This is a genomic window from Streptomyces sp. NPDC055962 (genome assembly GCF_042270185.1).
GTDB lineage: Bacteria > Actinomycetota > Actinomycetes > Streptomycetales > Streptomycetaceae > Streptomyces.
Genome location: NZ_JBHJYN010000007.1, coordinates 279,890 through 369,797, shown reverse-complemented (window position 1 = coordinate 369,797; position 89,908 = coordinate 279,890). Strand labels below are relative to the sequence as shown.

Genomic DNA, 89,908 nt, shown 5'->3' with positions numbered 1-89,908 from the left:
CGAGGCCCATGCCGAGAACGTGGTCGAGGGCACAGTCGAGGGCACGGCGCCTTCGGCCGGGGAGCACGAGGAGTAGAGCGTGAGTGGAGCCACGGACTCCCAAGGGGGCACTGTGACGGACACTCGGGGACCTCAGCCGCAGTACGAGGGGTACGCGACCGGGCCGTTGCCCGGCGAGCGGGAGCCCGCACCGGGCCAGGCGGGGCCCTATCACCCGCCCCAGGCGTACCAGTCGCCTGCGGGCGGTACGCAGGGCGGAGGAACACAGGGCGGCATGCAGGGCGTCGGGGGCGCGCAGGCGACCCGGCTGCCCCGCACGGGGGCGCGGACCACTCCGCGTACCAGGAAGGCGCGTCTGCGGGTGGCGAAGGCCGATCCGTGGTCGGTGATGAAGGTCAGCTTCCTGCTCTCCATCGCGCTCGGCATCTGCACGGTGGTCGCGGCAGCCGTCCTGTGGATGGTGATGGACGCCATGGGCGTCTTCTCCACCGTGGGCGGCACGATCAGCGAGGCCACCGGCTCCAACGAGAGCAACGGCTTCGATCTGCAGTCGTTCCTGTCGCTGCCGCGCGTGCTCATCTTCACCTCGGTCATCGCGGTGATCGACGTGGTGCTGGCCACTGCGCTGGCGACGCTGGGCGCGTTCATCTACAACCTGTCGGCCGGCTTCGTGGGTGGCGTGGAGCTCACTCTCGCCGAGGACGAGTAGGGCGCCGGGTATCGATTTTGGGACTGGCCCCGACGTGCGCTAATCTTCAGAAGTCAGCGCAACAGCGCGGCGGGGCTATAGCTCAGTTGGTTAGAGCGCATCCCTGATAAGGATGAGGCCACAGGTTCAAATCCTGTTAGCCCCACCAGCACGAAGGCCCCCCACCGGGAACGGTGGGGGGCCTTCGTCATCTCCTCGCTGACATCAGCCGGTCGTTTCCTCTTCCGCCGGTGCGGGCGTGCCCGCGCTCCTGTCGGTGCGGGGCGCATTCCGGTCTCCGTGTGCCTCTGGCTCGCCGGAGCGAGCCCGTCGCCGCCAGGTACGTACGGACACCGGCGTTCTGCACCGGCCGGTTATCCAGGTGCCGAGTACCGGGTGCTGAGTGCCGTCATGGCGTGGGCCGGGAAGCCGGGGTGGCGTTCGCTGTCTCGCTCGCCGGCATGCCGCCCGGGGCATGAAGAAGGCCCCCGCCGGTGTGGACCGGACCAGGGGCCTGGGGAGCGTGTGCGGCGCGCTCAGGGCGGCAGCGGGGAGGAGTCCCCGGCAGGTGTGGCGCCGTGGGCGGAGCGGGAGCCGTTCGCCGTGCGGGCGGCTTCGGTGTTCTCCGTGGACAGGTGGCGGGTGGCCGGGGAGGAGCCGTGCGCCTCGGCGCGGATGCGCTGCTTCATCGTGGGTGGCAGCGACCTGTCACGCGGAAGGGTCCATCGCACCGAGGGGGTCGTCGCGGTTGCCGGTGTCACGCCCGTGTGTTCGTGGCTCGTGACCGTCGGCTCCGCGGCCGTGGCCTGGGCTGTGGCGAGGCCCAGCGACGCGAGAAGCGCGAAGAAGGCGGTGACGAAGGCGGTCCAGATGCTCTTGACCCTGAAGGTGCTCATGGCCCCTCGCTTTCAGGTGGTCCGGTTTGCTTACCTTTCCGATGATGTGGATCCGGCGCCCTGAATCCGGGACCGACGCCCCCGGTGCGCCGATCTTCCGATGAACACCACTCTTATGGTTCAACCGGCTCGGAAAAGCTGCTCCGGGGGGTGGAGAGGGGCTCCGGAAGGGGGCCGGAACGGCCGGCCGCCCGGTTCCGGGGAGGTCACCGATCGGTATCGGCCGGTGTGTATAGTCGGGCGGCAGAAGTCCCTTACGTCAAGGAAAGACGAGGTCGCGCGGTGAAGAAGCTTCTCCTGGTCGCACTGGCCGCCATCGGCGGGCTCCTCGTGTACCGCCAGATCCAGGCGGATCGCGCCGAGCAGGATCTGTGGACGGAGGCGACCGACTCCGTGCCCGCAGGTTCAGGTGTGTGAGACGGAACAGTCTGCTACAAGCCCCGGCCGCCGAGCGGCCGGGGCTTCGTGCTGTCCGGAGGCTGCTGTTGCGTGACTGTGACGGCCGAACCCTTGAGTTCACCCAAGCAAATCATTAGATTGCTCAAGCAAAGCAATCGTGGGGTACGGGCGGCCGAGGGGGGATTCGGTGGGTGCACGGGCGAAGGCGGGGGCACATCCGCGGAGGGCCGGTGCGCAGTCGTTCCGGCGTACGGCGAGAGCGGCGATCCTGGCGGGTGGGGCACTGTTCGCACTGGTGGCGGGGGCCCTGCCCGCAGAGGCCAGGGGGCAGGCCGCTCCGGTCGGCGCTCCGCAGAACGGCCCCGTGGGCGGCAGTCTCGTCATGGTGCTCGACTCCTCGGGCTCCATGGGGGACGACGACGGCACCGGCCGGACCCGGATGGAGAGCGCCCGTACGGCCGTGGGGGCCGTGGTCGACGCGCTCCCCGACGGGCATCCGACCGGCCTGCGGGTGTACGGAGCCGACCGGACCGCGGGCTGCACGGACACCCGGCTCGTCCGACCGGTGAGCGCGCTCGACAGGGCGGCCCTGAAGGGCGCCGTCGCGGGTGTACGGCCCCGGGGTGACACCCCGATCGGGCTCTCCCTGCGGAAGGCCGCAGAGGACCTTCCGGCGCCTTCCGACCGGTCCGCCGGGACGCGGACGATCCTCCTGATCTCCGACGGGGAGGACAACTGCGGTACGCCGAGCCCTTGTGAGGTCGCCGGACAGCTCGGCAGGGACGGCGTCGGGCTCCGGATCGACACCGTGGGCTTCCAGGTCCGGGGGGCGGCACGGGAGCAGCTGGAGTGCATCGCAGAGGCGGGCAACGGGCGTTACTACGACGCCCCTGACGCGGACGCGCTTGCCCGGCAGCTGCAACGGTCCGCACAACTCTCGTCACGCGGCTACCGGTTGAGGGGAGACAGCATCGAGGGAGGGGACACTGCGGCCGAGGCTCCCCCGATGTCTCCCGGTCAGTACCTGGACAGCATCGGTCCCGGGGAGAAGCGGTACTACGCCGTCAGCCTCGATGCCGTCTCCACGGCGGACTTCGCGGCAACGGCCGTCCCGCAGCCCGGTGCGGCCGTCGACGGCCTCGACGCCCTGAGCACCGGTCTCGTCCGGGGCGCCGGGGGCACCACCTGTGTGTCGGACACCGCGCGCTTCCTCCAGCAGGAGGGCGCGACCCCGCTGACCTCGGCCGTGTCCAGGATCCGCTCGGAGGACGGCCGGCGTGTCTGTGACGAGGCGGGCCGCTACGTCATGGTCGTCGAGCGCCGGAGCACGAAGGGACCCGACAGGTCGCGGTGGCCTGTCGAGCTCGTGTACGGCGTGGAGAAGCCGCTGGCCGCTGGAGTCACTCCGGCACAGTCGCAGCCGGAGTACGGGAAGGGTGGTGAGCAGGCCGCGCTGCCGACGGGGGATCCGCATGACGTGCGAGGCGGCACCGGGTTCAACGACGCCGCGGAACTCGGCCGGGGCGTGTGGCGGGACCGGATCCTCCCGTCGCAGACCCTCTGGTACAAGGTGCCGGCCGGATGGGGCCAACAGGTGCGCTACGACGTGGAGTTCGCCAACGAGCCCACGGTGGACGGCGCAGCAGCCACCTACTCGTACGGCGCGACGCAGCTGTTCACGCCGGCGCGCCTCCCGGTCGGCAGCGGAGGCGAGTTCCGCTCGACGGCGTTGTATGCGGGGAGGCCGGCGGTGCTGCGGATGGGGTCGGTCCCGGTCGCGTGGACCAACCGCTACGAGTCCGCCGCCGCGGTACGGCCGGTGCATGCCGGGGGCGATTTCTACCTCGCGGTGACACTCGGGGCGAAGGCGGCCGAGATCGCCGAGAACCCGCGGATCGGAGTGGTGCTGCGGGTCGCGGTCCTCGGCGACGAGCTGGCCGGCCCGCAGCACGGGGCGCCGCCACGGGCCGGGTCGGGCGATCACGGCAATACGGCGGGGGCCGCAGACAGCGGTGGCGGGGGCGGGGCAGGATGGACCGGCATCGCGACGGCTGCCGGAGCGGGTGCCGTGGTCGTGTCGATCGCCGGGCTCCTGCTGCTCCGCAGGCGGCGCAGGCCAGGCAGGCGGACGACGAGGGGAAGCGCGTGAACAGGCAGCGCAACAGAGGCCGGGTGACGCTGGCGACGGTCGCAGCGGTGTGCGCGGTGGCGGCACTGCCGGGGCAGGCTCACGCGGCCGACGAGCCCCCGGCGTACACCTTCGACCCCGGGGCGACGTCGGTCCAGGGCGCGGAGACGAATGCCGACGCGGCGGAGCTGAAGCCGGGTGCGGTCTACAGGAGTTCCATCAAGAACGGGCAGAAGCTCTACTACCGCCTGGAGCTCGACGATTCGACCGACGCGTACGTCTCCGCCGTGGCCGTGCCGAAGGCCGGCGGGAAGGTCGCCTACGGTGACGGCTTCACGATCAGCATGAGGGACCTCGACGACAACCGGTGCAGCTCCGAGGACGCCGCCTTCGAGTCGGCGGAGTTCCCCCGCCCGATCGCCGCGTACGCTCACCGGACCGTGGAGAAGGACAGCACCACCTGTGCGGCGCGCGGGACGTACAACGTCCTGATCGAGCGGGAGAGCAAGGCGACCTCGTCCCCCGAGGCCTGGGACCTGGAGCTGCGCTACGAGGCCGAACCGGCGCCGAAGGACGACGGGTCGCTGCCGACCGAAGCTCCGGAGGACTGGTCGTCCGCGTCACCGGTGCCGCCCACCGGCAGGCAGGAGCGGACCGGCGGCAGCGGCTTCTACGATGCCACCGGTCTGGATTCCGGCGAGTGGGTGGACAAGATCGCACCGGGGCAGACCCGCTTCTACCGGGTGCCGGTGGACTGGGGCCAGCAGATCTTCGCCACGGCCGCGCTGAGCAACAGCAACAAGTCCACCGAGTACCTCGGAAACGCCTTGGCGCTCGCGCTGGACAACCCGGCGCATGGTCATGTGGACGACGCGACCCTCTCGTACTCGGGGGCGTCCAATTCGGTGGCCCTGGATCCACTGCCGCCGGTGGCGTACGAGAACCGCCACGACCCGGCGACGGACGTCAACGCGATGCGCTTCGCGGGCTGGTACTACCTGTCGGTGACGCTGTCGCCCAAGGTCGCCGAGCACTACGGGACCGATCCACTCGCCCTGACGCTCAGAGTGAAAGTCGTCAACGACAGCAAGCCGTCGCCCTATCAGGGGGACGCCGGGATCTTCGGGGTCACCGATGACGACAGGGATATGGCCGAGAAGGGGCAGAGCGCACCCGAGGCCGGTGAGAGCGCCACGATGAAGACGGTGGCCGCGGCCGGGATCGGCACGGGCTCCGTGCTGGTGCTCGGGCTCGGTGTCTGGACCCTGCTGGCCCGGCGCCGGGCCGTTCCCGCCGCTGCGCCGCCGGGTGCGGCGGGCGGGCAGCAGCCGTTCGGCGGTCCACCGCAGGCCTGGTAGGGGCGCTCAGGCCTGGGTGAGGGCCCAGATGCCCACAGCGAAGCAGATCAATGCCACCAACAGCACCGGGACCGCCACCTTCGGGGGCGGTCCCGGGCGCTTCGACGTCGACTGCTGCGGCGCGTCGTCCGGGGATGCCTGGAGGTGCTGGGCGGTGTAGGCGCGAGTCTGCGCAGCCCCGTACGGTACGGCGGCCGTGGCGGCCTGGGCTGCACCGGAGGCGTAGGGGTTCGCTGCGTGAGGATGTGCTGCCTGGGGAGTCGGCGCGTGGGCGTTCGGCGCGTGAGGGTTTGACGCGTGAGGGTTCGCCGTGTGAGCGGGGAGCTGAGGCGAAGGCGTCTGTGGCTGGTCCGGGGGCGTCGTGCGCTGCGGCGGTGGTGCGAGATGGAAGCTGCCCGTCTCCGACATGGACGGGGACGGTGCGTAGGGCTGCTGCCCCGTGTTCTGAGGAGAGGCAGCAGTACGGGACGCGGACGGCTGCTGGGACGGCTGAGTCGGCGGAGGGGTGCCTCCGGCGGCCTGTGCGGGGGCCCGTGGGCCTGGATCAGGCGCAGCGGGGCTCTCAGGGCCTTCGGGACCGAAGCCGGCGGGCAGGGGTCCGATCTGGTCGAACACCTCGACCGGGTCCTCGTCCGGGCCGGGGTCCGGGAGCATCTCGACGGCGGCCGTCAGCGCCTTGCGCGCGCCTGTGGCCGTACGGAAGCGGGCGTGCGGATCCGGTTGCAGGAGCCCGGCCAGGACCTGCCACAACGGTTCCGGCACCCCCTGGGGGGCACCCGGGGTGCCGTGCTGGGCGAAGTACTCGATCAACGCCTTGGCGTCCGGCTTGCGGCCCTGGAGCAGATAGAGCGCGACGAGGCCGACGGCGAACAGGTCCGCCGGGAAGTCGGGTTCCGCTCCCATCATCTGTTCGGGCGCGAAGTAACCGGGCGTCCCCACCACGTAGTTGGTCTCGGTCAGGCGCGGCTCGCCCTTGCGCATCGAGATGCCGAAGTCGGAGAGCCGCAGGTGCGGCCGGCCGGTGCCGGTGGCCTCCATCAGGATGTTGGCCGGTTTGATGTCACGGTGCACGACCCCCTCGGCGTGCACCGTGGAGAGCCCGGACAGCAGTTGGTCGAGCAGGAGACAGACGAATCGCGGGGGCAGCGGGCCGTAGTCACCGATGACGTGGGCGAGCGAACCACCGCTGACCAGGTCCATCGTGAACAGGACCTTGTCGTCGTCGGCGGCCCAGCTGGCCGGGGCGAGGACATGCGGATGCTCGATCCGCAGCGCCTGTTCGCGGACGAAGCGCAGCAGCGTGTGCGCGTCGCTCTGCTGAAGGACCTTGGCAGCGACGTACCGGCGGCGCCGGTGGTCCCACGCGCGCCAGACCGCCCCGACCCCACCACGTCCGATCGGATCGATCAGCTCGTACCGACCAGCGAAGACCTCACCCATTGCGCTGCGCCCGCTCCCGTTCCCGTTTCGGTTCGTGCCCCGGCTGTCGGGATACTGCCATGGCCCGGGGCCCCGGCCCCGCCCCCCGGGCCCCGGGTGTCCGTCCTAGCTCTGGTGGCCCTCGTAGTGCGCGACCGCGTCAGCGGTGCGTCCCGCTCCGTACACCCTGAGGAACTCTGCCAGCTCGGGGTGGGCCGGGGCGAGGGCGTCCGCCGCATCGATGATGTCGCCGGCCGCGGCGACCGAACGCAGCAGCGACTGGATCTCGCGGACCACGCGCCGCACGGTGGGAGCACCACCGGTGGTGGAGGTCTGGCCGGTGTTGGTCAGGACCGAGCCGCCCTGCGACTTCTTGATCTCTTCCATCCGGTCGGTGGCCTCTCCCGCGCTGACGCTGCCGTCCGCCACTTGGCTGGCCAGCTCCTGGAGTGCCTGGACCCGCTGGACGACCGCAGGGTTGCCGATCTTGGCGCGCTGTCCGCTCATGAGCTGCGAGAGCATGGGTGCGGACAGCCCGAGCACTGCCGCGAGGCGTGCCTGGTTGAGACCGAGATCATCGATCAGCCTGCGGAAGAGCGCCCCCAGCGGTTCTCCGTACCAGCTGCGCTGGAGCTCCCGGGCTCTAGCCGTCGCCTCTTGCTGCGCTGCGTCCATTGCGTCTCCCCTTCGCTGCGGCTTCGCTGCTGCGAACCTTGCCGTGCATCTTACGGAGAGCGGTTGCCAGCCGGGAGTCCCAATCCTTTTGCAGGATTCGGGGGGTCACCCGGTACTCTGTTCTGCGACGGACATCGCACCATGGATGTGGTCCACGGTGTCCGCTTTTCGGGGCCTTAGCTCAGTTGGTAGAGCGCTGCCTTTGCAAGGCAGATGTCAGGAGTTCGAATCTCCTAGGCTCCACAGCAGAACGCCCCTGACCTGTTGTTTCACCAGGTCAGGGGCGTTCTTGTGTCGGAGGGGCGGACCAGGGCCGGAAGACGTACCGGCTCCGTCCGTGACCGCGCTCAGGGGCGTAGCCCGATCACGGTGATCTACGGGTCGGCTCGCACCCGGAACGGCGGGCCGAAAGGGTCCGGCACCGCTTGCGACGTGCAGCTGGTTGTCGTCGACCTTCTTGAGGCGCGTGGCCGTGGGTGTGTCCGGAGAGGCCGAGCGCGGCGCCCTGGTGACAGATCTCCGTGCGTTCGGTGAGAAGCGGTGATCTCCCCAGGCCGGGACACCATTCCGGATGGGGGGCCCGGAGCCTCGCGCCGTGCCCGTGGCGACGCCCGATTCCCGGGGCTGGGGTCGCCGAGTGACGACGCGGCACCCGAAGGGGTCCTCTCTGTTTCACGTGAAACAGGGGGACGCTCTGTTTCACGTGAAACGGTCATTGCTGGGATCTTCGTGTGTTCGCCGCACTCTCGCGTCCTGAGTGATTCGGGCCGTCCTGCGGACGCCGCCGCCGAGACTCCGGCTCGGGCGGCCGCCCGAGCCCTGGGTCCGGTCACCGAGGAAATCGGAAGCCGTGGCATCGAACTGCAGGACGATCGTCTTTAAGGAGCGCCGGCTCTGCCCAGGGAAGCTGTACGCGTTGAGGGTCGAGCTCGGACAGGGGAAGCCCACCTGCCCGAGCTCGTGCGCGTCAACGCCGTGCACCCGCTCCGTGAGCGCCGCACGCCCCTCCTTCGAACGCTCGCCGACAGTGGCCGAGAAGTGGAAGCGCTCGACGCCTACACGCGGATCCACGAGAGTGGCTGGTCCAGGAGTGCAGTGTGGATCCGGGTGCAGAGCTCAGGGATGCGCACCCGTTCGTCCTGAGTGGGGTGCGTACGGATGGGGCGGACTCGGGATGTTCCTGTAACGCCTCATCAGCTACGCGCCACCCTGAGGGACTTCATGGGAGGGGCGGACGGGATCGCGCAGATCACGGACCGTCCGCGTTCCGGGAAGATGCCGGTCGTCCGTGTGAGGGGCACCGCAGAGCCGGCAAGAAGACGCCGGCCGCGCACTGCGCTCACAAGGTGGCCGAGGGCTTCCCCGATGGTCAGCTCTTCGTCGGTCTACCGGCCCTTGACCGCCTCGGCGTATCGGATCCGTGCGAGGTCCTCGGGTCGTTGCTGCACGCGACTGAGGCAGGACGTCCCGACCGACTGCCTCGGTCTGATCGCCACCACCCGACGCTCGCTGATCGTCCTGGACAACCGCTGCCGACGCCGACCACGCGCGGTACCCGCCCCCCATCCCGTCCGGCTGATCGCCCTGTGGAGGGTGGAGCCCTGCCTGGTCCGCGAGGCGCCGCGCCACGCCGGGCCACCCGCACGCCGCCGCGCTCCTCGGCGCCGGTCTTGCCCTCAGTCGGGGGCACCGTGGACTCCGACTACCTGAAGCCTGGCCCAGGCTCTTCTCGGTGCTCTGAAGGAGGTCGCCCGTTTCCCCCTGTCCGGCAGGAATCGGGGTGACAGAGGGGCTGGGAGGTCGAGCCGCTTCGAGACTCTGCGCCTCGCATGCGGTCCCCACTTCCACCGGACCGAGCAGCATGCTCAGGCGGGCCTGTGCAGCACGGTCCTCGAACCGTTCCCCGGGTCGGCTGAAGGGTCCTCACACGCAGCATGGAAAGAGGGGCGCCGGACGACCTCAAGGTCGTCCGGCGCCCCTCGCAGGCGTCGTTCCCGGCGCTCCGGGTCAGCGCTTGTCGTCGCGGTCGGTGCCGTCCACGGGGTCCGATCCGGCTTCCGCCTCGTCCTGCTTGGCGCGCACCTCCGGGTCGAGCACCGTCCGGCCGCTGCCGTCGACCGAGGTCAGCGGGGCGCGGTCATCGGCGACATCCGTAGGGGCGGGCGGCTCGACCAGCCAGTCGGGGTTGGCCTGCTTGTCCCACCACTTCCAGGCGGCGAAGGCCCCGCCGGCCAGGACGCCGAGCACGAGGAAGCCCTTGGCAGCCCGGCCTGCCTTGGCCCGGCGCTCATGCTTCCTGACGAGCTTCTGGATCTCCTTGGCCGTCACCTGCCCGCGCAGGGCGGCCAGCGCCGCCGTGCTGCGGGCCGTGGCCTCCTCGGCCAGGGGCCGGCTCGCGGCCACCGCGTACTCGACGCGCGGCACGGTGTAGTCGGCCGCAGTGCGGGCAGCGCTGCGCGTCCGGACGGCTGCCTTGTGCGCTGCCTCGTCGACCTTGGGAGGCACGTGGGTCAGCGCCTGTTCGATGCGTGGTGCGAGATGGGCGCCGTACTGGACGCGGGCTTGCGCGGCTGCCTTCGACACCTTCGGCGCGAGCCGGGCGCGAGCCTCCTGCGCGTAGTGCGCGGCCTGTTCCTTGGCCGTGTCGGCGTAAGGCGCCACCACTTCCGCGGCGTGCTGCGCGCTGTCCTTCGCCGAGTAGGTTGCGGCGCGCACGCTGTCGATGCGGGTCACGGGATCCTCCTCCTTGGTGGCGGGTAGGTACTCCGCCTATCCACCCAATTCGAAATCATGCCCGCTGGGGCCTAGTGCGCCATGCGGGACGGGCATCCGGGTCATGAGCGTCATTCTCTGGCAATACGGTGCAAAGGCAGCGTGTCGCCGACGATGCCACGGTTCGTGTCGGCGTGCTCCGTGGTGTCGGGCAGTTGGCCGCACCTGTCGCGCGGTACGTGTGGAAAAGGTGCGGGAAAGCGGGCAACAAGGTGAGCGGCGTCCCTCCCCGGGCCGTGGTCACGCTGGAGAGGAGTCCCCCCGTGCGAGGATCGGAGGTCATCAGCGAAGACTTACGGAAGGCAGATCGTGGCCGAGGAGCTTTACGCCACTTTGAAGACAAGCCAGGGCGACATCGTGGTCCGGCTCCTGCCGAACCACGCGCCCAGGACGGTCAAGAACTTCGTCGAGCTCGCCACGGGCGAGCGTGAGTGGACCGACCCGGCGACCGGCAGGAAGTCCACGGACAAGCTGTACGACGGCACTGTCTTCCACCGCGTCATCAGCGGCTTCATGATCCAGGGCGGCGATCCGCTGGGCAACGGTACGGGGGGCCCCGGGTACGAGTTCGGCGACGAGTTCCACCCCGACCTCGCCTTCACCAAGCCGTACCTGCTGGCGATGGCCAACGCCGGCCCGGGAACCAACGGTTCGCAGTTCTTCGTGACGGTCTCGCCCACCGCGTGGCTGACCGGCAAGCACACGATCTTCGGAGAAGTCGCCGACGAGGCGGGCAGGAAGGTCGTGGATGCCATCGCCGCTGCCCCGACCAACCCCCGGACCGACCGTCCGCTGCAGGACGTGGTGATCGAGTCGGTCGTCATCGAGACCCGCTGATCCGGAGCCCACTGACCCGGAGCCCGCTGACCTTCCGGCCCGCCGGGCGTAGGGGACTCTGGTCCGTCGGCCACCCCCGTCGGGAACCAACCGCCCTGCTCGTCCGTACTGCTACATAACGGGCGAGCGGGGCGGCCGCGTGTGTGCCGCCTCCACGGACGAGGACCGAAGGGGCCGTGACCGATGGACCAGCAGCCGCCGGAAGACCAGGACAGGTCCGCGGCCGCAGGCGGTCCGCCCACGTGCTACCGGCATCCCGGCAGGGAGACGGGGATCCGCTGTACGCGGTGCGAGCGGCCCATCTGTACGGACTGCATGATCGAGGCATCGGTCGGGTTCCACTGCCCGGAGTGCGTCCGAGAAGGGGCGGGTACGGGACGCCGTCCCGCGGCGCGGCAGCCGCGGACCCTGGCGGGCGGACGTGTCGCCGCCGACCCGAGGCTGATCACCAAGATCTTGATCGGCATCAATCTCGCCGTCTTCGTCGCGGTTCTGGTCGGAGGCCGCCCCCTGCTCGAGGACTTGCTGCTGTTCGGCCGCGTCGGCGGTGAGGGAGTCGCCGAGGGGCAGTGGTACCGGCTGGTGACGTCGATGTTCCTGCACCAGGAGGTTCTGCACATCGCGTTCAACATGTTGGGGCTCTGGTGGCTCGGCGGGCCGCTGGAGGCCGCGCTCGGCAGGGCCCGCTATCTGGCGCTCTACATGCTCTCGGGGCTTGCGGGCAGCGCGCTGACCTTCTGGATCACCGACCCCGCGCAGGGGACGCTCGGCGCGTCGGGCGCCGTATTCGGTCTCCTGGGAGCCACGGCTGTGCTGATGCGCCGGATGAACTACGACATGCGCCCGGTGATCGCCCTGCTCGTGGTGAACCTGGTCTTCACCTTCACCTGGGGCGGGATCGCCTGGCAGGCTCACGTCGGCGGGCTCGTCGCCGGAGCCGTGATCGCGATCGCCATGGTCCACACCCCCCGGGAGCGCCGGAACCTGGTGCAGTACGGCGCCTGCGGGCTGGTTCTCGCGGTGGTCGTGCTGGCCGTCCTTGTCAGGACGGCAGCGCTCACCTGAGCGGAATCCATTGCTCATGTGGTGCGGTTGTCCACAGAGGGTGCCGGATCTTGTGCACGACGTGGGGAACAGGTGTGCCCCTTGTCGCTGAACCGGGTTTTCCCAGTCAGGACAAGGGGCGTACCGTCTCGAGGCGCGTAAGTGTGTAGTCACACCGGCGTCAACTTCGAGGGAAGTTATCCACAGATCGTCTGACCTTTTCCCCCGCCTGTGGATAACTCTGTGGGTAACTTCAGGGCAGAGCTACTTCCACTGCGTGGAAACGCCGAACCCGCCGGCGATGAACCCGAAGCCCACGACGATGTTCCAGTTGCCGAGGGCGTCGATCGGCAGGTCGCCCTCGGTGACGTAGAAGACCACGATCCAGGCCAGGCCGATCAGGAAGAGCGCCAGCATGACCGGCGCCACCCAACTGCGGTTGGTCAGCTTTATGCTCGTCGACTGCTTGGCCGGCGGAGGCGTGAAGTCTGCCTTCTTGCGGATACGTGACTTCGGCACGAGGGACTCTCCTGTCGATGCGCTGCGTGACCGCGCAGGGATCTGTGGCTGGCGCCGGGGCGCGAGGGGGAATGCTGCCTCCCCGGGGCGTCCGTTAGCGTAGTGCTTCCGTGGCGCCTAAGGAGATAAGGGTACGTTGAGCAATTCTGCCGACTCTCCTCGAGGCCCGGCCCGGCGCATGTCCCGATGGCCGGTCCAGGGGCTGACCGCTGCCGTTTTCGCCCTGGCGGGACTGATTTTCGTCACCAGTGCGAACACGGCCAAAGGGACCGATATCCGGACCGACTCCTCCCTGTTGAAGCTCTCCGATCTCATTCAGCAGCGCAGCGAGAAGAATGCCGAACTGGACGAGTCGACCGCCTCCGTGCGGGCCGACATCGACGCCCTCGCCCGCCGCGACGACGGGAGCACTCGCGCCGAGGACGCCAAACTCGACGCCTTGGAGAAGGCCGCGGGCACCTCTCCGGTCACCGGCGCGGCCCTGTCCGTCACGTTGAACGACGCCCCGCCGAACGCGACCGCCAACCCTGGATACCCCGAACCCCAGCCCAACGATCTGGTCATCCACCAGCAGGACCTGCAGGCCGTGGTCAACGCCCTCTGGGAGGGCGGGGCCCGTGGGATCCGGGTGATGGACCAGCGGCTGATCTCCACCAGCGCGGTGCGCTGCGTCGGCAACACCCTGATCCTGCAGGGCCGGGTCTACTCGCCTCCGTACAAGGTCACCGCGGTCGGTGACCGGGGGAAGCTCCGGCAGGCGCTCGACGACTCCACGGCGATCCAGAACTACCAGCTCTATGTAAAGGCGTACGGGCTGGGATGGAAGGTCGAAGAGGATGACAAGCTGACGCTTCCCGGCTATTCGGGCACCGTCGATCTCCATTACGCACAGCCTGTGAAGTAGCCCCGGAGACCGGGCCCGGCGGGAGGTCGGCGTCCGTGACAGGCGGTGGACCGGCGGCTTTCCACAGCTGACCCACGCCTGTGCCCCGGCCGTTTAGTCTGGTGCCGTACCGAATGGAGGCAACAGCATGTACGGCTGGATCTGGCGGCACCTGCCGGGCAACGCATGGGTGCGGGGCTTCATCTCGCTCGTGCTGGCCCTGGCCGTTGTCTACGCGCTCTTCCAGTACGTCTTCCCCTGGGCGGAGCCACTGCTCCCGTTCGGTGACGTGACGGTGGACGGCGAAGGCACCAGCGGAGCGGGGGCCGGTCAGTGAGCGCACGCATTCTCGTCGTCGACAACTACGACAGCTTCGTCTTCAACATCGTCCAGTACCTCTATCAGCTCGGTGCCGAGTGCGAGGTGGTGCGCAACGACGAGGTGACCACGGCGCACGCGGACGACGGCTTCGACGGGGTCCTGCTGTCGCCCGGCCCGGGTGCACCGGAGCAGGCCGGCGTCTGCATCGAGATGGTGCACCACTGCGCGCGGAGCGGCATCCCCGTCTTCGGGGTGTGTCTGGGCATGCAGTCGATGGCCGTCGCGTACGGCGGCGTGGTGGACCGGGCGCCGGAGCTGCTGCACGGCAAGACCTCCCCCGTACTGCACGAGGGCAAGGGCGTGTTCGCCGGCCTGCCGTCCCCGTTCACCGCGACGCGCTACCACTCGCTGGCCGCCGAACCCACGACGGTCCCGCCCGAGCTGGACGTCACCGCACGCACCGCCGACGGCATCATCATGGGGCTGCGCCACCGTGAACACGCCGTGGAGGGCGTGCAGTTCCACCCCGAGTCGGTGCTCACGGAGCACGGCCACCTGATGCTCGCCAACTGGCTCGAGCAGTGCGGTGACGTCGGCGCCGTCGGGAGATCGGCGGGGCTCGCCCCGGTGGTGGGCAAGGCCGCCGCGTGACCTCACACCGCCCCGGCGCCGGGCAGGAAGGCCCGTACACGCAGGGAGCGTACGAGCCCGACGGCTCGTTCGCGGAGGCGGTGGAGCAGCTCGCGGACCCGCTGAACGATCCCCTGCCGGGGCAGCACACCTCACCCTGGTTGCGGACGGACACCACACCGTCCGACGACGGTTCGCCACAGGCGCCACAGGCGCCTCAGGCGGCGGCTCAGGCGCCTGCGGAGACCCCGGGTGAGTGGTACGACCCGGAGGGGTACCGGAGGGACTGGTACGGGCAGCAGGGGCCCGAGGTGGCTCCCGCGGCGGGGACCGTCCGGGGCACCGCGGTCATACCCGATCCCATGGCGGGGGTTCCAGGCCCCCGAGCGGAGGGATCCGTGCCTCGGGCTGCGGCGCCCGCTCCGGATCCGGGGCAGTCCGTCGCCGACGCGCGGGACACCGCGCTGCGGCCCCGAGCCGACGTCCCTCCGGTCCTGAACGACGAGACCGTGGCCCTGCGGACGGCCGATACGCGGAGGGCGGCCCGGCTGGAAGGCCCCGAAGCCGCGGAGGCCGGTCCCGAACCACTCCCGGCGGGTGGCAGGGCCGAGCGCCGACGGGCGGCCAAGGGCCGCGGGAGACGGCGGGGCGAAGCCCGTCCGGTGGCGGAGCCCGGGGCCGGGAAGCCCGCGGTTCCGATGACACGGCTGGAAGCCCGGCGCGCGGCCCGCGCTGCCAAGGACAGCCCGGCCGTCGTGGCCAGCCGGGTCGTCGGCGAGGTGTTCATCACCCTCGGTGTGCTGATGCTCCTGTTCGTCACCTACCAGCTCTGGTGGACCAACGTCCGCGCCGACCAGATCGCAGGCCGCGAGACGCACAAGATCCAGGACGACTGGGCGAGCGGCGAGCGGAGCCCCGGTGCCTTCGAGCCCGGCCAGGGCTTCGCGATCATGCACATCCCCAAGCTGGACGTGGTCGCGCCGATCGCCGAGGGCATCAGCAAGGAGAAGGTCCTCGACCGCGGCATGGTCGGCCACTACGGCGAAGGCAAGCTGAAGACCGCGATGCCCTCCGCGGAGCAGGGGAACTTCGCGGTGGCGGGCCACCGCAACACCCATGGTGAGCCCTTCCGTTACATCAACAAGCTGAAGCCCGGCGACCCCATCGTGGTCGAGACGCAGGACGCCTACTACACGTACGAGATGACCAGCATCCTTCCGCAGACGTCTCCGTCGAACGTCGCCGTGATCGACGAAGTGCCCCCGGGCTCCGGGTTCACCGGTCCGGGCAGGTACATCACGCTGACGACCTGCACGCCGGAATTCACGAGTACGTACCGAATGATCGTGTGGGGCAAAATGGTCGACGAACGGCCGCGCAGCAAGGGGAAGCCCGACGCGCTCGTCGGCTGACGCGGGCTGGACGACATCACGACAGGGACGGGTGCGGTGGCAGCGAGGACCGAGCAGGAAGAGCGCACCGACGAGCCGTCGGCCCCGGTGCGCCGCTGGAGCCGGCACCCGGTCGCGACGGCGGTGAGTTTCTTCGGCGAACTGCTGATCACGGCAGGGCTGGTCCTGGGCCTGTTCGTCGTCTACTCGCTGTGGTGGACCAACGTGCTCGCCGACCGCGAGGCCGACAAGCAGGGCAACACCGTCCGCGACCGGTGGGCCGGTGGGCCGGGGGCGCTGGACACCAGGGACGGCATCGGCTTCCTCCACGTCCCCGCCATGAAGAACGGCGAGGTGCTGGTCAAGAAGGGCACCGACACCGCGACCCTCAACAACGGCATCGCCGGCTACTACACGGACCCGGTGAAGTCGGCCCTTCCGTCTGCGGAGCAGGGCAACTTCGCGCTGGCCGCGCACCGGGACGGGCACGGCGCCAAGTTCCACAACATCGACAAGGTGAAGAAGGGCGACGCGGTCGTCTTCGAGACCAAGGACACCTGGTACGTCTACAAGGTCTTCGCGGAGCTTCCGGAGACGTCGAAGTTCGACGTCGACGCGATCGCCCCGGTGCCCAAGGGCGCGGGTGTGAAGAAGGCCGGCCGGTACATCACGCTGACCACGTGCACGCCGGTCTACACGTCGAAGTACCGCTACATCGTGTGGGGCGAGCTGGTGCGGACCGAGAAGGTGGACAGGGACCGCACGAAGCCGGCGGAGCTGCGGTAGCCGCCGAGGTCGACGGACAGGGCCCCGGTCACCGAGAGGTGGCCGGGGCCCTGTCCGTCGTCGCGGGGAAGCGGGTCAGTCTCCGCCTGTGCCGGAGGGACCGCCGAAGATGTTGCCGTCCCCTTCGCCACCGAGGGTGGTGAGGGTGACCGTGGAGCCCTTGGCGACCTGCGAGTTGGCCCCCGGATCGGCCCGCATCACCAGGGCGTTGGGCTTGTCGGGCGAGTTGGGGGCCAGTGCCACCACCAGACCCATGCCTTCGAGCACACCCTTGGCCTCCTGGTACCGCTTCCCGACGATGTCACCCGGGATGGTGACCTGCTCGGGCTGGGCCGGTCCCTTGGAGACCTTCAGGACGATCTGGGCGTCCTTGGCCTGCTTGCTCGGGCCTTCCGGCGTCTGGCCGACGACCATGTCCTTCGGCTGCTCCGAGTCGACGTCCTGCCGCGAGATGTTGGTGAATCCGATGGCCCGCAGCTGGGCCTCCGCCTCGGCGTAGGTCCGGGTGAGCGCCGGCAGGTCGAGGAGCTTCTCCTTGGCCACGGTGATCGTGATCTCGGACTCCTTCTCCACCTCGGAACCGCCCTTGGGGTCCTGCGAGATGACCGTGTCCGGGGTCTTGTCCGACTCCGCCGTCTCCACGTTCACCGTGAAGCCCTTGTCCTCCAGCGCCTTGCGGGCGTTGTCCTCGGACTTCTCCAGGACATCCGGTACCTCGACCTTGGGAGCACCGGTGGAGACGACGACCGTGACGGTCTCGCCCGATGCCATCCGGCCGTCGGCAGACGGGGTCTGGCTGCAGATCTTGCCCTTCTCCTGGTCCTCGCAAGGCTCCCTGGAGCCGATCTTCAGCTCGACCTCTGCGTTGGCCGCGAGAGTCTGGGCGTCCTTGACCGTGGAGCCGACCATGTTCGGCACATCGAACTTGCCGCCGTCCCCGCCGTTGTCGCTGAAGACCACGCGACCGATGAGGATGGCGCCGATGAGGACGAGCACGCCCGCGACGACCAGGAGGATCGTCGAGGTGTTGCTCTTCTTCTGGCGTCGCCGGTCCGGACGGTCGTCGTAGCCGTAGCCGCCGTCGTCCGGATTGACCGGGGGCAGCATCGACGTCTGGCCGCCCGGGTCGGCCGCACGGAGGGCGGTCGTGGGCTGGTCGTTGTTGTAGCTGTCGTACCCGCCGTAGCCCGCCGCGCCCATGGCCGCCGTGGCCGCGACCGGCTGGCCGTCGAGGCAGGCCTCGATGTCGGCCCGCATCTCGTCGGCCGACTGGTAGCGGTAGTCGGGGTCCTTGGTCAGCGCCTTGAGGACGATGGCGTCCATCTCGGGCGTGATCTCGGGGTCGAAGTTGCTCGGAGGCTGCGGCTCCTCACGCACGTGCTGGTACGCGACCGCGACGGGTGAGTCCCCGACGAAGGGGGGCCGGACCGCGAGCAGCTCGTAGAGCAGGCAGCCCGTGGAGTACAGGTCGGAGCGTGCGTCGACCTGCTCGCCCTTCGCCTGCTCCGGCGAGAGGTACTGGGCCGTTCCGATGACCGCCGCGGTCTGGGTCATCGTCATGCCGGAGTCACCCATGGCGCGGGCGATACCGAAGTCCATGACCTTGACCTGGCCGGTGCGCGTCAGCATGACGTTCGCCGGCTTGATGTCGCGGTGGACGATCTGGGCGCGGTGGGAGTACTCCAGCGCCTGGAGGATCCCGACCGTCATTTCGAGGGTCCGCTCCGGCAGCAGCTTGCGGCCGGAGTGCAGAAGCTCCCTGAGCGTCGACCCGTCGACGTACTCCATCACGATGTACGGGATGGAGACCCCGTCGACGTAGTCCTCGCCGGTGTCGTAGACGGCGACGATCGCGGGGTGGTTGAGCGATGCGGCGGACTGGGCCTCACGGCGGAACCGTGCCTGGAAGGACGGGTCGCGGGCGAGATCGGCCCGCAGCGTCTTCACAGCGACGGTGCGGCCGAGCCGGGTGTCGTGGGCGAGGTAGACCTCGGCCATGCCACCACGGCCGAGCACCGAGCCCAGCTCGTACCGGCCGCCGAGGCGACGCGGCTCTTCCATAACTGATCCAGCCCTCTCCGTCAGTCCCGACCGCACCCGTGTGTGGTCCGGCGGTGCGCTGCTCGCGCATACGCTACCGGGCACCCCCGGCGTGATCGGCCCGCACCCGTCAGCTGATATCCGACCGGTATCCCAATGTGCTGGTGTGGACAGAAGTTGTGACGGGTGTCACTACTTTCCGTCGAGTACCGCCTTCATCACGTTCTTGGCGATCGGTGCTGCAAGACCGCCACCGGAGATGTCGTCCCGGTTGGCGTTGCCGTCCTCGACGACCACGGCGACGGCGACCGGGGAACCGCTGTCGGTCTTGGCGTACGAGATGAACCAGGCGTACGGCTTCTCGCTGTTGTTGAGGCCGTGCTGCGCGGTGCCGGTCTTGCCACCGACGGTGACGCCCGGGATCTGCGCGTTGGTTCCCGTGCCCTCCGTGACCACGGTCTCCATCATCTGCTGCACCTTCTGGGCGTTCTCCGCCGAGAGCGGCTCGCTGAGCTGCTCCTTCTCGTGCGTGTAGATGACGTCCAGGTTCGGGGCCTGGCGCTGGGCGACCATGTACGGCTGCATGAGCTTGCCGTCGTTGGCGATCGCGGACGCCACCATGGCCATCTGGAGCGGAGTGGCGCGGTTGGAGGCCTGGCCGATGCCCGCCATGGCGTTCTGCGGCTTGTTGTCCTCGGGGTAGACGCTGGCGTCGGCGCGGACGGGGGTGAAGACTTCCTCGTTGAAGCCGAACTTGTCGGCCTGCTCGATCATCTTCTTGTTGCCGAGGTCGTCGCTCATCTTGCCGAAGACGGTGTTGCAGGAGTAGCGGAGGGCCACTCGCAGCGAGGCGTCCTTGCAGGGGATGTTGCCCTCGTTCTGCAGCAGGTTGGTCGACTGCGGGAGCCGCCAGGGCAGCGGCGAGTCGGTCTTGGCGTCGATGTCGGTGTAGAGGCCGTTCTCCAGCGCCGCGGAGGCGGTGACGACCTTGTACGTCGAGCCGGGCGGGTAGGTCTCCCGCAGGGCCCGGTTCAGCATCGGCTTGTCCTTGTCCTCAAGGAGCTTCTGCCGGGCGTCGGAGTCCTTCATGGAGTTGCCCGCGAAGACCGAGGGGTCGTACGAGGGGGTGCTGGCCAGCGCCAGGATGGCGCCGGTCTGCGGATCGAGCGCGGCGACGGCGCCCTTCTTGTTGCCGAGGCCCTCGAAGGCGGCCTTCTGGGCTGCCCCGTTGAGCGTGGTGACGATGTTGCCGCCGGTCTTCTTCTCACCGGTGAACATCGACAGGGTGCGGTCGAAGAACAGCTGGTCGCTGTTGCCGGTCAGGATGCCGTCCTCGAGGCTCTCCAGCTGCGAGGAGTCGAACGCCTGCGAGGAGTAGCCGGTGACGGGGGCCCACATGGGGCCGTTCTTCCAGACGCGCTTGTACCGGAAGTCGCTGTCCGTGGTCTCGACGGAGCCCGTGACGGGTTCGCCGTCGACGATGATGTTGCCTCGCTCGTGGGCGTAGCGCTCGATCTGGACGCGGCGGTTGTGCTCGTTCGCGTTGAGCTCGTCGGCACGGACGTACTGGATGTAGTTGGTGCGGATCAACAGGGCCAGCACGAGGACGCCGCAGAAGATCGCGATCCTGCGAAGTGGCTTGTTCACGGTCGGACCACCTGGGTCATTTCGGCGTCCGGGGACGGTGCGGGAGCAGGGGCTGGACGCCGGGCCGTGTCGCTGATTCTGATCAGGATTCCGATGAGGGCCCAGTTGGCGATGACGGACGAACCGCCGGCCGCGAGGAACGGCATGGTCATACCGGTCAGCGGGATGAGCCCCATGACACCGCCGGCGACGACGAAGACCTGGATGGCGAAGGAGCCGGACAGCCCGATGGCCAGGAGCTTGCCGAAGGGATCGCGAGCGGCGAGCGCCGTACGGACGCCGCGCTCCACCACCAGGCCGTAGACGAGCAGAACGGCCATCATTCCGGCCAGACCGAGTTCCTCACCGACGGTGGCGAGGATGAAGTCGGAGTTGGCCGCGAAGCCGATCAGGTCGGAGTTGCCCTGACCGAGTCCCGTACCGAGGGTGCCGCCGGAGCCGAAGGCCATCAGGGACTTCGCCATCTGTTCGCTGGCCGCTTCCTTGCCCCAGCCCGCGAACGGGTCGAGCCAGGCGGTGACGCGGTCCTGGACGTGCGGCTCGAAGGTGGCGACACCGACGGCGCCGGCGCCGGACATCAGCAGACCGAAGACGATCCAGCTGGTGCGCTCGGTGGCGACGTACAGCATGACGACGAACATGCCGAAGAACAGGAGCGAGGAACCGAGGTCGGTTTCGAAGACCAGGATCAGGATCGAGAAGGCCCACACCATGAGGATCGGCCCGAGGTCACGGCCGCGGGGAAGATAGAGCCCCATGAAGCGACGGCTGGCCAGAGCCAGGGCGTCGCGCTTGACCATGAGGTATCCGGCGAAGAACACCGCGATGATGATCTTGGCGAACTCGCCGGGCTGGATCGTGCCGACGCCAGGGATCTTGATCCAGATCTTGGCGCCGTTCACCGCCGGGAAGAACATCGGAAGGATCAGCAGGAACAGCGCGACCAGCATGGAGATGTAGGTGTATCGCTGCAGGATGCGGTGGTCCTTGAGCACCAGCAGGACGCCGACCATCAGCGCCACACCGACCGCCGAGAAGATCAGTTGCTTGGAGGCGGCCGGGGCGAACGTGTCGAGTGCCTGGAACCGCTCCGACTGGTCCAGGCGCCAGATGATGGCGAGCCCCAGCCCGTTCAGCAGCGTCGCCAGGGGCAGCAGCAGCGGGTCCGCGTACGGGGCGAATCTCCGTACGGCGAGATGTGCCACACCGCCCAGGAGCGCGAGCCCCAGTCCGTAGCCGAGCATGCCGGCGGGCAGTTCGCCGTTGAGGGCGAGGCCCACGTTGGCGTACGCGAACACCGAGATGAGAACGGCGAAGACGACGAGGACCAGCTCGGTGTTGCGGCGGCTCGGCGCGTCGATCGCGCCGATGGTGGTGGTGTTGGTGACAACGCTCATGTGCTGAAGGCCCCCTACGGCTTACTGCTTACCGCACTGCAGGGCCAGCTTCTTCTCTTCCTCCGAGAGGCTGGGGCCGGGAGTGGGAGTCGCGGTCTTGGTCCCCTTGGCGGGAGACGTGGCGGAAGTGCTGTCGGAGGCGGTGCCGGTCTCGCCCTTGTCCTTGGCGGCATTGGTGTCGGCCTCGGCGGCGCGGCGCTGCGCGTCCTTCTGACAGGCGGAGGCCTGTGCTTCGAGCTCGCCGAGCTTCTTGTGGGCGTCGGCGAGGCTGCCCTGGGAGATCGTCGCCTCGACCTTCTTGCGCCAGTACGGCGGAAGGTACTTGAGTTCGATCTTGGTGTCCTCCTCGACCTTCGAGAGGGACACCCAGCCGAGGTCCTGGCTGATTCCGCGGTACAGCGCGACGTTGTCGTCCTTCGCGCCCACGTAGAACTGGGTCTGGGTCCAGCGGTAGCCGCCGTAGACGCCGCCGCCGATCACGGCCAGGGCGAGCACGATGTAGAACGAACGCTTCAGCCACCTGCGGCGGGGGCGGGGCTTGACGAAGTCCTCGTCGGAGTACGCGTCGAAGGCTCCGTCCGGACCGGAGCCGTAGCCCATGTCGTCACCGCTGCCGGGAGGGCCGAAGCCTCCGCTCTGCGGCGGCACGGGACGGCCGAGACCGGCCGCACGGCCCGCCGGTGTCTCCATGGCCCGGCCGTCGTTCGCCTGGGCCGCCTGGTTCTCGGCGACCGCGCCGACGACGACCGGGGTGTCGTTGAGCTGCCCGGCCAGGGTGTCGTTGCTGTCGACGTCCAGGACGTCGGCGACGATGCAGGTGATGTTGTCGGGGCCTCCGCCGCGCAGGGCGAGCTGGATGAGGTCCTGGATGGTCTCCTGCGGGCCCTGGTAGCTGGCCAGGGTCTCTTCCATCGTCTGGTGGGAGACGACGCCGGAGAGTCCGTCCGAGCAGATCAGATAGCGGTCGCCGGCGCGGACCTCCCGGATGGAGAGGTCGGGCTCCACGTGGTCGCCGCTGCCCAGGGCCCGCATCAGCAGGGAGCGCTGCGGGTGGGTGGTGGCCTCCTCCTCGGTGATCCTGCCCTCGTCGACGAGACGCTGCACCCAGGTGTGGTCCTGGGTGATCTGCGTCAGCACGCCGTCGCGCAGGAGGTACGCACGGGAGTCGCCGACATGGACGAGGCCCAGGCGCTGACCGGTCCAGAGCAGGGCGGTGAGCGTGGTGCCCATGCCCTCCAGCTGGGGGTCCTCCTCGACCATGACGCGCAGCTGGTCGTTGGCCCGCTGGACCGCCGTACCGAGCGAGGTGAGGATGTCGGAGCCCGGCACGTCGTCGTCGAGCTGGACGAGTGTGGAGATCACCTCGGAGCTGGCGACCTCTCCGGCCGCCTGGCCACCCATGCCGTCGGCGATGGCGAGAAGGCGGGGACCGGCGTAACCGGAGTCCTCGTTGCCTTCCCGGATCATGCCCTTGTGCGATCCGGCGGCGAAGCGCAGGGACAAGCTCATGCGCACCTCGCCCGTCGGCTCGGGGTACAGCCGGTCTCGAGCCACACTGCCCACCCTCCGGTCGGGAGCCGGGCAGGGTCCGTGGTCAGGACCGCCGCGGCTCGCTCGCTCCGCTCGCTCATTGTCGTACTACTTCCGCAGCTCGATGACGGTCTTGCCGATGCGGATCGGCGCGCCCAGCGGAACAGGTGTCGGGGTGGTGAGCCGGGTCCGGTCGAGATAGGTGCCGTTGGTGGACCCGAGATCCTCGACGATCCACTGGCCGTCACGGTCCGGGTAGATCCTGGCATGCCTGCTGGAGGCGTAGTCGTCGTCCAGCACGATCGTTGAATCGTGGGCCCGGCCCAGGGTGATGGTCTGGCCCTGGAGCGCGACCGTGGTGCCGGTGAGAGTGCCTTCGGAGACGACCAGCTTGGTGGGTGCCCCGCGGCGCTGGCGCCCGGACTGCTGGCGCTGCTGAGGCGGTGCTGCTTGTTGTTGGCGTCCCTGCTGCGGGCGGGTGTCACCGGCAGTGCGGCGTGAGCCGCGCTGTGTGACACGCGTGCCGAACAGGTCGCTGCGAATGACCTGCACGGCCACGATTACGAATAGCCACAGAACAGCCAGGAAACCTAGCCGCATGACCGTCAGGGTCAGCTCTGACATTGCCCCCGCTTCACCCTTCGGCTTGCCGGTAAACGATGGTGGTGCTGCCCACGACGATCCGCGAGCCGTCGCGGAGCGTAGCGCGGGTGGTGTGCTGCCCGTCTACCACGATGCCGTTGGTAGACCCGAGATCCTGGATCGTCGAGGGCGTTCCGGTCCGGATCTCACAGTGCCGGCGGGATACGCCGGGGTCGTCGATCCGCACGTCGGCGTCGGTGCTTCGTCCCATCACCAACGTCGGGCGGGAGATCTGATGGCGGGTGCCGTTGATCTCGATCCAGCGCCGTACCTGCGCGTCCGGCGAGGAGCCGGACGCGGCCGGCTGGCGCCAGTCGCTGGAAGGGCCTCCGGAGCGCCCGGCACCCGGCGGGGCCGGTGGCATGGGCGGGGCGGAAGCCGGCGGGTAGCCGTACCCGCCCTGCCCCTGAGGGCCGGAGGGGCGGTTCGGCTGCGAGTGGGGGGCGGGGCCGCTCTGCGAGCCCTGCTGTGACGAACTCGACGCCAAGGTCCGGCTGCGTACACGGTAGAGACCCGTGTCCAGGTCGTCCGCCTTCTCCAGGTGGACCTTGATCGGTCCCATGAAGGTGTACCGCTGCTGCTTGGCGTAGTCGCGTACGAGGCCGGCCAGCTCGTCGCCGAGCTGTCCGGAGTACGGGCTGAGCCGCTCGTAGTCCGGGGTGCTGAGCTCGACGATGAAGTCGTTGGGCACGACGGTTCGCTCGCGGTTCCAGATCGTCGCGTTGTTGTCGCACTCGCGCTGGAGGGCTCCCGCGATCTCGACCGGCTGCACCTCGGACTTGAAGACCTTGGCGAAGGTGCCATTGACCAGACCTTCGAGACGCTGCTCGAAACGCTTCATGACTCCCATGGGGCACCTCCTCCGGTGTCGTCGTCCCTGTACTGCTTACTGATCGTATCCACGCGTGGGGAAATCGGCTGGTTCCCCTTGTCTGCACAGTGGATGAGTGTCACCTCTCACACGGATCGTAGAGGTGGCCTCCTGACAGTGTCCCGCACTCCGGGTGCACTCAGGAGGAGTGGGGCCGGGCTTCCCGCGTTCCCGGTTCCCCTCGTGGGTCCTGCGAAACAACGGATGTGAATCCACCCTGTCCAGCGTGCTAATCTTCCGTTGTCGCAAGGCGCTCGCACCACACGGTGGGAGAGCCCGAAAACACCACTCATGCGCGAGTGGCGGAACGGCAGACGCGCTGGCTTCAGGTGCCAGTGTCCTTAGGGACGTGGGGGTTCAAATCCCCCCTCGCGCACAACAGGGCAGTCGATTGAGACTGCCGGGTTGGTTCGATAGAACCCCCGCACCGGAGAGATTCGGTGCGGGGGTTCTTCGTTGTGCGGATCCGTCTCGCGGATCTTTCCCGACGGCACGTGCGGGCTGTTCTGTCGGGCGTACTCAGCCACTCGCTGTCGGCCTCGGGGGAGTCCTCCTGGTGCGCGGCGGCTGATCGCCACGGGCGTGGCGTGCTCTGTGACGAAGCACGCACCCTCGGGTGGAGCCGCCCCCGAGGAGTGGCTGTTTCACGTGAAACGTCGGATCCGTGGCGAAGGATCCGGTTCGCGCGACCCTCCGTAACGGGTGGTCAGGCTGCGAGGCGTGCCGCGAGTGCCTTTGCCTTCTCCGTGGCTTCGGCGAAGGCCTGGGTGCGGGATGCGTCGGCGAGGGGGATGAGTTCGGCCATTTCGGGCTTCGAGTGGGCCAGCGTCAGCTCCGGGACGATGAAATCGACTTCGGCGCCGAGCATGCCGGTCAGGACCTTCTCCAGGTAGTTCTGGACGAACTCGAAGTCCTCGCGCGGGGTGCCGGGGGCGTAGGAGCCACCGCGACTGGCCACGACCGTGACAGGGGTGCCGGCCACAGGTCCGTCCGGCCCCGCGTTGTGACCGACGATGATCACCTGGTCCAGCCACGCCTTCAGCGTGGACGGGATGGAGAAGTTGTACATGGGTGCGCCGATGACGACGGCGTCCGCACCGGCCAGTTCTGCAGCCAACTCGCCGCGCAGCGTGTCATCGGCGCCAGCGACTATCGCCGAGGCGTCCAGGTGAGGCAAGGGGGCCGCGGCGAGGTCGCGGTGGACGACCTTCCCGTCGGGGTGCTGCTCACGCCAGCTGGCGACAAAGGCCGCGGTGACCTCGCGAGACGTGGAGCCCTCGGGAAAGGCGGCAGAGTCGATGTGGAGGAGCGTAGCCATGGGGATCTCCGTGGGAGTCGAGTGGTCCGGCGCTGCGCGTGCTCGCGGAGACGGCCGAGCGGCAGGGAGCGAGACGCGGTTGTTGGTGTGCTTTTTCATACGTACCTATTGATAACACAGTCACTTACTTTTTGTAAGCCGCGAACGTCGACGCAGTACTCTGAGGGCATGGCGGAACACAGCGAGCAGACCTGCCGACGGGTGGACGTGGGCATCACTCGCGTCTTCGAGCTGTTCGGGAAGCGCTGGACGGGGCCGATCGTCTCCGTGCTGATGCGGCAGCCGGTGCACTTCGCGGATCTGCGCCGGGCCATTCCGGGCATCAGTGAGCGCATGTTGTCGGACCGGCTGTCCGAGCTGGGTGCGGCAGGGCTTGTGGTGCGCGAGGTCGACGAGGGGCCCCCGCTGCGCGTCGCCTACCGGCTGACGGAGGCCGGTGCCGCCATGGGGCCCGCGCTCGAAGAACTCGGGAAGTGGGCGAACACCTACCTGGCGGACTCGGGGGGCTGCTGACCTCCTGCCGGTTGCGCCGAGGGTGCGCGCGCACTCAGTGGGCCGCCAGGGGTGGGTGCGGGGTGCTTGCCTATCGGGGCGGGGTGCCGTCGCCTGTCGCGTTGTAGCGGAGCAGGTACTCCGCGAACTGCTCGAGATCGTCCGACGACCAGGTGCCGAGGCGTTCGCGGTAGGCGGCGCGGCGACTGGCCTGCGTCGATGCGAGGGCCTCGACGCCGGCAGTCGTGGGGTGCAGTACCTGGATGCGCTGGTCGTCCGGGTCCGGGTGTCGTTCGACCAGGCCCAGCTTCTCCAGTGCCGCGACCTGGCGGCTGACCGTGGACTTGTCCAGCATGTAGTGCGCGGCGAGATCGGTCGCGCGGCAGCCGTGCCGGTGGTCGATGTGGGCGAGCAGTGTGTACGAGACCAGCGGCAGGTCCGGATGGAGCCGTGCTGCGGCCGACCGTGCGCGGCGCGCGAAAGCGGTCAGCTCGCGCTGGATGACATCCAGCGACTCCTCGCGGCCTCGGGGGGTGTCCGTCACATGCATCACCTTCTCGAGATCTTAGTTGTATGCTACAACGAATATGGAGTTGTAAAAGCCAACTATGAGAGGAACGGCCCGATGTCCGCAGGTCCGAGCTCAGGCTCCGGTGCAACCGCCGGGGCGCTGCGCCATGTGCTCAGTCATCTCGTCACGCCGCTGCTGATGTGTATCGGCATGGGGCTTGCCTATCTGGGGGCCTTTCACGCCCCGGAGCCGCACGACCTGCGGGTGGACGTCGTCGGCTCGGGGGTCAGCGCGCAGGTGCTCGCGCAGACCCTGCAGGACAAGGGCGACGGCGCGTTGAGCGTGCGAACCGTGACCGACCGCGACATCGCGGCCGACCATCTGAGGACGCAGCAGAGTTACGGCGCCTACGTCCCGGGCGCCCACCCCGAACTGATGGTGGCCACCGCGTCGTCGGACACCAGCGCGACGGTGGTGCAGAAGGTCTTCACCGACGTCGCCGCCGGACAGGGCTCGCCGCTCCAGGTGACGGACGTGGCACCCACGGCGGGTGGGGATCCGACCGGACAGGGGATCTTCTTCCTGCTGGTGGCGGTCAGTATCGGGTCGTACGCGTCGGTCGCGGTGATCGGCGGTGCCGGTGCGGTGCTCGCCCTGCGGATCAGGGCTCTGCTGGCCATCGGTACCTCCCTGCTGGTCAGCCTGATCGGCGCGGCGTTCGCTGGGCCGGTGTTCGGTCTGGTGGACCACGGCCTCGGCGGGCTCTGGGCGATGGCATGGCTCTATTCGGCGGGGATCCTGCTGATCGGGGTCGGGCTGCACACGTTTCTCAAGCGGTGGACCACGCTCGGCGTGATGCTGCTCTTCGTCATGCTCAACTTCACGAGTTCCGGTGGCATCTTCCGGCCCGAGCTCCAGCCGGGCTTCTTCGGATCCCTGCACTCCTTCTGGAACGGGGCCGGTTTCGTCGAGGGAGTCCGCAGCCACGTGTACTTCGGTGGGCATGCGCTGGGCGGTCACCTGCTGGTGCTGGCGCTGTGGTTCGCGGCCGGCGTGGTCGTCATGGGGGTGGCGGGGACGGCCGAGGCGAAGCGGCGTCGCGTGGTCGAGGAGCGGGCGCGCGAGGCCGCGGCCGCTGCGCGGACGGCCGCCGGCGTCGAAGAGGAGATGGAGGAGGCCGTCGGGGTATGAGGCGGCGGGGTGCCCGGGCTCGTGAGGTGGTCGGCGGCATGCCCGGGACCGCGATGGTGGTCGGGTGTGTGGCCGGGACCGCGATGGTGGCTGAGGACCGTGGCTGCGGTGCCTTGGCTCGCACGGTGGTCGTCGGCGCTGCTGTTGCTCCTGGGCCCTCGGACGCGGAGTCGGGGTGCCGGGACGATCCCACAGGGATGACAGGTGCGGGGTCCGGACATCGACGAGGTTGTCCACAGGGTCGCTCCCAAGTTGTCCACAGGGGAGGACGGTTGTCGCGCACCGGTTGTACCGTCGTCCGCAGTTGATGTTGACCGAGTGGGTCGGCTGGACGAAGGCGGGGGAGGCGGCGCTCCATGGGCGAAGTCGAGGCGATGGTGCCGGCGCAGCGGGCTGAGGAGGACGGGCGCATTCCCGTCGTTCCCGGGTTCGCGCGGCGCGTGGCCGGAGGGGTGCGACCTACGGGAGCCGGGGCGGTGTCCCCGAAGTCGGCCGGCAAGGCGCTGAGGCTCAAGGTGCCCCGGGCCGCCCACAGTTCCCTGGCCCTGCCCGCAGGGAGGCCGGACGCGCTGCAAGCGGTCGAGGAATCGAATCGGGGCCGGGTGCCGGGCCTGACGCCCATACGGGTGGGGCGGATGGCGGCAACGCCCTTCGCGTTCCTGCGCGGTTCGGCCGGCCTGATGGCCCACGACCTGATGGGCACGCCCGTGACGGGGGTGGGCGCCCAGCTCTGCGGCGACGCGCACGCAGCCAACTTCGGTCTGTACGGCGATGCGCGGGGCAATCTGGTCATCGATCTCAACGACTTCGACGAGACAGTCTTCGGACCGTGGGAGTGGGACCTCAAGCGGCTCGCCACGTCGCTGGTGCTCGCGGGCCGGGAGGCAGGGGCGGACGAGGACACCTGTCGCCGGGGCGCGTACGACACGGTGGGCGCCTACCGGCGCACGATGCGGCTGCTCGCCGGGCTGCCGGCACTCGACGCGTGGAACGCCATTGCGGACGAGGAGCTCGTCTCCCACACGGACGCACGGGACCTGCTGGGGACCCTGGAGCGGGTCTCGGCCAAGGCGCGGAACAACACGAGTGCCCGCTTCGCCTCCCGCTCCACGGAGGAGTGCGAGGACGGGGGCCGTCGCTTCGTCGATGCGTCGCCGGTGCTGCGCCGGGTGCCGGATGCGGAGGCCGCGGCCGTCGCGGCGAGTCTTGAGGGCTACCTCGGGACACTCTCGGAGGACAGGGTTCCGCTGCTGGCCCGCTACGCGATCCACGATGTGGCGTTCCGGGTGGTCGGCACGGGAAGTGTGGGGACGCGGTCCTATGTGGTGCTGCTGCTCGATCACCGTGGCGAGCCGCTGGTCCTCCAGGTGAAGGAGGCCCGTCCGTCGGCGCTCACGCCCTATCTCCCGCGGGCCGGCTTCGAGGTGCCCGCCGTGGCGCACGAGGGGCGCCGGGTGGTGCTCGGCCAGAAGCGGATGCAGGTGGTCAGCGACATACTCCTCGGCTGGGCCGAGGTGGACGGCAGGCCGTACCAGGTGCGCCAGTTCAGGAACCGCAAGGGCAGTGTGGACCCCGCCGCCCTGGCCGCGGACCTGGTGGACGACTACGGGCGGATGACGGGGGCGCTGCTGGCCCGAGCCCACGCACACAGTGCTGATCCTCGTCTGCTGGCGGGCTACTGCGGGAAGAGTGCAGAGCTGGACGCGGCGATGGCCGACTTCGCCGTGACGTACGCGGACCGCACCGAGGCGGACCACGCGGAGCTCGTCAAGGGTGTCCGATCCGGGCGAATAGCCGCAGAGCTCGGCGTCTGAGCGGGCCACGCGGTCACCGGGTGTCTTCACGGCCCGGGCGGTGGCCATACGCTGGACGGGTGACCCACGAAGCCGCCGGGGTGCCGACCACCCGGAACGACGAAGACCGCCAGGACCAGGAGCGGCAGGACGAGCCGCAGAGCGCCCAGCACGAGCCGCGGAGTGACGTCCGGGCGGATCCGGGCGATGCGCCGCAGGCGGGCTCCGCAGGCGAAGCGGAGCGTGACCCGGCCGCGCCCACGGGCAGTGAGGTGGGCGACGACGCGGGTGACGCCGGCGCTCCTCGGCCCGAGGAGCGGCTCGCCAAGGCCGTGAGGGTGGCCGAGCAGGCGCTGATCGAGTTCGAGATCGCTGTGGAGACCTTCCGGGTCGAGGTGGAGAACTTCTCCAGGCTGCACCACCAGAAGCTGGGCCCGATGTACGCCCGCCTGGACGAGCTCGATGCGCAGATCGCGGAGGCTCGGGCCGCTAGGAGCGGCGATCCGGAGGATCTGCGCAAGGCCCAGGAGGCACGGGCGATCGTCATGCCGATGCCTGGGGTCGACGAGCTCTTCCACGACTGGATGGACTCGGACGGTCTCTCGCCCGAGGCGTCGGCCATGCTCACCGAGCAGCCCGTCAGGCCCCCCAAGCGGGTCAGGCCCGGTGAGGAGGCGCGCAAGCTCTACCGCGAGCTGGCCCGTCAGGCCCACCCTGATCTGGCACCCGACGAGACGGAGCGGACGCGGCGGGACGAGTTCATCGCCCGGGTCAACGCGGCATACGGGCGCGGCGACGTGGCGTTGCTCAAGGAGCTGGCCGCCGAGTGGGCAGCGGGACCCGTGACGCCGGAGCTGCGTCTGAGTGAGAGCGAGGAGCTCTACGCGCGGCTGGAATGGCTCAGCCGCCGCAAGGAGCTGTTGACGGTCCTGGCCCAGGAGCTGGAGGAGAGCGCGATCGGCTCGATGCTGCGGATGGCTCCGGACGACCCCGACCGGTTGCTGGACGACATCGGCGAGAAGCTTCTGGCCGATGTGGCTCAGCGTGAGGCCGAGCTGGCAGGGCTGGTGCAGTAGCGTTCCGGATGACTCTGGCGCGTACGTACGAGAGAAGGCATACCCATGAATTTCGCTCCGCTGCCCTCGGTGGACGTCGCGGCGGTTCCGTCGGACGGCTTCGTGCTGGACGTCCGGGAGGACGACGAGTGGGCGGCCGGGCATGTCGAGGGCGCGCTGCACATCCCCATGAGCGACTTCGTGGGTCGCTTCGGTGAGCTGACCGAGGCGGCCGACGACGGCCGGCGCGTGCATGTGATGTGCCGGGTCGGGGGGCGTTCCGCCCAGGTCACCCAGTATCTCGTGCAGCAGGGGATCGACGCGGTGAACATCGACGGCGGCATGCTCGCCTGGGACGGCGCCGGGCGCCCGATGGTCACGGACAACGGAAGCTCGGCCTTCGTGCTCTGACGGCCGCCTCGGGCCTGCCCTTCCTTGGGTTCCCGGCGTTGTCTCGGCGCGACCCCCGTCGCTCCCGGCGTTGTCCCAGCTCTGTGCTGCGAGCGGGGTCGCCCCCTGCTGCGGGCGGTCCCGGTGTCCTCGCTACGGGCAGGGTCGCCTTGGCCGCCAGGGGCATCACAGAGGGCTCCTCGGGTGGGGACCTGAGCGGACTGCCGACGGGGTCCCTCAGCAGTCCGCCGGCGGTCCGTCGGCGGTCCTCGGTGGTCCGTCAGCGGTCGAAGTCGACTTCTACCTCCGGGGTGACGGGGTGCGACTGGCAGGCAAGTACGTAGCCGGCTTCGGTCTCCTCCGGTTCCAGCGCGTAGTTGCGGTCCATCCGCACTTCGCCCGAGACCAGGAAGGCACGGCAGGTCCCGCACACTCCCCCCTTGCAGGCATACGGAGCGTCCGAGCGGCTCCGCAGCACCGTGTCCAGCAGGGATTCGCCGCTCTGGACCGGCCAGCTGCCCGACCGTCCGTCGAGGGTCGCCGTGAGTGTGCTCTCCGACGGAGCGGTCACCCGGGCGGCCGTGGTCAGGGCAGTCGTCCCCTCGTCGGCGACGTGGAAAATCTCCTGGTGGATGCGTGACCGGTCGGCGCCGAGTGAGCGCAGAGCGCTTTCCGCTCCTCGGACGAGGCCGAGCGGCCCGCACAGGAACCAGCCGTCCACCTCGGGCACCCGCAGCAGGGCAGGGAGCAGAGTGGTGAGCCGCTCGCGATCCAGCCGGCCCGTGGGAAGCCCGGCGGCCTGCTCTTCGCGGGACAGCGCGGTCACCAGCTGGAAGCGGTCCGGATAGCGGTCCTTGAGGTCCGCCACCTCGTCGAGGAACATCGTCGAGGCGGCCGTGCGGTCGCTGCGGATCAGGCAGAAGTGCGCCGACTTCTCCCGCTCCAGCAACGTCGCCGCCATCGACAGCACCGGTGTGATGCCGCTGCCGCCGACGATCGCGGCGAAGTGGCCGGGACGCGGATCGAGGAGGAAACGGCCCATCGGAGCCATCGCCTCCACCTGGTCCCCCACCGCCATCTCCTTGAGGGCGTACGTCGAGAACGCGCCGCCGTCGACCATGCGGATACCGACGCGAAGCTCGGGCTCGCCCGGTTGCTCCGTGGCGGGCGCGCAGATCGAGTACGACCGCCGAATCTCCTCGCCGTCGACCCGGTAGCGCACATTCAGGTGCTGACCGGGAGTGTGACGGAAGGTCTCGCGCAGTTCCGGCGGCACGGCGAAGGTGACGGCCACCGCATCGTCCGTGATGCGTTCGATCGCGCTGACCCGGAGCGGATGGAACATCTACAACTCCTTGAAATGATCGAACGGTTCGCGGCACGCCACGCAACGGCGCAGCGCCTTGCACGCCGTGGAGGAGAAGCGGCTCAGCAGCTCCGTGTCCGTGGAGCCGCAGTGCGGACAGCGCACGGACAGCGTGAGGGGCACCGGGCCGCCCGGCCCGCTCCCGGGCCGCGGCGGCGCTATGCCGAACTCCGCCAGCTTGCGACGGCCTTCGTCGCTGATGTCGTCCGTAGACCAGGCCGGTGCGAGGACCGTGACCACACAGACCTCGGCCACTCCGTGGTCGTGCAGCACTCGCTCGATGTCGTGGGACATGGCCTCGACGGCGGGGCATCCGGTGTACGTCGGGGTGAGACGCACGGTGACCTTGTCCGGCCCGTCCACGCGCACGCCGCGAAGGACGCCGAGCTCGTCCAGGGTCAGAACCGGGAGCTCCGGATCGGGCACGGAGCCCGCAAGCCGGTGGAGCTCCGCCTCCAGGAGGGTCTCGGTGGTCACCATGACGCCCCCGGGTGGCTGCGGTGCAGGTGCTGCATCTCGGCGAGCATCCGCCCGAACGGCTCCGTGTGCAGGCCCTGCCTGCCCGCGCCGGCCGCCCAGGCACCGGACTGCGGGCCCGACGGGAGAGCCAGGGTGGCACGCTCCACCACCGAGGCGACGGCGGCGAGCCAGGCGTCGCGCAGGCCGTGGAAGTCGGCATCGACTCCCTCGACGGGCTCGAACAGCTCGCCGGTGAAACGCCACAGCGCGTCCAGGGCGCGCTGCATGCGCTCATGGCTCTCGGCGGTGCCGTCGCCGAGTCGCAGGACCCACTGTTCGGCGTGGTCGCGGTGGTAGGCCACCTCCTTGACGGCCTTGGCGGCGAGATCCGTGAACTCACCTTCTCCAGCGGCCAGTTCCTCGTACAACATGTGCTGGTAGACGGAGAAGTAGAGCTGCCGGGCAATGGTGTGGGCGAAGTCGCCGTTCGGCTGTTCCACGAGTTGGACGTTGCGGAAGGCCCGCTCCTCTCGGAGGTAGGCCAGCTGGTCCTCGTCGCCCGCGAAGGAGAGGAGCATCCTGGCCTGCCCCAGCAGATCCAGCGCGATGTTGGCCAGCGCGACCTCCTCCTCCAGGACCGGGGCGTGGCCCGCCCACTCCCCCAGACGGTGCGAGAGCACCAGTGCGTCGTCGCCGAGGGCGAGAGCGGCCGTCACAGGTGCTTCACCCCTTCCGGGATCTCGTAGAACGTGGGGTGGCGGTAGGGCTTGTCGCCGGCCGGTTCGAAGAAGGAGTCCTTCTCGTCCGGCGACGACGCGGTGATCGCCGTCGAGGGAACCACCCAGAGGGACACGCCTTCCGAGCGACGCGTGTACAGGTCGCGGGCGTTGCGCAGGGCCATCTCGGCGTCCGGCGCGTGCAGGCTGCCCGCGTGGGTGTGGGACAGGCCGCGCCGGGAGCGCACGAACACCTCCCACAGAGGCCAGTCGGTCGAGCTGCTCATGCGGTCGCCTCCACGGGCTGGGCGGCCGCTCCGGTCGTGCCGGGACGTGCCGCGTGCTTGTCTGCGTAGGCCGCTGCCGCGTCACGGACCCAGGCACCCTCTTCGTGTGCCGTGCGCCGCTGGCTGAGCCGTTGTTCGTTGCAGGGGCCATTGCCCTTGAGGACCTCCTGGAACTCCGTCCAGTCGATCTCCCCGTAGTCGTGCTGGCCGAGTTCCTCGTTCCACCGGATGTCGGGGTCGGGGAGGGTGAGGCCCAGCGCCTGCGCCTGGGGGACGCAGATGTCGACGAACCTGCGGCGCAACTCGTCGTTGGAGTGCCGCTTGATCTTCCAGGCCATCGACTGCTCCGAGTGCGCCGAGGAGTCGTCGGGCGGACCGAACATCATCAGGGAGGGCCACCACCAGCGGTTCACCGCGTCCTGCGCCATGTCGTGCTGGGCGGGCGTGCCCCGGCTGAGGGCCAGCAGCAACTCGTACCCCTGGCGCTGGTGGAAGGACTCCTCCTTGCAGATCCGGACCATCGCCCGGGCGTACGGGCCGTAGGAGCAGCGGCAGAGCGGCACCTGGTTGGTGATCGCGGCGCCGTCCACAAGCCAGCCGATCGCGCCGACGTCGGCCCAGGTCAGCGTGGGGTAGTTGAAGATCGAGGAGTAGCGCTGCCGGCCGGCGTGCAGCTTGTCGAGCAGTTCCTCGCGGCTGGTCCCCAGCGTCTCCGCCGCGCTGTACAGGTAGAGGCCGTGACCGGCCTCGTCCTGCACCTTTGCCATCAGGATCGCCTTGCGCCGCAGCGAGGGGGCGCGCGAGATCCAGTTGGCCTCGGGCTGCATGCCGATGATTTCCGAGTGGGCGTGCTGGGCCATCTGGCGGACGAGCGAGGCCCGGTACGCCTCGGGCATCCAGTCACGCGGCTCGATCCGGTCGTCGGCCGCCACCGCGGCGTCGAACGCCGCCAGACGTGCCGCGTCCACCGCGCCCGCCGTGCTTGCCGTCCCCTGCGTCGTCTGGTCCGCAGTCACTGCCGCCATCCCGGGCTCCCTACCGACCGATCGTTCGGTTCATTGACTTCAATGGTGGGTCGGAGGCCCGTAGGGTGTCAACCCTGTGGATAACTGAGTGGTGATCGACGGTGATCGGGGCGGGATGGACGCGGACCACGGTGGGGGATCGGGAAACGAGAAGAAGATTCCCTGGCCCGGCGTGGCGAGCCGCCCGCCGACCGACCGGAACGCGGCGGCCGCCCCCGACCGGATGCCGGAGGCCGGGGTGGACGACCTCCGGGGGCCGGTCGCCACGGCACGTCCCTCGGGCACCGTCTGCACGCCGGTGCTTCCGCCCGTTCCCGGGGGCGACGGACGCCGTCCTGGCGCCGGGATGGCCGCGCTGTCGCTTCCGTACCAGGTGGTCGCCGCGCTGGCGCTGTCCATCGTGGGAGTGGTGGCCTGCACCCATGTCGCCATGGTCTTTCTGCACGTCGCGCCGTCCAACACGCTAACGAAGCAGCACGGTGAGGTGGTCGACCGCTGGGTCTACCCGGAGTTCGAACAGAACTGGAAGCTGTTCGCCCCCAATCCGCTGCAACAGAACATCTCCGTGCACGTCCGGGCGGACGTGGCTGACAACGGTGCCGACGGCAGCAGGATCACCCCCTGGATGAACCTCTCGCGTGACGACGGGGAGGCGATACGGGGCAACCTTCTCCCCAGCCACGTCGACCAGAACGAACTGCGTCGTGCCTGGGACTTCTACACCGGGTCCCACGACAGCGAGAACCGCCCCAACGGTCTGCGCGGAGAGCTGTCCGAGCGCTACATCCGCCGCATCGTCATGCTGCGCCTCGAGGAGCACGGCTACGGCGGCACGGTCGAGCGCATCCAGGTGCGGTCCATGGTTCGCTCCGTCGGGGTCCCGCCGTGGAGCGAGGAGAAGGTCAGCACCCGGCCGGAGTACCGGGAGCTCCCGTGGTGGACCGTCACCCCGTCCGATCTCCGCACGGCGGACGGTCCAGCGGTGCAGTCCGGGGAGGCGGAGAAGTGAGCGCCTCCAACCCGGTCCGTGAGGGCGCCGCGTCCGTCGGCCCCTCCCTCGCCCGTGCCGTCCAGCGCGTCACGGCCTCCCCCCTGGGTGCCCACCAGAGTGCAGTCGTCCGGATCGGTGTCTCCGCCACCTGCCTGCTGTTCCTGCTGCGCGAACTGCCCCATCGCCACGAGCTGTACGGTCCCGACGGTCCGTGGGGCTGGGACATGGCGCACCGGCTCATCAGCAGCAACGGTTCCTTCACCGTCCTGATGTGGTCGGACGGCAGGATCTGGTTCGAGACCGTCTACCTGCTCACGCTGGTGTCGGCCGCGCTGATGATGGTCGGCTGGCGTACCCGGTTCTCGTCCGTGCTGTTCATGGCCGGGGTGCTCTCCCTGCAGAACCGCAGCATTTTCATGGGGGACGGCGGCGACAACGTCATCCACCTGATGGCGATCTACCTGGTGCTGACGCGCTGCGCGCGGGTCTGGTCCCTGGACGCACGCCGTGCGGCCAGGAACGCCGCCCGCCTTGCGGAGGGAGGCAGACCCGCCCGTGACATCGCGGGACCGGTCCTGTGGGGGATGCTCGGCTGCGTCCTGCTGCCCGCCACCGTCCTGGCCGGATTCGGCGGCACCCGGTGGCTGCCGGCCCTCCTGTGGCTGCTGTGGCTGGGCAACGGTGCCTGGTGGGCCCTGAACCGTTATGCGCCGGGTCATGAGTTGCGGGCGCTGTTCGACGTCCTGGCCAACCTCGTCCACAATGCCGCGCTCGCCGTGATCATGGCCGAGGTCTGCCTGATCTACGCGACGGCGGGCTGGTACAAGATCCAGGGCTCCCGGTGGCAGGACGGCACCGCGATCTACTACCCGCTCAAGCTGGACTACTTCGCTCCATGGCCCGAGCTCTCCGGACTCGTCGCGTCCAGCGCCTTGGCCGTGATGGTGTTCACGTACGTCACGGTCATCGCGCAGGTCGCCTTCCCCTTCACGTTGTTCAACCGGCGCGTCAAGAACGTCCTGCTCGTCCTCATGATCGGTGAGCACGCCGGGATCGCCGTGCTGCTGGGGCTCCCCTTCTTCTCCATGGCGATGATCTCCGCGGACGCCGTCTTCCTGCCGACGGTCTTCCTCGTGTGGCTGGGGAACCGAGTGACACACGGGAGCCGGAGGCTGCTCGCCCGCACGGCGGGCAGCCTCCGACTGCCCGGGCAGCGCCGGGCGGAGCCGGAGGACGAGGAGGCCGCGCGCGGCAGCGACGGACGTGGCCATACGCTCGTCGGGTGACCAGCGAGACCGGCAGTACCGAAGAGCCCCGGGCGGCAGCGGCGCCCGATCCGTCCGCGGAACCGATCCAGTACGACGACGGATTCGGCGCCGTGATCGGCGTCGGGCCGCACCCGCTGCCGTGGCCCGAGGGGGAGCGCTACGATCCCGAGCTGCTCGCCGAGGGGGACCGGCGCAATGTGGCCGACGCCTACCGCTACTGGACGAGGGAGGCGATCGTCGCCGATCTCGATCTGCGGCGGCACGACTTCCATGTGGCGGTGGAGAACTGGGGCCATGACTTCAACATCGGCTCGGTGGTACGCACCGCCAACGCCTTCCTCGCGAAGGAGATCCACATCGTGGGGCGACGGCGCTGGAACAGACGGGGCGCGATGGTCACCGACCGCTACCAGCATGTGCGGCACCACCCTGACACCGCGGACCTGACCGCATGGGCGGCGGCCGAAGGGCTGCCGATCATCGGGATCGACAATCTGCCCGGAGCCGTGCCGCTGGAGCGGACGGTCCTGCCGCGCCGGTGCGTCCTGCTGTTCGGGCAGGAGGGCCCGGGGCTGACGGAGGAGGCACGTGAGCACGCCTCCATGGTGTGCTCGATCGCGCAGTTCGGCTCGACGCGGTCGATCAACGCCGGTGCGGCCGCTGCCATCGCCATGCACGCCTGGGTGCAGCGGTACGCGGACGTCCCGGATCCGCACGACGTGTGACCGTGAAGGAATGTGTCCGGTGGGCCGGATGCGCCCGGTGGAGCGGATGCCCGCTCCACCGGTCACGCTCCGGAAGTCCGCCGGCCGCGTGTTCACTCAGGCCTGGCGGCGGACCTCCACCACCCGGAAGCGGTTCGACACGAAGGCTCCGTCGCAGAGCGCCGCGTTGGCCGCCGGGTTGCCACCCGAGCCGTGGAAGTCCGAGAAGGCCGCAGTCTGGTTGACGTACACGCCGCCGGTGAGATTCAGCGAGAGCTGGGCGGATTCGTCGAGACAGACGTCCTCCACGGCCCGCTCCACCTCGGGCGACGTGGTGTACGCGCCGACGGTCATCGCCCCCTTCTCGCGGATCGTGCGGCGCAGCAGCTCCAGGGCGTCATCGGTGGAGTCGACGGCGACCGCGAACGAGACGGGGCCGAAGCACTCCGACAGGTAGGGCGCATCCTCGTCCGCCTTGGTGCCGTCGAGTTTCACGAGCGCCGGAGTGCGGACCACGGCGTCGGGGAAGTCGGGGTTGACGACTGCACGTGAGGCGAGCGCGACGTCCCCCAGGGAGGCCGCCCCTTCCAGCCGGTCCCTCACGTCACTGTTCACCAGGGCGCCGAGCAGTCCGTTGGCCCGGGCGTCGTCACCGAGGAGTCCGGTCACCGCCCCCGCGATGTCCGCCACCACGTCCTCGTAGGACTTGGCGCCCGCGTCGGTCCGGATGCCGTCCCGCGGAATGAGCAGGTTCTGCGGGGTGGTGCACATCTGGCCGCTGTAGAGGGAGAGCGAGAAGGCCAGGTTGGAGAGCATGCCCCGGTAGTCGTCGGTGGAGTCGAGGACGATCGTGTTGACGCCGGCCTTCTCCGTGTAGACCTGTGCCTGCCGGGCGTTGGTCTCCAGCCAGTCGCCGAAGGCGGTGGACCCCGTGTAATCGATGATCTTGATTTCGGGCCGCACCGCCAGAGTCTTGGCGATGCCCTCGCCCGGCCGCTCGGCCGCCAGCGCGACGAGATTCGGGTCGAAGCCCGCCTCGGTCAGCGCTTCGCGCGCCAGCTGGACGGTGAGCGCCAGCGGCAGGACCGCTCGCGGGTGCGGCTTGACCAGGACGGGATTTCCGGTGGCCAGGGAGGCGAAGAGGCCCGGGTAGCCGTTCCACGTGGGGAAGGTGTTGCAGCCGATCAGCAGGGAGATGCCGCGCCCTGCCGCGGTGTACGACTTGTGGAGCCGCAGCGGGTCGCGCTTGCCCTGCGGCTTCGCCCAGTCTGCGCTGCGCGGCGTACGCGTCTGCTCCTCGTAGGCGTACGCCACGGCCTCCAGGCCGCGGTCCTGTGCGTGCGGGCCGCCGGCCTGGAAGGCCATGACGAAGGCCTGTCCGCTGGTGTGCATCACGGCGTGGGCCAGCTCGTGGGTGCGCGCGCTGATGCGGGCGAGGATCTCCAGACAGACCAGGGCCCTCGTCTCGGGGCCCGCAGCACGCCAGGAGCCCATGGCGGCACGCATCGCGGGGAGCAGGACGTCCGGGTCGGCATGGGGGTACTCGACGCCGAGCTCCGGCCCGTACGGCGACACCTCCCCGCCGGTCCAGCCGTCGGTGCCGGGCTGGCCCAGATCCAGCCGGGTGTCGAGCACGGCGTCGAACGCGGCCTTGCCCTCGGCCGCGCCGAGGCTGCCGGGGAGACCTTCGGCGCCGTAGGCCTTCGGGTGCTCGGGGTGCGGGGACCAGTAGGCGCGCGTGCGGATCGCGTCGAGGGCCTTGTCGAGGGTCGGGCGGTGGATCTCGGACAGCTTCTCGGGGGAAAGCTCGGCGGCCATGACGGACCAACTCCTCGTCGAGCCGGGCAGGGATGTGCGGACGGAGTTAGAGTAACCGAACGATCGGTCGGGACAAGGGGGTCCGGGAGACCTGTGGACAACTCATGGGGGAGGATCGCGTTCATGACCACGGCCAAGCGGGACACGTACACCCCGGAGACGCTCCTGAGCGTTGCCGTCCGCGTCTTCAACGAGCGCGGCTACGACGGCACGTCCATGGAGCACCTCTCCAAGGCGGCGGGCATCTCCAAGTCGTCCATCTACCACCACGTGACGGGCAAGGAAGAGCTCCTGCGGCGCGCGGTGAGTCGGGCGCTCGACGGGCTCTTCGGCATCCTCGACGAGCCGGGCGCGATACAGGGGCGGGCGATCGCCCGGGTCGAGTACGTCACGCGCCGCACGGTCGAGGTGCTCCTGGCGGAGCTGCCCTACGTCACGCTGCTGCTCCGTGTACGCGGCAACACGACGGCGGAGCGCTGGGCCCTGGAGCGGCGACGCGAGTTCGACCAGCGGGTCTCCGAGCTGCTCAAGGCCGCGGTGGCGGAGGGCGACCTGCGCGCCGACGTGGACATACGCCTGGCCACGCGGCTCCTCTTCGGCATGGTGAACTCGCTGGTCGAGTGGTACCGGCCGCAGTCGGGAGGCTCCGCCGAGGCGGAGCAGCTCGCCGACACGGTCGTCCAGCTCGCCTTCGAGGGGATGCGGGCCGGCTGACCCCGGACGGGAGGCCTCCCCAGGCTCACGCCGGACGGAAAACCTGGGCGGACGCGGACGGACCCACCCCCGGCTGACGCCGACGGCCTCAGGGCTGACGCCGGACGTCAATCCCAGGCTGACGCCGACGGCCCTCCGGCCTACCCCGGACTGAAAGCCCCCCGGCTGCCCCTCGGGCCCGTAGCCCTAGGCCAGCTCGGCCGGACGGTCCGGGCGCGGGCCAAGGTCGGTCTCCTCGAACACCAGCAGGGTGCGGGTCGACAGCACCTCCGGTATGGCTTGGATCCTGGTCAGGACCAGCTCGCGCAGTGCCTGGTTGTCCGGTGTGTGCACCAGCAGCAGGACGTCGAAGTCGCCGCTGACGAGCGCGATGTGGGTGGCGCCGGGAAGCGCCTGGAGCTGTTCCCGCACGGTGCGCCAGGAGTTCTGGACGATCTTGAGCGTGATGTAGGCGGATGCGCCTTCCCCGGCGCGCTCGTGGTTCACACGCGCGCTGAAGCCCCGGATCACGCCGTCCTCGACGAGCCTGTTGATGCGGGCGTACGCGTTGGCCCGCGAGACGTGGACGCGTTCGGCTACGGCCCGTATCGAGGCGCGGCCGTCCGTCTGGAGGATGCGCAGGATGGCCCGGTCCGTGGAGTCCAGAGGGCGTGCGGGCGGCGTACGGACCGGGTCCCCGGCTCCGTCGGCCATTTGTTCAGCTGCCATCTGCCCGCGCCTCCCTGTTGTGGACGACCTGCCCCTATCCCAGGCTGTGGAGAACCGTTTGTCCACAGGCTGGAGGTGCCTGTAGCCAAATTGCCTCCGCGACCGAACAATCGGTAGGTGAGGCAGCCCACATCCGGGATCTGCTCACGCCCCGACATTCCTGCAGATACCCCGATGCCAGGAGGTGCTTGTCATGACGGTCCAGGAGCTGCCCGGCGCAGCCGCCTACCGGCCCACGCCGCCCCCGGCCTGGAAGCCGCTCACCGACCCCGCGCCGCTGCTCCCGGACCCCGAGCCGTTCCGCGTGCTCGGTACGGACGCCGCGGCCGGTGCCGATCCAGAGCTGCTGCTGAGGCTCTACGCCGAGCTGGTGCGTGGTCGCCGGTACAACGCCCAGGCCACCGCGCTGACCAAGCAGGGCAGGCTCGCGGTGTACCCGTCGAGCACCGGCCAGGAGGCCTGCGAGATCGCGGCGGCGCTGGTGCTGGAGGACCGTGACTGGCTCTTTCCCAGCTATCGCGACACCCTTGCCGCGGTCGCGCGCGGCCTGGACCCGGTCGAGGCCCTGACGCTGCTGCGAGGGGACCGGCACACCGGCTACGACCCGCGTGAGCACCGGATCGCCCCGCTGTGCACCCCGCTGGCGACCCAGCTGCCCCACGCGGTGGGTCTGGCGCACGCGGCGCGCCTCAAGGGCGACGACGTGGTGGCGCTCGCGATGGTCGGTGACGGAGGGACGAGCGAGGGGGATTTCCACGAGGCGCTGAACTTCGCGGCTGTCTGGCGGGCCCCGGTCGTCTTCCTCGTGCAGAACAACGGCTTCGCGATCTCCGTGCCGCTGGCCAAGCAGACCGCGGCGCCGTCCCTCGCCCACAAGGCCGTGGGCTACGGGATGCCCGGGCGGCTGGTCGACGGCAACGACGCGGCTGCGGTGCACCAGGTGCTGAGCGAGGCGGTGGCACGGGCCAGGCGTGGCGAGGGGCCGACGCTGGTGGAGGCGGTCACGTACCGCATGGAAGCCCATACGAACGCAGACGACGCCACCCGTTACCGCGGCGACGGCGAGGTGGAGGCATGGCGTGCGCACGATCCGATCCGGCTGCTCGAACGGGAGCTGACCGGGCGCGGTCTGCTGGACGACGACGGCATCGGGGCGGTGCGTGAGGCGGCGGAGCGGATGGCTGAGGGGCTGCGGGAGCAGATGAACGCGGATCCGGTGCTCGACCCGATGGATCTGTTCGCCCACGTCTACGAGGAGCAGACCGGCCAGCTGCGGGAGCAGGCGGCACGGCTGCGCGGCGAGCTGGAGGCCGAGCACGAGAGCGGCGCGGAGGAGGGGCGATGAGCACCGCTGCCGCGACGGCCGGGGTACGGACCGGCAGTGCCAGGCCGGCCACCATGGCGCAGGCTCTCGGCCGAGCTCTGCGCGACTCGATGGCCGCCGATCCGACGGTGCACGTCCTCGGGGAGGACGTGGGTACGCTCGGTGGCGTCTTCCGTGTCACCGACGGCTTGGCGAAGGAGTTCGGCGACGAGCGTTGCACGGACACCCCGCTGGCCGAGGCGGGAATCCTCGGCGCGGCCGTGGGGATGGCGATGTACGGGTTGCGGCCCGTGGTGGAGATGCAGTTCGACGCCTTCGCGTATCCGGCGTTCGAGCAGTTGATCAGCCATGTCGCCAAGATGCGGAACCGTACGGCGGGAGCCATGCCGCTGCCGATCACGGTGCGGGTGCCGTACGGGGGAGGGATCGGGGGTGTCGAGCACCACAGCGATTCGTCCGAGGCGTACTACATGGCCACGCCAGGCCTGCACGTCGTCATGCCGGCCACGGTCGAGGACGCGTACGGGCTGCTGAGGGAGTCGATCGCCTCCGACGATCCGGTGGTCTTCCTGGAACCGAAGCGGCTCTACTGGTCCAAGGCCGACTGGTCGCCGGACGCGCCTGCACCGGTGGAGCCGATCGGGCGGGCGGTCGTCCGGCGCCCCGGGCGCAGCGCGACGCTGATCACGTACGGACCGTCCCTCCCGGTGTGTCTGGAGGCCGCCGAGGCTGCCACCGCCGAGGGATGGGACCTCGAGGTGGTCGATCTGAGGTCTCTGGTCCCCTTCGACGACGAGACCGTCGCCGCGTCGGTCCGGCGCACGGGACGTGCGGTCGTCGTCCATGAGTCGTCCGGGTTCGGCGGCCCCGGCGGGGAGATCGCGGCGCGGGTCACCGAGCGGTGCTTCCACCACTTGGAGGCGCCGGTCCTGCGCGTCGCCGGGTTCGACATCCCCTATCCGCCGCCGATGCAGGAGCGGCACCATCTGCCGGGCGTGGACCGGGTGCTCGACGCGGTCGCCCGTCTTCAGTGGGAGGCCGAGAGCTGATGGCGCAGGTGCTCGAATTCAAGCTGCCCGACCTGGGCGAAGGGCTGACCGAGGCCGAGATCGTGCGCTGGCTGGTGGAGGTCGGTGACGTCGTCGCCATCGATCAGCCGGTTGTCGAGGTCGAGACGGCCAAGGCCATGGTGGAGGTTCCCTGCCCGTACGGGGGTGTGGTCACGGCGCGATTCGGCGAGGAGGGGGCGGAGCTGCCGGTCGGCGCACCGTTGCTGACGGTGGCGGTCGGATCGGTGGAAGCGGCGACCGGACCCCAGCCTTCCGACGGACCCCACCCCTCCGACGGATCCCACCCTTCCGACGGGTCCGGCGCCGCCGGTGCCGATAGCGGGGCGTCGGGCAATGTGCTGGTCGGTTACGGGACGGCGGCCCCGGCCGCGCGGAGGCGCAGGGTCAGGCCCGCTCCGGCCCCGGCCGCCCTCACACCGACGGCCGCGGGCCCGGCCCCCGCGGCGACGGCCGCTGCGGCAGCTACCGACCCGGCGGATCCGCGCGGTCCGATCGCCGTCATCTCCCCCTTGGTCCGCAAGCTGGCCCGGCAGCACGGTCTCGATCTCCGGCAGATCGTCGGCACGGGCCGCGACGGGCTGATCCTGCGTACGGACGTGGAGTCCGCGATCAGGACGGTGGACGAGGACCGCACCGCAGATGCGGCTCAGGTCGCCCACCCGGGGTCGAAGGCACCGGACGAGCGCGTCGCGCTGCGTGGGGTCCGGGGCGCGGTCGCCGAGAAGCTCTCGCGGAGCCGACGGGAGATTCCCGACGCCACATGCTGGGTCGACGCCGATGCCACGGCGCTGATGGCGGCGCGGGCCGCCATGAACAGCGCCGGTGGCTCCGCCGCCGGACCCAAGGTGTCGGTGCTCGCTCTGCTGGCCCGCATCTGTGTCGCGGCGCTGGCACGGTTCCCCGAGCTCAACTCGACGGTGGACACGGACGCCAGAGAGATCGTGCGGCTGTCCGGGGTCCATCTGGGCTTCGCCGCCCAGACGGAGCGCGGTCTGGTCGTCCCGGTGGTGAGGGACGCGCACACACGGAACGCCGAGTCGATCGGTGCCGAGATCGGCAGACTGACCGAGGCGGCACGGGAAGGGAAGCTGACTCCGGCGCAGCTCACCGGAGGGACATTCACCCTGAACAACTACGGGGTGTTCGGCGTCGACGGTTCGACGCCCATCATCAACCACCCCGAAGCCGCCATGCTCGGTGTCGGCCGCATCATGGCCAAGCCATGGGTCCATGAGGGCGAGCTGGCGGTCCGCCAGGTCGTTCAGCTCTCCCTCACCTTCGATCACCGCGTCTGCGACGGGGGCACCGCGGGCGGTTTCCTGCGCTATGTCGCGGACTGCGTGGAACAGCCGGCGGTGCTGTTGCGCACGCTGTAACGGCGCCGTTCGTGGGCGGTCCCTCTGCCCGGGCCTCTTGTGAGTTCGGTCCCTGGAGGGACCGTCAGGGGCGGGGGGCCCGCATACTCGGGTGCATGACCGCGTATGACGCCATCGTTCTCGCCGGCGGCGCTGCGAAACGCCTCGGGGGAGCCGACAAGCCAGGGCTCCGCGTGGGGGGCCGTGCGCTGCTCGACCGTGTACTGGCCGTGTGCGCCGACGCGGGATCCACCGTGGTGGTGGGCGGGCGCAGGCCGACCGAGAGGCCGGTCACCTGGACCCGTGAAGTGCCTGAGGGCGGCGGGCCGTTGGCCGCACTCGGTGCGGGCGTACGGCATACGGACGCCGAGAGCGTCCTGGTGCTCTCCGCGGATCTTCCGTTCCTGGGGGCGGAGACCGTGCGCTCCCTGCTGGCCGCAGCGCGGGCGGGAGCGCACGAAGGGGCCCTGTGCACCGATGGGGACGGCCGGGACCAGCCGCTGGTGGCGGTGTACCAGGGCGAACCGCTCCGTCGTGAGCTCGCGCTTCTGGCAACCGAGCACGGCAGCCTCGCCGGTCTTCCGTTGCGGCTGCTGACGGCGGAGCTGGATCTGGCCAGGGTCCAGGCCGGACCGCTCGCTTCGTTCGACTGCGACACCTGGGAGGACATTGCTGCCGCCAGGGCGCGGATCAGGGAGCATGGGACCGTGCTGGACGAATGGATCACCGCAGTCAAGAACGAACTGGGCATCGAACTCGACGTCGACACCGACGTCCTGCTCGATCTGGCCCGTGATGCCGCCCACGGCGTCGCCCGGCCCGCCGCTCCGCTGACCACCTTCCTCGTGGGGTACGCGGCGGCGATGGCAAGCAGCGGCAGTGGCCCGGAGGCAGCGGCCGAAGCGGTCGCGGAAGCATCTCGCAAGGCCACCGCGCTCGCGCTGCGGTGGGAGGAGGAAGCGGGCAGCGGGCCCGGAACGCCATGACCGCGCACGGAGGCGAGGCGCGGACGCCCGACCAGGCACGGGCGACCGACCAGAGGCGGGCGTCCGACCAGAGGTGGTCGGCCGAGGAGGAGCGCGCGGCCGAGGAGGAGCGGGCCGTCCAGCAGGCACTGGCGATCGTCGGCCATCAGCCGCAGGCCGTCCACTCCCCGGCGGAGCGGTTTGGTGAGACAGCGCCGGCGGAGCGGTCCGGAGGGACAGCGCCGGCGGAGCGGTCCGGAGGCACAGCGCCGCCGGAGCAGTCCGCAGCGAGGCCGCAGGACCATCGAGCCGGAGGGACGGACGACCTGGCCGTCCCGTCGATGTCGGCGAGGACCGGTACGCCTACGGGTGGTCCGGCCCGGGCCCCGCACATCGCTTCCGACGCCCCTGGCCCTCCGCAGGCCCACCGGACCAGGGCCGCGGCCTGGACGGGGGCGCGCGCCCTGGCCGAGCGTCTCGGCCGGGCGGCTCCACCGGCCGCCCACCGTCTTCCTCTCGACCGCGCTCTCGGGCATGTCCTGGCCGAGTCCGTGCGCGCGCTCACCGACCTCCCGTCGTTCGACACTTCGGCCATGGACGGCTGGGTGGTCGCGGGGCCGGGACCCTGGACCGTACGGGAGGGCGAAGGGCTGCTCGCCGGACGTGGATCCATCGAGCCCTTGCCGGACGGGCACGCCGTGCGGATCGCGACCGGTGCACGGCTGCCTGCCGATGCCACCGCGGTGATCCGTAGCGAACATGCCCACTGCGATGAGGCCAAGGGGTTGCTGCACCCCTCACGCGAAGTCGTCCCGGGCCAGGACATCCGGCCCCGGGGCCAGGAGTGCCGGTCCGGCGACGAGCTCCTCCCCGTCGGCACCGTGGTGACCCCGCCCGTACTCGGTCTGGCCGCTGCCGCCGGGTACGACGCCCTCGTGGCCGTGCCCCGGCCTCGTGTCGAGGTCTTCGTCCTCGGCGATGAACTGCTCTCGGCCGGGCTGCCGCGTGAAGGTCTGATCCGGGACGCACTCGGGCCGATGATGGCCCCCTGGCTCCGTGCCCTGGGCGCGGAGGTCGCGGAACCCCGACGCCTCGGCGACGACCCCGAAGCGCTCCGCAGGGCTCTCGTCTCCTCGGACGCCGATCTGATCCTCACCACCGGAGGGACGGCGGCGGGGCCGGTGGACCATGTCCATCCCGTCCTGGCCGCGATCGGGGCGGAGATGCTGGTCGACGGGGTCGCCGTACGTCCTGGCCATCCCATGCTGCTGGCACGGCTTCCCGAGGGCGGCCCCTGCCTGGTGGGCCTGCCCGGCAACCCGCTCGCCGCGGTGTCCGGGCTGCTGACACTGGCTGAGCCCCTCATCCAGGGGCTGGCCGGCAGGCACGCTCCGGAGCGCTACCGTGCACCCGTCCACGAAGAGGTGCAGGGGCATCCGCATGACACCAGGCTGATCCCCGTGGTCCACCGCGACGACAGCGTCGTGCCCCTCCACTTCAACGGACCGGCCATGCTCCGGGGCATCGCCGCCGCGGACGGACTGGCCGTGGTGCCGCCCGGCGGGGTACGGTCCGGCACCGAGGTGGAGATCCTCGATCTACCGTGGGCCTCGGCGTCGCCGTGGACGGAAGGGTGTTTCACGTGAAACTTCCCGGCCACGACGCGATGGCCAGGCGCGCGGACGAAAACGTCGTCCCGACCCGGGTGCTGCTGCCCCGGCGCGTGGTCGACCGCCCGTTGCGCCAGGTGGCCAAGCGGCTGGCGATGGCGCTCACGGTGCTGGCCACCACGGTCTTCATCGTCTGGGCCGACCGAGGCGGCTACCACGACAACGCCGACGACAAGGTCGACTTCCTCGATGCCGTCTACTACGCGACGGTGACGCTCTCGACCACCGGATACGGCGACATCGTGCCGTACAGCGACCCGGCGCGGCTCGTCAACGTGGTGCTGGTGACGCCGCTGCGCGTGCTCTTCCTGATCATCCTGGTCGGCACCACCCTCGAGGTCCTGACGGAACGGACCCGGGAGGACTTCCGGCTGAACCGTTGGAGAACCAACTTGCGTGAACACACCGTCGTCGTCGGCTTCGGCACGAAGGGCCGCTCGGCGATCCAGACGCTCTGCGCCACCGGTCTGAAGAAGGACCAGATCGTCATCGTCGACCCGGCCGGCAAGGTGATCGAGGCAGCCAACGCCGAGGGATTCGTGGGCGTACTGGGTGACGCGACGCGCAGCGACGTGCTGTTGCGGGCCGAGGTGCAGAAAGCCCGTCAGATCATCATCGCCACGCAGCGGGACGACACCGCCGTCCTGGTCGCCCTGACCGCACGCCAGCTCAACCGTGGTGCCAAGATCGTGGCCGCCGTGCGCGAGGAGGAGAACGCGCCGTTGCTGCGGCAGTCCGGAGCCGACGCCGTGATCACCAGCGCGAGCGCTGCGGGCCGTCTTCTGGGCCTCTCCGTCCTCAGCCCCAGCGCGGGCACGGTGATGGAAGACCTCATCCAGCAGGGCAGCGGCCTCGATCTGGTCGAACGACCGGTGATAAAGGCAGAGGTGGGCAAGAACGTCCGGGAGACCGAGGACCTGGTGGTCAGCGTTCTGCGTGGCCATCGTCTGATCGGCTACGACGATCCGGCGGCCAGCCCCCTGCAGCTGACGGACCGGGTGATCACGATCGTGCGGGCCTCACCGCTCCATACGTCGCCCATGCACCAGCAGCAGCCCAACCAGCGGCCCTAGGAACCGGACGGGGCGCGGCCCAGGAAGGTGTCCGCCCCCGTTCGGGACTCCGCACGGAGTAGCCTCGCGGCCATGTATGCGATCACGATCCCCGAACCCGGCGGCCCCGAAGCGCTCGTATGGGCCGAGGTGCCCGATCCCGTACCAGGCGAGGGCGAAGTCCTCGTCGAGGTCGTGTCCAGTGCGGTCAACCGGGCCGATGTCCTGCAGCGGCAGGGCTTCTACAACCCTCCGCCCGGCGCCTCCCCCTACCCCGGCCTGGAGTGCTCGGGCCGCATTGCCGCGCTCGGCCCCGGGGTGACCGGATGGTCTGTCGGCGACGAGGTGTGCGGGCTCCTCGCCGGTGGCGGTTACGCGGAGAAGGTCGCCGTCCCGATCGGCCAACTTCTGCCCGCTCCCGACGGCGTGGACCTCGCGCAGGCCGCCGCGCTGCCCGAGGTGGCGGCGACGGTCTGGTCGAACGTCTTCATGGTGGCCCACCTGCGCCCGGCCGAGACTCTCCTGGTCCACGGCGGTTCCAGCGGCATCGGCACCATGGCGATCCAGCTCGCCAAGGCCGTCGGTGCGCGTGTCGCGGTGACGGCCGGGGGACCCGAGAAGCTGGCGCGCTGTCAGGAGCTCGGCGCGGACATCCTCATCGACTACCGCGAGCAGGACTTCGTCGATGAACTGCGCAAGGCGACGGACGGTGCCGGAGCGGACGTGATCCTCGACATCGTCGGGGCGAAGTACCTGGACCGGAACGTGCGCGCGCTGGCGGTGAACGGCCGCCTCGCCATCATCGGCCTCCAAGGCGGCGCGAAGGGCGAGTTGAACCTGGGTGCCCTGCTGAGCAAGCGGGCTGCAGTCACGGCGACATCGCTCCGGGCCCGGCCGCTCGCGGAGAAGGCCGCGATCATCGCGGCGGTACGTGAGCACGTCTGGCCGCTGCTCGCCGACGGTGTGGTCCGGCCCGTCGTGGACCGCACGGTGCCGATGGCGGAAGCAGCGGAGGCCCACCGGCTCATGGAGTCCAGCAGCCACATCGGCAAGATCCTCCTCGCCTCCCCGAAGGCCTGACGCAGGCGGACCACAGGTCGCAGGCGAGCCGAGGACGCGGGCGAGCCCAGGACGCAGGCGGACCAGAGACGCAAGCGGAAGCGAACAGGCCCAGCAGACCACCGGGCCCGGCAGCACCGGGGACCGAGACAACCGGGCCCAGCAGACCACAGGGCCCGAAAGAACCGAACCCGACAGAACCGAACCCGACAGCACCGGGCACGACAGCACCAGGCCCGACAACACCGGGACCGAGACCACCTGGACCCGGCACACGTACTGTGTGCCGGGCCCCGGTGCGTACCGCGTTCGATGAACTCCGGCTTCTACAAGTACGGGCCGGAGCGCGCCGGTCCGTGCGGATCGGCTCCGCCTTCCTCGTCCTCGTGGCCCACGCCCGGCGGAAGGGCGCGGCGCATGGACTCCAGCTGTGCACGGGCCGCCATCTGCTGGGCGAACAGCGCCGTCTGAATGCCGTGGAAGAGGCCTTCGAGCCACCCGACCAGCTGGGCCTGCGCGATGCGCAACTCGGCTTCGGAGGGGACGGACTCCTCGGTGAACGGCAGCGAGAGCCGTTCCAGCTCCTCCACGAGCTCCGGTGCCAGACCGTCCTCGAGCTCCTTCACCGAGCTCGCGTGGATCTCCTTCAGCCTGACTCGGCTCGCCTCGTCGAGAGGAGCCGCCCTGACCTCCTCCAGAAGCTGCTTGATCATGCTGCCGATGCGCATGACCTTCGCCGGCTGCTCGACCATCTCCGTCACCGGGATCTCGCGCGACTCGTCGTCACCGCCACCGCCGCCGATAGCCATTCCGTCCTGCCCCACAACGAGGACTTGGGGGTGCTCCTGCGACCGTTCATTCCTCGGCATCTCCATGGAGCCATTGTCTCGCACACGGGCATCGTCACATGGTGGTGCCCCCGGAAAGGGATGATCACTCCCTCCCGGGGGCACCACGGGCCCCGGGAACCGGTCGGAGTCAGCTCAGCCGGGTCATCCCGCGCGTAGTGCCAGGGACAGCCGTGACCCGGCGAACGCGGCGACCAGCAGCCTGGCCAGCACGGGGACGACCAGGGCCAGCAGCCCGATGATCTCCCACGGCAGCACGAGGGGCGTGCACGAGGAGTCCATGGGCTGCTCAGGCATGGCGGCTGTCGCCACCCGTAGGCCGACCAGCCGCAGTGCCACCGCCGGTACGACGCCCGCCGCCGTGCCGAGCAGGACTCCGGTGAGCGGGACTACCAGGCACTGGAACCCGGCGAGCGAGCGCCGTACACCGGACGGGGCCCCCACCGCGCTGAGCGTGGTGAGATCGGCCTCCGCGTCCGCCTCGGCGAGACCAGTGGTGATGGCGGCGGCGCCCAGGGTGACGACGCCCGCGAACAGGGCGAGGAAGAGCAGGACCACGTCCTCGTCACTCCTCTGCATCGGGTTCTCGGTCTGCAGGTAGATCCCGTTGCCGGCCCGGGTGAACGCGGCTGACACCGCCTGTGACGCGGCGTCCGTCGGTGTGTGCGCGCCGGGGTGGACGGTGCCGTAGCCCTCCGTGTGCAGACCGAGCCGGTCCGCTGTCCGCTGCGGCAGGATCATGCGGATGCCCGGGGTGGCGGCGTACTGCGCGGGTGCGACGTACACCTTCAGCCGCTCGGTGGTGGCCTCGGCCTTGCCCGGGTGGAGCCTGCGGTTCTCCTTGTCGCGCTCGTTGTACGTGTGGACGGCCTTGAGCGTGACCCTCCCGTCCTGCGCGTACGTCGGGTTGAGCAGCACGGGAGTCCCGGCAGCCAGGGCGTCGGCCGCCGCCAGGTCACCGAGTTTCGGGAGGCCTCAGCCGGTGCGACGCATGCGGAACGCCAGGAACGCCAGCCCCAGTCCCACCAGGGCGATCCCGGTGCCGAGCGAGACGTCCCGCACCTGGCGCAGCGCGGGCTCGTCCAGCGCCTGTCGCTGTCGCTGCCGCTCGGTCTCCCCCGGCTCCGGGAACGCCCCCGGCGGCGGTGTGAACGCCGGCACCCCGACGGGGTCGGGATCCGGTGGTATGGCGTCCGCCGCGGCCTCGGACTCCGCGGCCTCCGAGGGGGAGAGCGCCCGCCCCGGCCGTGCCCTGCCCTCCGCCGCCTGCCGCCCGGCCAGAGGCGGCTCCTCGGGGGAGCCGGCGTCCGCCGAGGGGGAAGCGGGGTCCGGCACGGAGGGCGATGCCGGGGGCCTCGCGGGAGCCAGGTGCCCCGGAGGGGCCGACACGGCCTCGTCGGCCCGTGCGTCATGCGCCCAGGCGGGGGATCCGAGTGCCAGGGCGGCCGCCGTCACCAGACAGGCGACGCACCGTGACGACCGTGAAGCCGGGAGTCCTGGAGGCATGGGATCAGCGTCACATGCGCCGAAATGTCCGGCATCCGGAACGGCCTCGACTGCCGCCCGCCCTGCGGCCCCGACCGCCCACCCGCAGCCGCACCGGCTTTCGCACCCCGAACGTCACCGGCGGGGAGCCCGGACGGCCGCGAGGGTCAGGCGGGGTCGCCGGTCGCGATCCGCAGCTCGAAGTGGGCGCCCCGCTCGGCCACGGCCGTGCCCGCGGTCGGGAACTGGTCGATGACCTGGTCCTCGGCGTAGGTGTTGCCCTCCACCTCGATGACCTTGACCGTCCAGCCCGCCGCGGCGGCACAGGACTTCGCCGAGATGATGTCCTTGTAGACGAAGTTGGGCGCCTGGACCTTCGCCGGGTCGTTCGAGTCCTCCATGGCGTCCGTGCACTTCTCCGTCTCCATCGTCCGGTTCCGCTCCGGGGGCTTGTGCTCCCCGGCCGCGGTGGACTCGCTGGAGCTGGGATCGCCGCCCTTGCCGGACTCGTCGTCCTGCATGCTCAGGAAGGTGACCAGGCCGCCGATCGCGACCAAGGCGACCACGATCGCTCCGACGACGACGGGCATGTTCCGCCTGGAGCCGCCACCCGCGCCTCCCGCCGTCGTCTGCGGGGACATCGTGTACGGCGGCGGGGTCTGGTGCCCCAGGGGCCCCGGCGTGCCGTACGGCTGGGCGGCCTGCGGGTACCCGTAGCCGGGCGTGGGGGCCGGGGTCGGGGCGCCGTAGGGGCCGGGCTGGTGCTGCTGGTGGGGGTGCGGCTGGTACGGCGTCTGCACGCTCTGCGGTGCCGGAACCGCCTGGTCGACGGGCGGGAACACCGCCGACCCGACGCCCGAGCCGCTGTTCGCCGGGGAGCTGCCGCTGACGATCACCGGGGCCGAGGCGGTGCTCGCGCCGAGCACGCGCGCGATCTCGTCCTGCATCGCAGCGGCGCTCGGGAAGCGCTCGTTCGGGTTCTTTTTCAGCGCACGGGCGACGAGGGCGTCCATCGCGGGGGTGATCGACCGGTTGATGCTCGACGGGGCGACCGGCTCCTCCTGCACATGCGCGTACGCGATGGCGAGGGGCGAGTCCGCGTCGAACGGGATGCGACCCGTGAGTAGCTGGAAGAGCATGATGCCGACCGAGTACAGGTCGGACCGCGCGTCGACACCGCGCCCGAGCGCCTGCTCGGGCGAGAGGTACTGCGGCGTGCCGACGACCATGCCGGTCTGGGTCATCGAGGTGACACCGGACTGCATGGCCCGGGCGATGCCGAAGTCCATGACCTTGACGACGCCGCGCCTGGTCATCATCACGTTGCCGGGCTTGATGTCGCGGTGCACCAGGCCCATCTCGTGGCTGGTCTCCAGGGCAGCGAGCACGTCGGCGGTGACCTTCAGCGCCTTCTCGGCCGGCATCGCGCCGTACTGCTGGATGTCCGACTGGAGCACGGAGCCGAGCGGCTGCCCCTCGACGTACTCCATGACGATGTACGGCATCAGTGCGCCGCCGAGCTCGTCCTCGCCCGTGTCGAACACCGAGACGATGTTGGTGTGCTGGAGCTTGGCGACGGCCTGCGCCTCGCGCCGGAAGCGCTCGCGGAAGGACTGCTCGCGCCCCAGCTCCGTGTGCAGCGTCTTGATGGCGACCTGGCGGTCGAGGGCGGAGTCGTACGCGAGGTAGACGGATGCCATGCCGCCCTCGCCGAGCAGGTCGCGCAGCTGGTAGCGGCCGCCGGCCACGGAACCGCCCGCATAGCGCCCGTGTGCGCCGTCGTGGCTCATGACTTGCATCCCCCTCGGCGCCCGACGGACGCGATCATCCCTTTTACGCGCCAAGTCTGCCCGAGGGGTACGACACGTCAAGCCGGGTGCCCGTTCCGTGACCCTACGCACAAGAAGCGTCTCGGAAGCGTTACAGGAAGCGCATGGAATTTGCGCGTACGGCGCGCGAGCCGATTGGATGGCCCGTCACTCTGAAAACCGGTGCGTCGGGCAGAGCCTGTAGCGTGACGTGGCAATGCAGCAAGGCACCGTGAGAACCCGCGGACGCGCGGACAGAAACGACGGCGAGGACTGATGGCACCCGATTCCGAAGCAAACGGCGGCGGAGTTTCGGATGGCACCGACTCCTGGGGTGTCGGCGGTGTGGTCGGAGACGGCCGTTACCGCATGACCCACCGGCTCGGCCGCGGCGGCATGGCCGAGGTCTACGCCGCGGAGGACGTCCGTCTGGGACGCACGGTGGCGGTGAAACTGCTCCGTTCCGACCTCGCCGAGGACCCGGTCTCCAAGGCCCGCTTCACGCGTGAGGCACAGTCGGTGGCGGGTCTGAACCACCACGCGATCGTCGCTGTGTACGACTCCGGTGAGGACGTCGTGGGCGGGTCGACCGTCCCCTACATCGTCATGGAGCTCGTCGAGGGCAACACCATCCGCGACCTGCTGCTCGAGGCGGAGGCACCGCCGCCGGAGCAGGCGCTGATCATCGTCTCGGGCGTCCTGGAGGCCTTGGCCTACTCCCATCAGCACGGCATCGTGCACCGTGACATCAAGCCGGCGAACGTGATCATCACGCACTCCGGCGCGGTCAAGGTGATGGACTTCGGCATCGCCCGCGCGCTGCACGGTGCGCAGTCGACGATGACGCAGACCGGCATGGTCATGGGCACGCCCCAGTACCTCTCCCCCGAGCAGGCGCTCGGCAAGGCGGTCGACCACCGTTCCGACCTGTACGCCACCGGCTGCCTGCTCTACGAACTGCTCGCCCTGCGGCCCCCGTTCACGGGTGAGACACCGCTCTCGGTGGTCTACCAGCATGTCCAGGACATGCCGGTCCCGCCTTCGCAGACCGCTGGATCCGTCCCGCCGGAGCTGGACGGGCTCGTCATGCGCTCCCTGGCGAAGGACCCGGACGACCGCTTCCAGAGCGCCGAGGAGATGCGCGGCCTCGTCCAGTACAGCCTGCAGATGCTCCAGGTCCAGGGCGGGCACACGGGCACGTGGAACACCGGCCCGGTCAGCGCGCCCGACGCCGGCCACACGGCGGCGATGGGCATGGGCGGGGCCACGACGGCCATGGGGTACCCCGCGCACGGGGACACCTCGCAGGGCCCGATCCTGCCGCCCATGAACCCGGACGACGGGGCGTACGCAGGCGGCCATCACAACGGCGGCGGTCGCGGGAAGATGTGGCTGTTCGTCCTGCTCGCGCTGATCGCGATCGGCGCGGGTGTCGCGTTCGCCCTCCAGGCGGCTGACGACGGCGGCAACAAGAAGTCCCCGACGTCTCCCTCCACCTCGGTGTCCCCCTCGTCGACCCCTTCCTCGGCGGAGCCCTCGGACGAGGAGACGGAGGAGACCGAGGAGCCGGACAGTTCCTCGGGCGGCCGGACGTGGGAGACGGAGGAGCCCACGTGGACTCCGACGAACGAACCGACGGAGCCGACGGAGAAGCCGACGACGACACCCACGTCACCGGACCCGGGTACGAGCGACGGCGGCAGCACGACGACGGACGGCGGCACCGGTGACGACGGCGGTACCGACGACGGCGGTACCGACGACGGTGGCACCGGTGACGACGCAGGTACGACGACGGAGGGCACCACGACAGGCACCGCGGCCGGTACCGCGGCGGGTGCCGCCGCGGGAACGGCGGGCACCACCACCGGGCAGTGACGACGACCGGTCCATGGGGGGAGGGCTCAGGTCACCGGGCGGCGGCGGGCGTACTCACCCCGTGAAGGCCTCGTGCACCGTCTCGTACTCGCGCGTCCACCACACCGCCAGGGCCGACACCGCAGGGAACTGCGGGTCGGCCCTGCGGTCGTGGAGGCGGTAGCGCCAGCGAAGTATCCAGAAGTCGTTGAGGCGTTCCCACCACACCCGGTGGACCGCGGCCGCCAGCTCGGCCGCCCCGGCGCCCGCCGCCCGCCGGTACGCGCGGGCGTACGCCCGCACCTTCTCCAGCGCCAGCTCTCCGTCCGGCCGGACGAAGAAGATCGCCGCGGCGCGTACGGCCTCCTCGGCGCGCGGCTGCACGCCGAGCCGGTCCCAGTCCACGATCGCGACGGGGTCGGCGCCCCGGTAGAGCAGATTCAGCGGGTGGAAGTCACCGTGCACCCATCCCCTGGCGGAACCCTCGGGCGTGGGCGGCCGGCGGTGCGCGTGCCGCTCCAGGAGAGCGCGGCGTTCGACGAGGCGGTGGACGGCGAGCTCGTCGAAGGCGTCCCGCGGACCCGGGCGCCGCGCGGCCGTCAGCAGTTCGTCGATCAGCGTGAACGTGTCGGCGGGGTCGGGGCTCGTGCCCTGGCCCCGCGCCGGAGGCGGCGGGTCCGCCTCCATGACCTGCTCCAGGCCCATGTGCACGGCTCCGAGGAGCGCTCCGAGCCTGCGCGACTGGGCGGTCGTCAGCTGGGCGCCGTCACGGTGGAGGCCGTCCACCCAACGGTGCAGGGCGTAGCGCTCGCCCTCGATCACCGTGACCGTGTCACCGTGTGTGTCCGCGAGGGGAGGGGCCACCGGAACGCCGAGGGAGTGCAGCTGCTGGGTCGCCCGGTGCTGCCGGACGATGGTGGCGTGATCACCGCTGGCGTCGTCGAGGTGATGCTTGTCGAGGTGGTGCTTGAGGAAGTACGAGCCCCGGGTGGTGGACACGCGGTATCCGTGGTTGAGCAGGCCCTTGCTGAGGGGTTCGCAGGCCAGGGGCTCACCGGCGTCCGGGTAGCGGCGCAGCACCTCCCCGACCGGAGGGACAGGCGGAAGGGTCACAGATGAGCGCAGCACTCGCCACATGTTAGGTGACGCTGTGTGTCCGGCCTGACGGACTTGCGTCGAAGGTCAGAGTGTGCATATGGGCAAGACGGGGATCGATCCTGAGGTAGACGGGATCGAAGTGTTCGCCGTTCACGTCCAAGGGTCCGGTCCCGAAGCGCTCGCGCTGCTCAGGTGCCGGCCGCACGAGCTCGACGGGTCCCGTGAACTGCACCGACCAGAGGTCCGTCCCGCCGTCCGGTGCCGGGGTGTTGAAGTTGTCCGCCCCGTAGGCGATGACGCTCCCGTCACAGGACTCGTGGAATCCGAGCCCTCGGTGCATCTGCAGCACCACACGCCCCTCGATCACCACATGCCGGGCCACGGCCAGGAAGGGCAGGGCCCGCACGCTCATGGCCAGCCGGCCGTAGCGGACGCTGCCGAGCAGCTCGATCGCGCGGAGCTTCTCCGCTGCGGAGGAGGCCGGGGTGCCGGAGGGGCCGGGGCCGGTCAGGGTTCCGGTACCGGAGGGACGGGAGGAAAGCATGCGTCCCACTCTCCGGCAGCGCGTAGGAGACGTGTAAGGGTCCGCGGCCCCCGACGAACCGGGACCAAAGTCCCTGCCGGACAGGGCCGGACCGGACCGGACAAGGGGGCGGGACCGGGGCCGGGCGGGATCGAGGCTGCGCCTGACGAGATCGGGACCGACCGGACCGAGGGATGCGATCGACGCGGCCGGCATGGCTCACGGGGCCGACGTGGCCGTGAGCCACGTCGGCCCCGTGAGCCACGCCCTCAGCGCTTCTCGGCCTGGAGCCTCGCCACGTACGCCGCGGCCTGGGAGCGCCGCTCCATGCCCAGCTTGGACAGCAGGCTGGAGACGTAGTTCTTGATGGTCTTCTCGGCGAGGTGCAGCCGCTCGCCGATCGCGCGGTTCGTGAGCCCTTCGCCGATCAGGTCGAGGATCTTGCGCTCCTGGTCGGTCAGGCCCGCGAGCCGTTCGTCGCCCTTGCCGTCCTTCCCCTCACGCAGCCGCTCCAGCACGCGGGCCGTGGCCGCGGGGTCCAGCAGGGACTTGCCGGCCGCCACGTCGCGCACGGCGCTGAGCAGCTCGTTTCCCCGGATGGCCTTCAGGACGTACCCCGAGGCACCCGCCATGATCGCGTCGAAGAGGGCCTCGTCGTCGGCGTACGACGTGAGCATCAGGCACTTGATGTTCTCGTCCCGGGAGCGGACCTCGCGGCAGACCTCCACCCCGCTGCCGTCCGGCAGCCGCACGTCCAGCACGGCGACGTCGGGCCGGGTCGCCGGGATGCGCGCGAGCGCGTCCGCCGCCGTGCCCGCCTCGCCGACGACCTCGATGTCCTCCTCGGAGGACAGCAGCTCATGGACACCGCGCCGCACGACTTCGTGATCATCGAGCAGGAATACCGTGATTTTTCCTTCTTCGCGCACATTCGCAGTCTCACACACTCCTTTACCGTCCGCCCTTCCCTGGGGCTGTCGGCCGGGATAACGTGCCGTTGTTCCGGCCGCCTGCCAGGCCGTTACCGGTGCTGTGACCAGCGGGAGTTCGTGTTTTTTGCGATTTACTTGGAAATCCAAGCAAAATTGCAGGTCACAGGGTGTTTCGCAGTTATGCGATGCACTGGGTAACGTGCTTATGACAGGACGCTCGCCGGGGCACCTGTCACGCCTGTTCCGGCCGAGTGGCACCCACCCCGTGCACGGGTCCGGACACAGGCGAGCCGCACTGGTTCCCGGCCATCCCGGGGGCCGGACCGACGGAGGAGCACGCACGTGACCGTGGAGAGCACTGCCGCGCGCAAACCGCGACGCAGCAGCAAGCGGACCAGCGCCGCGAAGACGCCCGCGCAGACGCCGGAGGGCTCCGGCCCCCAGCTGGTGCAGCTGCTGACGCCCGAGGGCGAGCGCGTCGAACACCCGGACTTCGAGATCGACCTGAGCGCGGACGAGCTCCGGGGCCTCTACCGGGACATGGTCCTGACCCGCCGCTTCGACGCCGAGGCCACCGCGCTGCAGCGTCAGGGCGAGCTGGGCCTGTGGGCCTCCCTGCTGGGCCAGGAGGCCGCGCAGATCGGCTCCGGCCGGGCGCTGCGCGACGACGACTACGTCTTCCCGACCTACCGCGAGCACGGTGTCGCCTGGTGCCGCGGCGTCGACCCGACCAATCTGCTCGGGATGTTCCGCGGTGTGAACCACGGTGGCTGGGACCCCAGCACCAACAACTTCCACCTGTACACGATCGTCATCGGCTCGCAGACCCTGCACGCCACGGGCTACGCCATGGGCGTCGCCAAGGACGGCGCGGACTCCGCCGTCGTCGCGTACTTCGGTGACGGCGCCTCCAGCCAGGGCGACGTCGCGGAGGCGTTCACCTTCTCCGCCGTCTACAACGCCCCCGTCGTCTTCTTCTGCCAGAACAACCAGTGGGCGATCTCGGAGCCGACCGAGAAGCAGACGCGCGTGCCGCTCTACCAGCGCGCGCAGGGCTTCGGCTTCCCCGGTGTCCGGGTCGACGGCAACGACGTGCTGGCGTGCCTGGCCGTCACGAGGTCGGCGCTGGAGCGCGCACGCCGGGGCGAGGGCCCCACCCTCGTCGAGGCGTTCACCTACCGGATGGGTGCCCACACCACCTCGGACGACCCGACCAAGTACCGGGCGGACGAGGAGCGGGCGGCCTGGGAGGCCAAGGACCCGATCCTGCGGCTGCGCACGTACCTGGAGAAGCAGGAGCTCGCCGACGCCGCGTACTTCGCCGCGCTGGAGGAGGAGAGCGAGGTCCTCGGCAAGCGGGTGCGCGACACGGTGCGGTCCATGCCCGACCCGGACCGGCTGGCGATCTTCGACCACGCCTACGCCGACGGCAACCCGCTCGTCGACGAGGAGCGCGCCCAGTTCGCCGCCTACCAGGCATCGTTCGCCGAGGAGGGCAACTAGCCATGGCCACCGAGAAGATGTCCATCGCGAAGGCGCTCAACGAGTCGCTGCGCAAGGCTCTCGAGACCGACCCCAAGGTCCTCATCATGGGTGAGGACGTCGGCAAGCTCGGCGGGGTCTTCCGCATCACGGACGGGCTCCAGAAGGACTTCGGCGAGGACCGGGTCATCGACACCCCGCTGGCCGAGTCCGGCATCGTCGGCACCGCGATCGGTCTGGCCCTGCGCGGCTACCGCCCGGTGGTCGAGATCCAGTTCGACGGCTTCGTCTTCCCCGCGTACGACCAGATCGTCACGCAGCTCGCCAAGATGCACGCCCGTGCCCTCGGCAAGGTCAAGATGCCGGTCGTCGTACGCATCCCGTACGGCGGTGGCATCGGCGCGGTCGAGCACCACAGTGAATCGCCCGAGGCCCTGTTCGCGCACGTGGCGGGCCTGAAGGTCGTCTCGCCGTCCAACGCGAGCGACGCCTACTGGATGATGCAGCAGGCCGTCCAGAGCGACGACCCGATCATCTTCTTCGAGCCGAAGCGCCGCTACTGGGACAAGGGGGAGCTCGACACCGAGTCCATCCCCGGCCCGCTCCACAAGGCAGCAGTGGCCCGTGAGGGATCCGATCTCACGCTCGTCGCCTACGGCCCGATGGTGAAGGTCTGCCTGGAGGCGGCCGCCGCGGCGCAGGAGGAGGGCAAGTCGATCGAGGTCCTGGACCTGAGGTCGATGTCCCCGATCGACTTCGACGCCGTACAGGCATCGGTCGAGAAGACCGGCCGGCTCGTGGTGGTCCACGAGGCGCCGGTGTTCTACGGGTCCGGGGCGGAGATCGCGGCCCGGATCACCGAGCGCTGCTTCTACCACCTCGAAGCGCCGGTGCTGAGGGTCGGCGGCTACCACGCCCCTTACCCGCCGGCCAGGCTCGAGGACGAGTACCTGCCGGGTCTCGACAGGGTGCTCGACGCCGTCGACCGCTCGCTGGCGTACTGAGGAGAGGGCCGTGACGACGATGACCGAAACGTCTGCTCGTTTCCGCGAGTTCAAGATGCCCGATGTCGGCGAGGGGCTGACCGAGGCGGAGATCCTCAAGTGGTTCGTCCAGCCCGGCGACACCGTCACCGACGGCCAGGTCGTGTGCGAGGTGGAGACGGCCAAGGCCGCGGTCGAGCTGCCGATCCCGTTCGACGGGGTGGTGCACGAGCTGCGCTTCCCCGAGGGCACGACCGTCGACGTCGGCGAGGTGATCATCGCGGTGGACGTGGCGCCCGGCAGCGGTGACGCCCCGGCCGCGCCGGAGGCCGCTGCCGAAACCGTTCAGCAGCCGGTCGCGGAAGCCGGACCGGAAGCGCCCAAGGGCCGGCAGCCGGTGCTGGTCGGCTACGGCGTGGCGGAGACCTCCACCAAGCGCCGTGCCCGTAAGGGCGTCGAGATCCCAGGCCCGGCAGCCGCCGCGATCCAGGCGGAGATGAACGGCCACGGCGCGAAGGTCCCGGAGAGCCGTCCGCTCGCCAAGCCGCCGGTGCGCAAGCTGGCGAAGGACCTGGGCATCGACCTCGCCACGGTCACTCCGACCGGTGAGGGCGGGGTCATCACCCGCGAGGACGTCCACGCGGCCGCCGCGCCGGCGCCCGCCGAGGTCGCCGCCCAGCCCGTCGAGGCTCCCGCTCCCACGGCCGTCGCCGTGCCCGCGGGCCCGGCCGGGCGGGAGACCCGCATCCCGGTCAAGGGGGTGCGCAAGGCCATCGCGCAGGCCATGGTCGGCAGCGCCTTCACCGCGCCGCACGTCACCGAGTTCGTCACCGTCGACGTGACGCGGACGATGAAGCTCGTGGCGGAGCTCAAGGAGGACAAGGACATGGCGGGGGTGCGGGTCAACCCGCTCCTCGTCATCGCCAAGGCGCTCCTGGTCGCGATCAGGCGCAACCCGGAGATCAACGCCGCCTGGGACGAGGCCGGCCAGGAGATCGTGCAGAAGCACTACGTCAACCTGGGCATCGCCGCCGCCACCCCGCGCGGTCTGATCGTGCCGAACATCAAGGACGCGCACGACAAGACCCTGCCCCAGCTGGGCGAGGCGCTGGGCGAGCTGGTCGCCACGGCCCGCGAGGGCAGGACCTCCCCGGCGGCCATGGCCGGCGGCACGGTGACCATCACGAACGTCGGCGTCTTCGGCGTCGACACGGGTACGCCGATCCTGAATCCGGGCGAGTCCGCGATCCTGGCGGTCGGGGCCATCAAGCTCCAGCCGTGGGTGCACAAGGGCAAGGTGAAGCCCCGTCAGGTGACGACGCTGGCGCTCTCCTTCGACCACCGGCTGGTCGACGGCGAGCTGGGTTCCAAGGTGCTCGCGGACGTCGCCGCGATCCTGGAGCAGCCGAAGCGTCTGATCACCTGGGCGTAGCGGGACACAGGGAAGGGGGCCCACCGCATCGTGCGGTGGGCCCCCTTCGCTCTGTGCGGCGCCGGGCTACTTCTTGAAGCCGTAGTCCAGGAGCTTCTTGGCGTCGGCGGTCCGGGTGGTCGCCGACGTCGAGGTGAGGACGGTCCCGATGACCGTCCTGCCGTTGCGGGTCGCGGCGAAGACCAGGCAGTACTTGGCCGTCGGGCCCGAGCCTGTCTTGACGCCGATCATGCCGCTGTAGCTGCCGAGCATGGCGTTGGTGTTGGACCAGGACATGTAGCGGTAGCCGCCGGTCTTGGTCGTGACCTTCTGCTTCGTCGACTTCGTCTTCACGACCGCGCGGAACGTGGAGTTCTTCATCGCGCTGCTGGCGATCTTCGTCAGGTCGCGCGGCGTCGAGTAGTTGGAGCCGCTGCCGATGCCGTCGAAGGAGTCGAAGTGGGTGTTCTTCAGACCCATGCTCTTCGCGTCGGCGTTCATCTTGCCGATGAACGACTTCACGCGGGCCGCGCGCGTGGTGCCGGAGCCGAACTTGTCGGCGAGGGCGTACGCGGCGTCGCAGCCCGACGGCAGCATCAGGCCGTACAGCAGCTGCCGGACCGTGACCTTGTCGCCGACGATCAGCCGGGCCGAGGAAGCGGTCTTCGAGACGATGTAGTCGCTGTACGCCTTCTGGACCGTGACCTTGGCGTCCAGGTTCAGGTTCTTCTGTGCCAGCACGACCTTGGCGGTCATTATCTTCGTCGTCGAGCCGGTGGAGCGGCGCGTGTCCGACGCCTTTCCGTAGAGCGTCTTCGAGGTGCCGTTGTCCATCACGAACCCGCCCTTGGCGGTGATCGTGGGAGTCGGCGGTGTCGCTGCCTGGGCCGCGGAGGCGAACGCGCTGCCCGCGAGGACGGCACCTGCTGTGAGAGCCACGGTGGCGGCAACAGATGCGCGGTTTATGCCCTTAAGACCGATTTTCACGTCAAACGCTCCAAATACGCCTGCATCGCGGCCACATGAGGGTGCCGCTCGATGGTGAGACGCACGAGATGGACGGATGGATGTGCCCCCGGAGGGGTGATGTCGGAACAGGTGGTCGGATCGTGGTCGGTGTCCCGGATCGCGGACGGAGCTGCGAACGTACGCATCTTGTATCTATGCTGTGCGCATGCCTGCTGCACCGTCCGTCTCCCCTCCTACCCGCAAGGGTGAATCCAAGCCCCCGCCCGCGGCCGAGCGCGTCTACACGCACATCAAGGAAGCCGTCCTCGACCGTCGTTACGAGGGCGGCACGCTCCTCACCGAGGGCGATCTCGCCGAGGCCGTCGGAGTGTCCCGGACCCCGGTGCGGGAGGCGCTGCTCCGCCTGGAGGTCGAAGGGCTGATCAAGCTCTACCCGAAGAAGGGCGCCCTGGTCCTCGCGGTCTCCGCCCAGGAGATCTCCGACGTGGTGGAGACCCGGCTGCTCGTCGAGGAGTTCGCCGCACGCAAGGCGGTGCCCGCGTCGGCGCAGCTGATCGCCCGGCTCGAACAGCTCCTGGAGGAGCAGCGGGAGCTCGCCGAGGCGGGCGACCTGGCCGCCGTCTCCGTCAAGGACCGCTGCTTCCACGCCGAGATCGTGAAGAACGCGGGCAACGAGATCCTCTCGCGCCTCTACGACCAGCTCCGCGACCGGCAGCTCCGGATGGGCGTCGCCGTGATGGAGGCTCATCCCGGCAGGATCGCCGCCAACATCACCGAGCACGGCGAGCTGCTGGACGCCATCAGGGCCGGTGACGCCGAGGGTGCCGCTCAGGTCGTCCGCCGCCATGTCAGCCGGGTCAAGGTGCTGGTCCGGGGTGATGACCGATGAGCTCGGCCTCGCCCACCCTGTCGCTGCCCGGAGACCCGCCCGGCGGCCGGCGTGCCGCCTGGATCTGGGGCATCGGCGTCGCCGTCTACTTCGTCGCCATCATCTTCCGCACCAGCCTCGGGGTCGCCGGGCTGGACGCCGCCGACCGGTTCGACGTCAACGCCTCCGCCCTGTCGACGTTCTCCATCCTCCAGCTGCTCGTCTACGCCGGTATGCAGATACCCGTGGGCCTGATGGTCGACCGGCTCGGCACCAAGAAGGTCCTCACCCTCGGGGTCGTCCTCTTCACGCTGGGACAGCTGGGCTTCGCGCTCTCCCCCTCGTACGGCATGGCGCTCGCCTGCCGCGCGCTGCTCGGCTGCGGCGACGCCATGACGTTCATCAGCGTCCTGCGGCTCGGTGCCCGGTGGTTCCCGGCCCGGCGCGGACCGCTGATCGGCCAGGTGGCCGCGCTCTTCGGGATGGCGGGCAACCTCGTCTCGACGCTCTTCATCGCCCGCGCGCTGCACGAGTTCGGCTGGACCACGACCTTCCTCGGCAGCTCGCTGGCCGGCGTGCTGGTGCTGGTGCTGCTGCTCCTCTTCCTCAAGGACCACCCCGAGGGCCACGAGCCGCCGCCCGCGGAGCACGCCGGAGCGGCGTACGTGCGGAGGCAGATCGCCGCAGCCTGGAAGGAGCCGGGCACACGGCTGGGCATGTGGGTGCACTTCACCACGCAGTTCCCCGCCATGGTCTTCCTGCTGCTCTGGGGCATGCCGTTCCTGGTCGAGGCCCAGGGGTTGAGCAGGGGCACCGCCGGTGAGCTGCTCACGCTGGTGGTGCTCTCCAACATGGTGGTGGGGCTCGTCTACGGGCAGATCATCGCCCGCCACCACGCGGCGCGCGCCCCGCTGGCCCTCGGCACGGTCGCGATGACCGCGCTGCTCTGGGCGAGCACGATCTTCTACCCCGGCGACCACGCGCCGATGTGGCTGCTGATCACCCTGTGCGTGGTGCTGGGTTCCTGCGGCCCGGCGTCGATGATCGGCTTCGACTTCGGCCGGCCCGCCAATCCGCCGGAGCGCCAGGGCACCGCTTCCGGGATCGTCAACATGGGCGGGTTCGTCGCCTCGATGACGACCCTCTTCGCGGTCGGGGTCCTGCTCGACGCGACCGGGGACAACTACCGTGTCGCGTTCGCCTCGGTCTTCGTCCTGGAGGCGCTGGGGGTCGTGCAGATCCTGCGGCTCCACGCCGTCGCCACGCACCGGGAACGCGACCACCACGTCGTCAGCCGGGTCGAGGCCGTGCACGTACCCGCCTGAACGCGCCCCGCCGGCGAGCCCGCCATGGGCCGCCGGCGGTCGGGTGCCGCGCTACGGGGTCACGGCGAAGTGGCGCAGGATCTCGGCGCCCAGTTCCTGGTCGCCCTCGATCTTGACCAGGTCCTCGACGGCCTGGGCCCGGACCCTGCCGCAGGCCAGCCGGTAGTACGTCTCCCAGTCCAGCGCGAGGGTCGCCGCGGGTCCCAGCGACGGTGCGCCGTCGACCGAGCCGTGGCCCTCGCCGTCGACCCTGACCGTGCGCAGGAATTCCAGGGGGCCGTGCACGTCGAAGACGACGGCCGAGTTGGGCGGCGCGCCCGCGTCCTTGGCGACGACCTTCGCGAGCCCGACCAGGAGGGTGTCCTGGACGATCAGTGCGCCGGGGGAGTCGAGGTTGCCGGGCTGCCCCAGCGTCGTACGCAGGTCCTGCTCGTGCACCCAGACGTCGAAGGCGCGCATGCGCAGCGCCAGTTCCAGCGTCTGCTCGGCGCCGAGGGGTGCCCGCACCATGGTCTCGGGGTCGCGCGACTCGTTGCGCAGCTGGCGCATGCGCCGGATGAGCGTGTACTCGAGCTCCGAGGTCATCTCGGGCGCCGTGTGGTGGCGCCGTACGTCGACCTGCATCTCCATGTAGCGCTGGTGGTCGTTCTGCACGTGGTAGAGGTCGCGCGGCAGTGTGTGGATCGGGCGGGGGTCGCCGAGCTGCTCGCACTCCATGCCGATGACGTGCGAGACGATGTCGCGTACCGACCAGCCCGGGCAGGGCGTCCGGCGGTTCCACTCCCCCTCGGCGAGCGGCTTGACCAGCTCGGCTATCGACTCGACGGAGTGGGTCCAGGCATCGGCATAGGTCTGGAGGCTGGGATGGACGGTCACGGGACCCCTCGTGCGGTTCTGCGGTGCATGGGCTGGAGAGCAGGAGTGCCGGCGGGACGGCCGGCACCGACGGTGCTGTCTGCGGGCTGCGTGGGAGGTTCGCTCGCTAAGTTACGCTGCGAGCAGGCACCCCGGCAGTGCTTTCGTGTGACGATCGTAGGCCCGCGTTGACGGCTTCCATGCCAGGACGGTGGTAGTGTGCACGCCTCTCTCATCCAGATCGCTGTAAACCAGGATGAATCGGTCAATTCCCGTAGAGAGCGCGCGGCTTCACTGGTCGTGGCCCAGCGGAGTGCGGACCTCGTCGTCCTCCCCGAACTGTGGACGGTGGGCGCCTTCGCCTACACCACCTTCGCCGATGAGGCCGAGCCCCTGCAGGGCCCCACGCACGAGGTCATGGCGAAGGCCGCGGCCGAGGCCGGGGTCTGGCTGCACGCCGGTTCCTTCGTCGAGCGCGCCGAGGACGGCACCCTCTACAACACCTCGCTGGTGTTCTCCCCCGAGGGTGAGCGGGCCGCCTCGTACCGGAAGATCCACCGGTTCGGCTTCGACAAGGGCGAGGCGGTGATGATGGGCGCCGGTGACGAGCTCGTCACCGTCGCTCTGCCGGAGACCACCCTCGGCCTCGCCACCTGCTACGACCTGCGCTTCCCGGAGCAGTTCCGGGGGCTCGTCGACGCGGGGGCCGAGACCATGGTCGTCGCGGCGGGCTGGCCGGAGCGCCGCCGCTCGCACTGGACGCTTCTGGCGCAGGCCCGGGCTGTGGAGAACCAGGCGTACGTCCTGGCCGTCGGATCCGCGGGCACCCACGCGAGGGTCGAGCAGGCGGGGCACAGCATCGTCGTCGACCCCTGGGGCGAGGTGCTCGCGGAGGCCGGGGCCGGCGAAGAGGTGCTCACCGTGGAGTTCGACCCCGCGAAGGCCACTACCACCCGGGAGCAGTTCCCGGCGCTCAAGGACCGCCGCCTGGGTATCGCCCCGCGACGCCTCCCCTGATCCGTACGCCCGTATCGGGCCGGGCCCGTCGCGGGGGCCGTACGTCCCTCTTCCGGTGTCCTGCGCCCGTCTCCCGGTGGCCGGTGGCCCGTCTCCCGGTGCCCGGCGGCCCGGTTTCACGTGAAACCGGGCCGCGGCGGGTCCGGGAGGGCCGGCCGTCAGTCCTCGTCGTGCTCCTTGTCCGCCAGGGCGATCACGCACACCGCCGCCGCGACGAGCAGGGGCACGTCGGCGTCCTCCCGCACGATGTCGAGACCGTACGTGTCGCGGACGCTGAGCCATCGCCGGGAGATCTGCGCCAGCAGCTCACCGTCGTAGTCGATGGCGAACTCCCGGTCCAGGATCTTGCCGCTGACGTCCAGCTCGGTGCCGTCCACCAGCGTCACCCGGTAGTGGTTGCGCAGGAACGAGAGCCGTTTCCGCTTGACCCGGGCGAGATCCTCACCGCCCCGCTCGATGAGCATGGTGTCGCGCAGGCTGATCAACTTCTGGCGGATCTCCACCAGCACCCTGCCGTCCGTGTCCTTCAGCTCGAAGGTGTCGCGGAGCCGCATGGCCTTGCCGTCGACGAGGAAGAGCTTGTGGCCGTCCGCGTCCTCGATCCAGTAGTCGTCGCCGATGCCGAGCAGCCGCTCACGTACGAGAAGTCTCATGGATCACAGGTTCCCCGACGCCCTGCCGGAATGCGCGCAGGCCATGGTGCTGTTGACTGGTGTCATGACAGCACGTGCACGTGTCCGCGCCCCCGAACTGATCGGCAAGGGCGGCTGGCTCAATACAGGCGACCGGCAGTACACCCTCGCTGACCTGCGGGGACGCATTGTCATCCTGGACTTCTGGACATTCTGCTGTGTGAACTGTCTGCATGTGCTCGACGAGCTGCGCGAGCTGGAGGAGAAGCACCGCGACACCGTGGTGATCATCGGTGTCCACTCGCCGAAGTTCGTCCACGAGGCGGAGCACCAGGCCGTGGTCGACGCCGTCGAGCGGTACGAGGTGCACCATCCGGTCCTTGACGACCCCGAGCTCGCCACCTGGAAGCAGTACGCCGTCAGGGCCTGGCCCACGCTCGTCGTGGTGGACCCCGAGGGGTATGTCGTCGCTCAGCACGCCGGTGAGGGGCACGCGCACGCCATCGAGAAGCTGGTCGAGGAACTGGAGGCCGAGCACGGCGCGAAGGGCACCCTGCGCCGCGGTGACGGCCCGTACGTCGCCCCGGAGCCGGTCGCCACGCACCTGCGCTTCCCCGGCAAGGCGCTCGCCCTGCCCGACGGCGGTTTCCTGGTCTCGGACACCACCCGCCACCGCCTGGTCGAGCTGGACGCCGACGGCGAGACCGTGCGCGGCACCTTCGGCACCGGTGAGCGCGGGTTCGCGGACGGGGGCCCCGACGAAGCCCGGTTCAGCGAACCGCAGGGCCTCGCCGTCCTGCCCGACGGCCGTATCGCCGTCGCGGACACGGTCAACCACGCGATCAGGGCGCTGGACCCCGCGACGGGCGTGACGACGACGCTCGCGGGCACCGGCCGCCAGTGGTGGCAGGGGTCCCCCACCAGCGGCCCGGCCACGGAGGTGGACCTGTCGTCGCCGTGGGACGTCGCCTGGTTCGGTGACCGGCTGTGGATCGCGATGGCCGGCGTGCACCAGCTCTGGACGTACGACCCCGCGCAGGGCACGGTCCGGGTGGCCGCCGGGACGACCAACGAGGGACTGGTCGACGGTCCGGGCGACGAGGCGTGGTTCGCGCAGCCGTCCGGTCTCGCCGCGGCCGGCGACCGCCTCTGGGTCGCGGACTCGGAGACCTCCTCGCTGCGCTACGTGGACCTGGAGGGCGGTGTGCACACCGCCGTCGGCACCGGGCTCTTCGACTTCGGCCACCGTGACGGCCCGGCCGGGCAGGCACTGTTCCAGCACCCGCTGGGCGTCACCGCCCTCCCCGACGGTTCTGTCGCCGTCAGCGACACCTACAACCACGCCCTGCGGCGGTTCGACCCGGAGAGCGGCGAGGTCACGACTCTGGCCACCGATCTGAGGGAGCCGAGCGACGCGGTGCTGGTCGACGGCGACCTGGTCGTCGTCGAGTCCGCACGGCACCGGCTGACCCGGCTGAGGCTCCCCGAGGAGGCCGTGCGCGTCGCGGACCGGGCGCACCGCACCCGGCGGGCGGCGACTGAGGTCGCGGCCGGGACGCTGCGGCTGGACGTGGTCTTCCAGGCCCCGGCCGGGCAGAAGCTCGACACCCGCTACGGCCCCTCGACCCGGCTGCTGGTCTCCTCGACCCCGCCGGAACTCCTGGCCGAGGGGTCAGGTCCGGGGACGGACCTGAGCCGTGACCTGGTCCTCGCGGACGGGTTCACCGAGGGGGTCCTGCACGTGTCCGCGATGGCGGCGTCCTGCGACGACGACCCGGCGAACGAGTACCCGGCCTGCCATGTCCACCAGCAGGACTGGGGCGTGCCCGTCAGCGTCACCGGCGGGGGCGCGTCCAGGCTCCCCCTGGTGCTGGCCGGGATGGACGAGCAGGGCTGACCGCGCGGGGCAGGGCCGGAGGCCCTCCCGCTCCGTACGCGCAGGGCGCCCGGCGGATGATCCGCCGGGCGCCCTGCGCTGCCACGGGAGACGGCGTGCCGATGACCGGCCCGGAGTCGCACCGCCCGTACGACGGTGACCTGCCTGCCCGTCAGGTCACTGGTAGCGGCGCTCGTCCTCCGTGACGACCGTGGTCGTCGGCGGCACGACCATGCGGCGGCGCCGCGCGATGCTCACGTAGACGAAGACCCCGACGAGGCCGACGAGCATCATGATCCAGCCGACCAGGTCGACATTGACGGTGTCCATCTCCCAGTCGGTGGCGAACGCCAGAATCGCCCCGGCACCGATCAGGAGAATGCATCCTCCGAGTCCCATGATTTCCGCCTCCTCGACGGCCCGGTGACTCCGGGCCGGTGTACGGATCGCGTACCCGGCCTGGCAACAACCATGTCCACGGAGGCGGTTGGGACGTCGGGTCAGCCGGCGAGGAACGCCGCGAGCGCGTTGGCCAGGAGATACGGGTCGTCGGCGCCGCACAGCTCGCGTGCGCTGTGCATCGACAGGATCGCGACACCGATGTCGACGGTCCTGATGCCGTGCCGGGCCGCGGTGATCGGGCCGATCGTCGTGCCGCAGGGCATCGAGTTGTTCGAGACGAACGTCTGCCAGGGCACGCCCGCCTTCTCGCAGGCCGCCGCGAACACCGCGCGGCCCCCGCCGTCGGTGGCGTAGCGCATGTTGACGTTGACCTTGAGGATCGGCCCGCCGTTGGCCACCGGGTGGTGCGTCGGGTCGTGCCGCTCGGCGTAGTTGGGGTGCACGGCGTGCCCGGTGTCCGAGGAGAGGCAGACGGTCCCTGCGAAGGCCCGGGCACGGTCCTCGTACGAACCGCCGCGGGCGAACACGGAGCGCTCCAGGACGGTGCCGAGGAGCGGACCGTCCGCGCCGGTGTCGGACTGGGAGCCGTTCTCCTCGTGGTCGAAGGCGGCCAGCACGGGGATGTACGGGAGCTCCGCGTCCGGCTGGGAGGCCACGGCGGCCAGCGCCGCCGTGCCGGCGTGCACGGAGAGCAGGTTGTCCATGCGCGGACCGGCCAGCAGTTCACGGTCCCGGCCGAGGTAGGCGGGCGCCTCGACGGGGTGCGGCATGAGGTCCCAGCCGGTGATCTCCGCGGGGTCGACGCCCGCCTCCTCGGCGACGAAGCGGATCAGGTCGCCCTCCTCGACGTCACCGAGCCCCCAGATCGGCTGCATGTGCTTCTGACGGTCGAGCTTGAGCCCGTCGGGGTTGGCGGACCGGTCCAGGTGCACGGCCAGCTGGGGAACCCGCAGCAGCGGCCGGTCGATGTTCACCAGCCGGTGGGTGCCGTCGCGCAGCGAGATGCGGCCGGCCAGGCCGAGGTCGCGGTCCAGCCAGGTGTTCAGGAGTGTCCCGCCGTAGATCTCGACGGCGACCTGGCGCCAGCCGTACGCGCCCGTGTCCGGCAGCGGCTTGACCCGCAGGTTGGGGGAGTCCGTGTGGGCCCCGACGATCCGGAACGGGGTGTGGGCCCCGGCGCCCTCCGGCACGTACCAGGCCACGATCGCGCCACCCCGCAGCACGTACTTCCCGCCCGTGGAGCCGTCCCACGCGTCCGTCTCCTCGACCTGCCGGAATCCGGCCTTCTCCAGCCGCGCGGCCGCTGCGGCCACGGCGTGGTACGGGGAGGGGGCGGCCATCAGGAAGGCCATCAGATCGTCGGTGTGCCCGCGGTCGAAGCGGAGGGGAGAGCTCATGTTCTTCACTGTAACGACGGCGGACCGGGGCACTTCACGGTGTGCCGCAGGCATCAGCGGCCTGTGTCCGGAAAGTTGCCCCGGCCCGCTGCCCGGGCCGGTCACGACGGCGCCGCCCGCCGGAGGGTTCCGGGGGCGGCGCCGTCGGCGGCCGTGCGGTGCGGCGAGGACTAGAAAGCGGCCTCGTCCAGCTCCATCAGCGAGTTGTCGACGGTCTCGGCGAGCGCGCGCTCGGCACCGACGCCGGGCAGGACGTTCGCGGCGAAGAACTTCGCGGCGGCGATCTTGCCCTGGTAGAAGGCGGCATCCTTGGCGGAGGCGTTGCGCAGCTTCTCGGCGGCCACGACGGCGCCCTTGAGCAGCAGGTAGCCGACGACGACGTCACCGGAGGCCATCAGGAGGCGGGTGGTGTTGAGGCCCACCTTGTAGATGTTCTTGACGTCCTCGCCGGTAGCGGTGAGGTCGGTGATCATCGTGCCGACGATCGCCTCCAGGTCCACCGCCGCCTTGGCGAGGTTGTCCAGCGCGCCGGACAGCTCCTCGTTGCCGTGGGCGCCCGCGAGGAACTTCTTGATCTCCTCGGAGAGGGCGTTCAGCGAGGCGCCCTGGTCACGGACGATCTTCCGGAAGAAGAAGTCCTGGCCCTGGATGGCCGTCGTGCCCTCGTAGAGGGTGTCGATCTTGGCGTCGCGGATGTACTGCTCGACCGGGTACTCCTGGAGGTACCCGGAGCCGCCGAAGGTCTGGAGCGACTGCGCGAGCTGCTCGTAGGACTTCTCGGAGCCGTAGCCCTTCACGATCGGGAGGAGCAGGTCGTTGAGGCCGTTGAGCGCCTTGGCGTCCTCACCCGCGGCTTCCTTGACCTGGATCGCGTCCTGGACGGAGGCCGTGTACAGGACGAGGGAGCGCATGCCCTCGGCGTACGCCTTCTGCGTCATGAGGGAGCGGCGCACGTCGGGGTGGTGCGTGATGGTCACCTTGGGGGCCGTCTTGTCCATGAACTGCGACAGGTCGGTGCCCTGGACGCGCTCCTTGGCGTACTCCAGCGCGTTGAGGTAACCGGTGGAGAGGGCCGCGATGGCCTTCGTGCCGACCATCATGCGGGCGAACTCGATGATGCGGAACATCTGGCGGATGCCGTCGTGCTTGTCACCGATCAGCCAGCCCTTGGCGGGGTGCTGGTCGCCGAAGGTCATCTCGCAGGTGTTCGACGCCTTGAGGCCCATCTTGTGCTCGACGTTGGTCGCGTACACGCCGTTGCGGGCACCGAGCTCCCCGGTGGTCCAGTCGAAGTGGAACTTCGGGACCAGGAAGAGGGAGAGGCCCTTGGTGCCCGGGCCGGCGCCCTCGGGACGCGCCAGCACGTAGTGGAGGATGTTCTCGGACATGTCGTGCTCGCCCGAGGTGATGAAGCGCTTCACACCCTCGATGTGCCAGGAGCCGTCCTCCTGCTCGACCGCCTTGGTGCGGCCGGCGCCCACGTCCGAACCGGCGTCCGGCTCGGTCAGCACCATCGTCGAGCCCCACTGCTTCTCGACGGCGATCTCGGCGACCTTCTTCTGCGCCTCGTTGCCCTCGTCGAAGAGGATGCCGGCGAAGGCCGGGCCGGAGGAGTACATCCAGACGGCCGGGTTGGAGCCGAGCAGGAGCTCCGCGTAACCCCAGATCAGGGAGCGCGGGGAGGTCGTGCCGCCGATCTCCTCGGGCAGGCCCAGGCGCCAGTACTCGGAGTCCATGAACGCCTGGTACGAGCTCTTGAAGGAGGCCGGGACCGGGGCGGTGTTCGTCTCGGGGTCGAAGACCGGCGGGTTGCGGTCGGCGTCGGCGTACGAGTCGGCCAGCTCGTTCTCCGCGAGGCGGGTGACCTCGTCCAGGATGCTCTTCGCGGTGTCGACGTCCATCTCCGCGAACGGACCGGTGCCGTACAGCTTGTCGCGCCCGAGGACCTCGAAGAGGTTGAACTCGATGTCGCGGAGATTCGACTTGTAGTGCCCCATGGGAAGGCTCCGTAATCAATAGCAGTGGCGCGCAGCGCCCCGTGGAGGAGTGACGATCGGGCGGCGGACGGCCGGGCGTGGGTATATCACCTGACCCCTACGATGATGCTACCCGTCAGTAATAAGACGCAACCCCTCAAGGCATAGATGTGTCCGATTACTCTTTGCGGCATGTATGGCTACGACCAGAACCAGGGCGCACAGCAGCAGATGGGCGGCGGCTACGGCGAGCAGCCGTTGTACCCCGAGCCCTCGCCGCCGTCCCTGGCCGACGCGGTACGGGCCTTCACGACCGGTTCGCTCTCCGCGGAGGACTTCCAGCAGATCTTCGCCACGGCGAAGGTGTACTGCCCCCGCGGCGACAACCCGGGTTTCCTGGCTCTCCACAACACCCAGCAGCCGGTCATCCCCATGTTCACCACGCTCAAGGAGCTGCGGAGCTATGCGGGCAAGGAGTCCAAGTACTTCGTGATCACCGGTGCCGAGGTGATCGACCTGCTGCCGACCGGCTACGGCTTCGTCCTGGACATGGAGGGCGATCACCGCATGGTCTTCGACGCCAAGGCCGTGGAGCAGATGGTCGACTTCGCGATGCGCCGTATGTACGGCTGAGCGGCACCCGCGGCAGACCGCAGGCAGCCCGAGGGCCCGCACCGGTTGGTGCGGGCCCTCGGTGCTGTCCGGGGGCCGGGAATGAATGCCGCCTTGCAGGATGTTCACCGTTCAACTAAATTGGGATCAGAAGACTCCCGGAGGTGGCTCCCATGCCCGCAGTGACCGTCGAAAACCCGCTGACCCTGCCGAAGGTCGCGGCCCAGGCCGAGGCCGTGGCCCGCCCCGTGCTGACCGTCACGACCGCGCCGAGCGGTTTCGAGGGCGAGGGGTTCCCGGTGCGGCGCGCCTTCGCCGGGATCAACTACCGGCACCTCGACCCGTTCATCATGATGGACCAGATGGGTGAGGTGGAGTACGCGCCGGGTGAGCCCAAGGGAACCCCCTGGCACCCGCACCGCGGCTTCGAGACCGTCACCTACATCATCGACGGACACTTCATCCACCAGGACAGCAACGGTGGCGGCGGTTCCATCGAGAACGGTGACACCCAGTGGATGACGGCCGGCTCCGGCCTGCTCCACATCGAGTCGCCGCCGGAGTCCCTCGTCATGTCCGGCGGCCTCTTCCACGGCCTCCAGCTCTGGGTGAACCTGCCCAAGGCCGACAAGATGATGGCCCCGCGCTATCAGGACATCCGCGGCGGTCAGGTCCAGCTCCTCACCTCCCCCGACGGCGGCGCGCTCCTGCGCGTCATCGCCGGTGAGCTCGACGGCCACGAGGGCCCGGGCATCACCCACACCCCGATCACCATGGTCCACGCGACGGTCCGCCCGGGCGCCGAGGTGACGCTGCCCTGGCGCGAGGACTTCAACGGCCTCGCGTACGTCCTCGCCGGGCGCGGCAGCGTCGGCGCGGAGCGCCGCCCCGTCCGCACCGGGCAGACCGCGGTCTTCGGCAAGGGGTCCTCGCTGACCGTCCGCGCCGACGAGACGCAGGACGGCAACACCCCGGACCTGGAGGTCGTGCTGCTCGGCGGGCGCCCGATCCGTGAGCCGATGGCGCACTACGGGCCGTTCGTCATGAACACCCAGGACGAGCTCAAGCAGGCCTTCGAGGACTTCCAGGCCGGCCGCCTCGGCACCGTTCCCGCGGTGCACGGCATGTGACGGACGCCGCAGGCGTACGGGTGACGATCCGTCACCCGTACGCCGCTGGGGGAAGGACACCGCTTCCGCCCCGTGATCGGGTGGGAGGGTGCCTACCCGGAAGCCCCTTCTGCCCGACGTCGCGCGGCGGACGGCCGCCTGGTGCGGCGTACTCCTCCTCGTCGCCGGTGTCGCGGGCGTGGCCATCTGGCTGTGCATCGTGCTCAAGACCGCTGTCACGCCGGTCCTGCTGGCACTGCTCGGTACGGCACTGCTCGGTCCCGTCCACCGCTGGCTGGCCGCCCACAAGGTGAACAGGTCGGTGGCCGCCGGGCTGACCTGCGCCGCTCTGGTCGCGGTGGGCGGGGGCGCCGGCTACATCGTCGTCACCGTGCTCGTCGACACCGGCGGCCAGATCGTGGACTCGTTGAAGGACGCCGCGCAGTGGGTCATCGACCACTTCCAGATCGAGGGCGTCGCCGATGTGGACGATCTGGCGGACAACGCCAAGAACCTCGTCGAGAAGTTCGGGGCGAGCGCCGCGGGCGGACTGCTCACCGGGATCAGCCTCATCGGGTCGCTCATCACCACGGGCGTTCTGGCGCTGCTGCTGACCTTCTTCTTCCTGCGTGACTCCGACCGTGCCGTGGACCTGGCCCACAGCCTCGCGCCGCGCGGCACGGGCGACCTCGTGGAGGCCATGGGACGCAGGGCCTTCGAGGCCGTCGAGGGGTTCATGCGCGGCACCACCTTCATCGCCCTGATCGACGCGCTGTGCATCACCGTGGGCCTGCTGATCCTCCGGGTGCCGGGTGCGGCGGGCCTGGGGGCGCTGGTCTTCGTCGGCGCCTACATCCCGTATCTCGGGGCCTTCATCTCCGGAGCGGTGGCCGTGCTGGTGGCGCTCGCCGACCGGGGGATCGTGATCGCGCTCTGGGCGCTGGGCGTGGTGCTGGCCGTCCAGGTGCTGGAGGGACACGTGCTGCAGCCCGCCATCCAGAGCCGTACGGTCCAGATGCACCCCGCCATGATCATGATCTCGCTGACCGCGGGTGCGAGCGTGGCGGGGCTGCTGGGCATGCTGCTGGCGGTGCCGGTCTGCGCCGCGGTGTTCGGTGTGATCGGCGAGCTGCGCACGAAGTACGCCGAGGACGGCGGAGGAGCGGTCACCGAGGGGTCATGAACGGGCAGCGGCGCCCAGTTCCACCGGCTCCTGCGACTCGTACAGCTCGAACCAGATCGACTTGCCCTCGCCCCGGGGGTCCACCCCCCACGCGTCGGCGAGCATCTCCATCAGCACCAGGCCCCGGCCGCTGGACGCCATCTCGCCCGGCCGCCGCTTGTGCGGCAGCTCGTCACTGGTGTCGGCCACCTCGACCCTGAGCCGCCGTTCGCCCCGCTCCCCCGTCACCTCCGCCACGAGCAGCGCGTCCCCGTCGGTGTGGACCAGCACGTTGGTGGACATCTCCGAGACCATCAGCTCCGCCGAGTCGACCTGTTCCGCGTCGGCCCAGTCGTGCAGCAGTTCCCGCAGCTGCTGCCGGGCCACCGCGATCCGCTCGGGCTCCGCCTGGGCGATCGTCATCGCCGAGCGCCGTCCCGGGGCCCTGCGCGTCCGCGCCCCCTCACGGCGCAGCACCAGGACCGCGATGTCGTCCTCGCGGCGGTCCACCAGCGGCCCGGTCGTGTAGTGCGAGCCCGGCCCGTGGACGGCCTGCACGAGGGCGTCCGCAAGCTCGTCCAGATCCTCGACGGGCTTCTCCAGGACCGGCCTGAGCCGGGTCCACCCGGTGGCCATGTCGTGTCCGCCGGTCTCGATGAGGCCGTCCGTGCACAGCATGATCGTCTCGCCGGGCCCCAGGACGACGCGGGTCGTCGGGTAGTCGGCGTCCTTGTCGACCCCCAGGGGCAGCCCTCCCGCGGTCTGCCGGATCACCGCGGTGCCGTCGACGCTGATCACCACCGGGTCGGGATGGCCCGCGCGGGCGATGTCGAGGGTGCCGTTCCCGGGGTCGGCCTCCGCGTACAGGCAGGTCGCGAAGCGCGTCGCGTCGGACCGGTCCTCGCCGTCGGTGAGGTCGTAGGTCTCGGTCAGCCCCGACAGGAAGCGTGAGGCGCGCGAGAGCACGGCGTCGGGGCGGTGCCCCTCGGCCGCGTACGCGCGCAGGGCGATCCGCAGCTGGCCCATCAGGCCGGCCGCCCGCACGTCGTGGCCCTGGACGTCACCGATGACGAGGGCGATACGGCCGTTGGGGAGCGGGATCATGTCGTACCAGTCCCCGCCGACCTGGAGCCCCCCTCCGGTCGGGATGTAGCGTGCCGCCACCGCGAGGCCGGGCACACCGGGGCCGAGGGAGGGCCTCATGGCCTTCTGGAGGCCCAGGGACAGCTCGCGCTCGGTCTCGGCGACCCCGGCGCGGGTGAGTGCCTGTGCCAGCATCCTGGCCACCGTCGACAGCACGGAGCGCTCGTCCGGTGTGAAGGCCACGTTGTTCCGGAAGCCGGCCATCCAGGCGCCCATGGTGTGCCCGGACGAGATCAGCGGCAGGAAGGCCCAGGACTGGCGCCCGAACTCCTGCGCGAGGGGCCAGGTGGCCGGGTAGCGCCGCCGGTACTCCTCGGGTGACTCCAGATAGATCGCCTGGCCGGTCCGGACGACCTCGGCGGCCGGGTAGTCGGTCTGCAGGAGCATGTCGGTGAAGGGCTTCTCGTCGCCGACGTTGTGCCCGTGGTGCCCGATGACCGTCAGGTGCTCGCCCGACACCCCGAAGACGGCGAGTCCGTCCGGTGAGAAGCCCGGCATGGAGAGCGACCCGGCGACCCGCAGCACCTCCTCGGTGGACCCGGCCTCGGCCAGCGCCCGGCCCGCGTCCAGCAGGAACGCCTCGCGCGAGCGCCGCCAGTCGCCCGTCACCGGGGTGTGTGCCGCCGTGGCCTCCGAGGGCGGGGCGACCTCCTGGAGGATGCCCGTCAGTACGTACGTGTGGCGGCCCGGGGTGTCCAGCGGGACCGGCTTGGACCGGGTGCGCACCATGCGCACGACCGTCCCCCGCTCGTCCACGATCCGCATCCTGGCCTCGGCGACCGTGCCCTCGCTGATCGCGAAGTTCACGATGCCGTCGATCTCGTTCCAGTCCGCCGGGTGGAAGCGGGGGCGCACCTCGTCGCCGGGGCGGACCGTGGCCTCGGCGGGCAGTCCCACCAGGCGTGCCGCCTCGGCATCGAGCGTGACCATGCCCGAGGAGCTGTCCCAGCTCCACAGGCCGGTCCCGATCGCAGCCAGGATCTCCTCGGTGCGCATTGCCCCACTTTAGGAAGATGTTCTTGGCGGTCGCCACCGAGGGACGGCCGCCCGGCTGCCCCCGGACCCCTGCCGGACGCCTCTCGGACAGCCGTACGGCGACAATGCCAATGAAGCGGTGCGGCCATGGGCGGTAGCCTGGGGTGTCAATCCACCCCGACCGCGAAGACTGGATGAACGACGATGCATCGGTACAGGTCCCACACCTGCGGCGAGCTCCGCGCCTCTGACGTCGGCACCGACGTCCGGCTGAGCGGCTGGCTGCACAATCGCCGAGACCTGGGTGGCATCCTCTTCATCGATCTGCGCGACCACTACGGTCTGGTGCAGCTCGTCGCGCGGCCCGGCACCCCCGGCAACGACGCCCTGGCGAAGCTGACCAAGGAGACGGTCGTCCGGATCGACGGCACGGTCTCCGCACGCGGCGCCGACAACGTCAACCCCGAGCTCTCGACCGGTGAGATCGAGATCGAGGTCACCGAGGTCGAGGTGCTGGGCGAGGCCGCCCCGCTGCCCTTCACGATCAACGCCGAGGACGGCGTCAACGAGGAGCGGCGCCTGGAGTACCGCTTCCTCGACCTGCGCCGCGAGCGCATGCACCGCAACATCATGCTGCGCTCGTCCGTGATCGCCTCCATCCGCTCCAAGATGGTGGCCCTCGGCTTCAACGAGATGGCGACCCCGATCCTCGCCGCGACGTCCCCCGAGGGCGCCCGTGACTTCGTGGTCCCGTCCCGCCTGAACCCGGGCAAGTTCTACGCCCTCCCGCAGGCGCCGCAGCAGTTCAAGCAGCTGCTGATGATCTCCGGCTTCGACCGCTACTTCCAGATCGCGCCGTGTTTCCGCGACGAGGACGCGCGCGCCGACCGTTCGCCCGGCGAGTTCTACCAGCTCGACGTCGAGATGTCGTTCGTCGAGCAGGAGGACGTGTTCCAGCCGATCGAGAAGCTCATGACCGAGCTCTTCGAGGAGTACGGCAACGGCCGCCACGTCACCTCGCCGTTCCCGCGCATCCCGTTCCGCGAGTCGATGCTGAAGTACGGCAACGACAAGCCGGACCTGCGGGCCCGGCTGGAGCTCGTCGACATCTCCGACATCTTCGCGGACTCGGAGTTCAAGGCGTTCGCCGGCAAGCACGTCCGTGCCCTGCCGGTGCCGGACACCGCCGGGCAGTCCCGGAAGTTCTTCGACGGCCTCGGCGCGTACGCGGTCGAGCACGGCGCCAAGGGCCTGGCCTGGGTCCGCGTCGGCGAGGACGGCACGCTGGCGGGCCCGATCGCCAAGTTCCTCACCGAGGCAGACGTCAAGAGCCTGACCGAGCGCCTCTCCCTCGTCCCCGGCCACGCGGTCTTCTTCGGTGCGGGCGAGTTCGACGAGGTCTCCAAGATCATGTCCGTCGTCCGCGTCGAGGCCGCCAAGCGCGCCGGCCACTTCGAGGAGGGCGTCTTCCGCTTCTGCTGGATCGTCGACTTCCCGATGTACGAGAAGGACGAGGAGACCGGCAGGATCGACTTCTCGCACAACCCGTTCTCCATGCCCCAGGGCGGCATGAAGGACCTGGAGGAGAAGGACCCGCTCGACATCCTGGCGTGGCAGTACGACATCGTCTGCAACGGCATCGAGCTCTCCTCCGGGGCCATCCGCAACCACGAGCCCGAGGTCATGCTGAAGGCCTTCGCGATCGCCGGGTACGAGGCGGAGACCGTCGAGAGGGAGTTCGCGGGCATGCTGCGCGCGTTCCGCCTCGGCGCCCCGCCGCACGGTGGCATCGCCCCGGGCGTCGACCGTATCGTGATGCTGCTGGCCGACGAGCCCAACATCCGCGAGACGATCGCCTTCCCGCTCAACGGCAACGCGCAGGACCTGATGATGGGCGCCCCGAGCGAGCTGGACGAGACCCGTCTGCGCGAGCTGAACATCCAGCTCCGCAAGCCTGTCGCCCCGGCGAAGGAGAAGGCGGAGGCCAAGGACGCGGTGGCGCGGGACACCGGCGCGAAGTAGGCGTCCCGGTTCCGCTTCGGTTCCACGTGAAACAGTCCCCGGCCACCGGCCGGGGACTGTTTCGTCTCTCCGCCCGGACGTTCACAGGAACGCACAGCCGCCACCCATGGTCCTGCCAGGCGGGCTGCCTAGTCTCCCCGTTCATGACTGACAATCAGGGACCTGCGCACAAGAAGGACATGACCCGGCGACGGGCCATCCTCGCCGGTGGGGCGGTCCTGGCCGCCGCAGGGGTCGGGGCCGGAGTCGTCGCCACCGCGTCGGCGGACGAGGAGACGAGCGCCGCAGCCAAGAGCGGACAGGGTGAGGCCTGCTACCGGCTCACCTCGGAGACCACCGAAGGCCCGTACTACATCGACGCCGACAAGATCCGGAAGGACATCACCGAGGACAAGGAGGGCATTCCGCTGACCCTCCGGCTCAAGGTGATCGACTCCGACACCTGCAAGCCGCTCAAGAAGGCGGCCGTCGACATCTGGCACTGCGACGCGCTGGGGATCTACTCCGGCTACGAGAGCATGAGCCAGGGCGGCCCCGGCGGCGGCACCCCGCCGAGCGGCGCCCCCACGGACGCACCCACCGGAACGCCCACCGGGACACCCCCCTCCGGAGGCCCGGGCGGTGGCGGCGGGCACAGCGAACCCACCGACGCCGAGCGCTACCTGCGGGGCACCCAGCTCACCGACCAGCACGGATACGTGGAGTTCACGACGGTCTTCCCCGGCTGGTACCAGGGCCGTGCCGTGCACATCCACACCAAGGTGCACGTCGGCGGAAAGATGACCGACGCCGGGTACGAGGGCGGGCACACCTGCCACACGGGCCAGTTCTTCTTCGCCGAGTCCGCGGTCCTCGACTCCGCGAAGGAGGAGCCGTACGCGACCAGCACCACCACCCGCACGACCCTGACCGAGGACACCATCTACGACCGGAGCGGGGTGACCGGCGGTCTGCTGAAGCTCTCGTACCGCAAGGGCAGGATGGCGCGGGGCGTCACCGGCTCGATCACGATGGGCGTCGACCCCGACGTGACCCACGACGGCACGGACCTCTAGCGGCCTCCGCGGGAATCCCGTGCCAGGGGTCCGGAGCCGCCGCGGCTCCGGACCCCTTCCTGCGTACGGGTGAGACGTGCGGAACTCGCCGTACGCGGGTACGCGGACCGGGTACATCCGGATGGCCCCGGTTCGGGGTCGGCGCCGGCCGGCCCGGCAAGGACCGGCACCGGAAGTGCTCGCCCGCCCGCCACCGAGGAGTTCCGCACCGTGTCCGTGCCGCGTCGCCCGTACGTCCTGCTCGTCACCCTGTTCCTGCTGGTCGTCGGCTGTTCCGCCGGGGCGGTGCAGACCTCGGACCCCTCGGCGCCCGGGGGCGCGGCCGGCCCTGGGGCCTCGTCGGCGCCGCCCCGCGTGGTGGAGCCCTTCGTCGCCCCCGCGGAGATCCCGGCACTCGGCCCGGAGACCCTGGCGCAGATCCCGGCCACCTCACGGCAGGCCGTCGTGGTGACCGGGCAGGGGCCCGACTCCAACCGCTCGGCGGTCGAGCTCTACCACCGTGACGATCCCGCGCGCGGCTGGAGACCGGGGGCCGGACCCTGGCCCGCCCACAACGGCATGGAGGGGTGGACGGACCACCATCTCGCCGACGACCTCCGGTCCCCCGTCGGGGTCTTCGGCCTCACTGATGCGGGCGGCCGGCTCCCCGACCCGGGCGCGCTGCTCCCGTACGACGAGCAGTCCCGTTTCGCGGTGAGCGGCGAGGGCTTCCTGGGGGAGCCCCTCGAAGGCTCCTTCGACTACGTGGTCGCCATCAACTACAACCGCGTCGAGGGCACCAGCCCGCTGGACCGCACCCGGCCGCTCGGCGGGGAGAGGGGCGGCGGCATCTGGATCCATGTGGACCACGGCGGGCCCACCCAGGGTTGCGTCTCGCTGACCGAGGACCGGATGCGGGAGCTCCTGCTCACCCTGGATCCTGCGAAGAACCCCGTGATCGTGATGGGGGACGCGGCGTCGCTGGCCCGGTGAACCCGGCGGCCGTCGCCGTGCCGCACGAAGGAGCCCGGCCCCCCGGATGTGACGGGGGGCCGGGCTCCTTCGTACGTGCACCGCCTGCGGGTGTTACGCGGGCTTCTCCTCCAGGCGCGGGAACAGCACCGCTCCCTTGGTCACCGTCGCGCCGACGGGCAGCTGCCCCCATCGGCCCGCGTCCTGCACCGGCTGGTCGGCCAGGGCGCCCAGGGACGCCTCCGCGCCCAGGGACTCCCACAGCTTCTGCGAGGTGTCCGGCATCACCGCGTTGAGCAGGACCGCCACACCGCGGAGCGACTCGGCCGCGGTGTACAGGATGGTCGCGAGGCGGGCCTGGCCCTCCGGCGACGTGTCCTTGGCGACCTTCCAGGGCTCCTGCTCCGTGATGTAGCCGTTGACCTGCTTCACGAAGTCGAAGACCGCCAGGATGCCGGCCTGGAAGTCGAGCTCCTCGCCGATCTTCCGGTCGGCCGTGGCGACGGCCTGCACCAGGCCCTCCTGGACCGCGCGCTCGGCGTCACCGGCGGCCGTGGCCTCCGGGAGCGCACCGCCGAAGTACTTGCCGACCATGGCGGCGACGCGCGAGGCGAGGTTGCCGTAGTCGTTGGCGAGCTCGGAGGTGTAGCGGGCGCTGAAGTCCTCCCAGGAGAACGAGCCGTCGCTGCCGTACGCGATGGCCCGCAGGAAGTACCAGCGGTACGCGTCCACGCCGAAGTGCGAGGTCAGGTCCTGCGGCTTGATGCCGGTCAGGTTCGACTTCGACATCTTCTCGCCGCCGACCATCAGCCAGCCGTTGGCGACGACCTTGCCGGGCAGGGGCAGGCCCTGCGCCATCAGCATGGCCGGCCAGATGACCGAGTGGAAGCGCAGGATGTCCTTGCCGATCAGGTGCACGTCCGCCGGGAAGGTGGCGTCGAACTTCTCCTGGTTGGCGCCGTAGCCGACGGCCGTCGCGTAGTTGAGGAGCGCGTCGATCCACACGTAGATGACGTGCTTCGGGTCCCACGGGACCGGGACGCCCCAGTCGAAGGTCGAGCGGGAGATCGACAGGTCCTGCAGGCCCTGCTTGACGAAGTTCACGATCTCGTTGCGGGCGGACTCGGGCTGGATGAAGCCCGGGTTGGCCGCGTAGAACTCCATGAGCTTCGGGCCGTACTCGCTGAGCTTGAAGAAGTAGTTCTCCTCCTTGAGGAGTTCCACCGGCTTCTTGTGGATCGGGCACAGCTTCGTGCCGTCCTCGGCCTCGATGAGGTCGCCGGGGAGCTTGTACTCCTCGCAGCCCACGCAGTACGGGCCTTCGTACCCGCCCTTGTAGATCTGGTCCTTGTCGTACAGGTCCTGCACGAACTCCTGCACACGGTCCGTGTGCCGCTTCTCCGTCGTGCGGATGAAGTCGTCGTTCGCGATGTTCAGGTGCTCCCAGAGGGGCTTCCACGCCTCCTCGACGAGCTTGTCGCACCAGGCCTGGGGCGTGACGTCGTTCGCCTCGGCCGTGCGCATGATCTTCTGACCGTGCTCGTCCGTGCCGGTGAGGTACCACACCTTCTCGCCGCGCTGGCGGTGCCAGCGGGTGAGCACGTCGCCTGCGACGGTCGTGTAGGCGTGGCCCAGGTGAGGAGCGTCGTTGACGTAGTAGATGGGGGTCGATACGTAGAAACTCTTCACGGCGTCGCCCCCTTGCTTCTCGGATCCAGTGGCCGCCATGGTCGAAATCCTAACGGCCCGTGGAAGATCCACTCACATCGATAAGGGCCGCTCCGGCTTCGGAGAGCTTTGCGAAACATGCTTTCCCGTACCAAAGACGCATCCTGGGAGGAGTGGGCACGGGTGCACGAGGCAGGGGACGACACGATGCGGGTACTGGTCGCCGAGGACGAGGAGATCCTGGCGGAGCTGGTGGCGACCGGGCTGCGGCGGGCCGGATTCGCCGTCGACACCGTGTACAGCGGGGACGCGGCGCTCGCCTATCTCGGGCTGCACGACTACGACGTGGTCGTCCTGGACCGGGATCTGCCCCGGGTGCACGGTGACGACGTCGCCCGCAGGCTCGTCTCCGCCGGCTCGCGGACCAGGATCCTGATGCTCACCGCCTCCGGGACCATGGAGGACCGGGTGGAGGGGCTCGATCTCGGAGCCGACGACTACGTGAGCAAGCCCTTCGAGTTCCCCGAGCTGGTGTCCCGCGTGCGGGCCTTGCGGCGGCGCAGTGCCCGGCCCGTGCCGCCGCAGCTGGAGAGGCACGGCATCCGGCTCGACAGCGTGCGGAGGGACGCCACCCGGGACGGCCGTGACCTGGACCTGTCGCCGAAGGAGTTCACCGTCCTGCAGCTGCTCCTGGAGGCCGACGGGGGCACGGTCAGCGCCGAGGAGCTGCTGGAGCGGGCCTGGGACGCCAACGCCGACCCCTTCACGGGCGCCGTACGCGTCTGCATGAGCAAGCTCCGCGCCAAGCTGGGGGAACCTGCGCTGATCCGCACGGTCCAGGGCGTCGGGTACGCCCTGTGAGCAGGCTCCTGAGGCTGGTGCGGGCCGCGGGGGCGCCACCGGTCCGGCACACGACGATCCGGATGCGGATCGCCCTCGTGTACGGCGGCGTCTTCCTGGTCCTCGGCACGGCGCTGCTCGCCACCGTCAATCTGGCCTCGCGCGCCGGTACGGACTCCCGGGCGCGGGCCATCGCCACCTCCGCCGCCGTCGCCCAGCCGGGATTCGCGGTCAACGGCCCGCTCCACGCACGGGGCCGCCTCGGTCCGCCCACGGTCTACGACGTCACCGACGACGTCAGTGATGCCGCGAGCAGGGAGCTCCTGTACTGGTCGGCGGCGGCGCTGCTGGTCATGACGGGGTGCGCGGTCGGTGTGGGCTGGTGGACCGCGGGGCGGGTGCTGCGGCCCGTCCACGCGATGACGGCGAAGGCGCGGCGGCTCTCCGAGCACACCCTGCACGAGCGGATCGCGTCCAGCGGTCCCGACGACGAGCTGAAGGAGCTGGGGGAGACGCTGGACGCGCTGCTGGCGCGCCTGGAGAAGGCCTTCGACAGCCAGCGGAGGTTCATCGCGAACGCCTCGCACGAGCTGCGGACCCCGCTGGCGACCCAGCGTGCGGCGATCCAGGTGGGCCTCGACGACCCTTCGCCGGAGGACCTCGTACGGACCCGGCAGACGCTGCTGGACAACAACCGGCGCAGTGAGCGGCTCATCGAGGGCCTGCTGGTGCTGGCACGCAGCGAACGGGGGCTGGCGCGGAGCGAGCGCGCGGAGGTCGACCTGGGGCAGGTGGTCACGGAGGAGGCCGCCAGGCCCCCGGCTGCGGCATGGCCGCCGGTCGTGTCCCGGCCGGAGATCACGGTCACGGCCGGGTCCTGCGTCGTGCGGGGGAACCGGCAGCTGCTCGCGCAACTGGTGGCGAATCTGCTGTCGAACGCGGTGCGGTACAACGTGCCGGGCGGCCGGGTGGGGGTGTCGCTGTCGGCGGACGGGACCCTGGCGGTCCGCAACACCGGGCCGGTGGTGGCCGAGGGGAACATCGCCGAACTGTTCCAGCCGTTCAGGCGGGGGGAGGGGCGGGACCGGATGGGGCAGGGCTCGGGGCTCGGGCTGTCGATCGTCCGGTCCATCGCGGTGGCCCACGGCGGCACGGTCACGGCGGTACCCGGCCCGGAGGGCGGGCTCGCCGTGACCGTACGGCTGCCGGTGGATCAGTCCTCCGCGGTGACTCCGCGGGCGGCGGCCCACGCGGGCAGGCCGGCGAGCACCTCCCGGTAGAAGGCCGCGTCGGGCACCTCGCGCGGCGCGGGACCCGCGTGGAAGAACCCGGCGTTGCCGGCGCCCAGCCTGCGCAGGAAGTCGAAGCCCTTGGCGTCCTCGTCGCCGAAGGCGACGAACTGGAAGAACAGCGGCAGACGTGCCGCGTCCGCCAGGGCCTGCTTGGCCGCCACCTTGGCGTCCGGGGCACCGTCCGTCTGGAAGATCACCAGCGCGGGTCCGGTGGCGCCGGACTTCTCGTAGTGCGTGACGATCTCCTCGACGGCACGGTGGTAGTTCGTGCGGCCGAGGCGGCCGAGTCCCGCGTGCAGCTCGTCGATCCGGCCCTCGTGGGAGGTGAGGTCGATCGCCCCGGTGCCGTCGATGTCCGTCGAGAAGAAGACGACGGGCACGGTGGCGTTCGGGTCCAGCTGCGCGGCCAGAGCCAGGGTGCGGTCGCCCAGGTGCTGGGCGCTGCCGTCCTTGTAGAACGGCCGCATGGAGCCGGACCGGTCGAGCACCAGGTAGACGGTGGCCCGCAGCCCGGTCAGACCGAGGGCCTTGAGCCCGGCCTGCGCCGCCTTGTACGGGGCGACGAGCGCGGGTGCCGCGGTCTTGACCCGGGCGAGGGTGACGGCGGGCCTGCCGGCGGGAGCGGCCTTGGCGACGGGAGCGGCCACGACGGCGGCCTCCGCCACGGCGGCGACGGGGTCGGGCTCGGCGACCGGCGCGGGTGCGGCGACGGGCGCGGGCTCGACGAGGGGCGCGGCGGCGACGGGCTCGGGTGCGGGGACCGGCGCGGCGGCGACCGGCTCGGGCGCGGGTTCCACGACGGGTTCGGGCTCGGGTGCGGCGACCGGCGCGGCGGCGACCGGCTCGGGCGCGGCGACGGGTGCGGGTTCCACGGCGGGTTCGGGTGTGGCCTCGGCGACGGGTGCGGGTTCCACGACGCGTTCGGTGGCGGCCGGGGCGGCCGCCTCGGTGACCGGGGCAGCCTGAGGCGCCTCGTCGGCGACGGCCGGCTCGGAAGCAGCCTCGGCCTTCGCCTCGTCGGCGGAAGGCTCCTCGGACGCGGGTGACACGGCGTCGGGCGCGGCGAGTCCGGCCGGTTCGGCGGGGCCGGCCCCGGGAGTTGCCTCGGACGCGGCCTCCGGCTCCGTCGCCGGTGCGGCGGCGGGCGTCTCCTCAGGCACGACGACGGTTGCTTCCGCCTCCGGCTCCGGCTCCGGCTCCGGGTCCATATCGATCGTGATCGGTGTCGCGGCGACCGGCTCCGCCTCGGCGGCGGTCTCCACGGGTGCGTCCTGCACGGCGTCCGGGGCGCCCGCGGCCGACTTCGCCTCCGGGTCCGACCCCTGGGCCGGTACCCGCGGCGCGGGCGTGGAGACCGGTGCGGTCGCCGACGTCGCGGCCGCCTTGTCGAAGGCCGCCGCCACCAGGTCCGACGCCTGTCCGCTGTCGTGCTCGGCACCGGTGGACCGGTCCGAGGAGGAGGCGGGGGCCGGTACCGAGGCCTTCGCGGGCTCGGCCGCCGAAGTGGCGGTGTCCGGCTCCGGCTCCGTGGGCTGGGTGCGCTCGGCCTGGGGCGGGACGGTGGCCGTGGCCGGCTCGTCCTGCTCCGTCCGGCCGAACACCTTGCGCAGCAAGCTCCGAATGCCCATGGGCGAGGCCTTTCGCATGAGTTGGGTGCGATAAATGTCCGTACTGCGGGAATTGATCCCTGGCCAGGGCGGATACGTAAGGTTAGCGGCCGGATCCGGCCGTTCGGCTGCGCGGCCCGCCCCTGCGTCAACCGAGCTCCAACCGAGTCGTAACCGAGCCCTGGAAGCCGGGAGGGCAGCGGTGTCCCGGACTTCACCCCTTGTTCACCAGCAGTCCCACGTATGGCGTGGATGCGCCCCTACCGTCACGCGTGACACACAGACGGAGGGACGGAAAAGTGCGCGAACTGCTGCCGCTCATCGGCTCGCACCCGGGCGGGCGATCGGCGTTGACCTGCCGCTACCGCTGCGGCGACGCCTGCTTCCAGGAGACGCCGAACACCAGCGACAACGAGTACGCCGGCGACATCATCGCCGGTGCCCTGTCCCGCCGGTCGATGATGCGGGCCGCCGCCGTGGTGACCGTCGCGGCCGCCGGAACCGCCGCGCTCGGCGGCGGTCCGGCCGCCCCGCGCGCCGAGGCCGCAGCGCCCGCAGGACGCACCGCGGGCAGGCCGAAGCCCACCCCTTCGGGTGCCCGGGGCCTGCGTTTCGCGGCCGTAGCCCCCAACCAGGACGACAGGGTCACGATCCCCGAGGGATACGGCCAGAACGTGGTGATCCGCTGGGGCGAACCGATCCTGCGCGGTGCTCCCGCCTTCGACCCGGACAAGCAGACCGCGAAGGCGCAGGCGAAGCAGTTCGGTTACAACAACGACTTCCTCTCCCTGCTGCCGCTCCAGGGCGAGCGCGGGCGCCAGGTGCTGGTCGCCAACCACGAGTACACGGACGAGATCCTTATGTTCCGTGGCTACGATCCGGCCAGTCCGACGCGCGAACAGGTCGAGGTCGCCTGGGCGGCCCACGGACTCTCCGTGGTCGTCGTCCAGGAGGAGAACCGCACCGGCAGGCTGACCCCGGTCAACCGCCATCCGCTGAACCGCCGCCTCACCGCGACCAGCGAGTTCCGGATGACGGGCCCGGCCGCGGGCAGCCCGCTGCTGCGCACCTCCACCGACCGCACCGGGAGCAGGGTCCTCGGCACCCTCAACAACTGTGCGGGCGGCACCACTCCGTGGGGAACCACGCTGCACGGCGAGGAGAACTTCAACCAGTACTTCGCCAACGGCTCCAGCGACACCGACAAGCGCTACGGCATCGGCACGGCCGCGACGGAGCGCAAGTGGGAGCGGTTCGACAAGCGCTTCGACCTGGCACAGGAGCCCAACGAGGCACATCGCTTCGGCTGGGTCGTCGAACTCGACCCGTACGACCCCGACTCCACGCCGCGCAAGCGGACCGCGCTCGGCCGCTTCAAGCACGAGGCGGCGCAGCCCCGGCTCACCTCCGACGGCCGCCCCGTGGTCTACATGGGTGACGACGAGAGGTTCGACTACTTCTACAAGTTCGTCTCCAGCAAGCGGATGAAGAAGGGGAACTCCCGGGCCGCCCGGGAGCACAACCTCACCCTGCTGGACGAGGGCACGCTGTACG

Annotated in this window: 80 protein-coding genes, 3 tRNA genes and 1 pseudogene (1 of these 84 only partly in view); 48 read left to right on the top strand and 36 right to left on the bottom strand. The window is 70.3% G+C overall.

The genetic code is table 11. The features are described from left to right. Positions 1-112 precede the first annotated feature (112 nt). Positions 113-709 (top strand): DUF3566 domain-containing protein, encoded by a 597-nt coding sequence (locus tag ACFC51_RS22415; protein WP_376378518.1) that lies wholly within the window; start codon positions 113-115, stop codon positions 707-709. A 71-nt stretch (positions 710-780) separates the two neighbouring features. Continuing rightward, positions 781-857: transfer RNA gene (locus tag ACFC51_RS22410), tRNA-Ile, on the top strand. 367 nt (positions 858-1,224) lie between these two features. Here ACFC51_RS22410 and ACFC51_RS22405 read toward each other — a convergent pair. Next, positions 1,225-1,584, bottom strand: coding sequence for a DUF6344 domain-containing protein (locus tag ACFC51_RS22405; RefSeq protein WP_376378515.1), 360 nt, complete (start codon positions 1,582-1,584; stop codon positions 1,225-1,227). Between the two features lie 282 nt (positions 1,585-1,866). Between ACFC51_RS22405 and ACFC51_RS22400 the strand changes: the two genes are divergently transcribed. From ACFC51_RS22400 to ACFC51_RS22390, 3 genes are all read left to right on the top strand, one after another. After that, positions 1,867-2,001, top strand: a complete 135-nt coding sequence (locus tag ACFC51_RS22400) for a DLW-39 family protein (protein WP_003958712.1) — start codon at positions 1,867-1,869, stop codon at positions 1,999-2,001. 250 nt (positions 2,002-2,251) lie between these two features. Then, positions 2,252-4,132: a VWA domain-containing protein gene (locus ACFC51_RS22395; RefSeq protein ID WP_376530430.1), complete on the top strand. Its 1,881-nt coding sequence runs from the start codon at positions 2,252-2,254 to the stop codon at positions 4,130-4,132. After that, positions 4,129-5,469, top strand: a complete 1,341-nt coding sequence (locus ACFC51_RS22390; RefSeq protein ID WP_376530399.1) for a hypothetical protein — start codon at positions 4,129-4,131, stop codon at positions 5,467-5,469. Before ACFC51_RS22395 ends, ACFC51_RS22390 begins: the two co-directional genes overlap by 4 nt. A gap of 6 nt (positions 5,470-5,475) precedes the next feature. On the opposite strand, the gene ACFC51_RS22385 is transcribed toward ACFC51_RS22390, so the two are convergent. Continuing rightward, positions 5,476-6,909, bottom strand: a complete 1,434-nt coding sequence (locus ACFC51_RS22385; RefSeq protein ID WP_376378510.1) for a serine/threonine protein kinase — start codon at positions 6,907-6,909, stop codon at positions 5,476-5,478. 105 nt (positions 6,910-7,014) lie between these two features. Next, the gene (locus tag ACFC51_RS22380) at positions 7,015-7,563 is read right to left on the bottom strand and encodes a helix-turn-helix domain-containing protein (RefSeq protein WP_376378507.1); all 549 of its coding nucleotides are present in this window, start codon (positions 7,561-7,563) and stop codon (positions 7,015-7,017) included. A 170-nt stretch (positions 7,564-7,733) separates the two neighbouring features. Between ACFC51_RS22380 and ACFC51_RS22375 the strand changes: the two genes are divergently transcribed. Together ACFC51_RS22375 and ACFC51_RS22370 are read left to right on the top strand one after the other, a co-directional pair. Next, a tRNA-Ala gene (locus ACFC51_RS22375) sits at positions 7,734-7,806 on the top strand. Positions 7,807-8,457: 651 nt separating this feature from the next. After that, entirely contained in the window at positions 8,458-8,706 is a 249-nt protein-coding gene (locus ACFC51_RS22370) for a BTAD domain-containing putative transcriptional regulator (protein WP_376378546.1), read from the top strand. Positions 8,707-9,570: 864 nt separating this feature from the next. On the opposite strand, the gene ACFC51_RS22365 is transcribed toward ACFC51_RS22370, so the two are convergent. Then, a complete protein-coding gene (locus tag ACFC51_RS22365) occupies positions 9,571-10,296 on the bottom strand; it encodes a DUF5324 family protein (RefSeq protein WP_376376310.1) in 726 nt (241 codons plus the stop codon). A gap of 348 nt (positions 10,297-10,644) precedes the next feature. Between ACFC51_RS22365 and ACFC51_RS22360 the strand changes: the two genes are divergently transcribed. Both ACFC51_RS22360 and ACFC51_RS22355 read left to right on the top strand, forming a co-directional pair. Further along, a complete protein-coding gene (locus tag ACFC51_RS22360; RefSeq protein WP_376376308.1) occupies positions 10,645-11,172 on the top strand; it encodes a peptidylprolyl isomerase in 528 nt (175 codons plus the stop codon). Positions 11,173-11,355: 183 nt separating this feature from the next. Next, complete coding sequence (locus ACFC51_RS22355; RefSeq protein ID WP_376376306.1) at positions 11,356-12,237, top strand: rhomboid family intramembrane serine protease; 882 nt, start codon at positions 11,356-11,358, stop codon at positions 12,235-12,237. Between the two features lie 243 nt (positions 12,238-12,480). On the opposite strand, the gene crgA is transcribed toward ACFC51_RS22355, so the two are convergent. After that, positions 12,481-12,735: a cell division protein CrgA gene (gene crgA, locus ACFC51_RS22350; protein WP_031090433.1), complete on the bottom strand. Its 255-nt coding sequence runs from the start codon at positions 12,733-12,735 to the stop codon at positions 12,481-12,483. Between the two features lie 178 nt (positions 12,736-12,913). Here crgA and ACFC51_RS22345 point away from each other — a divergent pair, with 178 nt between their 5' ends. The 5 genes from ACFC51_RS22345 to ACFC51_RS22325 all read left to right on the top strand — a co-directional run bounded on the left by ACFC51_RS22345 (position 12,914) and on the right by ACFC51_RS22325 (position 16,746). Beyond that, entirely contained in the window at positions 12,914-13,639 is a 726-nt protein-coding gene (locus ACFC51_RS22345) for a DUF881 domain-containing protein (RefSeq protein WP_376376304.1), read from the top strand. 127 nt (positions 13,640-13,766) lie between these two features. Further along, positions 13,767-13,955: a hypothetical protein gene (locus tag ACFC51_RS22340; protein ID WP_031090437.1), complete on the top strand. Its 189-nt coding sequence runs from the start codon at positions 13,767-13,769 to the stop codon at positions 13,953-13,955. After that, the gene (locus tag ACFC51_RS22335) at positions 13,952-14,590 is read left to right on the top strand and encodes an aminodeoxychorismate/anthranilate synthase component II (protein WP_376376302.1); all 639 of its coding nucleotides are present in this window, start codon (positions 13,952-13,954) and stop codon (positions 14,588-14,590) included. The genes ACFC51_RS22340 and ACFC51_RS22335 overlap by 4 nt, the downstream gene beginning before the upstream one ends. Beyond that, positions 14,587-15,981, top strand: a complete 1,395-nt coding sequence (locus tag ACFC51_RS22330) for a class E sortase (protein ID WP_376376300.1) — start codon at positions 14,587-14,589, stop codon at positions 15,979-15,981. The genes ACFC51_RS22335 and ACFC51_RS22330 overlap by 4 nt, the downstream gene beginning before the upstream one ends. Positions 15,982-16,017: 36 nt before the next feature. Next, positions 16,018-16,746, top strand: a complete 729-nt coding sequence (locus tag ACFC51_RS22325; RefSeq protein WP_376530396.1) for a class E sortase — start codon at positions 16,018-16,020, stop codon at positions 16,744-16,746. A gap of 75 nt (positions 16,747-16,821) precedes the next feature. Here ACFC51_RS22325 and pknB read toward each other — a convergent pair whose 3' ends face one another. From pknB to ACFC51_RS22295, 6 genes are all read right to left on the bottom strand, one after another. After that, complete coding sequence (pknB, locus tag ACFC51_RS22320; RefSeq protein ID WP_376376296.1) at positions 16,822-18,807, bottom strand: Stk1 family PASTA domain-containing Ser/Thr kinase; 1,986 nt, start codon at positions 18,805-18,807, stop codon at positions 16,822-16,824. Positions 18,808-18,978: 171 nt separating this feature from the next. After that, on the bottom strand, positions 18,979-20,433 hold the full coding sequence (locus ACFC51_RS22315; RefSeq protein ID WP_376376294.1) for a peptidoglycan D,D-transpeptidase FtsI family protein: 1,455 nt from the start codon (positions 20,431-20,433) through the stop codon (positions 18,979-18,981). After that, complete coding sequence (locus tag ACFC51_RS22310; RefSeq protein ID WP_376376292.1) at positions 20,430-21,830, bottom strand: FtsW/RodA/SpoVE family cell cycle protein; 1,401 nt, start codon at positions 21,828-21,830, stop codon at positions 20,430-20,432. Before ACFC51_RS22310 ends, ACFC51_RS22315 begins: the two co-directional genes overlap by 4 nt. A gap of 21 nt (positions 21,831-21,851) precedes the next feature. Then, complete coding sequence (locus ACFC51_RS22305) at positions 21,852-23,339, bottom strand: Stp1/IreP family PP2C-type Ser/Thr phosphatase (RefSeq protein WP_376376290.1); 1,488 nt, start codon at positions 23,337-23,339, stop codon at positions 21,852-21,854. A gap of 129 nt (positions 23,340-23,468) precedes the next feature. Beyond that, positions 23,469-23,984 (bottom strand): FHA domain-containing protein, encoded by a 516-nt coding sequence (locus ACFC51_RS22300; RefSeq protein WP_103760635.1) that lies wholly within the window; start codon positions 23,982-23,984, stop codon positions 23,469-23,471. A gap of 10 nt (positions 23,985-23,994) precedes the next feature. After that, positions 23,995-24,852, bottom strand: a complete 858-nt coding sequence (locus ACFC51_RS22295; RefSeq protein ID WP_376376288.1) for an FhaA domain-containing protein — start codon at positions 24,850-24,852, stop codon at positions 23,995-23,997. Between the two features lie 314 nt (positions 24,853-25,166). On the opposite strand from ACFC51_RS22295, the gene ACFC51_RS22290 reads away from it, so the two are divergent. Then, positions 25,167-25,249 (top strand) — tRNA-Leu (locus tag ACFC51_RS22290). Between the two features lie 330 nt (positions 25,250-25,579). On the opposite strand, the gene ACFC51_RS22285 is transcribed toward ACFC51_RS22290, so the two are convergent. Beyond that, complete coding sequence (locus tag ACFC51_RS22285; RefSeq protein WP_376376286.1) at positions 25,580-26,191, bottom strand: FMN-dependent NADH-azoreductase; 612 nt, start codon at positions 26,189-26,191, stop codon at positions 25,580-25,582. Between the two features lie 168 nt (positions 26,192-26,359). On the opposite strand from ACFC51_RS22285, the gene ACFC51_RS22280 reads away from it, so the two are divergent. Beyond that, positions 26,360-26,704 (top strand): winged helix-turn-helix transcriptional regulator, encoded by a 345-nt coding sequence (locus ACFC51_RS22280; protein WP_376376284.1) that lies wholly within the window; start codon positions 26,360-26,362, stop codon positions 26,702-26,704. A gap of 70 nt (positions 26,705-26,774) precedes the next feature. On the opposite strand, the gene ACFC51_RS22275 is transcribed toward ACFC51_RS22280, so the two are convergent. Then, complete coding sequence (locus ACFC51_RS22275) at positions 26,775-27,233, bottom strand: MarR family winged helix-turn-helix transcriptional regulator (RefSeq protein WP_376530427.1); 459 nt, start codon at positions 27,231-27,233, stop codon at positions 26,775-26,777. A 75-nt stretch (positions 27,234-27,308) separates the two neighbouring features. Between ACFC51_RS22275 and ACFC51_RS22270 the strand changes: the two genes are divergently transcribed. The 4 genes from ACFC51_RS22270 (at position 27,309) to ACFC51_RS22255 (ending at position 31,644) form a co-directional block, all read left to right on the top strand. Continuing rightward, entirely contained in the window at positions 27,309-28,385 is a 1,077-nt protein-coding gene (locus tag ACFC51_RS22270; RefSeq protein ID WP_376376318.1) for a hypothetical protein, read from the top strand. Positions 28,386-28,741: 356 nt separating this feature from the next. After that, on the top strand, positions 28,742-30,199 hold the full coding sequence (locus ACFC51_RS22265) for a DUF2252 domain-containing protein (RefSeq protein ID WP_376530393.1): 1,458 nt from the start codon (positions 28,742-28,744) through the stop codon (positions 30,197-30,199). Positions 30,200-30,258: 59 nt separating this feature from the next. Further along, a complete protein-coding gene (locus tag ACFC51_RS22260) occupies positions 30,259-31,254 on the top strand; it encodes a J domain-containing protein (protein ID WP_376530391.1) in 996 nt (331 codons plus the stop codon). 45 nt (positions 31,255-31,299) lie between these two features. After that, positions 31,300-31,644 carry a rhodanese-like domain-containing protein gene (locus ACFC51_RS22255; RefSeq protein WP_376376278.1) on the top strand — a complete coding sequence of 115 codons (345 nt, stop codon included), beginning with the start codon at positions 31,300-31,302 and terminating at the stop codon, positions 31,642-31,644. Between the two features lie 259 nt (positions 31,645-31,903). Here the strand turns inward: ACFC51_RS22255 and ACFC51_RS22250 are convergent, their stop codons facing one another. Genes ACFC51_RS22250 through paaA form a run of 5 tightly spaced genes read right to left on the bottom strand, consistent with a single transcriptional unit; the run spans position 31,904 to position 35,476 of the window. Continuing rightward, positions 31,904-32,968 carry a 2Fe-2S iron-sulfur cluster-binding protein gene (locus ACFC51_RS22250; protein ID WP_376376276.1) on the bottom strand — a complete coding sequence of 355 codons (1,065 nt, stop codon included), beginning with the start codon at positions 32,966-32,968 and terminating at the stop codon, positions 31,904-31,906. After that, on the bottom strand, positions 32,969-33,469 hold the full coding sequence (paaD, locus tag ACFC51_RS22245) for a 1,2-phenylacetyl-CoA epoxidase subunit PaaD (RefSeq protein ID WP_376376274.1): 501 nt from the start codon (positions 33,467-33,469) through the stop codon (positions 32,969-32,971). It lies immediately after the preceding gene. Further along, on the bottom strand, positions 33,463-34,164 hold the full coding sequence (gene paaC, locus ACFC51_RS22240) for a 1,2-phenylacetyl-CoA epoxidase subunit PaaC (RefSeq protein ID WP_376376272.1): 702 nt from the start codon (positions 34,162-34,164) through the stop codon (positions 33,463-33,465). The genes paaD and paaC overlap by 7 nt, the downstream gene beginning before the upstream one ends. Then, complete coding sequence (gene paaB, locus ACFC51_RS22235; RefSeq protein ID WP_069171673.1) at positions 34,161-34,451, bottom strand: 1,2-phenylacetyl-CoA epoxidase subunit PaaB; 291 nt, start codon at positions 34,449-34,451, stop codon at positions 34,161-34,163. The genes paaC and paaB overlap by 4 nt, the downstream gene beginning before the upstream one ends. After that, positions 34,448-35,476: a 1,2-phenylacetyl-CoA epoxidase subunit PaaA gene (paaA, locus tag ACFC51_RS22230; protein ID WP_376376270.1), complete on the bottom strand. Its 1,029-nt coding sequence runs from the start codon at positions 35,474-35,476 to the stop codon at positions 34,448-34,450. Before paaA ends, paaB begins: the two co-directional genes overlap by 4 nt. Positions 35,477-35,591: 115 nt before the next feature. On the opposite strand from paaA, the gene ACFC51_RS22225 reads away from it, so the two are divergent. Genes ACFC51_RS22225 through ACFC51_RS22215 form a run of 3 tightly spaced genes read left to right on the top strand, consistent with a single transcriptional unit; the run spans position 35,592 to position 38,460 of the window. Next, the gene (locus tag ACFC51_RS22225) at positions 35,592-36,485 is read left to right on the top strand and encodes a DUF5819 family protein (protein ID WP_376530425.1); all 894 of its coding nucleotides are present in this window, start codon (positions 35,592-35,594) and stop codon (positions 36,483-36,485) included. Beyond that, positions 36,482-37,753 (top strand): HTTM domain-containing protein, encoded by a 1,272-nt coding sequence (locus ACFC51_RS22220; RefSeq protein WP_376530388.1) that lies wholly within the window; start codon positions 36,482-36,484, stop codon positions 37,751-37,753. The genes ACFC51_RS22225 and ACFC51_RS22220 overlap by 4 nt, the downstream gene beginning before the upstream one ends. Then, positions 37,750-38,460, top strand: coding sequence for a TrmH family RNA methyltransferase (locus ACFC51_RS22215; RefSeq protein ID WP_376376266.1), 711 nt, complete (start codon positions 37,750-37,752; stop codon positions 38,458-38,460). The genes ACFC51_RS22220 and ACFC51_RS22215 overlap by 4 nt, the downstream gene beginning before the upstream one ends. Positions 38,461-38,556: 96 nt before the next feature. Here the strand turns inward: ACFC51_RS22215 and paaN are convergent, their stop codons facing one another. After that, positions 38,557-40,257: a phenylacetic acid degradation protein PaaN gene (gene paaN, locus ACFC51_RS22210; RefSeq protein WP_376530385.1), complete on the bottom strand. Its 1,701-nt coding sequence runs from the start codon at positions 40,255-40,257 to the stop codon at positions 38,557-38,559. A gap of 123 nt (positions 40,258-40,380) precedes the next feature. Between paaN and ACFC51_RS22205 the strand changes: the two genes are divergently transcribed. Continuing rightward, positions 40,381-40,971 carry a TetR/AcrR family transcriptional regulator gene (locus ACFC51_RS22205; protein WP_376376262.1) on the top strand — a complete coding sequence of 197 codons (591 nt, stop codon included), beginning with the start codon at positions 40,381-40,383 and terminating at the stop codon, positions 40,969-40,971. A gap of 186 nt (positions 40,972-41,157) precedes the next feature. Here the strand turns inward: ACFC51_RS22205 and ACFC51_RS22200 are convergent, their stop codons facing one another. After that, a complete protein-coding gene (locus ACFC51_RS22200) occupies positions 41,158-41,664 on the bottom strand; it encodes an Lrp/AsnC family transcriptional regulator (RefSeq protein ID WP_376530422.1) in 507 nt (168 codons plus the stop codon). Between the two features lie 208 nt (positions 41,665-41,872). Between ACFC51_RS22200 and pdhA (ACFC51_RS22195) the strand changes: the two genes are divergently transcribed. From pdhA (ACFC51_RS22195) to ACFC51_RS22165, 7 genes are all read left to right on the top strand, one after another. Next, on the top strand, positions 41,873-43,024 hold the full coding sequence (pdhA, locus tag ACFC51_RS22195) for a pyruvate dehydrogenase (acetyl-transferring) E1 component subunit alpha (RefSeq protein WP_376530383.1): 1,152 nt from the start codon (positions 41,873-41,875) through the stop codon (positions 43,022-43,024). After that, the gene (locus ACFC51_RS22190) at positions 43,021-44,052 is read left to right on the top strand and encodes an alpha-ketoacid dehydrogenase subunit beta (protein ID WP_376530381.1); all 1,032 of its coding nucleotides are present in this window, start codon (positions 43,021-43,023) and stop codon (positions 44,050-44,052) included. Before pdhA (ACFC51_RS22195) ends, ACFC51_RS22190 begins: the two co-directional genes overlap by 4 nt. After that, the gene (locus tag ACFC51_RS22185; RefSeq protein ID WP_376530379.1) at positions 44,052-45,449 is read left to right on the top strand and encodes a dihydrolipoamide acetyltransferase family protein; all 1,398 of its coding nucleotides are present in this window, start codon (positions 44,052-44,054) and stop codon (positions 45,447-45,449) included. Before ACFC51_RS22190 ends, ACFC51_RS22185 begins: the two co-directional genes overlap by 1 nt. Before the next feature lie 95 nt (positions 45,450-45,544). Continuing rightward, positions 45,545-46,414, top strand: coding sequence for an NTP transferase domain-containing protein (locus ACFC51_RS22180; protein ID WP_376376254.1), 870 nt, complete (start codon positions 45,545-45,547; stop codon positions 46,412-46,414). Then, the gene (locus tag ACFC51_RS22175; protein ID WP_376530377.1) at positions 46,411-48,039 is read left to right on the top strand and encodes a molybdopterin-binding protein; all 1,629 of its coding nucleotides are present in this window, start codon (positions 46,411-46,413) and stop codon (positions 48,037-48,039) included. Before ACFC51_RS22180 ends, ACFC51_RS22175 begins: the two co-directional genes overlap by 4 nt. Further along, positions 47,997-49,136, top strand: coding sequence for a potassium channel family protein (locus ACFC51_RS22170; RefSeq protein ID WP_376376250.1), 1,140 nt, complete (start codon positions 47,997-47,999; stop codon positions 49,134-49,136). The genes ACFC51_RS22175 and ACFC51_RS22170 overlap by 43 nt, the downstream gene beginning before the upstream one ends. Positions 49,137-49,208: 72 nt before the next feature. After that, on the top strand, positions 49,209-50,195 hold the full coding sequence (locus tag ACFC51_RS22165; protein WP_376530375.1) for an NAD(P)H-quinone oxidoreductase: 987 nt from the start codon (positions 49,209-49,211) through the stop codon (positions 50,193-50,195). Positions 50,196-50,500: 305 nt separating this feature from the next. Here the strand turns inward: ACFC51_RS22165 and ACFC51_RS22160 are convergent, their stop codons facing one another. From ACFC51_RS22160 to ACFC51_RS22145, 4 genes and pseudogenes are all read right to left on the bottom strand, one after another. Continuing rightward, positions 50,501-51,049, bottom strand: coding sequence for a bacterial proteasome activator family protein (locus ACFC51_RS22160; RefSeq protein WP_376376246.1), 549 nt, complete (start codon positions 51,047-51,049; stop codon positions 50,501-50,503). Positions 51,050-51,166: 117 nt separating this feature from the next. Then, positions 51,167-51,988 (bottom strand): annotated as a pseudogene (locus ACFC51_RS22155) (ABC transporter permease); the annotation flags it as partial. A gap of 9 nt (positions 51,989-51,997) precedes the next feature. Continuing rightward, positions 51,998-52,357, bottom strand: coding sequence for a hypothetical protein (locus tag ACFC51_RS22150; protein ID WP_376376244.1), 360 nt, complete (start codon positions 52,355-52,357; stop codon positions 51,998-52,000). A gap of 317 nt (positions 52,358-52,674) precedes the next feature. Then, positions 52,675-54,297 (bottom strand): protein kinase, encoded by a 1,623-nt coding sequence (locus tag ACFC51_RS22145; protein WP_376530372.1) that lies wholly within the window; start codon positions 54,295-54,297, stop codon positions 52,675-52,677. A 294-nt stretch (positions 54,298-54,591) separates the two neighbouring features. Here ACFC51_RS22145 and ACFC51_RS22140 point away from each other — a divergent pair, with 294 nt between their 5' ends. Beyond that, positions 54,592-56,193, top strand: coding sequence for a protein kinase (locus tag ACFC51_RS22140; protein ID WP_376376240.1), 1,602 nt, complete (start codon positions 54,592-54,594; stop codon positions 56,191-56,193). Between the two features lie 54 nt (positions 56,194-56,247). On the opposite strand, the gene ACFC51_RS22135 is transcribed toward ACFC51_RS22140, so the two are convergent. From ACFC51_RS22135 to ACFC51_RS22125, 3 genes are all read right to left on the bottom strand, one after another. Beyond that, a complete protein-coding gene (locus tag ACFC51_RS22135) occupies positions 56,248-57,252 on the bottom strand; it encodes a phosphotransferase (RefSeq protein ID WP_376530419.1) in 1,005 nt (334 codons plus the stop codon). Between the two features lie 58 nt (positions 57,253-57,310). Further along, positions 57,311-57,814: a pyridoxamine 5'-phosphate oxidase family protein gene (locus ACFC51_RS22130; RefSeq protein WP_376376238.1), complete on the bottom strand. Its 504-nt coding sequence runs from the start codon at positions 57,812-57,814 to the stop codon at positions 57,311-57,313. Positions 57,815-58,062: 248 nt separating this feature from the next. After that, on the bottom strand, positions 58,063-58,722 hold the full coding sequence (locus tag ACFC51_RS22125) for a response regulator (RefSeq protein WP_376380875.1): 660 nt from the start codon (positions 58,720-58,722) through the stop codon (positions 58,063-58,065). A 345-nt stretch (positions 58,723-59,067) separates the two neighbouring features. Between ACFC51_RS22125 and pdhA (ACFC51_RS22120) the strand changes: the two genes are divergently transcribed. The 3 genes from pdhA (ACFC51_RS22120) to ACFC51_RS22110 are packed head-to-tail and all read left to right on the top strand — an operon-like array spanning position 59,068 to position 62,622. Further along, a complete protein-coding gene (gene pdhA, locus ACFC51_RS22120; RefSeq protein ID WP_376380878.1) occupies positions 59,068-60,228 on the top strand; it encodes a pyruvate dehydrogenase (acetyl-transferring) E1 component subunit alpha in 1,161 nt (386 codons plus the stop codon). Positions 60,229-60,230: 2 nt separating this feature from the next. Continuing rightward, complete coding sequence (locus ACFC51_RS22115) at positions 60,231-61,211, top strand: alpha-ketoacid dehydrogenase subunit beta (RefSeq protein ID WP_376380881.1); 981 nt, start codon at positions 60,231-60,233, stop codon at positions 61,209-61,211. A 10-nt stretch (positions 61,212-61,221) separates the two neighbouring features. After that, positions 61,222-62,622: a dihydrolipoamide acetyltransferase family protein gene (locus ACFC51_RS22110; protein WP_376380884.1), complete on the top strand. Its 1,401-nt coding sequence runs from the start codon at positions 61,222-61,224 to the stop codon at positions 62,620-62,622. A 66-nt stretch (positions 62,623-62,688) separates the two neighbouring features. On the opposite strand, the gene ACFC51_RS22105 is transcribed toward ACFC51_RS22110, so the two are convergent. Then, entirely contained in the window at positions 62,689-63,588 is a 900-nt protein-coding gene (locus ACFC51_RS22105) for a D-alanyl-D-alanine carboxypeptidase family protein (RefSeq protein WP_376530370.1), read from the bottom strand. Positions 63,589-63,775: 187 nt separating this feature from the next. Here ACFC51_RS22105 and ACFC51_RS22100 point away from each other — a divergent pair, with 187 nt between their 5' ends. Continuing rightward, entirely contained in the window at positions 63,776-64,459 is a 684-nt protein-coding gene (locus ACFC51_RS22100; RefSeq protein WP_376380890.1) for a GntR family transcriptional regulator, read from the top strand. Further along, positions 64,456-65,763 (top strand): nitrate/nitrite transporter, encoded by a 1,308-nt coding sequence (locus ACFC51_RS22095; protein WP_376530367.1) that lies wholly within the window; start codon positions 64,456-64,458, stop codon positions 65,761-65,763. Before ACFC51_RS22100 ends, ACFC51_RS22095 begins: the two co-directional genes overlap by 4 nt. A gap of 51 nt (positions 65,764-65,814) precedes the next feature. Here the strand turns inward: ACFC51_RS22095 and ACFC51_RS22090 are convergent, their stop codons facing one another. Beyond that, entirely contained in the window at positions 65,815-66,639 is an 825-nt protein-coding gene (locus tag ACFC51_RS22090; protein ID WP_376530365.1) for a maleylpyruvate isomerase family mycothiol-dependent enzyme, read from the bottom strand. Positions 66,640-66,837: 198 nt separating this feature from the next. On the opposite strand from ACFC51_RS22090, the gene ACFC51_RS22085 reads away from it, so the two are divergent. Next, positions 66,838-67,635 carry a carbon-nitrogen family hydrolase gene (locus ACFC51_RS22085; protein WP_376530363.1) on the top strand — a complete coding sequence of 266 codons (798 nt, stop codon included), beginning with the start codon at positions 66,838-66,840 and terminating at the stop codon, positions 67,633-67,635. A 158-nt stretch (positions 67,636-67,793) separates the two neighbouring features. Here ACFC51_RS22085 and ACFC51_RS22080 read toward each other — a convergent pair whose 3' ends face one another. Next, positions 67,794-68,288, bottom strand: coding sequence for an LURP-one-related/scramblase family protein (locus ACFC51_RS22080; RefSeq protein WP_376530361.1), 495 nt, complete (start codon positions 68,286-68,288; stop codon positions 67,794-67,796). A 64-nt stretch (positions 68,289-68,352) separates the two neighbouring features. Between ACFC51_RS22080 and ACFC51_RS22075 the strand changes: the two genes are divergently transcribed. Further along, the gene (locus ACFC51_RS22075; protein WP_376367687.1) at positions 68,353-70,164 is read left to right on the top strand and encodes an NHL domain-containing thioredoxin family protein; all 1,812 of its coding nucleotides are present in this window, start codon (positions 68,353-68,355) and stop codon (positions 70,162-70,164) included. A gap of 156 nt (positions 70,165-70,320) precedes the next feature. Here the strand turns inward: ACFC51_RS22075 and ACFC51_RS22070 are convergent, their stop codons facing one another. From ACFC51_RS22070 to ACFC51_RS22060, 3 genes are all read right to left on the bottom strand, one after another. Further along, positions 70,321-70,542, bottom strand: a complete 222-nt coding sequence (locus ACFC51_RS22070) for a DUF6458 family protein (RefSeq protein ID WP_031090542.1) — start codon at positions 70,540-70,542, stop codon at positions 70,321-70,323. Between the two features lie 101 nt (positions 70,543-70,643). Next, positions 70,644-71,942, bottom strand: coding sequence for a M18 family aminopeptidase (locus tag ACFC51_RS22065; protein WP_376367689.1), 1,299 nt, complete (start codon positions 71,940-71,942; stop codon positions 70,644-70,646). Between the two features lie 170 nt (positions 71,943-72,112). Next, positions 72,113-73,939 carry an acyl-CoA dehydrogenase gene (locus tag ACFC51_RS22060; RefSeq protein ID WP_376367691.1) on the bottom strand — a complete coding sequence of 609 codons (1,827 nt, stop codon included), beginning with the start codon at positions 73,937-73,939 and terminating at the stop codon, positions 72,113-72,115. Positions 73,940-74,110: 171 nt separating this feature from the next. Between ACFC51_RS22060 and ACFC51_RS22055 the strand changes: the two genes are divergently transcribed. The 3 genes from ACFC51_RS22055 to ACFC51_RS22045 all read left to right on the top strand — a co-directional run bounded on the left by ACFC51_RS22055 (position 74,111) and on the right by ACFC51_RS22045 (position 76,822). Further along, positions 74,111-74,551: an SseB family protein gene (locus ACFC51_RS22055; RefSeq protein ID WP_103760589.1), complete on the top strand. Its 441-nt coding sequence runs from the start codon at positions 74,111-74,113 to the stop codon at positions 74,549-74,551. Positions 74,552-74,703: 152 nt separating this feature from the next. Continuing rightward, positions 74,704-75,660, top strand: a complete 957-nt coding sequence (locus ACFC51_RS22050) for a pirin family protein (protein WP_376367693.1) — start codon at positions 74,704-74,706, stop codon at positions 75,658-75,660. An 88-nt stretch (positions 75,661-75,748) separates the two neighbouring features. Then, positions 75,749-76,822 (top strand): AI-2E family transporter, encoded by a 1,074-nt coding sequence (locus ACFC51_RS22045; RefSeq protein WP_376367695.1) that lies wholly within the window; start codon positions 75,749-75,751, stop codon positions 76,820-76,822. Here ACFC51_RS22045 and ACFC51_RS22040 read toward each other — a convergent pair. Further along, the gene (locus ACFC51_RS22040; RefSeq protein ID WP_376367697.1) at positions 76,817-78,940 is read right to left on the bottom strand and encodes a SpoIIE family protein phosphatase; all 2,124 of its coding nucleotides are present in this window, start codon (positions 78,938-78,940) and stop codon (positions 76,817-76,819) included. The two genes, ACFC51_RS22045 and ACFC51_RS22040, sit on opposite strands and share 6 nt — an antisense overlap. Positions 78,941-79,123: 183 nt before the next feature. Between ACFC51_RS22040 and aspS the strand changes: the two genes are divergently transcribed. The 3 genes from aspS (at position 79,124) to ACFC51_RS22025 (ending at position 82,968) form a co-directional block, all read left to right on the top strand. After that, a complete protein-coding gene (aspS, locus tag ACFC51_RS22035) occupies positions 79,124-80,941 on the top strand; it encodes an aspartate--tRNA ligase (RefSeq protein ID WP_376367699.1) in 1,818 nt (605 codons plus the stop codon). Positions 80,942-81,084: 143 nt separating this feature from the next. Further along, positions 81,085-81,996, top strand: coding sequence for an intradiol ring-cleavage dioxygenase (locus tag ACFC51_RS22030; protein ID WP_376530359.1), 912 nt, complete (start codon positions 81,085-81,087; stop codon positions 81,994-81,996). Between the two features lie 210 nt (positions 81,997-82,206). Next, positions 82,207-82,968, top strand: coding sequence for a hypothetical protein (locus ACFC51_RS22025; RefSeq protein WP_376367703.1), 762 nt, complete (start codon positions 82,207-82,209; stop codon positions 82,966-82,968). 93 nt (positions 82,969-83,061) lie between these two features. On the opposite strand, the gene metG is transcribed toward ACFC51_RS22025, so the two are convergent. Then, on the bottom strand, positions 83,062-84,675 hold the full coding sequence (gene metG, locus ACFC51_RS22020; RefSeq protein WP_376367704.1) for a methionine--tRNA ligase: 1,614 nt from the start codon (positions 84,673-84,675) through the stop codon (positions 83,062-83,064). A gap of 147 nt (positions 84,676-84,822) precedes the next feature. On the opposite strand from metG, the gene ACFC51_RS22015 reads away from it, so the two are divergent. Both ACFC51_RS22015 and ACFC51_RS22010 read left to right on the top strand, forming a co-directional pair. Next, positions 84,823-85,476 (top strand): response regulator transcription factor, encoded by a 654-nt coding sequence (locus ACFC51_RS22015; protein WP_376367964.1) that lies wholly within the window; start codon positions 84,823-84,825, stop codon positions 85,474-85,476. Positions 85,477-85,538: 62 nt separating this feature from the next. Continuing rightward, on the top strand, positions 85,539-86,735 hold the full coding sequence (locus tag ACFC51_RS22010) for a sensor histidine kinase (protein ID WP_376530417.1): 1,197 nt from the start codon (positions 85,539-85,541) through the stop codon (positions 86,733-86,735). Here ACFC51_RS22010 and ACFC51_RS22005 read toward each other — a convergent pair. Continuing rightward, complete coding sequence (locus ACFC51_RS22005) at positions 86,669-88,375, bottom strand: VWA domain-containing protein (protein ID WP_376530357.1); 1,707 nt, start codon at positions 88,373-88,375, stop codon at positions 86,669-86,671. The two genes, ACFC51_RS22010 and ACFC51_RS22005, sit on opposite strands and share 67 nt — an antisense overlap. 278 nt (positions 88,376-88,653) lie before the next feature. Here ACFC51_RS22005 and ACFC51_RS22000 point away from each other — a divergent pair, with 278 nt between their 5' ends. Continuing rightward, positions 88,654-89,908 carry the 5' portion of a PhoX family phosphatase gene (locus ACFC51_RS22000; protein ID WP_376530355.1) on the top strand. The gene runs 806 nt beyond the window's last position, so 1,255 of the gene's 2,061 nt are visible here — the first part of the coding sequence; it begins with the start codon at positions 88,654-88,656; the stop codon falls past the right edge of the window.

Coding starts and splice junctions, on each gene's coding strand:
- ACFC51_RS22405 (WP_376378515.1), bottom strand. CDS start 1,584: ATGAGCACCTTCAGGGTCAAGAGCATCTGGACCGCCTTCGTCACCGCC.
- ACFC51_RS22385 (WP_376378510.1), bottom strand. CDS start 6,909: ATGGGTGAGGTCTTCGCTGGTCGGTACGAGCTGATCGATCCGATCGGA.
- ACFC51_RS22380 (WP_376378507.1), bottom strand. CDS start 7,563: ATGGACGCAGCGCAGCAAGAGGCGACGGCTAGAGCCCGGGAGCTCCAG.
- ACFC51_RS22355 (WP_376376306.1), top strand. CDS start 11,356: ATGGACCAGCAGCCGCCGGAAGACCAGGACAGGTCCGCGGCCGCAGGC.
- ACFC51_RS22345 (WP_376376304.1), top strand. CDS start 12,914: ATGTCCCGATGGCCGGTCCAGGGGCTGACCGCTGCCGTTTTCGCCCTG.
- ACFC51_RS22340 (WP_031090437.1), top strand. CDS start 13,767: ATGTACGGCTGGATCTGGCGGCACCTGCCGGGCAACGCATGGGTGCGG.
- pknB (WP_376376296.1), bottom strand. CDS start 18,807: ATGGAAGAGCCGCGTCGCCTCGGCGGCCGGTACGAGCTGGGCTCGGTG.
- ACFC51_RS22310 (WP_376376292.1), bottom strand. CDS start 21,830: ATGAGCGTTGTCACCAACACCACCACCATCGGCGCGATCGACGCGCCG.
- ACFC51_RS22305 (WP_376376290.1), bottom strand. CDS start 23,339: ATGAGCTTGTCCCTGCGCTTCGCCGCCGGATCGCACAAGGGCATGATC.
- ACFC51_RS22300 (WP_103760635.1), bottom strand. CDS start 23,984: ATGTCAGAGCTGACCCTGACGGTCATGCGGCTAGGTTTCCTGGCTGTT.
- ACFC51_RS22295 (WP_376376288.1), bottom strand. CDS start 24,852: ATGGGAGTCATGAAGCGTTTCGAGCAGCGTCTCGAAGGTCTGGTCAAT.
- ACFC51_RS22285 (WP_376376286.1), bottom strand. CDS start 26,191: ATGGCTACGCTCCTCCACATCGACTCTGCCGCCTTTCCCGAGGGCTCC.
- ACFC51_RS22280 (WP_376376284.1), top strand. CDS start 26,360: ATGGCGGAACACAGCGAGCAGACCTGCCGACGGGTGGACGTGGGCATC.
- ACFC51_RS22275 (WP_376530427.1), bottom strand. CDS start 27,233: ATGCATGTGACGGACACCCCCCGAGGCCGCGAGGAGTCGCTGGATGTC.
- ACFC51_RS22270 (WP_376376318.1), top strand. CDS start 27,309: ATGTCCGCAGGTCCGAGCTCAGGCTCCGGTGCAACCGCCGGGGCGCTG.
- ACFC51_RS22265 (WP_376530393.1), top strand. CDS start 28,742: ATGGGCGAAGTCGAGGCGATGGTGCCGGCGCAGCGGGCTGAGGAGGAC.
- ACFC51_RS22255 (WP_376376278.1), top strand. CDS start 31,300: ATGAATTTCGCTCCGCTGCCCTCGGTGGACGTCGCGGCGGTTCCGTCG.
- ACFC51_RS22250 (WP_376376276.1), bottom strand. CDS start 32,968: ATGTTCCATCCGCTCCGGGTCAGCGCGATCGAACGCATCACGGACGAT.
- paaD (WP_376376274.1), bottom strand. CDS start 33,469: ATGGTGACCACCGAGACCCTCCTGGAGGCGGAGCTCCACCGGCTTGCG.
- paaB (WP_069171673.1), bottom strand. CDS start 34,451: ATGAGCAGCTCGACCGACTGGCCTCTGTGGGAGGTGTTCGTGCGCTCC.
- paaA (WP_376376270.1), bottom strand. CDS start 35,476: ATGGCGGCAGTGACTGCGGACCAGACGACGCAGGGGACGGCAAGCACG.
- ACFC51_RS22225 (WP_376530425.1), top strand. CDS start 35,592: ATGGACGCGGACCACGGTGGGGGATCGGGAAACGAGAAGAAGATTCCC.
- paaN (WP_376530385.1), bottom strand. CDS start 40,257: ATGGCCGCCGAGCTTTCCCCCGAGAAGCTGTCCGAGATCCACCGCCCG.
- ACFC51_RS22205 (WP_376376262.1), top strand. CDS start 40,381: ATGACCACGGCCAAGCGGGACACGTACACCCCGGAGACGCTCCTGAGC.
- ACFC51_RS22200 (WP_376530422.1), bottom strand. CDS start 41,664: ATGGCCGACGGAGCCGGGGACCCGGTCCGTACGCCGCCCGCACGCCCT.
- pdhA (WP_376530383.1), top strand. CDS start 41,873: ATGACGGTCCAGGAGCTGCCCGGCGCAGCCGCCTACCGGCCCACGCCG.
- ACFC51_RS22190 (WP_376530381.1), top strand. CDS start 43,021: ATGAGCACCGCTGCCGCGACGGCCGGGGTACGGACCGGCAGTGCCAGG.
- ACFC51_RS22185 (WP_376530379.1), top strand. CDS start 44,052: ATGGCGCAGGTGCTCGAATTCAAGCTGCCCGACCTGGGCGAAGGGCTG.
- ACFC51_RS22180 (WP_376376254.1), top strand. CDS start 45,545: ATGACCGCGTATGACGCCATCGTTCTCGCCGGCGGCGCTGCGAAACGC.
- ACFC51_RS22175 (WP_376530377.1), top strand. CDS start 46,411: ATGACCGCGCACGGAGGCGAGGCGCGGACGCCCGACCAGGCACGGGCG.
- ACFC51_RS22165 (WP_376530375.1), top strand. CDS start 49,209: ATGTATGCGATCACGATCCCCGAACCCGGCGGCCCCGAAGCGCTCGTA.
- ACFC51_RS22160 (WP_376376246.1), bottom strand. CDS start 51,049: ATGGAGATGCCGAGGAATGAACGGTCGCAGGAGCACCCCCAAGTCCTC.
- ACFC51_RS22145 (WP_376530372.1), bottom strand. CDS start 54,297: ATGAGCCACGACGGCGCACACGGGCGCTATGCGGGCGGTTCCGTGGCC.
- ACFC51_RS22140 (WP_376376240.1), top strand. CDS start 54,592: ATGGCACCCGATTCCGAAGCAAACGGCGGCGGAGTTTCGGATGGCACC.
- ACFC51_RS22130 (WP_376376238.1), bottom strand. CDS start 57,814: ATGCTTTCCTCCCGTCCCTCCGGTACCGGAACCCTGACCGGCCCCGGC.
- ACFC51_RS22115 (WP_376380881.1), top strand. CDS start 60,231: ATGGCCACCGAGAAGATGTCCATCGCGAAGGCGCTCAACGAGTCGCTG.
- ACFC51_RS22100 (WP_376380890.1), top strand. CDS start 63,776: ATGCCTGCTGCACCGTCCGTCTCCCCTCCTACCCGCAAGGGTGAATCC.
- ACFC51_RS22095 (WP_376530367.1), top strand. CDS start 64,456: ATGAGCTCGGCCTCGCCCACCCTGTCGCTGCCCGGAGACCCGCCCGGC.
- ACFC51_RS22080 (WP_376530361.1), bottom strand. CDS start 68,288: ATGAGACTTCTCGTACGTGAGCGGCTGCTCGGCATCGGCGACGACTAC.
- ACFC51_RS22075 (WP_376367687.1), top strand. CDS start 68,353: ATGACAGCACGTGCACGTGTCCGCGCCCCCGAACTGATCGGCAAGGGC.
- ACFC51_RS22070 (WP_031090542.1), bottom strand. CDS start 70,542: ATGGGACTCGGAGGATGCATTCTCCTGATCGGTGCCGGGGCGATTCTG.
- ACFC51_RS22065 (WP_376367689.1), bottom strand. CDS start 71,942: ATGAGCTCTCCCCTCCGCTTCGACCGCGGGCACACCGACGATCTGATG.
- ACFC51_RS22060 (WP_376367691.1), bottom strand. CDS start 73,939: ATGGGGCACTACAAGTCGAATCTCCGCGACATCGAGTTCAACCTCTTC.
- ACFC51_RS22055 (WP_103760589.1), top strand. CDS start 74,111: ATGTATGGCTACGACCAGAACCAGGGCGCACAGCAGCAGATGGGCGGC.
- ACFC51_RS22050 (WP_376367693.1), top strand. CDS start 74,704: ATGCCCGCAGTGACCGTCGAAAACCCGCTGACCCTGCCGAAGGTCGCG.
- ACFC51_RS22040 (WP_376367697.1), bottom strand. CDS start 78,940: ATGCGCACCGAGGAGATCCTGGCTGCGATCGGGACCGGCCTGTGGAGC.
- aspS (WP_376367699.1), top strand. CDS start 79,124: ATGCATCGGTACAGGTCCCACACCTGCGGCGAGCTCCGCGCCTCTGAC.
- ACFC51_RS22030 (WP_376530359.1), top strand. CDS start 81,085: ATGACTGACAATCAGGGACCTGCGCACAAGAAGGACATGACCCGGCGA.
- metG (WP_376367704.1), bottom strand. CDS start 84,675: ATGGCGGCCACTGGATCCGAGAAGCAAGGGGGCGACGCCGTGAAGAGT.
- ACFC51_RS22015 (WP_376367964.1), top strand. CDS start 84,823: ATGCGGGTACTGGTCGCCGAGGACGAGGAGATCCTGGCGGAGCTGGTG.
- ACFC51_RS22010 (WP_376530417.1), top strand. CDS start 85,539: ATGCGGATCGCCCTCGTGTACGGCGGCGTCTTCCTGGTCCTCGGCACG.
- ACFC51_RS22005 (WP_376530357.1), bottom strand. CDS start 88,375: ATGGGCATTCGGAGCTTGCTGCGCAAGGTGTTCGGCCGGACGGAGCAG.